86 protein-coding genes and 8 tRNA genes (1 of these 94 only partly in view) are annotated in these 115,343 nt (G+C 50.8%); 66 read left to right on the forward strand and 28 right to left on the reverse strand.

Translation table 11 applies throughout. The annotated features are described in order from the left end of the window. From ACG1BZ_RS07220 to ACG1BZ_RS07230, 3 genes are all read right to left on the reverse strand, one after another. Window positions 1–301, reverse strand: partial view of a TonB-dependent receptor gene (locus tag ACG1BZ_RS07220; RefSeq protein WP_413665020.1) — the 5' portion only. It extends 2,204 nt beyond the left edge of the window; 301 of the gene's 2,505 nt are visible here — the first part of the coding sequence; its start codon is at window positions 299–301; its stop codon lies beyond the left edge, outside the window. Window positions 302–654: 353 nt separating this feature from the next. Then, on the reverse strand, window positions 655–1,641 hold the full coding sequence (locus ACG1BZ_RS07225; protein WP_413665021.1) for a hypothetical protein: 987 nt from the start codon (window positions 1,639–1,641) through the stop codon (window positions 655–657). 114 nt (window positions 1,642–1,755) lie between these two features. Continuing rightward, window positions 1,756–2,976 (reverse strand): ROK family transcriptional regulator, encoded by a 1,221-nt coding sequence (locus ACG1BZ_RS07230; protein WP_413665022.1) that lies wholly within the window; start codon window positions 2,974–2,976, stop codon window positions 1,756–1,758. Between the two features lie 246 nt (window positions 2,977–3,222). Here ACG1BZ_RS07230 and ACG1BZ_RS07235 point away from each other — a divergent pair, with 246 nt between their 5' ends. Next, window positions 3,223–4,824 (forward strand): sodium:solute symporter, encoded by a 1,602-nt coding sequence (locus ACG1BZ_RS07235; protein ID WP_413665023.1) that lies wholly within the window; start codon window positions 3,223–3,225, stop codon window positions 4,822–4,824. Window positions 4,825–4,982: 158 nt separating this feature from the next. Further along, window positions 4,983–6,197 carry a hypothetical protein gene (locus tag ACG1BZ_RS07240; protein WP_413665024.1) on the forward strand — a complete coding sequence of 405 codons (1,215 nt, stop codon included), beginning with the start codon at window positions 4,983–4,985 and terminating at the stop codon, window positions 6,195–6,197. A 609-nt stretch (window positions 6,198–6,806) separates the two neighbouring features. Here ACG1BZ_RS07240 and ACG1BZ_RS07245 read toward each other — a convergent pair. The 4 genes from ACG1BZ_RS07245 to ACG1BZ_RS07260 form a co-directional block, all read right to left on the reverse strand. Further along, on the reverse strand, window positions 6,807–9,908 hold the full coding sequence (locus ACG1BZ_RS07245) for an efflux RND transporter permease subunit (protein WP_413665025.1): 3,102 nt from the start codon (window positions 9,906–9,908) through the stop codon (window positions 6,807–6,809). Next, window positions 9,905–10,987 (reverse strand): efflux RND transporter periplasmic adaptor subunit, encoded by a 1,083-nt coding sequence (locus tag ACG1BZ_RS07250; protein ID WP_413665026.1) that lies wholly within the window; start codon window positions 10,985–10,987, stop codon window positions 9,905–9,907. Before ACG1BZ_RS07250 ends, ACG1BZ_RS07245 begins: the two co-directional genes overlap by 4 nt. A gap of 576 nt (window positions 10,988–11,563) precedes the next feature. Next, window positions 11,564–11,860 (reverse strand): hypothetical protein, encoded by a 297-nt coding sequence (locus tag ACG1BZ_RS07255; RefSeq protein WP_413665027.1) that lies wholly within the window; start codon window positions 11,858–11,860, stop codon window positions 11,564–11,566. Window positions 11,861–11,882: 22 nt separating this feature from the next. Then, window positions 11,883–13,472 carry a VCBS domain-containing protein gene (locus tag ACG1BZ_RS07260; RefSeq protein ID WP_413665028.1) on the reverse strand — a complete coding sequence of 530 codons (1,590 nt, stop codon included), beginning with the start codon at window positions 13,470–13,472 and terminating at the stop codon, window positions 11,883–11,885. Window positions 13,473–13,852: 380 nt separating this feature from the next. On the opposite strand from ACG1BZ_RS07260, the gene ACG1BZ_RS07265 reads away from it, so the two are divergent. From ACG1BZ_RS07265 to ACG1BZ_RS07305, 9 genes are all read left to right on the forward strand, one after another. Next, entirely contained in the window at window positions 13,853–14,488 is a 636-nt protein-coding gene (locus tag ACG1BZ_RS07265) for a CHAP domain-containing protein (protein ID WP_413665029.1), read from the forward strand. A gap of 145 nt (window positions 14,489–14,633) precedes the next feature. Beyond that, complete coding sequence (locus ACG1BZ_RS07270) at window positions 14,634–15,803, forward strand: hypothetical protein (protein ID WP_413665030.1); 1,170 nt, start codon at window positions 14,634–14,636, stop codon at window positions 15,801–15,803. Between the two features lie 33 nt (window positions 15,804–15,836). Further along, window positions 15,837–16,823, forward strand: a complete 987-nt coding sequence (locus ACG1BZ_RS07275) for a sensor histidine kinase (protein WP_413665031.1) — start codon at window positions 15,837–15,839, stop codon at window positions 16,821–16,823. Next, entirely contained in the window at window positions 16,811–17,572 is a 762-nt protein-coding gene (locus ACG1BZ_RS07280; protein ID WP_413665032.1) for a LytR/AlgR family response regulator transcription factor, read from the forward strand. Before ACG1BZ_RS07275 ends, ACG1BZ_RS07280 begins: the two co-directional genes overlap by 13 nt. Before the next feature lie 758 nt (window positions 17,573–18,330). Further along, window positions 18,331–19,218 (forward strand): hypothetical protein, encoded by an 888-nt coding sequence (locus ACG1BZ_RS07285; protein ID WP_413665033.1) that lies wholly within the window; start codon window positions 18,331–18,333, stop codon window positions 19,216–19,218. 346 nt (window positions 19,219–19,564) lie between these two features. Beyond that, window positions 19,565–20,179 carry a hypothetical protein gene (locus ACG1BZ_RS07290; protein WP_413665034.1) on the forward strand — a complete coding sequence of 205 codons (615 nt, stop codon included), beginning with the start codon at window positions 19,565–19,567 and terminating at the stop codon, window positions 20,177–20,179. A gap of 23 nt (window positions 20,180–20,202) precedes the next feature. Then, window positions 20,203–20,886, forward strand: a complete 684-nt coding sequence (locus tag ACG1BZ_RS07295) for an ABC transporter ATP-binding protein (protein WP_413665035.1) — start codon at window positions 20,203–20,205, stop codon at window positions 20,884–20,886. Beyond that, complete coding sequence (locus ACG1BZ_RS07300) at window positions 20,874–22,088, forward strand: ABC transporter permease (protein ID WP_413665036.1); 1,215 nt, start codon at window positions 20,874–20,876, stop codon at window positions 22,086–22,088. The genes ACG1BZ_RS07295 and ACG1BZ_RS07300 overlap by 13 nt, the downstream gene beginning before the upstream one ends. After that, a complete protein-coding gene (locus tag ACG1BZ_RS07305; RefSeq protein WP_413665037.1) occupies window positions 22,081–22,866 on the forward strand; it encodes an outer membrane lipoprotein-sorting protein in 786 nt (261 codons plus the stop codon). The genes ACG1BZ_RS07300 and ACG1BZ_RS07305 overlap by 8 nt, the downstream gene beginning before the upstream one ends. Before the next feature lie 66 nt (window positions 22,867–22,932). Here the strand turns inward: ACG1BZ_RS07305 and ACG1BZ_RS07310 are convergent, their stop codons facing one another. Further along, window positions 22,933–23,937: a tRNA dihydrouridine synthase gene (locus tag ACG1BZ_RS07310; protein WP_413665038.1), complete on the reverse strand. Its 1,005-nt coding sequence runs from the start codon at window positions 23,935–23,937 to the stop codon at window positions 22,933–22,935. Window positions 23,938–24,502: 565 nt separating this feature from the next. Here ACG1BZ_RS07310 and ACG1BZ_RS07315 point away from each other — a divergent pair. The 4 genes from ACG1BZ_RS07315 (at window position 24,503) to ACG1BZ_RS07330 (ending at window position 28,632) form a co-directional block, all read left to right on the forward strand. Beyond that, window positions 24,503–24,739, forward strand: coding sequence for an OadG family protein (locus tag ACG1BZ_RS07315; protein ID WP_282933580.1), 237 nt, complete (start codon window positions 24,503–24,505; stop codon window positions 24,737–24,739). A 53-nt stretch (window positions 24,740–24,792) separates the two neighbouring features. Beyond that, window positions 24,793–26,583 (forward strand): sodium-extruding oxaloacetate decarboxylase subunit alpha, encoded by a 1,791-nt coding sequence (oadA, locus tag ACG1BZ_RS07320; RefSeq protein ID WP_413665039.1) that lies wholly within the window; start codon window positions 24,793–24,795, stop codon window positions 26,581–26,583. A gap of 19 nt (window positions 26,584–26,602) precedes the next feature. Beyond that, window positions 26,603–27,919 carry a sodium ion-translocating decarboxylase subunit beta gene (locus tag ACG1BZ_RS07325; RefSeq protein ID WP_282933579.1) on the forward strand — a complete coding sequence of 439 codons (1,317 nt, stop codon included), beginning with the start codon at window positions 26,603–26,605 and terminating at the stop codon, window positions 27,917–27,919. Between the two features lie 266 nt (window positions 27,920–28,185). Continuing rightward, the gene (locus ACG1BZ_RS07330; protein WP_413665040.1) at window positions 28,186–28,632 is read left to right on the forward strand and encodes a hypothetical protein; all 447 of its coding nucleotides are present in this window, start codon (window positions 28,186–28,188) and stop codon (window positions 28,630–28,632) included. A gap of 91 nt (window positions 28,633–28,723) precedes the next feature. On the opposite strand, the gene ACG1BZ_RS07335 is transcribed toward ACG1BZ_RS07330, so the two are convergent. Both ACG1BZ_RS07335 and ACG1BZ_RS07340 read right to left on the reverse strand, forming a co-directional pair. Continuing rightward, window positions 28,724–29,371 (reverse strand): type 1 glutamine amidotransferase, encoded by a 648-nt coding sequence (locus tag ACG1BZ_RS07335; protein ID WP_413665041.1) that lies wholly within the window; start codon window positions 29,369–29,371, stop codon window positions 28,724–28,726. Then, the gene (locus ACG1BZ_RS07340; protein ID WP_413665042.1) at window positions 29,372–30,022 is read right to left on the reverse strand and encodes a hypothetical protein; all 651 of its coding nucleotides are present in this window, start codon (window positions 30,020–30,022) and stop codon (window positions 29,372–29,374) included. Between the two features lie 91 nt (window positions 30,023–30,113). Here ACG1BZ_RS07340 and ACG1BZ_RS07345 point away from each other — a divergent pair, with 91 nt between their 5' ends. Further along, on the forward strand, window positions 30,114–30,995 hold the full coding sequence (locus tag ACG1BZ_RS07345) for a LysR substrate-binding domain-containing protein (protein ID WP_413665043.1): 882 nt from the start codon (window positions 30,114–30,116) through the stop codon (window positions 30,993–30,995). Here the strand turns inward: ACG1BZ_RS07345 and ACG1BZ_RS07350 are convergent. The 3 genes from ACG1BZ_RS07350 to ACG1BZ_RS07360 all read right to left on the reverse strand — a co-directional run bounded on the left by ACG1BZ_RS07350 (window position 30,922) and on the right by ACG1BZ_RS07360 (window position 33,450). Then, entirely contained in the window at window positions 30,922–31,275 is a 354-nt protein-coding gene (locus ACG1BZ_RS07350) for a hypothetical protein (RefSeq protein ID WP_413665855.1), read from the reverse strand. The genes ACG1BZ_RS07345 and ACG1BZ_RS07350 overlap by 74 nt on opposite strands. A gap of 14 nt (window positions 31,276–31,289) precedes the next feature. Then, window positions 31,290–32,708: an allophanate hydrolase gene (gene atzF / locus ACG1BZ_RS07355; protein ID WP_413665044.1), complete on the reverse strand. Its 1,419-nt coding sequence runs from the start codon at window positions 32,706–32,708 to the stop codon at window positions 31,290–31,292. A 136-nt stretch (window positions 32,709–32,844) separates the two neighbouring features. Further along, complete coding sequence (locus ACG1BZ_RS07360) at window positions 32,845–33,450, reverse strand: hypothetical protein (RefSeq protein WP_413665045.1); 606 nt, start codon at window positions 33,448–33,450, stop codon at window positions 32,845–32,847. 236 nt (window positions 33,451–33,686) lie between these two features. Between ACG1BZ_RS07360 and djlA the strand changes: the two genes are divergently transcribed. The 3 genes from djlA to ACG1BZ_RS07375 all read left to right on the forward strand — a co-directional run bounded on the left by djlA (window position 33,687) and on the right by ACG1BZ_RS07375 (window position 36,101). Further along, on the forward strand, window positions 33,687–34,472 hold the full coding sequence (djlA, locus tag ACG1BZ_RS07365) for a co-chaperone DjlA (protein WP_413665046.1): 786 nt from the start codon (window positions 33,687–33,689) through the stop codon (window positions 34,470–34,472). A 46-nt stretch (window positions 34,473–34,518) separates the two neighbouring features. Beyond that, on the forward strand, window positions 34,519–34,827 hold the full coding sequence (locus ACG1BZ_RS07370; protein WP_282933570.1) for a BolA family protein: 309 nt from the start codon (window positions 34,519–34,521) through the stop codon (window positions 34,825–34,827). A gap of 428 nt (window positions 34,828–35,255) precedes the next feature. Next, window positions 35,256–36,101, forward strand: a complete 846-nt coding sequence (locus ACG1BZ_RS07375; RefSeq protein WP_413665047.1) for an OmpW/AlkL family protein — start codon at window positions 35,256–35,258, stop codon at window positions 36,099–36,101. 114 nt (window positions 36,102–36,215) lie between these two features. Here the strand turns inward: ACG1BZ_RS07375 and ACG1BZ_RS07380 are convergent, their stop codons facing one another. Next, entirely contained in the window at window positions 36,216–36,458 is a 243-nt protein-coding gene (locus ACG1BZ_RS07380) for a hypothetical protein (RefSeq protein WP_413665048.1), read from the reverse strand. 377 nt (window positions 36,459–36,835) lie between these two features. On the opposite strand from ACG1BZ_RS07380, the gene ACG1BZ_RS07385 reads away from it, so the two are divergent. After that, entirely contained in the window at window positions 36,836–38,761 is a 1,926-nt protein-coding gene (locus ACG1BZ_RS07385; RefSeq protein WP_413665049.1) for a cytochrome c peroxidase, read from the forward strand. A 72-nt stretch (window positions 38,762–38,833) separates the two neighbouring features. On the opposite strand, the gene ACG1BZ_RS07390 is transcribed toward ACG1BZ_RS07385, so the two are convergent. Together ACG1BZ_RS07390 and recQ are read right to left on the reverse strand one after the other, a co-directional pair. Next, entirely contained in the window at window positions 38,834–40,345 is a 1,512-nt protein-coding gene (locus ACG1BZ_RS07390) for a CoA-acylating methylmalonate-semialdehyde dehydrogenase (RefSeq protein ID WP_413665050.1), read from the reverse strand. A 98-nt stretch (window positions 40,346–40,443) separates the two neighbouring features. Further along, on the reverse strand, window positions 40,444–42,249 hold the full coding sequence (gene recQ, locus ACG1BZ_RS07395) for a DNA helicase RecQ (RefSeq protein ID WP_413665051.1): 1,806 nt from the start codon (window positions 42,247–42,249) through the stop codon (window positions 40,444–40,446). 153 nt (window positions 42,250–42,402) lie between these two features. Here recQ and ACG1BZ_RS07400 point away from each other — a divergent pair, with 153 nt between their 5' ends. Then, window positions 42,403–42,831 carry a hypothetical protein gene (locus ACG1BZ_RS07400; protein ID WP_157953964.1) on the forward strand — a complete coding sequence of 143 codons (429 nt, stop codon included), beginning with the start codon at window positions 42,403–42,405 and terminating at the stop codon, window positions 42,829–42,831. Here the strand turns inward: ACG1BZ_RS07400 and ACG1BZ_RS07405 are convergent. Beyond that, window positions 42,815–43,627 (reverse strand): glutaminyl-peptide cyclotransferase, encoded by an 813-nt coding sequence (locus ACG1BZ_RS07405; RefSeq protein WP_413665052.1) that lies wholly within the window; start codon window positions 43,625–43,627, stop codon window positions 42,815–42,817. The genes ACG1BZ_RS07400 and ACG1BZ_RS07405 overlap by 17 nt on opposite strands. Window positions 43,628–43,636: 9 nt before the next feature. Here ACG1BZ_RS07405 and ACG1BZ_RS07410 point away from each other — a divergent pair, with 9 nt between their 5' ends. Continuing rightward, entirely contained in the window at window positions 43,637–44,272 is a 636-nt protein-coding gene (locus ACG1BZ_RS07410) for a DUF502 domain-containing protein (protein ID WP_413665053.1), read from the forward strand. Here the strand turns inward: ACG1BZ_RS07410 and mnmC are convergent. From mnmC to ACG1BZ_RS07430, 4 genes are all read right to left on the reverse strand, one after another. Further along, window positions 44,265–46,253: a bifunctional tRNA (5-methylaminomethyl-2-thiouridine)(34)-methyltransferase MnmD/FAD-dependent 5-carboxymethylaminomethyl-2-thiouridine(34) oxidoreductase MnmC gene (gene mnmC / locus ACG1BZ_RS07415; RefSeq protein ID WP_413665054.1), complete on the reverse strand. Its 1,989-nt coding sequence runs from the start codon at window positions 46,251–46,253 to the stop codon at window positions 44,265–44,267. The two genes, ACG1BZ_RS07410 and mnmC, sit on opposite strands and share 8 nt — an antisense overlap. A gap of 13 nt (window positions 46,254–46,266) precedes the next feature. Continuing rightward, complete coding sequence (gene fldB / locus ACG1BZ_RS07420; protein ID WP_413665055.1) at window positions 46,267–46,806, reverse strand: flavodoxin FldB; 540 nt, start codon at window positions 46,804–46,806, stop codon at window positions 46,267–46,269. A gap of 14 nt (window positions 46,807–46,820) precedes the next feature. After that, window positions 46,821–47,294 (reverse strand): tRNA (uridine(34)/cytosine(34)/5-carboxymethylaminomethyluridine(34)-2'-O)-methyltransferase TrmL, encoded by a 474-nt coding sequence (trmL, locus tag ACG1BZ_RS07425; protein ID WP_108732553.1) that lies wholly within the window; start codon window positions 47,292–47,294, stop codon window positions 46,821–46,823. 82 nt (window positions 47,295–47,376) lie between these two features. Then, window positions 47,377–47,907: a glycine cleavage system protein R gene (locus ACG1BZ_RS07430; RefSeq protein ID WP_282933559.1), complete on the reverse strand. Its 531-nt coding sequence runs from the start codon at window positions 47,905–47,907 to the stop codon at window positions 47,377–47,379. Between the two features lie 92 nt (window positions 47,908–47,999). Between ACG1BZ_RS07430 and ACG1BZ_RS07435 the strand changes: the two genes are divergently transcribed. From ACG1BZ_RS07435 to ACG1BZ_RS07450, 4 genes are all read left to right on the forward strand, one after another. Beyond that, the gene (locus tag ACG1BZ_RS07435; protein ID WP_413665056.1) at window positions 48,000–48,344 is read left to right on the forward strand and encodes an MTH1187 family thiamine-binding protein; all 345 of its coding nucleotides are present in this window, start codon (window positions 48,000–48,002) and stop codon (window positions 48,342–48,344) included. 16 nt (window positions 48,345–48,360) lie between these two features. Continuing rightward, entirely contained in the window at window positions 48,361–49,173 is an 813-nt protein-coding gene (locus tag ACG1BZ_RS07440; RefSeq protein WP_413665057.1) for a class I SAM-dependent methyltransferase, read from the forward strand. 62 nt (window positions 49,174–49,235) lie between these two features. Further along, the gene (locus ACG1BZ_RS07445; RefSeq protein ID WP_108732557.1) at window positions 49,236–49,460 is read left to right on the forward strand and encodes a YheU family protein; all 225 of its coding nucleotides are present in this window, start codon (window positions 49,236–49,238) and stop codon (window positions 49,458–49,460) included. Further along, on the forward strand, window positions 49,453–50,091 hold the full coding sequence (locus ACG1BZ_RS07450; protein ID WP_413665058.1) for an alpha/beta family hydrolase: 639 nt from the start codon (window positions 49,453–49,455) through the stop codon (window positions 50,089–50,091). The genes ACG1BZ_RS07445 and ACG1BZ_RS07450 overlap by 8 nt, the downstream gene beginning before the upstream one ends. Here ACG1BZ_RS07450 and ACG1BZ_RS07455 read toward each other — a convergent pair. Then, window positions 50,066–50,353 carry an antibiotic biosynthesis monooxygenase family protein gene (locus tag ACG1BZ_RS07455; RefSeq protein WP_413665059.1) on the reverse strand — a complete coding sequence of 96 codons (288 nt, stop codon included), beginning with the start codon at window positions 50,351–50,353 and terminating at the stop codon, window positions 50,066–50,068. The two genes, ACG1BZ_RS07450 and ACG1BZ_RS07455, sit on opposite strands and share 26 nt — an antisense overlap. A gap of 118 nt (window positions 50,354–50,471) precedes the next feature. Between ACG1BZ_RS07455 and tusA the strand changes: the two genes are divergently transcribed. Further along, window positions 50,472–50,702 carry a sulfurtransferase TusA gene (gene tusA, locus ACG1BZ_RS07460; RefSeq protein ID WP_282933554.1) on the forward strand — a complete coding sequence of 77 codons (231 nt, stop codon included), beginning with the start codon at window positions 50,472–50,474 and terminating at the stop codon, window positions 50,700–50,702. 75 nt (window positions 50,703–50,777) lie between these two features. On the opposite strand, the gene ACG1BZ_RS07465 is transcribed toward tusA, so the two are convergent. Beyond that, window positions 50,778–51,464: a hypothetical protein gene (locus tag ACG1BZ_RS07465; RefSeq protein ID WP_108732560.1), complete on the reverse strand. Its 687-nt coding sequence runs from the start codon at window positions 51,462–51,464 to the stop codon at window positions 50,778–50,780. A gap of 293 nt (window positions 51,465–51,757) precedes the next feature. Here ACG1BZ_RS07465 and ACG1BZ_RS07470 point away from each other — a divergent pair, with 293 nt between their 5' ends. From ACG1BZ_RS07470 to ACG1BZ_RS07490, 5 genes are read left to right on the forward strand one after another with little or no spacing between them, the layout of a single operon-like run. Continuing rightward, a complete protein-coding gene (locus ACG1BZ_RS07470; RefSeq protein WP_413665060.1) occupies window positions 51,758–52,342 on the forward strand; it encodes an elongation factor P hydroxylase in 585 nt (194 codons plus the stop codon). Then, the gene (locus tag ACG1BZ_RS07475; RefSeq protein ID WP_413665061.1) at window positions 52,339–53,232 is read left to right on the forward strand and encodes a 5'-3' exonuclease; all 894 of its coding nucleotides are present in this window, start codon (window positions 52,339–52,341) and stop codon (window positions 53,230–53,232) included. Before ACG1BZ_RS07470 ends, ACG1BZ_RS07475 begins: the two co-directional genes overlap by 4 nt. Beyond that, entirely contained in the window at window positions 53,229–54,350 is a 1,122-nt protein-coding gene (locus ACG1BZ_RS07480) for a 4-phosphoerythronate dehydrogenase (protein ID WP_413665062.1), read from the forward strand. The genes ACG1BZ_RS07475 and ACG1BZ_RS07480 overlap by 4 nt, the downstream gene beginning before the upstream one ends. Then, window positions 54,341–55,492: an ATP-NAD kinase family protein gene (locus ACG1BZ_RS07485; RefSeq protein ID WP_282933550.1), complete on the forward strand. Its 1,152-nt coding sequence runs from the start codon at window positions 54,341–54,343 to the stop codon at window positions 55,490–55,492. The genes ACG1BZ_RS07480 and ACG1BZ_RS07485 overlap by 10 nt, the downstream gene beginning before the upstream one ends. A 3-nt stretch (window positions 55,493–55,495) precedes the next feature. After that, window positions 55,496–56,437, forward strand: a complete 942-nt coding sequence (locus tag ACG1BZ_RS07490; protein ID WP_413665063.1) for a class I SAM-dependent methyltransferase — start codon at window positions 55,496–55,498, stop codon at window positions 56,435–56,437. A 34-nt stretch (window positions 56,438–56,471) separates the two neighbouring features. Here ACG1BZ_RS07490 and ACG1BZ_RS07495 read toward each other — a convergent pair whose 3' ends face one another. Together ACG1BZ_RS07495 and ACG1BZ_RS07500 are read right to left on the reverse strand one after the other, a co-directional pair. Beyond that, window positions 56,472–56,873, reverse strand: a complete 402-nt coding sequence (locus ACG1BZ_RS07495) for a hypothetical protein (RefSeq protein WP_413665064.1) — start codon at window positions 56,871–56,873, stop codon at window positions 56,472–56,474. Further along, window positions 56,873–58,087 carry a pyridoxal phosphate-dependent aminotransferase gene (locus tag ACG1BZ_RS07500; protein ID WP_413665065.1) on the reverse strand — a complete coding sequence of 405 codons (1,215 nt, stop codon included), beginning with the start codon at window positions 58,085–58,087 and terminating at the stop codon, window positions 56,873–56,875. Before ACG1BZ_RS07500 ends, ACG1BZ_RS07495 begins: the two co-directional genes overlap by 1 nt. 186 nt (window positions 58,088–58,273) lie before the next feature. On the opposite strand from ACG1BZ_RS07500, the gene msrB reads away from it, so the two are divergent. From msrB to ACG1BZ_RS07605, 21 genes are all read left to right on the forward strand, one after another. Then, the gene (gene msrB / locus ACG1BZ_RS07505; RefSeq protein ID WP_413665066.1) at window positions 58,274–58,690 is read left to right on the forward strand and encodes a peptide-methionine (R)-S-oxide reductase MsrB; all 417 of its coding nucleotides are present in this window, start codon (window positions 58,274–58,276) and stop codon (window positions 58,688–58,690) included. Further along, on the forward strand, window positions 58,687–59,463 hold the full coding sequence (locus ACG1BZ_RS07510) for a DUF1499 domain-containing protein (RefSeq protein ID WP_282933544.1): 777 nt from the start codon (window positions 58,687–58,689) through the stop codon (window positions 59,461–59,463). Before msrB ends, ACG1BZ_RS07510 begins: the two co-directional genes overlap by 4 nt. A gap of 159 nt (window positions 59,464–59,622) precedes the next feature. After that, window positions 59,623–59,698, forward strand: a tRNA-Glu gene (locus ACG1BZ_RS07515). A gap of 1 nt (window position 59,699) precedes the next feature. Next, window positions 59,700–59,775 (forward strand) — tRNA-Gly (locus ACG1BZ_RS07520). A 118-nt stretch (window positions 59,776–59,893) separates the two neighbouring features. Beyond that, window positions 59,894–59,969: transfer RNA gene (locus tag ACG1BZ_RS07525), tRNA-Glu, on the forward strand. Between the two features lie 33 nt (window positions 59,970–60,002). Beyond that, window positions 60,003–60,078: transfer RNA gene (locus tag ACG1BZ_RS07530), tRNA-Gly, on the forward strand. 118 nt (window positions 60,079–60,196) lie between these two features. Further along, window positions 60,197–60,272: transfer RNA gene (locus ACG1BZ_RS07535), tRNA-Glu, on the forward strand. Between the two features lie 33 nt (window positions 60,273–60,305). After that, a tRNA-Gly gene (locus ACG1BZ_RS07540) sits at window positions 60,306–60,381 on the forward strand. 801 nt (window positions 60,382–61,182) lie between these two features. Beyond that, entirely contained in the window at window positions 61,183–62,373 is a 1,191-nt protein-coding gene (locus tag ACG1BZ_RS07545; protein WP_413665067.1) for a type II secretion system F family protein, read from the forward strand. 1 nt (window position 62,374) lies between these two features. Then, window positions 62,375–63,865 (forward strand): GspE/PulE family protein, encoded by a 1,491-nt coding sequence (locus ACG1BZ_RS07550; protein ID WP_413665068.1) that lies wholly within the window; start codon window positions 62,375–62,377, stop codon window positions 63,863–63,865. Continuing rightward, complete coding sequence (locus ACG1BZ_RS07555) at window positions 63,843–64,685, forward strand: hypothetical protein (RefSeq protein ID WP_413665069.1); 843 nt, start codon at window positions 63,843–63,845, stop codon at window positions 64,683–64,685. Before ACG1BZ_RS07550 ends, ACG1BZ_RS07555 begins: the two co-directional genes overlap by 23 nt. Before the next feature lie 2 nt (window positions 64,686–64,687). Next, window positions 64,688–65,227: a hypothetical protein gene (locus tag ACG1BZ_RS07560; RefSeq protein WP_413665070.1), complete on the forward strand. Its 540-nt coding sequence runs from the start codon at window positions 64,688–64,690 to the stop codon at window positions 65,225–65,227. Then, a complete protein-coding gene (locus tag ACG1BZ_RS07565) occupies window positions 65,208–65,762 on the forward strand; it encodes a hypothetical protein (protein WP_413665071.1) in 555 nt (184 codons plus the stop codon). Before ACG1BZ_RS07560 ends, ACG1BZ_RS07565 begins: the two co-directional genes overlap by 20 nt. Further along, a complete protein-coding gene (locus ACG1BZ_RS07570; RefSeq protein ID WP_413665072.1) occupies window positions 65,762–66,280 on the forward strand; it encodes a hypothetical protein in 519 nt (172 codons plus the stop codon). Before ACG1BZ_RS07565 ends, ACG1BZ_RS07570 begins: the two co-directional genes overlap by 1 nt. Then, window positions 66,277–68,508 (forward strand): secretin N-terminal domain-containing protein, encoded by a 2,232-nt coding sequence (locus ACG1BZ_RS07575; protein ID WP_413665073.1) that lies wholly within the window; start codon window positions 66,277–66,279, stop codon window positions 68,506–68,508. Before ACG1BZ_RS07570 ends, ACG1BZ_RS07575 begins: the two co-directional genes overlap by 4 nt. Window positions 68,509–68,694: 186 nt before the next feature. Further along, window positions 68,695–69,051, forward strand: a complete 357-nt coding sequence (locus ACG1BZ_RS07580; protein WP_413665910.1) for a hypothetical protein — start codon at window positions 68,695–68,697, stop codon at window positions 69,049–69,051. Between the two features lie 55 nt (window positions 69,052–69,106). After that, window positions 69,107–69,487, forward strand: a complete 381-nt coding sequence (locus ACG1BZ_RS07585) for a type II secretion system protein (RefSeq protein WP_413665074.1) — start codon at window positions 69,107–69,109, stop codon at window positions 69,485–69,487. A gap of 16 nt (window positions 69,488–69,503) precedes the next feature. Further along, entirely contained in the window at window positions 69,504–69,920 is a 417-nt protein-coding gene (gspG, locus tag ACG1BZ_RS07590) for a type II secretion system major pseudopilin GspG (protein WP_413665075.1), read from the forward strand. Next, window positions 69,895–70,383 carry a hypothetical protein gene (locus tag ACG1BZ_RS07595; protein WP_413665076.1) on the forward strand — a complete coding sequence of 163 codons (489 nt, stop codon included), beginning with the start codon at window positions 69,895–69,897 and terminating at the stop codon, window positions 70,381–70,383. The genes gspG and ACG1BZ_RS07595 overlap by 26 nt, the downstream gene beginning before the upstream one ends. Before the next feature lie 377 nt (window positions 70,384–70,760). Then, window positions 70,761–81,107, forward strand: coding sequence for an RHS repeat-associated core domain-containing protein (locus tag ACG1BZ_RS07600; RefSeq protein WP_413665077.1), 10,347 nt, complete (start codon window positions 70,761–70,763; stop codon window positions 81,105–81,107). Between the two features lie 24 nt (window positions 81,108–81,131). Continuing rightward, a complete protein-coding gene (locus ACG1BZ_RS07605; RefSeq protein WP_413665078.1) occupies window positions 81,132–81,515 on the forward strand; it encodes an ankyrin repeat domain-containing protein in 384 nt (127 codons plus the stop codon). Window positions 81,516–81,720: 205 nt separating this feature from the next. Here the strand turns inward: ACG1BZ_RS07605 and ACG1BZ_RS07610 are convergent, their stop codons facing one another. Together ACG1BZ_RS07610 and ACG1BZ_RS07615 are read right to left on the reverse strand one after the other, a co-directional pair. After that, complete coding sequence (locus tag ACG1BZ_RS07610; protein ID WP_413665079.1) at window positions 81,721–82,437, reverse strand: hypothetical protein; 717 nt, start codon at window positions 82,435–82,437, stop codon at window positions 81,721–81,723. Between the two features lie 172 nt (window positions 82,438–82,609). Further along, complete coding sequence (locus ACG1BZ_RS07615; protein ID WP_413665080.1) at window positions 82,610–83,611, reverse strand: transposase; 1,002 nt, start codon at window positions 83,609–83,611, stop codon at window positions 82,610–82,612. 228 nt (window positions 83,612–83,839) lie between these two features. Here ACG1BZ_RS07615 and ACG1BZ_RS07620 point away from each other — a divergent pair, with 228 nt between their 5' ends. The 13 genes from ACG1BZ_RS07620 to cyoD all read left to right on the forward strand — a co-directional run bounded on the left by ACG1BZ_RS07620 (window position 83,840) and on the right by cyoD (window position 113,790). Beyond that, window positions 83,840–84,232, forward strand: coding sequence for a hypothetical protein (locus ACG1BZ_RS07620; RefSeq protein ID WP_413665081.1), 393 nt, complete (start codon window positions 83,840–83,842; stop codon window positions 84,230–84,232). A gap of 174 nt (window positions 84,233–84,406) precedes the next feature. Next, window positions 84,407–103,495, forward strand: a complete 19,089-nt coding sequence (locus ACG1BZ_RS07625) for a CARDB domain-containing protein (RefSeq protein WP_413665082.1) — start codon at window positions 84,407–84,409, stop codon at window positions 103,493–103,495. A gap of 800 nt (window positions 103,496–104,295) precedes the next feature. Next, window positions 104,296–104,371, forward strand: a tRNA-Glu gene (locus ACG1BZ_RS07630). A gap of 33 nt (window positions 104,372–104,404) precedes the next feature. Further along, a tRNA-Gly gene (locus ACG1BZ_RS07635) sits at window positions 104,405–104,480 on the forward strand. Window positions 104,481–104,683: 203 nt separating this feature from the next. Next, the gene (locus tag ACG1BZ_RS07640) at window positions 104,684–105,619 is read left to right on the forward strand and encodes an ABC transporter ATP-binding protein (protein WP_413665083.1); all 936 of its coding nucleotides are present in this window, start codon (window positions 104,684–104,686) and stop codon (window positions 105,617–105,619) included. Then, complete coding sequence (locus ACG1BZ_RS07645; RefSeq protein ID WP_413665084.1) at window positions 105,616–106,389, forward strand: ABC transporter permease; 774 nt, start codon at window positions 105,616–105,618, stop codon at window positions 106,387–106,389. The genes ACG1BZ_RS07640 and ACG1BZ_RS07645 overlap by 4 nt, the downstream gene beginning before the upstream one ends. Before the next feature lie 7 nt (window positions 106,390–106,396). Then, a complete protein-coding gene (gene queF, locus ACG1BZ_RS07650) occupies window positions 106,397–107,227 on the forward strand; it encodes an NADPH-dependent 7-cyano-7-deazaguanine reductase QueF (RefSeq protein ID WP_282933541.1) in 831 nt (276 codons plus the stop codon). Window positions 107,228–107,406: 179 nt separating this feature from the next. Continuing rightward, window positions 107,407–108,939 (forward strand): DcaP family trimeric outer membrane transporter, encoded by a 1,533-nt coding sequence (locus ACG1BZ_RS07655; protein ID WP_413665085.1) that lies wholly within the window; start codon window positions 107,407–107,409, stop codon window positions 108,937–108,939. 99 nt (window positions 108,940–109,038) lie between these two features. Then, window positions 109,039–109,557, forward strand: a complete 519-nt coding sequence (locus ACG1BZ_RS07660) for a hypothetical protein (protein ID WP_413665086.1) — start codon at window positions 109,039–109,041, stop codon at window positions 109,555–109,557. A gap of 345 nt (window positions 109,558–109,902) precedes the next feature. After that, window positions 109,903–110,778 (forward strand): cytochrome c oxidase subunit II, encoded by an 876-nt coding sequence (locus ACG1BZ_RS07665; protein ID WP_413665087.1) that lies wholly within the window; start codon window positions 109,903–109,905, stop codon window positions 110,776–110,778. After that, window positions 110,775–112,850, forward strand: coding sequence for a cbb3-type cytochrome c oxidase subunit I (locus tag ACG1BZ_RS07670; protein WP_413665088.1), 2,076 nt, complete (start codon window positions 110,775–110,777; stop codon window positions 112,848–112,850). Before ACG1BZ_RS07665 ends, ACG1BZ_RS07670 begins: the two co-directional genes overlap by 4 nt. Then, window positions 112,851–113,477: a cytochrome c oxidase subunit 3 gene (locus tag ACG1BZ_RS07675; protein WP_413665089.1), complete on the forward strand. Its 627-nt coding sequence runs from the start codon at window positions 112,851–112,853 to the stop codon at window positions 113,475–113,477. It begins immediately after the preceding gene. After that, window positions 113,470–113,790 carry a cytochrome o ubiquinol oxidase subunit IV gene (cyoD, locus tag ACG1BZ_RS07680; RefSeq protein ID WP_413665090.1) on the forward strand — a complete coding sequence of 107 codons (321 nt, stop codon included), beginning with the start codon at window positions 113,470–113,472 and terminating at the stop codon, window positions 113,788–113,790. The genes ACG1BZ_RS07675 and cyoD overlap by 8 nt, the downstream gene beginning before the upstream one ends. Window positions 113,791–113,819: 29 nt before the next feature. Here the strand turns inward: cyoD and ACG1BZ_RS07685 are convergent, their stop codons facing one another. Continuing rightward, on the reverse strand, window positions 113,820–115,217 hold the full coding sequence (locus tag ACG1BZ_RS07685; protein WP_413665091.1) for an adenylate/guanylate cyclase domain-containing protein: 1,398 nt from the start codon (window positions 115,215–115,217) through the stop codon (window positions 113,820–113,822). Between the last annotated feature and the right edge of the window lie 126 nt (window positions 115,218–115,343).

The raw sequence follows: 115,343 nt of genomic DNA on the forward strand, positions 1-115,343 counted from the left end.
CATTGCCGCCGCCACCGGAGGATTCCGCCCGAATACCGGGTAAGCTGCGGAACAGCTCTGCGGTAGAGCGCGGGGCGTACTTCGCCATTTCCTCAGTGTCCAGTGCACTAACGGATACGCTGGATTCCATCTTGGTAACCGGTCGGGCGGTTGCGGTAACCATCACCTCTTCAATTTCCGGCATTTCCTCAGCTGTTGCCGGTACCGCTACGCTGGAGGCCATGGCAACTGCCAGGGCTATGGAGTGTGGTTTAAAGTGTTTCTGTGTCTCTGAACCTGCTTGGAAGCCCTCTGCAATCACGGCGCTCTCCTCAATCATCTCTTATGGTTATTAGATTTTTCACGGCCCGTTCTCTGCGGGCTCGAGACTCTCTTCCTGTTACCGCATGGGTGGGACCTCTCCCCGCGAACACATTTATTAAATCACTGTGATTTAATAAAGGCAACACGAAAATTTGCGGAATTTACGCAGTGGAATCAGCAAATAGATAAGTAAACCAAGGGGAAGTAGTGATTTTCGCGGTATCGGTCTTTGCTTTTGGTGACAGTGCTGCTTGTCTTTCTAAGTAGCACTGGTTGCGGGAGAAGGGGATACGGGGCAGTAGATGCTTCTGGTGAGCATCTACCTAAGGATTTGGTTGCGACTCCTGCCTGCTAGTCTTTGGCCAATTCCAGTTGTCCATCGTCCATAAACTCGATGCGCTTGGGGTCGCAGATACCGCCGATAAAGTTGCCCTCGGCATCGTCCCTATTAAAAGCCAGCAGATACCATTGTTGGTCCGGCCCCTGGATAACCCGGCCGGAATAGAGTGATCCCTGCTGGTCTGCGCCGATAAAGCCATCTCCAACCACTTCGTATGGGCCATTCAGATCATCGGCGATAAAATATTTTGTGCCAGTCAGTGGTGTGCCCTGCATGGATTGTCGATGGGCAGTGCTGTGGAACTTTGTCGATACTGAGCAGAATAAGTAGTAGCGGCCATGGATATATTCAATTTGCGGTACTTCCATTTCGCCATACCAACCGGGAGCCAATACCGGTTGCCCCACTTTCCAGTGAATTAAGTCCGTTGAACTGGCATAGCCAACTGCGCCACGCCCATCAGGGCTGCCCTGGTTACAGCGCGCAGTGAGATACATATGGTAGAGATTCTGCGAGGGGTCTTTAACGATCCATGGGTCACGCCAGGATGCATCGTGCCAATATTCAAGGTTCAGGCCATCGTAGAAATTGGGATCTAATTCCACCAGGGGGTTGTTGGGGTGTTTTTCCCAGTGTAATAAGTCTTTGGAAGTTGCCAGGCAGACCCGCTGAACCAGACCTTTCTCTGAATATTTAGTACCGGTATAAAACATATACCAGGTATCGCCTTCTCTGTGTACACAGCCGGTCCAGGTAGTGTAAGAGTCTGCAGCTTCCTCACTGGCGGTTGCAGTTCGAGGTGAGGGTTTTAATGCATCCTGGAGCGTTGTCCAATGAATGAGGTCCGTAGAAACGGCATGACCGACAGATACATTCCAGTGGCGCAGCTCAGGATCGCCCAGTGATTTATCGGCTTGAAGGTAAAATACATGGTACTGGTCGCCGTCCTGCGCGAACCAAAAATCCCATACCCATTTATTATCGAGATTAAATGCCATGATATTTACCTCATTAGTGCTGATTGGAAATTTTCCGGTGAGTTATTGCTTTGATTATTCTTAAGGAGCCCAGAGTTATTTTTATGCTTTTCTGGGGTTCCAATTAAGGCGCAATCAGGTAGATATTCTTCCTGGTATGCCGCCCTTTAATAGAACTGTTTTATCCGGTGCAAAAATTGAGTAAAAAGGCAGAATCGCACCGCCTGTGGCGATGGCATCGACTCCAATTTTTCCACTGACAATTTTGGGCGCAAATACGCCTGAAGGCGCCACCTGCTTTATCCTGCGAGAAATCATTTCGACCAGTTCGTCTAATAAAAAGCGGGGTAAATGCGCATCGACAATAATAGCCTCCAGGTCCAGTACGCTGTTTGCCGATAGAAATGCATAAACCAGCGCATCTGCACAGTCGTCCAGCCACTCCTGGATCTGAGGGCGGGCCTGGTCCATTACCGTTTCAAGTTCGGAAGTGCTGGTAATTTCGATGCCGCACTCTCGTAAATGTCTGCGCAGCCCAAATAGTGAAGCGCGATTGAGGAGTAGCTCAAATGCCCCTTGATTTTCAGGGGTACTGCTAAGTTTTGAGGGGGGCACTGGCAGGGAAACCAGATTGCCCGCATTGCCATGGACGCCGGTTTCCAGGCTGCCATTTAATACCAGGCCTCCACCGATAAAGGTCCCGATATAAACGTAGAGAAAATTGGATATGTCCTGGCCATTGCCAAACTGCAATTCGGCAACAGCAGCAGCGGAACAGTCGTTCTCGAAGAAGACCGGCAGATGTGTGCGCTGAGCAACTTCTTCAGAAAAATTAATTTCTTTCCACTGGGCCGCTAGTTCCTCGCTCATATTGAGCTCTTCAGTCCAGGCGCCGATAAACCAGGGCATAGCGATACCAACGCCCACTAGTTTCCCTCTGTCTTTAGCGGGTAGGGTATCAGTAAGTGCCTGGAGGCCCGATTCAATTTTTGCCAATAAAAATTCGGGCTCCGGGAATTCAAACTCGTGGCAAATCTTCTTTAGTACTGTGCCACCAAAATCCATTAGTAGCAGCTCGATATTGCGCCGTCCCGCCTTGATACCGACAGAGTAAGCACCAGTAGGGTTAATAACGTACATAATCGAGGGTTGGCCTTTGCCGCCCAGTCGCCGCCCCTCTCGCATTACCAGCCCTGCGCTTTCCAAATCATCGACAATCCGGGTAACCGCCTGAGCGGTGAGGTCAGTTTGGCGCGCTAGGTCGGACTTGGAGGCTGCGCCAGTCTTCCGCAGGGTCGTAAGCACCACTCGCTCGTTATAACGGCGTAAACCACTGGAATTGCTACCTTTACCCATCCGTGCCCCCTGAGATGAAACGTGATCTGATCCGGCCACTGATTGTCCGGTTCTATTGTTAAAAGTGTAACTTTAAAGCCTTTGCTTAGTCTATTGACTTCGTTGGCACTAAGATCAGAGTTTATATAACCTATTGATTAATATAGCTTTTTTTGTTTGTTGAAGCTTGGCTTTACTTAATTAAATCACTGTGATTTAATTTTTGGCCAAGTTCAAGCAAATCATTCTAAAAATACGCTGCTAGCAGTGAACGAGGAAGTTATGCCGGTCGATTTTGGTCTCCACCCAGTCGATGCGACCATTCTGGTCGTCTATTTCGTTTTCACCATCTCCCTTGGGCTCTTCCTAAGTCGCCGCCACGATACTGCAGAGGATTACTTCCTCGCTGGGAGGAAAATGGTATGGCCCTTGATTGGCTTATCCCTGTTCGCTTCCAATATATCGAGTACCACTTTGATCGGCTTAGCCGGAGATGCTTACAGCACTGGCATAGCGGTCTTTAACTATGAGTGGATGGCGGCGGTTATCCTGGTTTTCTTTGCCGTTTTCTATCTGCCCACAATTCTTCGCTCGCGCATTTACACGATGCCGGAAATGCTTGAGCGTCGCTTTAACAGCACCGCGCGCACTTATTTTTCGGGATTGACTATTTTCCTGAATATTGTGGTTGATACTGCAGGTAGCCTCTATGCAGGGGGCCTGGTAATGAAATTGATATTTCCTGAATTACCAATTTGGACCACGATTTCAATTTTGGCGGTGATCGCGGGTATCTACACCATCTGTGGAGGTTTGGCGGCCGTTATTTATACCGATACCATTCAGGCGCTGCTGCTGATATTTGGTTCGATCCTGATCAGTATTTTTGCCCTGGATCGCGCAGGAGGTTGGGAAAATGTTGTATCCCAGGTCTCGGCTGAACAATTGAGTCTGATACGGCCCATTGGTGATTCGAGCGTGCCCTGGTTGGGGCTAATTACGGGAGTCACTTTGCTGGGTTTTTATTTCTGGTGTACTAACCAATTTATGGTGCAAAGGGTACTCAGTGCAAAAGATGTTAATCACGGCCGCTGGGGAGCCTTGTTTGCCGGTCTGCTCAAACTTCCCGTGCTGTTTATCATGGTTCTGCCTGGCACTATGGCGATTGTTATTTTCCCCGAGCTAGAGCGCGCAGATATGGTTTATCCCACTCTGCTATTTGAGCTGTTGCCTGTCGGTATCCTGGGGCTGGTGTTGGCCGGCTTTGTTGCTGCACTAATGTCGCAAATTGATTCCACGCTTAATTCGGCTTCCACGCTGGTGACCATGGACTTTGTGCGGAAGTTTTTTCCGGGCCTGAACCAGCACCAGTTAATGCGTGTAGGTCAGCTGGTCACCTTTATCTTTATGATACTTGCCGTACTTTGGGCACCACAGATTGAGAGTTTTGGTTCCTTATTCCAGTATCTGCAGAAGGTGCTTTCCTATGCAGTTCCCCCTGTACTGGCACTTTTCCTGATCGGATTCTTTTGGCGTGGGGCTAACTCCAAGGGAGCTATAGCTACTTTGCTATTAGGTACCTTGGGCGGTGTTGGCCTCTTTTTTGTCAATGAAGTCTTCGACTGGACAAACTTACATTTCCTCTATATTGCTCCAATTTTGTTTGTCTTCTGCTCAGTGGTATTGGTGATTACCAGCCTGCTCTATCCAGCTGAGATTAGCGAAGAAGCTAAATCTTTCACTTGGTCTAAAAGCGATTTTGACACTGAGACCGTATCCCTAAAAGCACAACCACTATGGCAGAACTATCGAGTTCTATCTGTGTTACTGCTTGTCGCTACTGCGTTAGTGGTGGGCTCGTTCTGGTAGTGCGAAGTCAGATTACTTCTATTTTTCACCCCACAGGATGGAAAACTTAAACAATAAAGGCAATACAGGAGGGCTGGACACGGACGAAGTTGACAAAAGGTTGTACTCAGATAGTTGTATCCATTTAAAAGAATAATCTTATAAAGAAGGTGTTGACTATGAAGTATTTCGTCACAGCGATGTTAGGTTTATTGGCTTCTGTGCAGATTAGTGCAACAGAAAATATTTTGGATCAGTACTTCAATACATCAGATAATGGTGGGACCCTAAGGTACGATACAATATTTCAGTATGGTAAGAGTGGGAATGGTAGCGATTTCGATATGTGCGATAGCTATGTCACCACCCGAATCCCTGGAGACAAGATCACCGCTATAACAAGTTTTAGCGGTGATGAGAGAATCAAAGGGTTAAAACTCGAATACTTATATGCAGGAGATGAGGAGGTTGGTAAAACCACTATCTCCGGGTATCGAAAGTTGCTTGGTGCTACAGAATATATTCAGGGTTGGCGCTTCTATAAAAAGCGCGATGGCAATATTTCCAGGATTCGAGTCTATTTGAAAGACATGGCTGATAACTCAACCCGTGATATTACCTTTGGAGGTAATAATGGCTGGTATAAGTGGGAGGAATATCATCTAAGTATTGGAACCCGGTCAGTAGTTGGATTTGCTGGTACTGCGAGTGATAGTAAAGTTTGGAGTATTTACCCTTGCGTTGCGGATCGTTTGGAATTGGTGGAATCTGGAGTAGAGATTCATTGGGATCAGATTGTGGAAACCCCCAACAACACCAGGACATTCTTTGGTGAGAGACTACTTGAGAACTCTGGCAGTATTGCCCAAAACGACAGTACAGAAGTCTGGTATACCGACGGGAAGAGTGAAACAGATAGCTGGACTAATACTATGGGGATTGCGGTTACTGCTGGAGTTAGCTTGACTGAGGGTTATAAGGTCGGTGTTCCCGGCACTGTTGAAAATAGTGGCTCCATTACATTCAGTTTTTCTGAGACTTTTAGTGTTTCAACGACCGTTGGGGAAACATCGACCAAAAGCAACCAGGAAACTGTTAAAGATGCCATGCCATCTAATGTACCCGCCTATGGATTGATGATGGCGCGGATGATGGTGGAAAATAGCGAGGTTGAAGTTCCCTATACCACAACGATCATGAATCCCCATAATGGTGATGAGTTCGAGTTGTCAGGAGTTATCAAAGGTTCCAGCTATTCCAATGCACGGAAACGCTGGGATGAAGTGGGGCGGGCCTATCCGACTCGTTATGAGATATACCAGAGTTATGCTTGGGTGATCGAGTACTATGGGTTGGAAAATGCAAGTTTGATAGATGATCCGGATATTTTCTAGATTGATATTGATAAGAATTGACTGGCCCAAATTATAAAGGGCCAGTCAATCATATGAGATTTGGCTATTCATCATGAAACCGGATTGAGCCTAAGCGAATCCTGTCATCTTCACATCCGTAGTAACTGAACTTTACAGTTTTCTGGGACATATAAGCGGAAAGCAGAAAAGATACTTTGGTATTGTATATGGTAGAGTCGTCATTGATTAGAAAAAAGGTGTTTTTGCTCACGCAGCTCACCTCTGTCTCTGGATTGACAAATCCTCTAAGTCTGACATCTACACCATTCGAGTGTACTTTTAAGTAGTAAATTTGCGCCTTCTCTGTCCAAGCGGCATCGCTGATAAGTGGCAGTGTAAATGGGATACTCAAAAGTAAATATATTAGAGACTTCATCCTTGATTCCTTACCCATTCATAAATGGTAATTAAACCTTTGCTCTCCATGTTGGTTAACTACATCCTATAAAACTATAGCAAATAAAGTCACTTGAATAAGTGGCGCACTGCGTCGCAAAGTACTTTTCGTGGTAGGTATTAACGCCCATTCTGGCACAAAAATAATGCTTCCAGTTTGGGCGTGAATAAATTGAGGTCAAATGAGGGATATCACGCAGTAGAGCCTTTTGGCAGTTTCAACTCACTCTTTTGGGTAGTGTCAGATGTATGAGGACTAAACAGCTTCTGTGATAGTAAAGCAGACATAAATGCCAAGACAAATAAGGCGCTAAACACCATTCCGCCAGTAATAACCGCAGCTAGACCGCGATAGATAGCTGCGCTACTTCCGGGGTTAAGCACTAAAGGGATATTGCCAAAGATACAGGTAATTGTTGTAAGCATAATGGGGCGGACACGCAAGCTGGCAGCCATATATATCGCCTCCAATTGATTGGCTCCGTTTTGCAATGACTTATTAAATTGGTTGACTAGTAGTATCGCATTATTAACTACCAGTCCCATTAAGATTACAAAGCCGATCATGGTTATTACATCCAGGCTTTGGGGGGTAAATAGATTTAAAATTTGTAAGCTAATCATTCCGCCTGCAAATGATAAGGGTACAGCACAGAGTACTGCTGCTGCTAACTTTGCGGACCTTTGGGCGAAATACATTAATAAGGCCAATACTGCGATAGCTGCTGCAAAAATTTTTAGGAACTCACTGAGGAATAGGTTGAGTTCATTAGCGCTACCTCTAAACTGTGTATGAAGATCATTGTAGGAACTTTCTGATAAAAACTCTTTCACAGATTGATCAACATCCTCGACAAATGACTTCATAGCAACGCCTTCGGGAGGAGTTAAGTTTATTGATGCACTCACTTCCTGGCTGACACGAAGTATACTGGCTGGCGCTTGAGTGATTTTGGCGTCGGTCAATTCACGTAGAGGAATAAAGCCGTGACTGTTAATCAGTATCTCTGTATTTAGGAGCGTCTGAAGATTTTGCGGTTCTGTTGCTTTAAAGTAAAAAGGAAGAGTGTTGGTTCCCGTATAGAAGTGCCCAATATATATTCCATCGGTTAAAGCCATCAGATGATGATTTAATTCCGATATCGTAATACCTAAACGAGCTAATTGTACTAGCTTGGGTTGAAATTCAATACGAACCGCTCTATTTTGAAGTGCGCTTCCCTCTTGAATTTGCGCTTCTGGAAACTCCAAGCGTAAATGACTCATCAGCTCACTCCCCGCCATCTGTAGTCGAGATAGCTCTGCCCCTTTGATATCTAACTGGCTAATACGGTTGTTGGGTAGGGCAAACCTTAGTAAACCACCTTGCCTGAAATGTATTCGAGTCCCAATTAGTCCAAAGAGAGCTTTTTCATTTAGCCAACTCTTTAGTTCTTCAAAATCCCAGTCCCCTTTTGTGTATAGATAGAGATTGCAATTATTTGGGTTGCAAATTATTCCATAGGTTGAAACTTGGTTCTCTATTTCTTCTCTATTGGCTGTGATTCTATTTACGACCCGTTCCCCAATTTCATTTCTTATGGTCTCTGTGGATAAAGGACTTTCAAAGTTGATATAAACAGAGACCATATTTTGTTTAGGGTCTGGGAGGACATCAATGTCAGGGCTAGAAATGAAAGTGGCAATGAGTGCGACGGGTAATCCTAACAAAATTATAGTGGAAGCGAGCTTAGGATTGCTTGCAGAACGGATAGAAAGCTTCACCCACCACTCAAGCACCTTATTGATTTTGATACTACTGGATCCCTCCTCAGAAATTGCTGCTTTTCCAAGTAAGTGTCTGGCCAATGAGGGTAGTATTAGTAGAGCAAACAATAGTGATGCTAATAATGCGCTTGAAATTGTGAATGCCAGGTCTTGAAAAAGCTGCCCTGTTGCTGATTGCATAGCAATAATGGGCAGGAATACGATAACACTGGATATTGTAGATGAAAATAATGAGCCCGAAACTTCTTTGGTTCCCCGCGTGATACTTTCCTGAATATTTATACCCTGCTTGCGCAGTCTTTGAATGTTTTCTACGACAATAATTGCTGCATCGACCATTAACCCGATAGAAAGTGCAATCCCTGCAAGTGAAACAACGTTCATACTTCTATTTCCAAGATACATTCCCAGAACTACCAGAGAGATACAAATGGGAATGCTTAGAAATATTAGGGTTAGAGTTCTGGGGTTACGTAAAAACCAATAAATAACCAGGCAGGCGAGTAGTGAACCCAGCAAGAGGCTTCCGTATACCAGGCTGAGGGAATTCCGAATACCCGTGGAGTCATCCCGGCTTATGGCGAGCTTCACCCCCAATCGATTTAACTCTCCGTCATTTAATTCTTCTATTGTTGATTTGAGCTGGGCGATGGTTTCTAGAACATTGACATTTTCGGTAGGGCGTAGATAGAAGTATAGAGATCTATTGCCTTCAAGGGCAAAGTATAACCAATCTGAAGCTACACGCTCTTTTACCGAAGCAATATCCGAGAGTTGAATGATTTGGCTTTCTCGTGTTGCGATAGGTAACGTTGAGAGTTCCTCTAGTGGAATCTGACCCTTGAAATGAAGGGCATAATCTTTTGACCCAATTTTTAGATTTCCTCCCGAGCGATCCGTTAAGTTGTTTAGATTTTCGGTTATCTCACCAATGGTTAAAGAGTACCGAGTCATCTTTTCCGGGTCGAACTCAATATCGACCCGCTGGGCAGTGGGTGTGCCGGCTTCTTCAATGGACTGTACACCAGGAACTTTACTAAAGGCTGGCTTAACATGATTTATAAACGCGTCGATTAATTGAAGTTCGCTAGCCGGTTTCTCAGAATATAGGAAAAAAGATCCAAGCGTAGCCCCTGCGCCATTTGCAAAATTGAATACATCCGGTGTGCGAACTTGTGTTGGCCAATTGGGTACTTGGTTGATTTTGGACAGTACCTCAATATACATTTGCTCCATATTTGCCTCCGAATGGAAGTCAATTATGGTCCAAGCCCAGCTACTATTAACATTGGTTTGCAATTCTTTGAGGTGGCTTAGGCTGGAAAGTTCCTGTTCTAGTGGAGCAATTAGTATTTGTTCTATTTCTTCTGCGGTCTTTCCTGGCCAGGAGGTTGCGAGTGCAATTTGTGGACGATTAATGGATGGGAGTAGGGCGTTTGGTAAATTTATCCCGGCTATAACCCCGGCTATTATTAGGGTAAAGGTACAACAGATGATAATTGAGCTGTATTTCTCCAGGGACTTCATGTGTTTTCCCTCTTTGTTGGAGTAACGGCTTCATTGAGTTGTAACCCTTCGTGACCTAGTACAATCAAAAGATCGCCAGGAGCAATGCTTGAACGTACGACAAAGTAATTATCGAGAGTATCTATTATTTGCACCCTGGTGCTAACTGCTCTTTGGTCGTTGTCTAGAGTCCAAACCTTATATTGTCGCCCATTCTCAAGAATTACGGCGTCACTTGGAATTCTGGTAATATATTCTTGCTCACTATGATCCGCGAAAGGGGTAAACATAGTTATTTCAAATCGCTGCCCAACTAGTAAGGACTTAAATTTTTGTCTGTTTACTTCAAAGTAGAGATTAAAGTTCTGTGTTTCTGGGTTTACTATGTGGCTGATATTTCTGAGTTCAATATCTTGCTCCTTAATTTTGAAGGTGCTATTGCTTAGCAGACTTTCTTTATTTATGTGTTCTTCAGGGAGACTACATTCAATTTGGTTTTCAGTTAGTGGGAGTAACTGCATAATTCTTTGTCCTGGGTTGAGGTTTTCTCCAGGATTAGCTTCTATGCTTAAAACTTGACTATCTGTTTTTGCGTAGTGCAGTAGTCGTTTAGAACGATATTCAGCTGTATTTAGTTGTTGTTCTAGTCTTTGCTTGGTTAATTGATAGGTGTCCACATTGAGCTTAAGGTTATTTAAATGAGACTGAGAAACCATGTCGGCGGAGCGAAGTTTCTCCAGTCTACCTAGTTCTTCTTCTGCATAGTTAAGCTGGCTTTGTGTTAATTCAATATCGGTGCGAATGATCTTCATTTGCTGGGAGAGATAAAAGTCATCCTGTGCTGCTACTAGTTCACCAGCTTTGATAATGGAGCCAACAGGCTTTATTTCTATAAGTTCAGCATCTGAGTGACTAGATATTTGATGTAGGGCAGGGGATGATACAGAGCAAAATAACTTTGTTCTAATAGCTTGCTCCCAGGGTTGCGCTGCTTCTACTAGTACTTTGCGGCTATCGTTGGCAAGGCAGTTGGAGCTAATAATTAACAGAATAGGTGGGATGCTACCCATAAAGAGCTTTTTAATTTTACTGTTTCTCATCCTGAGGCTCTGGTCGGTTTTGTTTCTGAATTAATTGTTTAAGAGCGGTAATTGGTATTAAAAATTAAAGAGACTGTAGTGCCTTTAGTGTTATATTTGACTAAAAGGTATTTGGATGAGCTATCTGCTGCAATCTCGGTGCGATAAGATGAAATCTACAAGGGGTGAGTTGTTCACGTTCAGAATTTTGTAAAATTTCAACTTTCACAATGGATGTCTTTGGCGACAGAAACTAGGTTCTACTGCATATATCACAGCGCTTATATGTCCAGCTGGAAATAACGGCGGGAGTGGCGTTGTGAATTTCAGAGTGACTTGCCTACTCGGGTTTTCTATCGGCGTAGTTTGAATATGTCTGTTTGTAACTTACCTAAATGGTAAAGATGTGCCGATATTATAAGACTTAAATAATTAACTTTAATAATGTGGTCAGTAAAATGTGTCTAGATCTGAGGTGGCCAAGTGTTATGCTAATTAGTATTGTGTTAATCGGGTGCACAGATAATGTTCTGTACACCCGAATTGATCTATGCGGAATTTGTGAGGTAGGAGTTAAAATTATAGTTAGAAAGGGCGTTACTCCTCTCGTCTTAACTCCAGACGTTGAGATTCACGTATACGAAAACGCCGTTTATTTTCTCGCTCTCCATGAATACGTACTCGCTCACCAGGTTGCATACCTTTATTCTTTGCCTCTTTTGCGTCGATAAAGTAGTACTCACCGGTAGTTTCGTCCTTTACGGAGAAGCGGTGATCCACTTCTCCTGTTTGAAAGTTCTCGGAGATCTCTTCCTCTAACACGCCAGTTACGGTCTCTTCGGCAACCGCTGAAGAGGAAAGGGCGAGAAGTAGGGCTAAGGGTAGATTTTTCATTGTGGTCTTACTCCCCATTAAATTATTCATCATAAGTTACAGAAACAGTTGCAGAGTTGTTGCTGCTGTCAGTGGATAGGAATTCAATAGTGATCCCAGCAGATGAGTCAGAAAAGCTGTCCCCGGTAGTTGACAGTGTGGCTACCTGGTTGGCGGTAACATTGTTATTACTGGTGCCGCTAAGATAGTGAACAGTTACCGCATTTTCGTGGTGTGGACGGGGGTTGAGGGTGTCGTGCTCGACGTGGTATTCGATGTAATAGTAGTTTTCTCCATTCCTGCTACCAATACTTTCGGCCTTTAAGAGCTGAGGAAGATCGCCACTAAGCTCACCAGCAGTAAGTTCTATGGCTTGAAACTCAATACTAGTGGTGCTGCCTGCGACCGCCTCAATAGTTTCAGTGTATCCGGGGAATGAGTCATACCAGCCCATATAGTCACGATGACCGCTTCCAAAGAGTCGTGATTGCCAAGCATTGCCCATTAGGGAGCCGTCACTACCATATTCACTCTCACCGCTATCGTTGGTATCCCCATCATTATTATCGTCATTACCGGCGTGGCTCAGGCCAATATTGTGTCCAATTTCATGCCCCATAATCAGTTGATCACTATCTGCAATTATCATGCTCCAGCGGCCTCCGACAGAAGCGACTCCCGTGCCAACCAGCCCAGCACTGGCCGCAGCTTCCGGGAAAATGTAGACCCGATGACGCCAATCGTTGAGTTCTACAGGCTGGTTGTTGGAGTCTAGGTAATTGCTTTCGATCCAACTGGTTGCCCTATCTCTCCATGTATAGCCGCTATCGTTATATTCACTGCCCGAGCGAGATTCCGCATCTTCGATACTCAATACACCACCATTCTGACTGTCGGCAATGTCGTAGGTAAAGCAGTCTATAGAAGTGCTCTCATCATTGTCTTCACCGTAGCAGTATTGATCTAGTGAGGTGTCACTGCTTAGATGGCGGCTGAACTTTAGTTGTCCCAGGGAGTTTTCATGGTAGGCATTATCAAGAGAATCTGTGTCATTGAAAGCCATATTTGCAATTTGGGTAATGCTTAGATCATCTTCTACGGCGGCATCTGAGAAGTTCATAAAGATAAAGACAATGCTGCTTTCTGTGGCTTCGATTGTTTGAATAGAGAACACCACGGAGAGGGTGCTACCATCGGTGAGCTGGAAAGAGATTGTGTCCTCTACGGAATCACCATCATTCAAATTCTGGGAATTGGTGTTTAATTGATATTCCCAGTTTCCACTTTCATAGAGAGTGAAATCTCCATAGCTTCCGGCCACACTGCTGGCTTGAAAGGTGGGGCTATTGCTATCGGTATCCTCGAGGCTGAGAGTGCCGCTGGCATACTCTTGTACCCCTACGATAAGTGATGCTAGGGGATTGCTGGGGTTAAAGGTGTAGCCCCCCGTTTCTTCATCACTATTGTCATCCCCGTTATCGGAATCATCAGAGCCACTGTTATCACCGCTGTCGGTACTTGTTTCGGTTTCAGTAGTCTCATCGTTGGAATTGCTACTGCTGGATCCTCCTCCACAAGCTGTAAGGAGAACCGATAAACTGAATGCTGTAAGGAATTTTAGGGTATCAGGCATGACAAACTCGACGTATTTCTTAATCTAATTGAGCAAGGCGATTTGTAATTGATGGACAGCTGCTCAGTGGCCCGGTTCCTGCTGATTATTAGTTAAATAACTATATTTGGATTCTGGGTCACCTAAGGCAAAATAGCTATCGCTTTTTTGGCAGGTTGTGACGGTGTTGGATCAATTGCTATTAGCGCCTGTAAGTAGTGTGAACCCCGTTTGAGCAATTGATGACAGGGTTCAAAAAGTTAACTAGGTGTAATGAGTAGGATAAAGGAATGAGACCTATATTTGAACGTAGAGTGCACTTAACCCCATTTGCTTTTTTGCACAGGTGGGAGTCTGAAATTGGGGTGTTTTTAGTTGGGGTTGATTAGAGGGAAATATGGATGTTGTCTTTCGTTGAAACAATCAAAGAAGGTGGAAGGAAGGGTAGGTTAATTGTTGTTGTGGCCGGTATAGGACTTTTGATCGCCGTGATATATCAACTGGCTACTCGCCTAAACCTTAATACAGCTTATTCTGTCGGAGAGATTATAGACTCACTTCATGGGGTAGAGGTTTATTACAATGGAGGAGTTAATAATGTTGAAGAGCGCAACACCTCGGAAGACGGTTATAACCTTGGCCTAAGATACCAGTGTGTTGAGTTTGTTAAGCGCTATTATTACGAGCGATTTGGGCACAAAATGCCGGATACATTTGGTCACGCTAAAGATTTTTTTGACCTGACGGTTCAGCATGGAAACTTGAATACCAAAAGAGGATTGCTGCAGTTTCGTAACCAAGGTAATACCCCTCCGAATATTGGCGATATCGTTGTCTATAGCCCCTCCCTCTTTAACCCTTATGGCCATGTGGCTATCGTCTCTATGATAGATATAGAGAATGCTACCCTGGAGATTATTCAGCAGAACGCGGGTCCATTTTCTCCCTCCCGAGAGCGTTACCCACTTATTTTCATGCCCCAAGGGCAATGGTATGTAGAGAATAACCGTATTCTCGGATGGTTGCGCAAAGAGTGATCAACTTTTCAGTGGGTTATTTAATGGATAACCCCCTCCATTAATCTCGGTCAAAAGCCATTTATCTGATTCCAGTACCGCTGGTCTATTCCGATGGTATGGGCCTGGAAGGTTGGTAGTGTGCTTCCCACGAATGGAGGCAACTATGAAACTATATTCTCTTTGGGCGCTATCTCTACTGATTGGTAGTGCTACTAGCCAGGCGGATGCCCTTGAATCACAGTGGGAGCTGGCAATGACAGCCGCTTATGATCGCGCTTCTGATAGCTCACTTTTTGAGGGGCAATCAAGTGTGTCTCGGCAAGCTTTGCTACAGGGGGCTCTACAGTATGAAGCTTGGGAAGGGCAGGTCTCTACATTCCATCAGGCAGAGCGCGGTGGCAGTGAAGACTCAGAGTTGGTAGTTGAGGAGCTTTTCTGGCAGGGGAGTTTGCAGGACTGGGATTGGTTGCTGGGCAAACGCCGTCTGGACTTTGGTGTTGGTTATGGGCATCGCCCCCTGGATTGGTTTTTACCCATTGAGCGGAATCCGGTGTCACTTCAAGTGAGCGAAGGAGTTGGCGTAGTGTCGGCTAGCCGTTTCACTGAGAGCGGAGAGTTAAGTCTAATGCTGATAGATGCCAGTATCAGTCAGGTCTCTGGGGGAGACCTCCCAAGAGGACTGGCCATGCGCTGGTATCAGCTGGGACTGAGTGCCGAATGGCAGTTGCTGGGTTATATGGATGATCAGCGAGGTGTAAATCTGGGGGGAAGCTGGGTTAATACCTATGGAGAGCAATGGGAGGTCCATGCGGAATGGCGTTATCAGCAGGAGTATTGGCGCTGGTTGCCCCCAGAATTGATGGCCATACCAAAACAAGAAAAAACAAATGATGGTTGGCAGGCTCTTATAGGAATGACTTGGGCAAATAGTATTGGGCACTCCATTATTCTGGAGTACTGGTTTGATAGCCGCTCTTGGGGTAAAAATGAGTGGGGTCAGGTATTTGATTACAGCCAATGGTACCAAAATCATGGGGTGCAATGGGATAGCTTTCGCCGGTCCTCTGCGATGGCCTTTTCTAACGATAATGCCTTGAGGCACAATCTGCTTTTACATTGGATGCTTTCCAATAATGAATATCATCCTAAAGTCGATTTAGTCTATACCCCTGAAGATAGCGGCCTTTTTTTAACTATCGGTGGTGAGAGGAAGTTAACTGAAGATTGGGTACTTGGTGCGTCTGCAAGATTCTTTGGTGGTCGCGACGAATCTGCTTTTGCGCAGCTTCAAAGCCAGGCCGTATTTACTTTCAGTACGACGATAGTTTTTTGAGTGGAGTTAATGGTGAACTTGTTAAGAGAGTACTTGCGCACTTTGATAATTTGCATAGTGGTAGCGGTGATCACTCAGACAATTTGGGAAGGGAGCTATGTGATTCACGGTGTGATTTCTTTGGTGTATGGATTTATAGCGACATCTACGAGACAAGTAGTGGAGTTTTTCAAGCCCGCCTGGCCCTCTAAATTGAAGTATGCGGTAGTGAGTTTAGTAGCAATTATATTGGGAACTTTGCATGCTTGGTGGTGGATATCAGGATATGGAGTCTTTCGAGCACTTGATTTTTTAATCGTTGCTATTCTTCTTTCTATTTTTCTTTATCAAGTCCATCTTAATCGGGAGCAGGCTTACCAATTTGAGAGGGAGCGGCAAGAAGCTGAATTGTTAAAGATGGAGCAACAAAAGACTTTGGCCCAGAGCCAGCTAAAAGTATTGCAAAGCCAGATTGAACCTCACTTTTTATTTAATACTCTGGCCAATCTGAAAATGCTTATTCGTCACGATCCTCAAAAGGCAGAAGTCCTGCTGGATAACTTTAGCGACCTCTTGCGAATTAGCTTGAAAAAATCCCGTTCCGATCAGGTACCCTTAAAGGATGAGCTAAGCAGTTTGAAATGCTATTTGGAGATTCAAAAGATACGCTTGGGGGAACGACTAGAGTATGAAGTTGATTTATCAGGGGATGTGAGTTTAGAGACATTTGTTCCCCCATTACTTGTACAACCCTTAGTGGAAAATGCAATTTTTCATGGTATTGAGCCTGCAGCCAAAGGTGGACTGGTCAGGTTGCGGGTGAAGCAGAAAGAAAACCAGTGGGTTATTGAGGTAGAAGACAATGGTGTGGGGCTCGCTGCTGGAGCTAATAAACTTAACCCCAGCAAACATAATGGGATTGCGCTAAGTAATATTAGGGAGCGACTTTCTACCCTTTACCAAGAGCGTGGTAAGCTATTGATTCAAAGTAATAATCAGGGCGGGGTAACTGCCCGTTTGGAGTTTCCATGCGTGCCATAATTGCAGACGATGAGCCTTTATTGCGTCACCATCTTGACCAAATGCTTGCCGATATTTTTCCTGAGCTTGAGATTGTTGGTAAAGCCTGTGATGGCCGCGAGGCGTTAGCTCTATGCCAACAAGAGGAGCCTGATGTAGTTTTTCTCGATATTCGTATGCCTGGAATGGATGGTTTGGCTGTTGCTGAGGCTCTTAGCAAATTAAAAACAAATCCTATTGTTGTATTTATCACAGCCTATGATGAGTATGCTGTAAGTGCTTTTGAGCATGAGGCAGCCGACTATCTGCTAAAACCTATTGATGACAAGCGGCTGGAAAAAGCTTGTGATCGTATTCGGCAGCGCCTGAGAGACCGAGAAGAGGGTAACCTAAAGTCAGGACCTGATATTGAGGCGTTGCTGAGGCAGCTTTCCTTAAGTAGACCCGAGTACCTTCGCTGGATTAAGGCAAGCAAAGGCGAAGATATTCATCTGATTGCCTGCGATGAGGTTTCGGCATTTGTGGCAGAGGACAAATATACGACGGTTTACTCCGGTCAGGGTGAGCATATTATTAGAACCCCACTAAAGGAGTTGTTAGCTCAGTTGGAGCCAGATTTATTTTGGCAAATCCACCGTTCTACAATTGTCTGTGTGAAGCGCATTCAAAAAGTATGCCGTGGAATAACTGGCGGTGTATCCGTGGTGATGGATGACGGGCGTCAATATACAGTAAGTCGTAGGGCTACTTCGTTGTTTAAAACAATGTAGTGATCAACAATTTATATTTGTCTTAACTTAGGGTGTTAAATTTACCCCTTCATTTAAATTGCTATGTATGTCAGGGATTCATATCTGCTACCTAAGATTTTGTAACTTTACCCCCCCTCTTATTTTTGGTGGTCGGACACTCAGGTTGGTTTGTTATCGAGAGATCTTTAATCTAAATGCTCCAACTGCCGCTGATCAAAGGAAGGGTGATAAGAGACTATAGCGTTAAAGATGATATTGGCTTTATTGAATTACTATTAAAGCCGTGCTTCAAACTTAATGGGACTTTAATTGCTAAGACTTTAGGATGGTTGCTGTTTGGGTTTGAATTTGGACGCTTGTTTATATGTTTACATGCTATTGCTATATGATTTGACTAGTAATCTTGTGCGAACTGAGGGGGTTGTTTTTGTAATTGTCGGTAATTTACTTTAGGGGTTTGATTGGCATAATTGCCCGCGACTTGAGGGGTGGAGTGTTTTTTAATTGTAGATTAACTATTTTGGTGGATTTGAGCTTGTTCATGCCTGGTGCTTGAGGTTCTACCTGAAGGTCTATTTTCTGCTCATTTGGTTTGTTAAATAGGCTAAGATTTTTCTTTATGGTTTTTCTATTTTAGGATATTTTCTTAAATGACTGGGAAGGTATATATGCTGCCTTCTTCCCGAAAGTGCGTAATCTATTTTCCTATTGTAATGGCAGGTATTCTGCTGTGAGTACCTGTGTGTAAATTTTCTCCGATAATTAATGGAATAATTATGTTGGATAGTTTTAAGTTGGATCCTTCTTCTGTAGAAGGAGTTGAGGATCTAATTGAGGTGAAATATCCCTACTTTGCGCTAGAGGCTTTACATTTTGACGCTGACGGCTGGCTTGTTGCTAAAGTGCCTGTGCAATGTCAAAGTACATATGAAAGTAGTTTAATGGATGTTGCGGAGATTGGTCGACACTTGGCAATTTTGGGCTCTTGTTTTGGCGCTTTGGCCAATCCAGTAAGATCCAAGCATTACTACCTGGCGCGCAAAGCTGATTTGAAAACTTATGATAGCTTTGTTTCTGATATGCGCCCTGATTACCTTCTGGCTCGAACCAAAGCCGTATTTGCCAGTAAGAGAGAGTTAGTTGCTGAGGCAGAATTGTTAGACCCTGCTGGTGAAGTGGCGGCACGACTTAACGTGAAATATCATGTAATGCGGGAGCGATCTTTCCATAAGATATATAGTGATAGTATCCATAATATCACTCCTGTTATTAGCGATATTAACCCTTACTCCAAAAGTATTGATATTAATGTACATAATATTGATCTAATGTCTCTGACGGCAAGTATCGGTAGAGTTACTCCAGAAATGTGCATGGGGCATTTTGATAAGGTGAAAGCGTTGCCCGTTGCTATTGCCTCGCAGAGCCTTATTAAGTCATGTTGTATATTTTTGAGGCGGTTGACAGGTGAGGATAGTGCTCGTTTTATAGTTACCTCTGCGGATTTGTGTGCGGATAATTTAGCGTTGTCAGGGCAAGATGTAGATATAAAAGTAGAACTCTTAGATGTTGAAAACGATGTTTTTATTGTTCGTACTATAGCTACAAATAATTTGGGACAGTCTGTCGGTGAAATGATCACCCAAATTGCAATGGTGGATTAGTCTTTGTAAATTTCATTTGATATTTTATACAGATCAAGGGAGCTGCTCTTTTGATCTGTATCCACTCTATTTGCATCGCACAATCTTATTAGTATCAATTTAGTTACCAAGTCTTCAATATTTTGGCGATTCCGCAGTCTTTACTAACTAGTACACTCTCCTAAATTTAGACGCCTTAACGATAACATCTCTTCGTGTGCAGTAATTTTCCACCTATCGACCCTCTAGAGCCATTCAGCATAAGTTTCTGCCTCTTATCCTCCCCAGAGACAGTTCATCGCACTGTCCTGAATGATACTTGGATGCTAGGTAATCTATTAGAAACTCAGAAGCAAGGAGAAGTGTAGTGAAAAGGTTACTTGTAATAATGGCTTTATATCTTGGGGTGAGCGTTTCATCCCTTTCTGCCCAGGATGTACAAATGGAAGATTTGTACCAAAAAGCGGCAGCACAGGGTGGGGCAGCGATAGAGGGGTCCTATGAGGCTTTTAAGACATTACAGAAAGATAACCCTTCTGATCCTATTGTACTTTTTTACCTGGGGGCTAGTGAGACTCTTTTGGCAAAAGAAAGCTGGTTGCCCTGGAGAAAGGTCAGTTATGCAGAGAATGGAATTGCCCGTATGGATAAGGCGCTCACCATAATTGAAGAAATGGATAACCCTGGCCGTTCCTCTCAGGGGATGCCTCAAGACTTGCTGCTCAAAGGAATTGCTGCAACAACTTTTACTAAGGTGCCAAAGTTCTTTAATTCTTTTGACCGTGGGTTTGAACTTTATCATGAGTTGATGGGTGATCCACGCATGGGATATATGCCGCCAGACGCTACTCGCTGGATTTACTGTGGCGCATTGCAGGCTGCAGAGCTTGAGGGTGACAAGGAATTAGTGAATTTATGGGGAGCAAAGGCTGAGAGTCATGGCATATCAAATCCATGTGGTGATGTTAAAAACTCTGACTAATAGTGCGAACAGGTAGTAAATCTATGTTACAGCTCACTCATATTGAAAAGACTTACACTTCTGGTGAGGTTCAACTTCGGGCCCTAAAAGATGTGAATCTGGATATTCGAGCAGGCACTATGGTAGCTCTGTGCGGACCATCGGGGTCTGGTAAAAGTACCTTGTTAAATATTTGCGGGCTACTGGATCATGATTACAGCGGAGAAGTCTGCTTTGCCGGCGAGGTGCTGAGAAAAAGCCATCGGCAGTCAATGAAGATCCGTCGTACCCAGTTGGGTTTTGTATTCCAAAAGTTTAATTTGGTTCCGGTAATGACAGCCTTTGAGAATGTAGCCTTTCCACTTCTTTTGAATGGAATGAAAGAAGGTGAAGTAAGACGGCGTGTAATGGGCATGTTGGATCATGTCGGGCTGTCCCAGTTTTCCAACTACAGGCCAGATCGACTTTCAGGTGGACAACAGCAGAGAGTAGCAATCGCTCGAGCACTGGTGCATCAGCCCAAACTGGTAATTGCTGATGAACCTACGGCCAGCTTGGATAGTGTTACCGCAAAACAAATTATTGAGTTGATGAAAAATTTAGGAATGGAGCAAAAAACAGCTTTTATTGTTGCCAGTCATGATGATCGAATGACTCGTCATTGCGATAGAGTTGTTGAATTGAAAGATGGTGTAATTCTGCAGGAGAGTGCTTTATGCATCGCTTAAAAGTCGCGGCTTTAAATTTATTACGCAATCGTCGCAGAAGCTTCCTTGCTGTTGCCATTATCTCCATTGTGGTAACAGCCTTGATGACCTCCGGAGGTTTTGGTCTCTTTACATATCAGTCCCTTAAAGAGAGCGCGGCGCGTAGTGGGGGACACTTGGTGCTAACACAGCCTGGGTATTTTTCTTCTGATGAGGACTTTCCTCTTCAGCTTGGTTTAGATAATGCCAATAAATTACGTAGGGACTTGTTGGTTGAGGAAAATGTGAAGGCTGTGCAACCTAGAGTTTATCTGCAAGGGTTAATTTCCAATGGTGATAAGTCTTCTATTTTTTTAGGTCAGGGGATATTGCCAAGTGAATTTCGGGTGAAGGGGCCTTTTCTAAATGTCACTGAGGGCAGTATTTTATCAAACCGTGAAGATATCAGTGATCCTGAGATTATGCTGGGTAAAGATCTCGCAAGAAATCTTAATGTAAGGCCTGGGGATTATATTACTTTAATGTCCTCTACAGTTCATGGGGCTCTCAATGCAATGGATTTTAAGGTTAGGGGAGTTTTCGGGACTGGTGTTCCAGATATGGATAAGCGTCAAGTATATATTTCTGTTCAGGCTGCGCAGTTCCTTTTAGATAGTGACAGGGTCTCAACCATGGCAATCTATGGCTATAGCCTTGATAAGACATCGAGCTTGCAGGAAAGACTGCGTGAGTTAGTTCCAGAGTTGGAAATTACAACTTGGGAGGATCGTGCCTTTTTCTATCAGGGAGTGAAGAGTCTTTATGATCGAATTTTTGGGTTGATGGGCATCATTATGGCACTGGTTATCTTTGTCTCGCTTTTCAATACGCTGGCAATGTCGGTAACAGAGAGAACACGGGAAATAGGTACCTTGTCCGCACTGGGTGCATCCAAAGTGGAATTGATAACTGGGTTTATATTGGAGGCTTTAGTACTTGCTGTAGTGGGTTCTTTAGCAGGTGTTATTTTGGCTGGTCTGATAAGCGCTGGGTTGATGATGTTTGACATTACTATGCCGCCACCTCCGGGAAAAACAACGGGGTATCCTTTGACTGTTTATTTCTCTATTAACTTGGCTTGGATGATTTCGGTTGCAATAGCTGCGATATGTGTTTTTTCATCCTTCCTTGCGGCGCGGAAAGGTGTCAATAAACCGATTACTGAGGCATTGGTCCATGTATAAATTAAGATTAGGCAGAGTTAGCTTGGCGATTGGTTTGTTGCTGATGTTCTCTCCCTTTATTTTAGCTGGGACTGAGGAGAAGGAAAGTCTTTTTTCCGCTGTACAGGTAGAAAGCATGTTGGCCAAAGCCGATTCCTATCGTCTTGGAGAGTCATCTTCAAAAGTTGTCACCAACATCCAGGTTTTTAAACAGGGAGAGTTAGAAAGCGAAGATCGCTACCATGTTTATACTCGCCCTGAGAGAAAATCATTGGTGGTATTTAAAGGTGTTGGTGAAGAGGGGCAAAAAATGCTGATGCTGCAGGATAACTACTGGCTATTGATGCCCCGCAGCCGCCGCCCTATCCGCATAACACCGATGCAAAGATTGCTGGGGGAGGCTTCAATTGGTGATATCGCCACTTTGACCTGGAGCCAGGACTATCGGGGGCAATTCGAGGCAAGTGAAATTCTAAAGGATAAATTGACCCACAAACTTCAGCTGGAGGCGAAAACCAAAGGAGCCAGCTATCAAAAGATAAAATTGTGGCTTGATAGTGAGAGTTTCTTCCCAATCCAAGCGGAGCTTTACTTGAAATCTGGAAAGTTGGCTAAGGTTGCGCATTTTGTATCGGGGATAAAGGATGAAGAGCTATTTGTGCAGGAGATGGTTTTGGTTGATAGCATCAAAGCTACCACTGAAACCAGAGTTCACTACGAAAGTAGCACTGCGCATCAGTTAGCGGAAAAATTTTACAATCCGGCTTACTTGAGTCGGCAGTCAAAGATGGATCTGTGAGAGTGGATCTGAGCGGGTAACTGCCTCTGCCAGTATCAATTCCGATACTGGCAGAGGTGCGGAAAATTAGGCTGCCTCAATTGATGCTATTTGAATTTTCCGCTCTTCGGAAAAAGCTCTATCAAGCTCTTCTGCCTCCCTGAGACGTTTTATTTTATCAAAGAACAATTGGGCTTCAGGAAAAGCCAATTTCAAGTAAGCGAGCCATTGCTTAATACGATTGCCCAGATACTTGGAAGGGTAAACTTCTCGGGTGGTTTGATAGTAACCCCAAAGAATTTCAATAATCTCTTGCCAGCCCATTGCTGTATAGCTCTCACCTGAGCAGTAGGCTTTTATCTGCTTGCCCAAATCTGGCCTGGCTAGCAGGCTGCGACCAAACATAAATGCTTGGCATCCGGTTGCTTCACGGCAGCGTTGAAATTCCTCAAGTGTCCAGATATCCCCGTTGGCAATGACTGGGATTTCGAGTTTTTGACGAATTTCACCGATGTATTCCCAGTAGGCTGGGGGTTTATAGCCATCGACTTTGGAGCGAGCGTGTACTGCCAGTTCATTTGCGCCGCCAGCTGCTGCGGCCTGGGCGTTATCCATATAGCTAGAGCGATCATTAAAGCCCAGTCGGATTTTTGCGGTGACAGGGATGTTTTCCGGGACAGCGCGGCGAACCGCTCCTACAATAGCTTCCACTCTGTGAGGGCTTTGCAATAGGCAGGCGCCACCGTCGCTGTTATTCACTGATTTTGCAGGGCAGCCGAAATTGAGATCAATTGCTGTAGCACCGAACTCAACTGCTTTTACTGCATTAATTGCCATTGCATTGGGGTTGCCGCCTAACAGCTGTAACCGTACTGGAATCCCGCTTGGGGTCTTTGCACCTTTGTCGACCTCTGGGCACAAGCGGGTGAATACTCTGCGAGGCAAGCGAGTATTAGTGACACGAACAAACTCTGTAACACAGATATCGACCCCTCCAATGGCGGAGAGCAGGGCACGTACGTGATGGTCGATTACCCCCTCCATTGGTGCCTGGTAAATCGTAGGTTCTGGGGTAGGTGTCTTGTCGGTCATAAGTCAGTTGAGAGGTAAATCATAAATCTAAAGGCGCATATTCTATCAGCAAGTTATTGTAATGGCGCAAAAACGATCATTCTTCAGTATATAAAAGTAGGAGAAATAAACTCAGCCTATTGATGTTTCGCACCAAAATTGGGCGTGGCAATTTAGACCCCTCCGTTGCCCCTGAAACCAATAAGTGTTTGATTTTAAAAGCAACTTGTATTGATAATAGAAAAATATCAGCATTTTGGAACTAACGAATTTTTTCCTGTGTGCCTGCTCTTTTTGGGGGAGGATCAGGTGCAGCGGCGGTTGAAATTACCGGTCTAGGGAATAAGATTCCGATGTGCAGAAATTTGGGACGGCTGGGCTAAGTGAGATTTTCCCGGGCAAGTTTATTGGTTGTACAACATAAATTTGTTTAATTGTGAGCGAAGATTTTACATACGCACAAAATATCAATTGGGGTGTTTCAGCTGTCCTGAATAAATAGATACGTAAATTCATAGTGTTACGGGCACGGATGAAACCGTCCAGGATGGCTGGTTTTATTGCCTGGTGCCAGGGGGAATAAACAGTGCAAGAAACACTTTTGCAACAGGGGCTAGATATCACCCTGTTTGGTATGGGAATTGTTTTTACTTTTCTGCTATTACTGGTGATCGGTACCGGTATTATGTCGAGAGTCATCTCCCGCTATTTCCCCGAAGCGGAGCCCGTATCCCACGCGCCTTCCCCAACCGCTGGGAATGATAAGGCCCATTTACATGCGGTGATTAAAGCTGCGATCGAACAGCATCGCAAAAGACGCTAACCGCCAATCGCTTCCAAACAATTTCCAATAATTTCTGCCGAGAGAGATAACCCATGACTGAGGTTAAAAAGCCATTGGGGATTACCGATGTAGTCCTGCGCGATGCCCACCAGTCACTGTTCGCTACCCGACTGCGACTGGACGATATGCTGCCGATTGCTGAGAAGCTCGATAAAGTTGGCTTCTGGTCTCTGGAGTCCTGGGGGGGTGCCACTTTCGACTCCTGCATTCGCTATCTCGGCGAAGATCCCTGGGAGCGTATTCGTGAATTGAAGAAAGCTATGCCGAATACGCCTCAACAGATGCTGTTCAGGGGACAGAATATTCTCGGCTACCGCCACTATGCGGATGACGTGGTTGAGAAGTTTGTAGAGCGCGCTGCAGTCAATGGGGTAGACGTGTTCCGCGTGTTCGACGCGATGAACGATATGCGCAACCTGAAAACCGCACTGGCTGCGGTGAAGAAACAAGAGAAGCACGCTCAGGGCACCATCTCCTATACCGTGAGCCCAGTACACACCATGGACTTGTGGGTGGATCTGGGGCGCCAGATTGAGGATATGGGAGCGGATTCCATCGCGATCAAGGACATGGCCGGTCTGCTGCGCCCCTATGAGGGCTACGAGCTGGTGAAACGTTTGAAGGCCGCCGTGGACATCCCCATCCATATGCAGTGCCACGCTACTACTGGTTTATCTACGGCTACCGCTCTCAAGTGTATTGAGGCGGGTATCGACAACGTGGACACAGCGATCAGCTCTATGTCCATGACCTATGGTCACAGCCCAACCGAAGCGTTGGTGGCGATTTTGGAAGGCACTGAGCGGGATACCGGGCTGGATATTAACCTGCTGGAAGAAATTGCGGCCTACTTCCGTAACGTCCGCAAGAAGTACGCGAAGTTTGAGGGTTCCTTGAAAGGAGTGGACTCCCGCATCCTGGTGGCCCAGGTGCCGGGTGGCATGCTCACCAATATGGAGAGCCAGCTGCGCGAACAGGGCGCCGGGGATCGCTTGGATGATGTGCTAGAGGAAATCCCGCGGGTGCGTGAAGACCTGGGCTTTATCCCGCTGGTTACCCCCACCTCCCAGATTGTGGGTACCCAGGCGGTGCTCAATGTCCTGACTGGAGAGCGTTACAAGTCGATCTCTAAAGAGACTGCCGGAGTCTTGAAAGGTGAGTACGGTGCGACGCCTGCTGAAGTTAACCAGGAGCTGCAAGTCCGGGTGCTTGATGGCGCTAATCCGGTTACTTGCCGTCCGGCGGACCTATTGGCACCGGAGTTGGACAAATTGACTCTGGAGCTTCAAGAGAAAGCGGGTGAACAGGATGTAGTCTTGACCGATGGTGAGGGGGAGATCGACGATGTGCTTACCTATGCACTCTTCCCACAGATTGGCCTGAAGTTCCTGAAAAACCGTGGTAATCCAGAAGCTTTCGAGCCAGTACCTACCGGTAATGAAGGTGCTGCAGTTAAGAACGACAAAGGTGAAGAAGTTTACACCGTGACTGTAGAGGGACAGAGCTACACCGTCACTGTGGCCGATGGTGGCGACTTAACCAATATTGCTCCGGTGTCCGGTGGTGCTCCAGCATCTGCAGCTAGTGCACCTTCCGTGCCTGCTACCGGAGGTGAGCCGGTTAATGCGCCTCTCGCTGGAAATATCTTCAAAGTAATGGTGAAGCCTGGGGATCAGGTGAGCGAAGGCCAGGCGGTGTTAGTACTGGAAGCGATGAAGATGGAAACTGTGGTGAGTGCCCCTCGTGCCGGTAACGTCGCCAGTGTGGCAGTAAAAGAAGGCGATTCAGTGGCGGTGGGTGATGCCCTGCTGTCCATTGCATAGCCAAAGGTAGGAGTCACACGTGGATAATCTGATTACTCTTTGGCATTCCTCCGGTGTCGCGCAGATGGCATCGGGCCAGTTCATTATGATTTTGGTGGGCCTGGGCCTGCTGTTTTTGGCCATTCGCAAAAACTTTGAGCCCCTGCTTTTGGTACCTATCGGTTTCGGCGGGATCCTGGCCAATATTCCTGGTGCCGATTTGGCACTCTCAGCCGCAGAGACAGCCCTTACCCAGGGAGATGGAGCTGTTTTGGCGCAAATGGCCCAGATCCTGGGCCTTGATAGTACTTCAGCTTTACCCGCGCTAAAGGAAGCTCTGGCCAGTGCGCCGGCAGCCGTGCAGGTACAAGCAGCTGAGTTTGCCCGGGATGCCGGTTTCAATAACGGTATGCTGTATAACTTCTATTCCGTAGCTATTGCTTCCGGCATTGCGCCGTTGGTAATTTTTATGGGCGTAGGGGCTATGACCGACTTTGGTCCGCTACTAGCCAATCCGCGCACCTTGTTCCTCGGTGCAGCGGCCCAGTTTGGGATCTTTGCCACGGTGCTCGGTGCTGTGGGTCTCTCGGTAGCGGGAATCATGGACTTCTCAATCGCCGATGCCGCTGCGATCGGTATTATCGGTGGAGCAGATGGCCCCACAGCTATCTATGTTTCCAGCCTATTGGCCCCGGACCTGTTGGGGGCTATAGCTGTAGCGGCTTATTCGTATATGGCGCTAGTGCCTATGATTCAGCCGCCGATTATGCGAGCCCTGACTACTGAGCAGGAACGCAAAATTGAAATGGTGCAATTGCGCCATGTGAGCAAGCGGGAAAAAATTGCCTTCCCGATGTTGCTGCTGATTTTGGTGGCCCTGTTCCTGCCAGCTGCTGCACCGCTGTTGGGTATGTTCTGCTTTGGTAACTTGATGCGTGAGTGCGGAGTCGTTTCCCGCTTGTCGGACACTGCTCAGAACGCGCTGATCAATATCACCACTATTTTCCTGGGTCTTTCCGTTGGTTCGAAATTGGCGGCAGACAAATTCCTCGATCCTAAAACCCTGGGGATTTTGGCTTTGGGTATTGTGGCGTTTGCGATCGGCACTGCGGCTGGCGTGTTGATGGCTAAGTTGATCAATGTATTCAGCAAGCACAAGATTAACCCATTGATTGGTTCTGCCGGTGTTTCTGCCGTACCTATGGCTGCGCGAGTGTCCAACAAAGTAGGGCTCGAATCCAATCCTCATAACTTCCTATTGATGCACGCAATGGGCCCCAACGTAGCCGGTGTTATCGGTTCTGCGGTGGCTGCGGGCGTGATGATCAGTATGGTGCGGAGCCTTACTGGCGGGTAACCAAAATCCATGGCTTTGGAAGAGAGGGCGAACAGTGTTCGCCCTTTTTTGTTGACCTAAAACAAATGCATTTTGTCCGCTTTTGCTGGTTAAAACAGATCCTTCTGATTTAAATAATGTGAAGAGGCAGTCATAGCTGGAGTAGGTATGTTAATCCGGTCAACAGAGCATCTCCATCGATAGAATTCATTTTGAGTTAAGGTTAGTTGCGCTATATTCCTCCCAAAATTTTTACTGGAATAAAAATTCATTAGGAAGTAACCCCAATGCGTAGTTTGCCATTCTTAATTGCCTTAGCTCTTTTCTCCACCAGTGCATTTGCACATGATAATCATCAAACTGCGGAAGAAGTCCGCCTGTTAAAGAAAGAGGTAGTTAAGCTCCGTAAAGAAGTACACTCTGATCACAAGCACGGTGCTGGAGCTGAAAATGTTCGTGACTTAGAAAAAGAAGTGGTTAAGTTGCGAAAAAATGTCCATCGGCTTCAGGACTTGATTTTGGAGTTGCAGGCGAGTATTGACGCTCAGCCCGAACTGGTACCGTCAGCTCCAGTAGAGGAGCGTCCTAAGTGGGCTTGTTATATGAAGGATCCAGTGGCGGGAGGCATGCATTCAAATGGCTTTAGCCGTATTGAGGCGAAGGGGAAATTACTTGAACTCTGCACCCAACGCAGTGGTTTTTGCTCTGAGTCAAGGATCAAGTGCTCTGAATAGATGAGCTGTTGAATTGGTTTGTGAGTGTTAGGGGAAATTCAGTTTATGAAGCCTGCTGAATTCCCCAATTCCGCCCACCCAATCAATAGTATCAAAAACTCACATTTAACTGTGTGAAGTGCGCATCAAGCAGCTGAAATAATAAATCGCGCCCTTTGCGATGAAGCGCCTCTGGGGAGCCGTGGATTTTAAAGTGTTCGGGAAATAACTTGGCAACATCCGTTTGTGACCACTCTAGATGAAATTGTAATCCCAACACATTTTTGCCGAATATAAACGCCTGATGAGGGCACAAATCAGATTCAGCCAAGCAGCTTGCCCCCTCCGGAATTTCAAAAAAATAACTATGTGCCTGGAACACATTCTCTAAATTAAAATTCAGTGCTGTTGTAGACCTTATAGGTAGCCAGCCTATTTCCTCTTGAGGAAGCTGGCGAATCTCTGCTTCCAATGCATGTGCAAGAATCTGTGCCCCAAGGCAGATGCCCAATATTGGGATCGGAAGTTCAATGCAGTTTTTTACCCATGCAATCTCATTGGCAAGCCAGGGGAGCCTTGCGCGCTCACAAACGTTCATCATCCCACCAAGGATAATAACTCCGCTAAAGCCGCTTTGAGGAAGTGGTGACTTCTGGGGGTTAATGATAGAAAGCGGTATTCGCTTCTCTGTAGCCCAGTCATAAATATACCCCGGGCCCTCATTCTCCTCATGTTGGATAATCAGTATCGGTTTGGTCATTTACTGGAAATCCTGACTTTCAAAATACAGCTCTTCCTTATAGTGGATGCCGGCTTTAGTTAGGCTTTTTGGCCAGCTATCTTTCGAAAGCGGTTTTAAACTGCTGCTATAAATGTCGCTGGAAAAATTATGGTCGGTGCTGACCAGCAGTATTTGGTCGAAGCTGGGGGTGGATGCAATTTCATGCACAAGCAAAGTGTAATTTTTAAGGAGTATTAATTGGTAGTGCCCATTTTCTGTTCGGGTAAGGGGGCTGTCTATTAGTCGAGAGGTTACTCGGAAAGCAACAGCTTGCAGCGCAAGTTTTCCTCCTCGTTCAAAATGCCCTGTAAACATTTGGGCGTTAAAGGCATTGAGTTTTCCCTCGCGTAGTTCGCGTAAAGAAAATTCCTCTGGAAGCAATGTAACTAACTCGTTTCGCTTGAGGAGGTTTTGCACCTCCTCCTGGTCATCAGTCTCCAATTCCAAAATAACTTGATGACTGTGTTTTCCGCCATGTAGTGGCATGTGTGTGGCAATAATTTGCCCGCCGACGGTAAACAGGGCCATGCCATGAATGCCGACCGAATTGTCACTTTGTGCTAATGAAGATTGTGTGAAGCATAAGCTTGAGCTGATTGTCAGCGCCAAAAATAGAAGAATATTTTTCATCGGTTTTGTGTAGCTATGACCTTGGATGCAGGGGATTCTAAGAGTACTCTAGTGAATAATCGATTCAAAAATAGAGACATTTGATTCCACTATGGAAATAGAAGCACTTGAGAAGTTCCTAGTGATTGCTGCGACGGAGAACCTGCAGCGCTCCGCAGACAGGCTGGATACGAGCCCAGGCGGATTGAGTAAAACCCTAAAACGGCTGGAGGGAGAGCTGGGTACTCGCCTGTTTGATCGAGTTGGCAAGCAACTGAAAATCAATGAAGCAGGCCGCAGACTGCAAAGTCGGGCGGTTGAGATGGTGGCGATTGCCAGAAGAATTCGTTCTGAAGTTGGCGAGCTAAAGGTAAATCAGGAGTGCCGAATTGCTGCTCCGACCATGCTGCAACTAGCCTGGGGTACATTTATCTACCGCAAGTTTATTACTGAGGAAGCAGGGGGGCGGTTGTCATTCACATCGGCCTATGAAGCCTTGGCATTGAAGATGTTATCCAGAGGGGAGGTAGACCTGGCCCTGATAACCGGAGCGGTTTTGGGGCAGTTGTCATCCACAATGGATGCTCGGCCACTTGGCTCAGTATCAATGTGTATTGCTGCAGGGCCTGATCACTCTTTGATAGTGGAGCAGGGGGTTGAGGTGAAGGCTTCACTGTCAAATATCTTGCAATATCCATTTGCCGCGCCGAGGATATCCCCCTTCTGTGGTGAAGAGCGGGGGATAGGTAGCGATGGCTGGCCAGAAATTAATTATCCTCGCAAGGTGCAGGTCGTTGTAAATGATTATGGGGTTCTTTGCCAGCTAGTAAAAAATAACAGGCTGCTCGCTTTTCTGCCAGAGCCTCTGATAACTGAAATAGGTGGGGTAATCGTTAGGGTGGAGGATGGCGATATAAAATCTAGTGAAGAGCTCTTTGTGGTAGGAAGGAAAACGAATGCCTCCTGGCTAAGTAAATTTGCCGAGTGGGCTTAATGTTTGGATTGGAGCCAGTTAAGCCAGCTTCCGTAGAGGGTATTGCAGCAACTAAACTGCCGAAATATTCGTTTGGTAACTGCCATATTTCCACCTGGTTGGCTTGCCCATCTCCTGATTCATCGCGAACCAGAGCGGGGCGCTCCTCCTCGGGGAGATCATAGAGTCGGTATTGGTGACTGGTTGTTGTTTTCTGATGTAACTGTTCTCCCCGCTCAGTGAGTCGCCAGTTGAGAGGTTGCTCTTTGAGATGTGCACCACAGACTACAATTTTTGCCAGCTTGTCCGGTGTAGCTAATGGCGAGAGCTGCTGTCTTGGTTAGATGTCTCTCCCGGGCGTTCTCCTGTAGCAGCCAATGGGAGATTACAGGCCTGGTGTAAACTATTAGAAAAACTTAGCAGGGACATATCGCAATGTTTCTGGCTAAACAAAGTGACTCCCCAACTAATTCCGGAGCTAAGAAAGCCAACGGGCACTGCGGTCGCAGAATAGTCCAATAAATTCATAAAATTTGTGTAGGTTCCGAGAATAGAATTTCTTTGAATGGGTTGCTTGGCTATTTGCTGGCGGGTGTAAGCAGTCGGTATAGTGGGAATAATGATAAAATCGACATTCTCCAGTTTTTTATCACAGATTCTCTTTAGTGCTTGTAAGCGGTATTGTCCCAAGAAAGCATCAGCTGCAGTTTTTGTTTCCGCGGAGCTAATAACCTTCCGGATTACCTCAAGCATGGATTTCGGTTTTACACCTTGAGTTGCAATCCAGCGCTCGGCTACCCAGGGACCTTCGTATAGTAGCTTTGCCGCTTCTATAAAAGGATTAAAGTCTACAGTTACAGCCTGTCCGCCCAGCACTTTTAATTTTTTGATAGATTGATTAAAGAGTGCCTGGGTTTCTTTGTTCCCTTGAAAATCAAGTTGCTCAGGTATACCAAAAGAAAAACTGATCTTATTGTTAGGGAAGCTTTCCTGGAAGTACCGCAGCCTATTTGAAGATGGGGTGGTACGGCTATAGATATCGGCTGAATCAAACTTCGCCGTAATATCAAGTAGCCTGGCGGCATCTTGACAATTTAGGGTGAATATTGACACGCAGTCGAGACTTTTACAGGCGGGGACAACCCCTGTAGTGCTCAGCAGTCCCCGAGTGGGTTTGTGGCCTATTAAATTATTGAGTGCCGCAGGTACCCGACCAGAGCCAGCAGTATCTGTTCCCAAAGCGAAACTGACTTGCCCAAGTGCTGTGGCAATAGCTGACCCCGCACTGCTCCCGCCAGAAATATACTCCTGGTTAAAAGAGTTTTTACCTTCTCCGTAAGGGGAGCGAACACCTACTAGGCCGGTGGCGAATTGATCGAGATTGGTTTTGCCGAGCGGCACAGCTCCTGCTTCAATCAATAGCTTTACAACAAATGCGCTTTCGTGAGGGATATAGCTAAAGTCTGGGCAGGCTGCTGTTGTAGGTACTCCAGCAAGATCAATATTATCCTTGATAGCAAAGGGCACTCCGTATAATGGCAGATCGCTGGGCCTTATTCGGTCCAATGCTTCTAGATAGGGCTCTAGCTCTTCTCGCGTTAATAGAGTTATCCAGGCGTTATAATTGGCTTGCTGCAGTGCTTGCTTTAATAGACTGGCAATGAGTTCACGCGGTGTTGTAATACCTTGGGAGTAGGTATTTCTTAGATGGTCTAGCGTTAAATCGTGGGCCATAAAAGGGTTCCGAGAATAACTTCAACTAGATACCGAACTGTTATTTATTTCGATGTTTTTATTACTAAGATTATATTTTTTCAAGAATTTTCATCTCACTGTAAACCGCATAATTTTAGATTTAGCAAATACATAATTAGTTTGATGCCCTCTCTGGTGGGCAGGGTGTCCCTGCTGCAATCCAGCCTTTCATTGCTTCAATGAACTTGTCGTGGGGGATATTTACCGGCTGGCGGCTGTCTCCGGGGTGCCATCCCCACAATACCAGTGGGCTGGTACTGACAAACTCCAGTTGACTGGTTGGTGCTCGCCCGCCGTTGTCTTGGGGAGTAGTTAGCAGCTTGCAGATTTGAGCCGAGGATTTTTGTGACCAGTTCAACTCAATGGGTGCCATAACCCACCCTGGAGCTCCAGGCGCACCGGTAACAGGGTTGTTTTTACTTGAATGGCAGTTATTGCAACGCATGGTACCTGCCCCCATATTATCTGGACCGCGCTCCACTCTAGGAACATGGGGAGCCCCTTCATTAATAAGTGGCATCTCCAACTGGTGGCAATTGAGGCAGCGGGGGTGCAGAAGGACCTCTACGATAGTTTCCCAGTCCTGGTGCCCTGGAGTGCTGCTGGCCTCCTCTTGCTGGGATGCACCTCGATGTTGATCGCAACCGGTTAACGTGAGGAGTGCTATGGCACACAAAGCCAATAGGGGGCGAAAGAGAGCTGTGTCTGGCCGCATTTTCATTCGGCTTGCCTTTAAGTTCGATTTTCACTCTCAAACATAATTGGGCCTGAGGACTAGTGATAGTTTCGAGATTGATTGCCGCGTCAAAAGATAGACCTGGCGGGTTCAGTTCTATTGGGTTGTGACCAGTGATTCATATTTGGGGATTAAGGCGCCTTAGTACGTGGTATGATAGGCGCGTTTTACTTGTTTGATTCTTATATAGCGGGCGCGACTTTTAGCGTCTAGGAGAGTGTATGTCCTGGTTAGGGGCGGGGTTAGGTGCAGGCTTTGGTTTTATGTTTGGCGGCCCAATTGGTGCGGCATTGGGAGCCTGGATCGGCAGTTCATTTGGTTCCAGTTTGCAGCAGCGCCTCGGGAAGGCTGCTTCGGCCCTGAGCAGGGATGGAGCCCAGACAATCTTCATCGTGACTCTATTTTCGATGTTGGCAAAAATGGCTAAGGCAGATGGCCTGGTTTCTAAAGCTGAAGTGGAGTTTATAGAGGGCTTTATTAGAAACAACCTCCGTCTGGGCACTGAGGAGCGCAAGCATGCAATCCGTATTTTTGAAAATGCCAAGACTGATAAGTACAGCATTTACGATTACGCAAAACAGTATCGCCAGCTGGTTCGCGATCAAGCAATGCGGGAAATGGTGTATCGCCTATTATTTGCTGTTGCTTATGCCGATGGTGAATTACATAGCGCAGAAGAAGAAATTTTAAAACGCATCACTGTTGATCTTGGCTTGCATGAATCTTTATTTGCGGCAATGCAAAATGAGTTTTTTCACGGGGGTAGGAGTACGGCTGCAAATCTGGAGCAGCATTACGCAGTGTTGGGTTGTACCCCGGAGACCAGCGATAAAGAGCTTAAATTAGCTTATCGCCGAAAAGCAGCAGAGTATCATCCAGATAAAATTGCTTCTAAGGGGTTGCCTGAAGAGTTTATGCGTCATGCTGATGATCAGATGAAAAGTATTACTGTTGCCTATGAAGCGATTGTTGAGGCGAGAAAGCAACAGGCTAAGGTTGTCAGCTAGGTTCTGGAAAGTAGCCTTGCTGTATCGCAAATAAAGGAGTTGATAGATGAGTCTTGCTGAGACAATTAAAGATAAACTGACTGCGGAATTTTCGCCTCAGCATATTGAAGTGCAATGCGAAAGCCATATGCACAATGTGCCTGTTGGCTCTGAAATGCACTTTCGGGTCGTTTTGGTGAGTGAGGCGTTTAATTCGGCAAGGAAAGTGCAGCGCCATCAAAAAGTCTATGCGGCTTTGTCTGAAGAAATGGCTGGCCCAATACATGCTCTGGCTCTGCACACTTACAGCCCGGAAGAGTGGGAGGGACAGGCCCCTCAGAGTCCTGAATGCCAGGGTGGTGGAAAAAAGTCGTAATTCAGCGCTTTATTTAAAACAACTCAAACAGGTTCCAGTTCTGGGGCCTGTCGCGTTTTTCATGTAAGCAGCCATTCAAAAAATTTAGTTTCTTTTTGCGTCACGAAAGCCCTCATAAGCTTTTGCTGGTTGTAAGAATCAGTGGTGAAATGGCGTCTATTTTTTGTTTAATAATTTAGATCTCTTCATATCTCTCTTGCTCTGGTGGCCGCTAGAATTCCAAGAGGCGCCTATCCATTTTAAAAATCATACTTTGTTCGGGAAAATTAAACGCCAAAAAGCGGTTTAAGTGCCAGAAAACAATAAATACTTTTTTACACGCCAACATTTGTTTGTTTTTTCTACACCTGTTACTTCGTGCGACTAGACTGACCATTGATTGGGCTGATTGCTGTTTGATCTGCTGAATATCAATGGAGTTACCACAAATGAAGATGACGCGTATTCTGATCCCCGTTATGACGCCCCTCGCCTTAGCAATCTCTAGTGTCGCTTCGGCAGGACCGGCTGGCTATGCCCCCCCCCCACCAAAGACCCAGGAGTTTAAGGTTCGAATTGGTGGGGCCTATATCTCGCCTAATTCGGACAATGCCACTTTTGCTGACAGATGGCTCGAAGGGCCAGATGACTTTATTGACGACTGGGGTGCATTCCGCTCTAACATTGATCCCAGTGATGAGTGGGGCTGGTTTATCAATGTAGAGTGGCGGGCTACCGACCATATGAGTGTATCCCTGAGTTACACCGAGGGTGACCGCCACACAGGAGGAGATAACAGACCCTGGTTACGTCGTTTTAACCCGGACTTTGATGAGTTCCACCGCCGTCGCGATTTCGCTAGATGGAAGCCTCAAATCACGGCTGCTTATCTGAATTATTATCCTTTAGATCCCAGCTGCATGGTTCAGCCTTATATGGGAGTAGGTATTAACTATACCGACTTTACCGATGAGCGCCTGAGACATTGGGGTTGGTGGGATTTCGATGATGATGTTGAAGTTTTCCGGCCCTGGGATGGTCGTGTAAACCTGGGTGATAACTGGGGTTACACTTGGCAAATTGGTGTCGACTTTAATTTCGGTCATGATAGTAGCTGGCTGATTAACCTTGCCGCTATTTACTATGATGTAGATACCGATATTGAGGTGGATGCCTTCTGGTTCGATACCAATGATGACAATGAGTTCTATCGCCACAGATTTGGTGGTGATTATCTCTTTGACCCCTGGTCATTCAATATTGGTGTAGGCTACAAGTTTGATTTCCACTGGTAATCAGTCATGCAGCCAAAAAAGGGCGCTTCGGCGTCCTTTTTTTATTTAACGCACATTTGATATTAAGGGGAAGGCGCTTAACCTTTCTTGGGTGCTGCAGTTATCAATCCTTGATTATAAGTGACGCTTATATTGATCACATTTATATTCTTTAAATTTCTCTCTCAGCTTTCTTATCTTGTCTTTCCATTTTTCCATCTGCTCTCCTGATCCGCCATCTTTTCTCTCTTCGCGGAAGTGCTCAATTTTTTGTTGCCACTTTTTACATTTCTTAAAGGATGCATCCTCCTGTGCATGTGCTGGGTTGGCAGAGAGAAGTACAGCAATTAGTGCGACAGTGAGGCCTGTTATTTTCATTGTTTTTCTCGTTTGTTGGTAAGCAGATGATCCCATCTTCCAAATATAAAGTAATTAACTTGAAGTCTGGAGGTGTTATCTGTGTGGTAAGTGTTCTCTTAATGGTGCTTGATTGTTCTTGGTGCGATTACTTGTGTTGCTTACATTTTGGGTTTTGTGGATGAGGGTCTGGTTTTGGTCACTTTCGAAGTGTGTTTCTTCTTTTTATTTTTTGGGGGTTTTTTTTAAAAATAATGCTCGATTGGTTCTCATTCTTTTATGGAGGTTTAATGTTGTTGTTGACTCTGTTTTTTGTGAATTGATAATCCTGCGCAAGAGGCTCCTTGATTGTTGAGTAATTTGGAGCTCGTTTATTTAACCAATAAATAAAACTAAAGATGAATTTATTTTTTAAGAAGTATTTAAAATTATTGTTGTCTGTAAATACGCGTATCCTGGCTGTTTTTGCGGTGCTCCTGCTTTGGGGGTGTGGCGGTGGAGGGAGCAGTGGCAGCTCTGGAGGTGACGATAGCTCTGGTTCCAGTGGGGGGCAGGTGTCTACAGATTTGGAGTCTCCCTCGAACTTAATAGCCGTCACGACTTCGGCTTCCACTATCCGTATTTCCTGGGAGCCAAATGAGAGTGGTGATGTTTCCTATTTAATATATCGCGATGGTGAAGAGATAGCGGAGACGCAGGCTGAGCGGTTCGAAGATAGTGGTTTGTCCAGCGGTACAAAATATAGCTACAGCGCTGCGGTGAAAGTCAGTGACGGTAGCTACAGTGAGCCGTCAAATGAGGATGTTGCAAGGACACTGGATAGCGATCGAGACGATGACTGGTATAACGGCACCTCCGTCGATACAACCTTTGCAGAAGTAAATACAACAATTGCACGTCTCGATGAATGTACGGCGGGTGAGCGAGTTAGCGATGTATGGGATATAGCTACAGAAAACCTGAATGAGTGTCTTAGGGCTGCCGCAGAGGTTATAAGCCTGGGAGATCGAGTAGGCGCATTAAGAGCTTATGTGGCGCGGCTGCGCAGAGAGGAAGATCCCGCACTTATTGAGTTGGGAATGCGCTTATTTCACAGTAAATCCCTGAGTTTAAATAACGATTCTTCGTGCTCATCTTGTCACCACCCCACACTGGGTTGTGGCAGTGATGGTTTGTCGTTACCGATTGGTGTAAATACGGTAAATCCTGACTTATTGGGGCCCGGTAGAAGCGATGGTAATCTGATGCCGCTATTACCGCGTAACTCGCCCCCCACCTGTAATTCTGCTATTTGGTCGGATAGCCTTTTTTGGGATAGGAGAGTCAGTTTCAGAACAGGTATTAACAACATTGAGGATAAAGCTACTTATTTAGCCAATCAGGTCAGAACTGATGATGGAGATGTCTCTGATGACGTAAATAGTTTTTCTGAAGAGATAGCCAGTAATTCCCTGACACTGTTGATGGCCCAGGCCCACTTTCCTGTAGTTACAGCAGAGGAAATGGGTGAGCGGGGAAGCTTTGCCAGTGATAGCGATTATCGCGAGAACATTGCGTCTGGTTTGAGTGATGAGTGGGATTCACTTTTCGAAGACGCTTTTGGGGATAGCGAAAAAACTTTCCTGCGGGTGTCTGAAGCCTTGGCTGCCTACCAGGCTTCCCAGCTATTTATTGATAACCCTTTCTTTGACTTCCTTGATGGCAATGATGATGCCATGACTGAGATGCAGAAACGTGGTGGAATCCTGTTTTACACCAACACTGCTTGTGCACAATGCCATGATGGGCCATTTTTTACTTTGGAAACGTCCAGGGGGTTTCGCTATCCACAAATTGGAGTCGGTACCAATGAAGATGGTAGCGATTTGGAAAGATATAGGGTGCCGTCGCTTCTCAATGTTTCCATTTCCGGTCCATGGGGGCACGCGGGACAGTTTGGCAGTTTAGAGCGAAATATCTCTCATTACTTCAATACTTTGGATTCCATCCAAAGTTATTTTGGTGTTGATGATACTGGCACACCCTTGACCGATACTGTTGCAGATTTGTGTGAGCTGGAGCAGTTCGAGTATTTGGGCAGCGGTTGTGTTGATATTGTCGCACCTAATGGTTATCAGCTTACCATGGACTTGGTTGGTGATAGCCCAGCAAATCGTGGCGAGTCCGATGACGAAATCGAAATTTTAGCTGAGTTTCTTCGGGCTTTGACTGATCCCAGTGCGTTACCGGGGACTCCAGAAATCGATGTATTGATTCCGCCGAGAGATGGAGGTCCGGATGGCCGTCAGCTGGATGCGGTAGATCAGGAGGGGAACTCTTTATAGTAAGAAAAAAGTGCCCGGCAAAATCGGGCACTTTTTTTGAAGGGGAAATCTGGGGGGCTGCCACCCTAATGCTTACTGATTTGAGGGGAAACTGAACTGAATACCTTCCCTCACCCCACTGGCAGGCCAGCGCTGGGTGATGGTTTTGCGTTTGGTGTAGAAACGCACTGAATCGGGTCCATATGCGTGAAGGTCACCAAACAATGAACGCTTCCAACCGCCGAAACTGTGGTGGGCTACCGGTACCGGCAGGGGTACATTAATACCGACCATTCCAACTTTAATATTGTCGCTAAAATAGCGTGCTGCCTCGCCGTCACGGGTGAACAGGCAGGTACCATTGCCATATTCATGGGCATCGATAATATCCATGGCTTCCTGCATGGTTTCGACACGCATCACACAGAGTACCGGGCCAAAAATCTCGCCGCTGTGAATCGACATTTCCGGGGTGACACGATCGAATAGGCAAGCGCCCAGGTAATTACCATTTTCAAAACCGGAAACGGTCTGGTTGCGTCCATCTACAGCCAGTTCCGCACCTTCTTCGATACCAGCGGCAATATAGTTTTCAACTTTTTGTAAGTGTTGCCGGGTGACCAGTGGCCCCATATCGCTATGGCTGTCCATTCCATCGCCGATTTTCAGATCAGCAATTTGCACTTTGAGTTTCTCAACAAGGGCATCGGCGGTTTCATTACCCACCGCTACAGCGACAGAGATAGCCATACAGCGCTCGCCGCAGGAACCATAGGCTGCACCCATCAGGGCAGCGGCAGCGTTGTCCAGGTCGGCATCTGGCATGATTATCGCGTGGTTCTTGGCGCCACCAAACGCTTGCACTCTTTTTCCATGGGCGGTGCCTGTGCTGTAGACATACTCTGCGATCGGTGTCGATCCCACAAAGCTCACCGCTTGGACGCGCTTATCGGTCAAGAGCGTATCGACGGCCTCTTTACCGCCGTTGACCACATTTAATACCCCTGTGGGGATGCCGGCCTCTATACCCAGCTCCGCGATAAACAGGGCAGAGGAGGGGGTGCGTTCGGAGGGTTTTAGTACAAAGGTATTGCCGCAGGCAATTGCCATGGGCCACATCCACAGAGGAACCATAGCGGGGAAGTTAAAGGGGGTTATGCCGGCGCAAACACCCAGCGGTTGGAATTCGCTCCAGGAGTCTATTGCCGGTCCGACATTTTTACTGTGTTCGCCCTTTAGCATTTCCGGAGTAGAGCAAACGTACTCGATATTCTCGATGCCCCGCTGTAATTCCCCCATCGCATCGTCGAGGACTTTGCCGTGTTCCAGGGTAATCAGCTCACAAATCTTTGCGGCGTTCTCCTGCAGCAGGTCTCGCAGGCGGTACATAATTCGTACTCGCTTGGCCGTCGGAAGGTTTCGCCAAGCGGGGAAGGCTGCTTCAGCTGCACTAATGGCCTCTTCAACAGTCGCTTTAGAGGCTAACGAAACCTGGGCGATCACTTCGTTGGTGGAGGGGTTGGTGACCTCTTGGAGTTCGGAGTTACCTGCGGCACCGGTGTCATTAACCATGTTGCCATTAATCAGGTGGCCGATTACTTTCATAGTTCTCTCTCAGTCGGGTTTATCAATTATTGTTCTACTGCTTTGCCCCTTTGTAACACAGCTCTGTGTTTTGGGGAAAAGCTCCCGACTGTTCGGAGTTATTCGTGTTTGGGAAAATCCCTGAGAACCGCTAAAAATGCATCGCCGAAGCGTTCGAGCTTACTGTCTCCAACGCCGGAAACCGCTAATAGCTCGCTGTGTGTTTGTGGGTGGGCTTGTACCATGCCGCGCAGGGTCGCATCGTGGAAGACGACATAAGGCGGCACGCCGCGCTCTTCTGCCAACTGTTTGCGACAGTTGCGCAGGGCTTCCCAAAGCACTTGGTTTTCTGGGCTGAGATCATCCAGACTGCGACTGTCACGGCTCTGCGAGCGCGCTGCTTTCGGGGGAAGCTTGCGCAGGTTGAGAGTCTCTTCCCGGCGCAGCAGCGGGCGACAAATTTCAGTGAGCCTCAGCCCCTGGAATTCTCCCTCGACCTCCAGGTAGCCGCGAACAATCAGCTGCCGCACGACTGCCCGCCATTCGGCCGCGCTCAGGTCTTTGCCGATGCCATGAGTGGAGAGCTGGTCGTGCTCGAATTTGCGGACTTTCTCGTTCTCGGAGCCGCGCAGTACATCGATCACGTGGCTGGCGCCAAAGCGCTGTCCGGTGCGATAGACACAGGAGAGTAGTTTTACCGCTGCCTCACTGGCATCCCAGGTGGCAGGTGGCTCCAGGCAGGTATCACAGTTGCCGCAGGGGTTGTCCAGTGGTTCCGCAAAATAGTCCAGCAGGGCCTGGCGGCGGCAGCTGGTGATTTCACACAGCCCGAGCATGGCATTCAGGCGGCTGCGTTCCTGGCGCTTGTGCTCTTCGCTGCCCTCTGAGGACTCCACCATCTGGCCGATCTTTACCACATCCTCGAGACCGTAGAGGAGTAAAGCAACTGAGGCCCCACCATCGCGGCCCGCACGGCCCGTTTCCTGATAGTAGGCTTCGATGCTTTTGGGTAGGTCCAGGTGAACAACGAAACGCACATCCGGCTTATCAATCCCCATGCCAAATGCAATTGTGGCGACAACAATGACACCCTCTTCACGCAGGAAGCGGCGCTGGTGCTCGGCGCGGGTCTCGGCGGGTAGCCCGGCGTGATAGGGCAGGGCAGTGAAGCCCTGCTGGCTCAACCACTCCGCAGTGTTCTCCACTTTGGCTCGGGACAGACAGTAAATAACCCCGGCGTTGCCCTGATGTCCATTCTGTAAGAATTGCAGCAGTTGGCGGCGCTGGTTGTCCTTGGGCTCAATGCGGTACTGGATATTGGGGCGGTCGAAGCTGCTGACAAAGTGGCGGGCCTCTTCCAAGTCCAAGCGGCGAGCAATTTCTGCACGGGTGCGCTTGTCTGCTGTCGCTGTCAGGGCAATACGGGGTACCCGGGGGAATTGCTCGTGCAGGCAGTTGAGTTGCAGATAGTCGGCGCGAAAGTCATGCCCCCATTGGGAAACACAGTGGGCTTCATCAATGGCAAACAGCGACAGTTCTACCCGTTGCAGTAATGACAGGGTTCGTGGCTGTAGCAACCGCTCAGGGGCTAGATAGAGGAGATCCAGCTCACCGTGTAATAGCTGGCTTTCGATTGCCTGGATTTCGTCATAGGCCACTGATGAATTCAAGTAAGCGGCGCGGATGCCGGCTTCCTGAAGAGCTTCTACCTGGTCCTGCATCAGGGCAATCAGGGGGGAGATTACAACTCCACACCCGGGGCGCGCCAGGGCGGGAATCTGGTAGCACAGGGATTTACCACCGCCGGTGGGCATTAATACCAGGGCATCATTGCCGGCTACCAGTGTGTCGATAACTGCTTTTTGAGGATCGCGGAAATCGGTATAGCCAAAAACGTGTTCGAGAATATGTTGTGGGGAATTCATGGGCGGGGAGTATACCTTGTGGCTCGATCGCGCGTGGTATGTTTATTGATGAGTATGCCGCTGAAATTGAATGAAATTGACGGCTTTACGCCTGTGACATATTTCGCGGGTTATAATCCTACGCCATCACAGCGGCAAGCTAAGGATAGGGCTATGCGCACATTGATTTTGTCAACTGTGTTGTCGTTGACGGTTCCTGCCGGACTTCTGGGGTGCGCCTCCACCTCCCCACATAATCTGGTTCAATCTGTTGTTGCTGACACTCACCTGGGGTGGCAAACAGCACCGGAAAACCAACTGGCATTTTCCCTGGCGACCGCATCGGGTGTTGCCCAGGTCGAGCTACAGCCTTTGCCGGAAGAGTTCACAGTGGTCACTCTTGAGTTACCCGGCATGCAAAAAGTTGAAAATATTCAGTGGGAAAATGAAGAAGGGAAATTCACCACGCTGTATGACGGCGAGGCGAGTTTGGAAGGCGTCAGCCTACAGAGCCGGGGGCACGGCTATCGCTTGCAGTTGCAGTTGTCTGCGATGGACTATCTCCGGGATGGGGGGGTGCTGACCGTTACGGATCAGCGTTAGAAACTCTACTGGTACGCTCAAAGCCCAGTCCAGCAGGGCGAATCAAATAGAGCTGTTTCCAGTACTTTCCAGTTACCCAGAGCCCATTTTTGGCTTTGTCCCAGGCGATCCCATTGGCCACGGTGTCAGGATGATTTCTGCCGGCCGGATTGAGAGCGCTGAGATCGATAATGCCGCGCACCTGGCCACTCTCTGGATCGATGGCAATAATCTGTTTTTCTTGCCATATATTTGCCCAAATCAGGCCCTGGGCAAATTCCAATTCATTGAGTCTGGACCAATTTTTACCTCCGCCTTGAACTTTGAGGTGTCGCACTACCTCAAAAGTATCGGGATCACGGAAAACCAGTTCGCCACTGCCATTACTCATAATCAGCTGCTGGCCATTACTGGTGAGGCCCCAGCCTTCGCCTCGATAGTACATGACCTTCAAATGTTGGAGCTTGTCTGCGTGGTAGACATGGACCTCTCCCGCCTTGTAGGTCAGCAGGTAAAGTTTATCGTTGAGAACTGTGAGCCCTTCGGCGAAAAGATTCCTAGCAAGCCATTTGCGTCTTACTGGATTGGCCCCAGGGTCGGTATACTCGGCGAGCCAGGAGCGGCGGTAGCGACCACTGCTCTCCCACCAGCGTTGACCATCAAAGAAAAGCCCCTGGGTGAAATGGTCCCCTCCACGCTGGCGCTCTTCCAGGATGGAAAAAGGGATTGTTTGGAGTTGTGTCTCTGCAGCTGCACTTTGCGGCCACGGGGCGTAAAGCAATAACAGCATCCAGCTGTTCAAGAGAAGTCGGTTCATCAATAGCCTATGACCAGAATTAAAACTTTTATCACTTTGACGCTGCTGGGTGGACTTGCAGTGGTGCTGCCTATAGCTATCTTTGTCCTGCTGTTTCAGTGGCTGTTCGGTCAAGTTAGTGATCTTGTAGCTCCCGCTGTGGTGTGGCTTGAGGCGCATACAGAATTTAAGAATACCCTTGCCAGGCTCGTGGTGATAGCCCTGATCCTTGGTGGTTGTTTCGCGATTGGTTTGTTGGTGAAAACCAGTGTTGGCAGCTGGTTACACCGCCATGTGGATCACTGGTTGGGACGCCTGGCGCCGGGTTACAGTACCATCAAAGATGTGGTGATCCAGTTTATTGGTGGCGGTGGTGAAGGTGTGCTGGCGGGGCCGGTAGCCAAGGTCCGCATTCACGGCATTGATAATCCGCTCACTGTCACCGCAATTGTCACTTCTCAACATCCCAATGGAGATATGACTGTCTATGTACCTACAGCGCCGGTACCCACCTCCGGGTTTGTGTTTCACGTGCCGGCAGAGTGCGTAGAAATGCTGCCCGGCGTGAGTGTTGAGGCGGCGATGAAGACGATCGTCGCCTGTGGTTCCGGCAGTGCCAACTTGCTGTCTTCAGAGAAGAAGGAGACTGGAGCCTCCTCTACTTGATATCCCGGTTTCTACCCAGATCGCGAATGGCAAAGCGAGCCGGGTGCAGTGCTTTGGCCAGGGTTGCGCTGACCGGAAGGGGCTCGTTGAGCATCCAGGCAGTCAGTACCTCGGCTGTTAGTGGTGCGTAGGTAAAGCCACGGGAACCCAAGCCTCCCATTACATAGAGGCCTTGCTGGTAGTCAGCCCGCTCGGGAACGTACTGCTTGCGATTCTTGCGCAGTGCGACATAGGTATCGCTGATAGAGTCCCAGTTGGGTAAGGGGCCGGCTAAGGGTAGGTAGTCGGGGGTCGCTGCGCGCAAAGCCGCTCGGCCAGTGAGAGACTGTTGTGAGAACTCATCTGCTATTTGCGGCAGTAGCTCTGCCAGGGTTTGTAGATTCTCGCTGTGCTCGCTAACTCGTAGGTCAGTAGCGGTCTCCTTAAGCTTAAAGGTGGCACCAAAGCTCTGACGCCCTTGATAGGCAGGAGTGATATAACCCTCACCGCACAAAGCCATTTGTAACTGCGAAGAATTTTCAGTGGCCGTTGCTCTGGACACCTGCCCGCGAATTGGCTTCAGGGGGAGGGCCGCCGCAGGGGCAAATTGGCGAATATCATTGGCACCGCACAGAACTACCGCATTAAATTGAAAGTCACTGCGGTCTGTTTTTACTGACCAACCGCTCGATTCTCGTTCTAATTCTTTTACCAAGCTGTTGCTGTGCAGGGTGATATTTGGATGCTGCAATAAAGTGGCGCAGACTTTGCGCGGTTCAATCCACCCGGCGTGAGGAAAGTGCAGTCCACCCACGGGTAGGTCGACGCCGGCCAGGGAGCTGGCCGCTCGAGCATCGACAGGTTCAGCCAATAGCTGCCCATCGCTCTCCGCCAGTGTGGCGGCAACCTGACTCTGTAATTGCTGTTCCCGCTCAGTTTGCGCCAATTGAAGCAGACCGCTGAAGTGGCTCACTTTAGAGCAGCGGCTGCGGTAGTAGCGCTGGGCAAACATCAAAGCGTGGAGATTGAAGTCTCCGTTGGGGCCGGGCTTGGGAGATAACTTGGCGTATAGAATTCCCTGGTCATTCCCAGAGCCGCCAGAGCCGGGTTCCTCACCCTGTTCAAATACCTGAACATCGATGCCGCGCTCTGCCAGTGCCCGGGCAATAGTGGCACTGGCTATTCCCGCGCCGACAATAGCGACGGTTTTAGGAGGCTTGCTTTCCTGGTGAGGCAGGTGCCACGGAGTTTCTCTGGTTTCGCTCACTTGCGGGCTCTCCAGAGTGCCACACAGCATCTCTCTTTTGTGCCCGAAGCCGGGAACCTTGCGCAGGGAAAAACCGGCATCACGGAGTCCGTGCTTAACCAGCCCGGCACAGGTAAAGGTGGCGAAAGTGGCGCTGGGACTGCTCAGAGCGGCCATGTTGTTAAACAGCTCTGGTGTCCACATATCCGGGTTCTTGGCTGGGGCAAAACCGTCCAGGAACCAAGCGTCTACCTGGTGATCGCTGTCCCTTTGCAGGAGCAAGCTGTTCAGGGCCTCACTTGCCTCCCCGATAATCAGGGTCAGGCTGACTGGGCCAAAGTGCAGCCGGTGAATGCCGGCGGCCAGCAGGGGAGGGTAGCTATCAATCAAAGGCTGAGCGAACGGGGCCAGTTGTGGCCAGAGATCCAGTGCCCTGCGCAGGTCGTTGGGACGCAGCGGGAACTTCTCGACCGAAATAAAGTGCAAGCGAGCACTTTCCGGGGCCGTTTTCTGCCAAAGCTCTGCGGCGGCGAGAAAGTTCAGGCCGGTGCCGAAGCCTGTCTCGGCGATGGTAAAGGTGCCGCTCTCCGCGAGCTGTTGCCAGCGTTCAGCCAGGGCATTTTGCTGCAGGAAAACGTAGCGGGTTTCCTCCAGGCCGGAGGCGCTGGAAAAATAGATATCGTCGTAGGCGCGAGACAGCGGCTGGCCATCTTCACGCCATTCAATTTCTGCGTACTTCTTGTCCGGTTCGCTCACAATAAGACTTCCGTCAGCCCTCATCCTGCAAACCAAACTCGCGCATTACCTGGTCGCACCAGCGCTGGATACGCTCCTCGCTCAGATCGAATTCGTTCTCCTCATCCAGGGCCAGCCCGACAAACTGGCTGCCATCGGCGGTTAGCCCCTTGGACTCTTCAAACTCGTAACCTTCTGCGGACCAATAGCCCACTGCACGGGCACCGCAGGCGAGGAGCTGCGAATGCAAATAGCCCAAGGCGTCCTGGAACCACTGGGGGTAGCCTTCCTGATCACCCAGACCAAACAGCGCGATCTTTTTCTCGTGCAGGTCCAGCGCGGCCAAGTCGTCCCAGATATTTTCCCAGTCCTCTTGCAGTTCGCCGTAGTCCCAGGTGGGAATGCCGAACAAAAGGAAGTCGTAGTCTTCGGCGAGGCTAATATCCGCCTCTGCGATATTGTGGATATCAATCCATTGAGGACCGATACACTGGCGGATCTTCTCCGCAGCCATTTCGGTATAGCAAGTGCTGGAACCGTAAAAGAGTCCGATTGGGGCTTGGGAACTTTGCATAACAGGTGAACTTCTTACTGCTGGGACACGGCGCCACTAAAATCCAATTGTCGCCAAGCCTCGTAGATAACAATGGCGGCGGCATTGGACAGGTTGATACTACGGCTCTCGGCACGCATGGGGATACGCAAAGTGTTTTCGGCCCCTACTGCTTGCAGGAACTCTGCGGGTAGCCCCCGGGTCTCCGGGCCAAACACAATGGCGTCATCCGCCTGGAACTCGATCGCGGTATGGCTTTTGCTTCCCTTGGTGGAGAGCGCCAGCACCCTGGCGGGTTGTTCGCTATCGATAAAGGTCTGCCAGTCCTTGTGGCGCACCACGCGACTGTACTCGCTGTAGTCGAGGCCGGCGCGACGCAGGCGTTTGTCATCCATATCGAAACCTAAGGGCTCGATAAGGTGCAGCTCTGCCCCGGTATTGGCACAAAGTCGAATAATATTGCCGGTATTTGGCGCTATTTCAGGTTGGTATAGAACAATCTTGAACATGAGGTGGCGTTTGCGCTGGAGAGACTTCTAGCTAGACCGGACAGCAGTGCCCGGCCCTGTACGGCTGCGGATTATTCCACAATTAGATGGGGGTGGCGATCTCCTCGCAATCGATCTCGACTCCGAGTTCATTGGCAATCTGGTCCAGATCGTCACGCAGGCCGTCGAGATCTATGTCTTCGGCCACACTGATAGTGCACTCGGCATTAAACAGGGGCTCACCGCTCCAGGGGGTGCTGCCGTAAGTGGTTTCCAGATGCTCCATATTGATATGGTGGGCGGTAAGGGCGCGCGAGATCTCGCGGACTATGCCGGGACGGTCGTTGCCAACCAGTTTCAGCGTCAGCGTCTGCTGGGGTTTGGCGGATACTGCAATGGCATCTTCAATGACCAGGTTGTAGCCTGCGTTTGCCAAGGCTGACAACGCCTCTTTAAGTGTCTCGCTTTTATCTGCGGGCACCGCCACCCGCAGGATTCCGGCAAACTTCCCAGCGAAGTGGGCCATATGGCTGTCTTCCCAGTTGCCGCCGTTATCTGCGATAACTGCTGAAAGCTTTTCCACGACACCGGGCTTGTCATCAGAGATCATGGAGATAACGAGATGCTGTTGCATATAGGGTTCCTTTGCTTCACGAGAGACGTTGAGCTGACATTGTAATAGGATCTCGTCGAATAACTCTATCGGCCAATCTCAAAAGCGTTATTTTGAAACCAATATCCAAGTACTTTAACGAGGGACTGTTGATGAACGTGATTGCTGACTTATGTGTGATCCCTATCGGCGTTGGTGTTTCCGTCAGTAAATACGTTGCTGAGTGCGAGCGGGTGCTGGAAGAGGCGGGGCTTTCCTATCGCCTGCACGCATACGGTACCAATATCGAGGGGGACTGGGATAAGGTGATGGCGGCAGTTAAAGAGTGCCACGAGCGGGTGCATCAAATGGGCGCCGACCGAATCAGTTCCAGTCTGAAATTGGGAACTCGTATTGACCGCGAGCAATCTATGCAGGATAAGATCGACAGTGTGCAAATGAAGTTGGACCAACGATAACAACACAGGAAAAACTATGACGAGCAATTTTAAGAAATCCCTGGTGGCCCTGGCCGGTGCCCTGGCTTTGGCGGGCACAACCCAGGCTGCAGATTTCTCTGCTGCCATTAAGGGGGATCATCGCAACAAGGATTATGTCGCCCGCGATCAGTACCGCAACCCAGCGGAGACCCTGGAGTTTATGGGGATCGAGCCGGATATGACGGTAGTGGAAATTACCCCGGGCGGCGGTTGGTATACCGAAATTCTCGGGCCCTACCTGAGCAAGAAGGGGACCTTATATGCGGCGCACTTCCCTGAGAATAGTGAGTCCGACTACTTCAAGCGCTCCCTGAAGAACTTCAAAGCGAAGCTGGCTGCTAACGATAAGGCTTACAAGAAAGTAATTGTGACTGAGTTTGCCCCGCAAACCGGTCGCGAGATTGCTCCGGCAGGCAGTGCCGATGCCGTAGTAACTTTCCGCAACGTGCACAACTGGATGTATCGCGATTATGCCGATGAAGCTTTTGCCAGCTTTTTTGCCGCGCTGAAGCCCGGTGGTGTGCTGGGGATCGTTGAGCACCGTGCCAAGCCAGGTACCAGCCTGGAAGATATGGTGAAAAGTGGTTATGTCACCCAGGAGTATGTTATTGACCTGGCTAAAAAAGCGGGCTTTGAGTTCGAAGAGGCCAGCGAAGTAAATGCGAACCCCAAAGACACTGCTGACCACCCCAAAGGCGTATGGACCTTACCACCGGTAATGCGCTTGGGTGAAGAGGACCGTGAAAAGTATCTCGCTATCGGCGAGAGCGATCGTATGACCCTGCGCTTCCGCAAACCCAAGTCCTGATCGTTTTACAATATTCTGGGGGTGGCTATGGCTGCTCCCAGCCTACCTGAATTAGTCGCTGTATGATTATTCCCTTCGAACAACTAGATGCCGATACCCTGCAAAGTCTGCTGGAAGAGTACGCCACTCGCGAGGGCACCGAATACGGTGAGCGTGAAGTGGAACTGGTGGACAAAGTTGCCAGCCTGCGTCGCCAGCTGCAATCCGGCCAAGTGGTGATCTGGTTTGAGCCCGGTGAAGAAACTGTAAACTTGGTCCTGGCCGAGGACCTGCCCCCCGATGTCTGAATGGTTAATCGATAGCCCGAGTGAGCCCCGTGCGCGCTTTCTATTTGCCCATGGCGCCGGGGCACCGATGGACAGTGCGTTTATGCAGTTCCTGGCGCAGGGGTTGTGTGAGCAGGGCGTGGAAGTTGTCCGTTTTGAGTTTCCCTATATGGCGCAGCGGCGCACCGGGGGAAGTAAGCGGCCACCCAATACCATGCCCCAGCTGCAAGAGTCTTTCCGCGAGCAAATCGTCCAGTTAGGCCCCGAGTTGCCCCTGTTTATCGGTGGTAAGTCCATGGGCGGGCGCGTGGCGAGTCTATTGGCGGATGAATACTGGGGGCAGAAGGCGATTGCCGGTGCCGTATGCCTGGGATATCCGTTTCACCCCCAGGGCAAGCCGGAAAAGCTGCGTACCGAGCACTTGGTGGATATTCGCTGCCAGACCTTGGTGATACAGGGAGATCGCGACCCATTAGGCAGCCGGGCTGAGGTAGAAGGCTACGGTTTGGCGAACACCATTGAGGTCGAGTGGCTGGAAGATGGCGATCACGACTTTAAACCCCGTCGCGCCAGCGGTTTTAACCAGCTTCAGCATTGGCAATCCGCAGTAGAGTTGGCTGCCCAGTTTATGCTGCGATCTCCAGGACAGTAATGCGCTCTTCCCGCACCATCAGTGGGTTGAGTAGATTCATCTGTGCGCGGCGCTCCTGGCTGGTATACCAGTGTTGCCAATGGAGTTCAGATTGCCATTTGGAGAGTGTAAAGCGCCGCAAGGGATTGCCCTTCTCGATATAGGTCTGCCCCTCGATAAAGCCTACGGTGCGGTAGGCGCAAGTGAGGATTTTGCGGGCGGCCTCTTCATAGCTGCCCTGCATTTCTGCCGCAATTTCCCGTTCTATCAACACGTAGATCATTGTCAGCCCGAATTGCGTTAGCCCTATGAGGATTTTAGTGCGGGCGCAGGGGAATTACCGCGCGGCCCTCATGCCTCTGGAGATGACGACGGCGGCAAAATTGCGCACAATGATACCTATGAAGTCAGATCACACCTTAGATGCCCGTGGCCTCCTGTGCCCGGAACCCGTCATGATGCTGCATTCAGCGGTGCGCAATGTCGCCGATGGTGAAGTGTTGAAAATGGTTGCTACCGACCCCTCCACTCAGCGGGATGTGCCCAAGTTCTGCCAATTTCTTGGATATGAGCTGGTACAGCACGCAGAGGAAAATGACGAATTTGTCTACTGGATTAAAAAAGCGGAATAGCGGGTCGCGGTTGCTCCAGCCCCCATGCCATTGGCGGGGGCTGGCACACTCCTGAATATTAAGACCCAACAGTCCCTAGGGAGCTGTCACCAGGGCAGCGATAGCGGCCAGGGCTTCGGGGTCCTCGGATTTAATTTTGTTGGCGATATGGTGTTGGAAAAAGTACCGGAATCCCTCGCTCTCCTGCGCGGGGTACAGGCAGTGATCCCCCGGTAAAACCGGAGTGGTTTCAACGATATCGTGGTCTATTAGCATGCCGTGAATCTCCCCGTCGGCGTGCAACCTCCAGCTGACGACCTCAATCAGTGTCAGGTTCTCGCGCTGTTCATCCATAAACACAGCGTGGGTGCCGATGGTGTCGGGGATCTCCTGGAGTACTTCCTCAGCTTTATTGCTCTCGTATTCAAAGTATTCCGCCGCAGTCTCCAGCTCGACGATCTTGTGAATGGGGGGCTGATGAAAGATTTCCTCAATGCCGGGGTCATAGTAGCCCTCAAAGCGTCCGTCGAGAGGGTCCTTGATGTCGGGACAGGCCACTATGGTGTTTAACCAGGGAACGAGGCCTACGACCTCGCCATTTGCTTTGAGACCCCAGCATAAAACTTTCAGGCTATATAGATCTGTGCCGCTGGAGTTGTTGGAGTAGAGCATTTCCAAGCCGTCTAGCTCCGGCGATAGGCGAATAAAGCGCCTGTCCGCAGAAGTTTCGATGGGCTCGCCGGTGAAGAGGTCAACCACATTGTTGATGCTGTGGTCTGTCATGGAACACCTCCTTGCAGGGCCGGTTGTATACCGTCTCCACGTCAGATGAAGGTGCGACAGCGAAATGCCCTACCTCTGAAGGAAGACTGGGGCAGGAGGGTGTTTGATTGCTTTAATTCCCTCCTCGGGGAGACGCTAGAAGGACACGCCCTCTGCGGCATCCCTGTTCCTAAAGGTATATGTTGATTTGCCGAAATACAACCAGCGCCTTTTGCGCCCCGCAAGCGCCTGCGCTTTGATCGGGGCGCAGGCGTTGATATAGTCCCCGCCTTTGAGGTATCCCGGAGAACGCCTTGCCTGTTGCAACCGCAGAAATGGCTTCTGTTCCTACGAAACTGCCAATGGCTGATCGTATCGTCAGAGTCTTCGATCACTGTTTTTCAGACCCAAATGGGCTCAATACCCGACTTCGCGGGGGCTTTTGCGAGCCCTATTACCGGCCCAGGGGGGAAGGTCAACCCTACCACCAGGTAGAGTTCACCCTGGACTATGCCGCCAGCGCTTTGCATGAAGTCGCGCACTGGTGTGTCGCCGGAGAGGCCCGGCGGCAGTTGCCAGATTACGGTTACTGGTATGCGCCGGATGGTCGCAGTGCCGACCAGCAGGCTGAGTTCGAGCAGGTAGAGGTCAAGCCACAGGCCCTTGAATGGATCTTTGCACGGGCTTGCGGACTCAAGTTCCGCGTGAGCGCCGACAATCTGGAGAATGGATTGGGCGCCAGCGACCCGTTTAAAAAGGCCATCTGGCAGCAAGTTCTGGACTATTGTGATACCCGGCCCAACCCTCGGGCCTGTGCATTCGCCGAAGCCCTGATGAAGGAATTCGGTTGTCCCAATCCTTTTGACCGGGGCAGCTACCAATTGGCGGATCTCTCTTGAATAGTTATCTCATAGACGCATCGGTATATATTTTTCGCTACTACTTTGCGCTGCCGCCCAACTGGGAGAGTCGCAGTGGCTACTCCACTGAAGCCGTTTACGGCTTTACTAACTTCCTGTTGGATATGTTGGCGCGACAACCGGGCTATATTGCCTGCGCCTTCGACGAATCATTGGGAAGCTGTTTTCGCAATGAGATTTACCCGGACTATAAGTGCAGTCGCGCACTGCCAGATGAAGCCCTGGCTTTCCAGCTGGCGGCGTGCCGGGAAATGGCTGAGGTACTGGGTATTGCCAGCTTTTCCAGTGAGCGCTACGAGGCCGATGACATACTGGCCACGTTAACCCGGAAGCTGCACCGGCATAACCCAGTGGTCGTGAGCCGGGACAAGGATCTGGGGCAGCTGCTGGCTCGGGGCGCTGTATCCCTGTGGGATTTTGCCAACGACCGGCACCTGGATGGCGAGGGCGTGCGGGAAAAGTTCGGTGTGCGCCCGGAACAGATTCCCGACTATCTGGCCCTGGTGGGAGACACCAGCGATGATATTCCCGGGATACCCGGCGTTGGCCCAAAGACAGCGGCACGCCTGTTAGAGACATTCGACACTATAGAAATGTTGCTGGAGCAGCTCGATACCCTTGCCACAATGCCCATTCGCGGAGCCAAGGGATTGGTGGCCCGGATAGAGGAATACGAAGAGCAGCTGCACCTCGCCAAGCGCCTGACCAGTCTTGAGGAGCGGGTTCCCCTGGATATAAAGCTGGCAGATTTGTGCCCACAGCCGGTGGATGTCTATCTGGCCCGAGCCCTGGCGGAGGAATTTGGTATCGGCGGCCTGAGCAAGAAGATTGAACGCACCTTAGCGGGTGTTGATGGAGAACTTACATGACGGATAGCGCTGCACAGAGTGCGGGGTTAAAAATTGTCGCCGATGAGAATATTCCTGCGTTGGAGGAGTATTTCGGTGATCTGGGAACGCTGGAGCGCTACCACGGCCGCACCTTGAGCCGAGAACAATTAATTGATGCGGATATTTTGTTGGTGCGCTCGGTCACCCAGGTTGATCAAAGTCTGCTAGAGGGGACTCGGGTGCGCTTTGTTGGCAGCTGCACCATAGGCACTGATCACCTGGATACCCAGTGGTTGGAACGCAATGAGATCTTCTGGAGCGCCGCGCCTGGCTGCAATGCCAACTCCGTGGTGGAGTATGTTTTCTGCACCCTGGCCGCACTGGAAATTGACTGGCATGGGCGCAGCTTCGGCATAGTGGGCTGCGGCAATGTTGGCGGGCTTTTGCAGCAGCGCTTGCATGCCCTCGGGGTTTCCTGCGCAGTTTACGATCCTTGGCTACCGGAAAACCCGGATGCGAGTGAGCTGGCAAAGGTGCTGAGCCAGGATATTGTTTGCCTTCACGCACCGCTGGTTAAGGGCGGCACCTACCCCAGTTTCCATATGATTGGAGCAGAGCAGTTGCGCCAGCTTCGCGATGGCAGCGTCTTGATTAGCGCCGGCCGGGGTGGGGTGGTTGACAACCGGGCACTGCTGGCGGAAATCCAGCGGGGCAAGCGTTTTACTTCCGTATTGGACGTATGGGAGAACGAACCGGATATCGATACTGAATTATTGCAGCATGTTGACCTGGGGACACCGCATATTGCCGGTTACAGCCTGGATGGAAAGCTGGCCGGCACCCGTATGATTCGCGAGGCCTTGTGCCGGGAATTGGGTATTGCACCTCTGTCTGCGGAATGTCAGCCGGCTGTTACATCTAAAGCGATCACGGGAGACTCAGCAGCAGAATTACTGTTGCAGATGTACAACCCCCGCGCGGACGATCGCCGCCTGCGCGCGGCTGCAGCAGGTGATGTGCCGATGGAGAAGGCTTTTGATTTGCTGCGTAAAGAGTACCCCGAGCGCCTGGAGTTCAGTCACTACAAAACTTCAGCCCAGACTTTGGGTGACGAAGAGAAGCGGCAACTGGAAGTGTTGGGGTTGGCGTGCAGTTAAGTAAACAAGTAAAAAAGCTTGGTTTAATAATTAACCCCTGGGCTGGCATTGGCGGCCCGGCAGGTCTCAAGGGGAGCGATGGTGCCGAAACCGTGCAACGCGCGCTGGACGCAGGTATCGAACCCCAGGCAAATCAGCGTGCGGCGCTGGCCCTTGAGGAGTTAAAACCCTATAAGGATGAGCTGGAAATCCTGTGCTTTGCCGGCGATATGGGGGCCAGTACAGCTCGTAAACTCGGTTTTTCTGTCTGTGAAGTGGGCGTGGCTGAGTGCTCGCCATCCTCACCGGAAGATACAGAGCGTGCAGCAGCCACAATCCGCAACAATGGTGCAGACCTCATTGTTTTTATTGGCGGTGACGGCACTGCGAGAAATATCGTCAATGCCCTGGGAGATAATTTCCCGGTACTGGGTATTCCCGCCGGAGTGAAAATGCATTCCGCCTGTTTTGCGATTTCCCCTAAAGCGGGTGGTGAGGTTTTGCGCCGTCTGATGGCGGGGCAGCTGGTGGACCTCGCTGAGCGTGAAGTGCGGGATATTGATGAGCAATCATTCCGCAGTGGGCGGGTAACCACGCGTTACTACGGCGAATTGCTGGTGCCCCAGGAAGGTCAGTTTTTACAGGCGGTAAAAAATGCCGGCCGCGAAGTGGAAGAGCTGGCAGTTGCGGATATCGCCGCAGAGATTACCGAAGACCTGGACCCGCAAACCCTGTATGTCGTTGGCCCAGGCTCTACTACATTGGCAATCCTCAGCGAGTTGGGCTGTGAGGGGACACTGTTGGGGGTGGATTTATTACTGGATGGCCAGTTGTTGCAGCTGGATGTCAGTGCGCCGCAAATTGAACAGGCCATCGCCGATCACAGCGGGCCGGTAAAAATCATTCTCACCGCCATTGGTGGCCAGGGTCATTTAATTGGCCGGGGTAACCAACAATTGTCAGCCAATGTACTGCGGCGCGTTGGGCGCGATAATTTAATCGTGGTTGCGACTAAAACAAAAATTACGGAATTGCATGGGCGCCCGCTATTAATCGATAGCGGTAACCCCAAGCTTGATAAACGGTGGAGTGGTTTTATTCGAGTGGTTACCGGCTACCGGGATGCCATTCTTTATCCACTGAGTAACGGGGATATTGAATAAGCGATGAGTGCAGATTGGCAGTTACTGCTGGAGCAGGTAGAAAATAAACTAGGACAAAATGTTGGCGACAGCCGCCGTTTTTTTCACGGCAGGGGTCGCAGCTATGAGGGCTTGGAGCAGGTCTGCGTCGACAGCTTTTTCCCCGCTTTGTTAGTGACTTTTTTTGAAGAATATGAAAGTGAAGTAGAGCTGTGTGAAAAGCTCTGGCAAATGGCCGAGGCGCGAGGTTATCAGGGGGTCGCTGCGCAGCGACGCTATCTCCCTGGGGCACCTTTACAGTGGCACTTCGGAGAGCCGGTAACAGACCCTGTCGCGCAGCGTGGAGCCCTTAAATTCCCCCTCACATTTGATCGACAAAATGTTGGTTTCTTCCTGGATATTGAGCCGGGCAGGGCCTGGCTTGAAGAGCAGGTACGTGCAAGGGCTGGGCAGGCGTCAGCAAAAATGCTCAATCTTTTCGCTTTCACCTGTGCCTTTTCTGCGGTCGCGCGAGCGGCAGGTGATATCGATATTGTAAATGTGGATGTCAATCGCGGTGTTTTAAATCGCGGACGGGAAAATCACGAGGTTAATGGGCTGTCGCTCAAAGGGGTTCAGTTCCTGCAATTCGATGCACTGCGTCAATTCAAGCGCTTCGACCGTCGCGGCCCCTTTGACCTGGGCATTGTCGATCCGCCGACGCGACAAAAAGGTCGCTTCGATGTCAGTCAGAATTATGAAAAGTTGCTGAGGCAGCTGCCCGCTTGTCTCGCCGCTGAGGCGGATCTGCTGATGGTGATCAACTCGCCCCGGCACAGCGAAGCCCAGTTTAGAGAGTTAATCCTCGGATCTGACAGCGGTTATGAAGTTGTAGCGCGCTTGGAGCAGAACCCGGATTTCCCTGATCGGGACCCGGATGCTGCCTTAAAAATGCTGCACGTTAAATATCGTCGCCAATCCCAGTAATGGCGATTGCCAATGCCGCGCCTTAAGGAGCCCCTTACAGCGATGCAAACTCCCGCATCAAGCGCTCCATCAGCGCCTGCAACTGGCCTGATGATCCCTCGCGCACAGCGCTGTTGAGCAACTGGGCGTTGCTCTGTCCGGACTCAGCTTCGGCATTAATCATTAGCAGGAAACCCTTGTGGGTTAATACCGCATCCTCCATCGCCTCCTGGCGCACCAGCTGGGAAAAGTTGATATAGCCGCTCTGCTTTAGCCAGGTCATGGACCCCAGGCAGGCTAAATAGCGTGGGGAGTGCAGCCCGTACTCATCCGGTGAGTCGGGGCCGGAAATATCTTCCACGTAAACGGTTGCCGGTACCGGGAATTGATTAAACATTGCCAGCAGTACCCTGCCGGCATCCCGGTAAAAATCGTGAATATGTAAATCGTCCAGCATCAGCAGGAATATCGCTCCAAAAAGTCGCCCAAGCGTTCCATCGCATGCGATAAGTCGTCGGCACGGGGCAGGAAGACAATGCGCAAGTGGTCCGGTGCATCCCAGTGGAAGGCACTGCCTTGAGCCAGTAGTATTTTTTCCTGGCGCAGGAAATCCAGCACCAGCTGCTCGTCATTTTCGATCTTATGATGATCCAGATGCAGCTTGGGAAACAAGTAGATAGCACCACTAGGTTTGACACAGCTCACACCGGGAATGTCATTGAGCATGCGGTGGGCCATATCTCGCTGTTGGCGCAGGCGCCCGCCGGGCAGGACCAAATCGTTAATACTCTGGTAGCCACCGAGAGCGGTTTGTACTGCGAACATGGCGGGTACATTGCCGCACAGGCGCATAGAGGCGAGTATTTCCATCCCCTGGATAAAGCCCTTGGCCCTGTGTTTGGTGCCGCTGATAACCATCCAGCCAGAGCGGAAGCCGGCCAGGCGGTAGGACTTGGAAAGGCCATTAAAACTCAGGCAGAGCACGTCCGGGGCCAGTTTGGCCATCGGGGTAAATTCCGCATCGTCGTAGAGAATCTTGCTATAAATCTCATCGGCGAAGATCACCAGGTTGTGACTGCGGGCAACCTCGACAATATCCTCCAGTAGTTCCCGGGGATAAACGGCGCCAGTGGGGTTATTGGGATTGATAACCACTATGCCGCGGGTTTTTGAAGTGATTTTTGTTTTGATATCCTCAATATCAGGCAGCCATCCGGACTCCTCATCGCAGCGATAGAGAACCGGCTTGGCACCGGTGAGGTTGGTGGCGGCCATCCACAGGGGGTAGTTGGGCATTGGCAACAGCATTTCGTCGCCATTGTTGAGAAGGGCCTGGGTGCTCATGGAGATCAGTTCGGAGACGCCGTTGCCCAGGTAAATATCGTTAATCTCGACGCCTGGGATACCCAGGGTCTGGCACTCTTGCATAATGGCCTTACGCGCAGCGAAGAGCCCTTTGGACTCGACGTAGCCCTGTGCCTCAGAGAGATTGTGAATGACGTCTTGGATAATCTCGTCGGGGGCGTTAAAACCGAAGGGGGCAGGGTTGCCAATATTCAGCTTGAGGATGCGGTGGCCTTCCTCTTCCATGCGCTGGGCCTGCTCCATCACGGGGCCGCGAATTTCGTAGCAGACGCCGTGCAGTTTTTCTGATTTATTGATGTCCTTCATGGTGACCTGGAAGCTCTATTGCAGAGCAGGAGCGGCCCAGGGCCGCGAGTTCAGTGCGCGAAAACCGGGTAATGTCCACCAGCGGTAGGTACCACTCCTGCGGGAAACCGGGAACCGATACATATAGACATTGCCACAAAGTGACGCCTGACCGGAAACCCCAATTGATTACGGAAACACTAGAGTATGTCAAAACAGATGGATGAGAACTACTGGCGGGATAAGCTTACAGATGAGGAGTTTGAGGTCTGCCGGGAAGGTGGGACAGAGGCGCCGTTTAGCGGCGAATATTGGGATGTTTTTGACGATGGCGTCTATCGTTGTCGTTGCTGTGGCGAGGTTTTATTCGGCTCGCAGTCAAAATTTGAGAGCGGGTGTGGCTGGCCCAGCTTTGATGCAGAGCATTATGAAGGGGCGGTGAAGGAGCTGCCTGACAGCAGCTACGGTATGCAGCGTGTAGAGATTCGCTGCAGTAAGTGCGATGCCCATCTCGGTCATGTGTTCGACGATGGTCCCACCGATACGGGACTTCGCTACTGTGTGAACTCTCTATCGGTGAAGCTGGACCAGGGCAGTGATGAAACGGAGGATGACACTGAGTGACGGAATCACACTGGAGTAATTGGCTATTGCGGGTGCAGTGGATTCTGTTACTGCTGATTGTCCTTGCGGCTGCCGCTTTGCGTTACGGGTTGCTGCACTTCTCTGTGGTTTTCAAAATATTTGTGTTTTCTGGCGGTGCAGCCTTGGCAATTGCGCTACTGAGCCTGTTTGTTTTTGTCTGGGGAGTGAGCAAGAGCAAGCCGTTGGTGCGCAGCAATGCTCTGTGGGCGGCGTTGCTCGGACTGCTGCCGGTGGCAATACCTCTGGTAACCGTAGGCAAGGGCAACTTCGATGTGCCAAGAATTCACGACATCAGTACCGATACCCGCAATCCCCCCCAGTATCAAGAGGTATTGAAGTTGCGCCAGAAAGGCGACAACAGTGCCGAATACGGTGGAGAGAAGGTGGCCGAATTGCAGCGGGAGGCAGATATATATGCCGATATAATGCCGTTGCACGTGGACTTCCCGATAGCTCGTACCACTGAGATCGCTGCTGAAGTGGCCGAAGACCTGGGCTGGAAAGTGGTTTCCTATGAGCCTCAGCGGGGCCACCTGGAGGCTGTAGCGAAAACACCGATCCTCGGTTTTACGGACGATATCGTTGTACGGGTCAGCGCTGACGTGGGTGGTGGCTCCAAAGTCGATGTGCGTTCCAGCTCCCGAGTCGGGGTCAGTGACTTAGGTACCAATGCGAAGCGTATCCGCCAATTTCTGGAAGAGTTGCACCTGCACGCGCTGGTGCTCGAGGGAACTGGCACAGAGCGGTACTAGAATGCACTCCAGAAATGGCTGGGTTTTGTAAGTGTCTGACAACAAAAGAAAAAAAATCAAAAAGAGTGTTGACAGGTTTAGCGGTGATCCATAGAATGCGCCCCACTTCTGACGCAGGGCTACACTCAAAGGTGGAGCGAAACGACAGAAGGTTTCTGGGTCCCCATCGTCTAGAGGCCTAGGACACCGCCCTTTCACGGCGGTAACAGGGGTTCGACTCCCCTTGGGGATGCCACGCGGGAATAGCTCAGTTGGTAGAGCGCAACCTTGCCAAGGTTGAGGTCGCCGGTTCGAACCCGGTTTCCCGCTCCAGATTTCCGCTTTGCGAGATGATCTCTAGTCAACTCGGAAAGCACGCCACCGAGAAATCAGTGGCATCGCCATGGACAGCATGGCAGCACCGGATCGAAAGGTCGAAGTGCAAGTTTCTGTCCCCATCGTCTAGAGGCCTAGGACACCGCCCTTTCACGGCGGTAACAGGGGTTCGACTCCCCTTGGGGATGCCAATACGACCCGGTAGCAATGCTACCGGGTCAATTGCGGGAATAGCTCAGTTGGTAGAGCGCAACCTTGCCAAGGTTGAGGTCGCCGGTTCGAACCCGGTTTCCCGCTCCAATTTTCTGCTTTGCGAGATGATCTCTAGTCAACTCGGAGAGCACGCCACCGAGAAATCAGTGGCATTGCCATGGACAGCATGGCAGCACCGGATCGAAAGGTCGAAGTGCAAGTTTCTGTCCCCATCGTCTAGAGGCCTAGGACACCGCCCTTTCACGGCGGTAACAGGGGTTCGACTCCCCTTGGGGATGCCAATACGACCCGGTAGCAATGCTACCGGGTCAATTGCGGGAATAGCTCAGTTGGTAGAGCGCAACCTTGCCAAGGTTGAGGTCGCCGGTTCGAACCCGGTTTCCCGCTCCAATTCTTGATCTACAGTCGTCGATTGACGATTGTTAGTCATTTTAAAAAGGGGCTTTTGCCCCTTTTTTCATTTCAGTCCAAACCATCAACTTTGAGCCTTTTTGAAGCTAAAGCCAGGGCCGGGCGTTCCGGATTGGTGTTGCGGGGGCAGCGGATAGCGGGAAACTTGAGTTTTCACTAAGGGACACGTTGATGGTGCTTCCTGATCTTATTTTCTGTTTGGGTAAGGTCATCAAAAAAGCCTGCATTCTTTAATCTTTCCGAGGTGGATGGCCTTGGCATGAAGGGGTGCCTTGAAACCACTGTTGTGAACTGTATTCAGGGGCAGTATGTGGTGTGAGTACTGAGTGGGGGCGTATTACTCCCCCATTATCCAACGATAATTGCACCCAGTTACGGGTGGGCTCAATAGCCTTCAGTTGGAGCAGCTAGCCATCAGTAGGGCGATATCCAATCTGAATGAACTCGACTAAACGATGCGGAATGATTGACTCAATAGCTTTCATGGGGGGGGCAGAGGTGGCTGCATCCTTAACTGAACTGCCAGGCGTAGGCAGAGTTTGCCGCGCCCCCACCCCATCGGGGGATTGGAGGAGAGTTAGCAACCGCGGGCACCGCAAATAAATGACGTTGATTTAGAGGCTTAGAGTAGGCCAGCTTTATCGTGTATTGGTACATTGTTTCAGCTTACATATATCTGCGAGTCGCTTTGGATTCTAGTGTTTAGTTAAGCGTTATTTTTATGCTAATGTTGCCGCCGTTTTGTTTTGCGCATAAATCAACGTTGACAAGGATGTCGCAGTGCCCGAATACCACTATCAGGCCCTCGGGGGAGACGGAAAGCCGTTTACCGGCGTCATTGTTGCATCCACCGATCAGCAGGCTCGAGCGAATCTTGAGCAAGCTAGTGTCTTCGTAATCAAGATTAAGCCCACTCGCAAGGTAACCCTTCGGCGTAACCGGGTGACCGAAGCCGACCTGAAAGACTTGGCTGAAGAGTTGATCGCGTTGCTAAGGGCAGGGATCCAGCTTATGCCCGCTCTTGCCATTCTCTGTGAGGAAGAGCAGGGGAAAGAGCTGAACCGTCATTTGCGTGAAGTTGCTGCAAATGTCGAAAAAGGCTCTTCACTTTACGAGGCCTGTGGAAGATATCCTGAGATCTTCTCTTCTGATTTTGTACGGGCAGTAAAATCTGGGGAGCGACAGTCCAACCTTGTCGATGCTCTCGACGCCTACCGGGAGCTGGTTGCCAAGCGCCTCCAGGTCAGGAGGTCTATAGGCCAGGCCTTGGCATACCCAATTTTTCTGTTAAGTACTGTAGCTGTTGCCATTCTGGTGTTGTTCGTTTTTGTGGTGCCGAAGTTCGAACAGATGCTGGCGGGATTTAATTCAGAGTTGCCAGGGCTGACGCGGGCCGTGATTGCGATTTCCGAGAGCTTACCGCTATTTATTGCGGCCTTGGTAGCAGGTTTTGTTGCCTCTGCTGTTGCCCTCAAGAAACTGGACAACTCTGGGCGTGTGAAAAATGCGCTTGCAAAGTTGTCGCTAGCTATTCCTGTCTACGGCGGCATCCGCCGTTATTCCACCTTGATCAGCTTTTACGGAATGTTGGAGTCATCCATTCGTTCTGGTATGCCAGTTGCTGTGGCTCTGCGGGAGGTGGCGGGCTCCTTTCAGGGGGGGCATATCGGCCCCTCCCTTCAAACCATCTGCAACGAAGTGAACAATGGCGCAGGGCTAGGTGAGGCAATGGCTACCACGGGCTTTTTTGTCGGGCGGGATTTGAAGCTCGTGGAAATTGGGGAGAGATCTGGCAACTTGGCCGGTGTTTTCGAAGGCCTTTCTATTCGTTACAAGGAAAAACTGGACAATATCATTGCGCAGTTCGCATCTCTGATAGAGCCCATGATCATGCTGGTGATAGGGCTGCTTGTTGGCACGGTAGTGATCGCCATGTATATGCCGGTATTTATGATGGCGGAGGTGATCTGAAGTGACCGAGCCGCTAAGCCTGGAAGATATCGATATTGCGTTGGTAGAGGGGGCCACAGACACCCGTTGGTGGGTAGAGCGGAAGTGTTTACCGCTTACTAAAAGCGGCAATCTGCGATATTTGGCTGGCTACGCCGACTACGATCCTTTGGTCCACCAGGAAGCGGAGGACCGGCTGCAGAATCGGGTATTTTTCCGTCGCTGCTCTGAAGAGAGCTTTATGTCCGTGCTCGAGCATCTGAAACGCGCCGGCACGCAGCTCAGGACCGCCACCAATGACGCAGCCCTCAAGCTGGTGGTTGAAAATTCCGAGGGGGAAGTACTACAGGATATCGACGCCATCGGCGGGCTTGATGATGCACCGGTGGTCAAGCTGCTCAACACACTGATTGTGACATCTCTGGCGCGAGAGGTCTCAGATATTCATATCGAAACCTACGAGGCGGGCGTCGAGGTCAAGTACCGTATCCACGGTCAGCTTTATCCCGCTACAGATCCCCTTGAGGCAAATATTGGCCCCCGTCTGGTTTCGCGAATCAAGGTGATTTCCGACTTGAATATCTCCGAGCGGCGTGTGCCCCAGGATGGCAGTTTCAAGCTGGTTTACCAGGGCCGCAAGATCGACTTCCGGGTTTCTGTTATTCCCGCTGCCTACGGCGAAAATGCTGTGATCCGTGTTCTGGATAACAAAAAGAACCTCCAGTCCCTCAAGCACCATGGTCTTGAGGATATTGGCCTGGAAGGAGCATCGCTGCACATCATCCGCAAGGCCGTCCACGCCCCTTATGGGATGGTACTGGTCTCTGGGCCTACCGGCAGCGGTAAGAGTACTACTTTGCATGCGGCGATCTGTGAGATCAACACCGGCCACGACAAAATCGTCACCATTGAGGACCCTGTCGAGTACCAGATTCCAGGGGTTATGCAGATTCCTGTTAATGAAGACAAGGGCCTGACTTTTTCCGTGGGCCTGCGTTCGCTTCTGCGGCATGACCCTGACAAGATCCTGGTGGGCGAAATCCGAGATCAAGAGACAGCCAAGATAGCGCTCCAGCTTGCCCTGACCGGGCACTTGGTTATGAGTACCGTGCATGCTAACGACGCTCGGGATGTACTGTTTAGACTCGAAAATATCGGCTTGGACCGAAACGCCCTATTTACAGCGGTCAAGTGCATCGTCTCCCAGCGGCTGATTCGCCTGTTATGCGAACACTGCAAGATCCAGGCGCCTGGTGTGGCTACCGAGTGGGCTGAATACACGGCGGTAGGCTGCGCGCAGTGTGCAGCTACGGGATATTCCGGGCGGACCATTATCTGCGAGGTTATTGAGATCACTGACGAGTTACGTGTGCAATTGAGTGCGAGCCCCAACAGTAGGGAAGTGCTTGCCGCTAGTGTTAGCACGGACAATAGCCTTAGGGCCGTTGCAGTCCGTTTGCTTCGCGCCGGTCTGACCTCAAGGAGCGAAATTGACCGTGTTACCTTACCTTAAACGGAAGCTGCTCGAATCCTACCAGCGGCGGAACGGTAGGGCGTCAATATTCCTTGAGGATGGGCGTGTTGAGTTGTGGCTTTCCCGCTGGGCCGATGGAGCTTGGTCGACAACCCGCGTTGAACAGGAAATGGAGCCGGGTTTACAAAGTGCGGTGTCCAGCACGCCGATTTTTTTAAAGCGTGCGTTGGCGGAACAGGGTATGGCAACTCCCTACCTATCATTGTACCTCCCTGACCACCTTGTAGATTATCGCCAGTGGGCTATCAGTGACGCATTTGCCGGGCGCAAGCGCCGCGAATATGGGATATGGAAAGCTGGTCAGACATTTTCCGGGGGTGACGGTGATTGGACGGCACACTTATTTAACACTGAGTCTTCTGTTCAATATTTTCGCCATCACAACAGCATTTCCGAGCTGATAAGACAATTGGAGGAGCAGGCGTTGGTTGCTGGGGTGTACCCAGCATTGCATGCGTTTGCGCTGGCAACGATATCAACGGCTCCGGTCTGTTTACTGTGCCTGGGGTTTGGGCGTTGGTGGTCCCATATTGCTGTGGTGGAAGGACAGTTGGTATTCCAGCGATCTCATTTTGAACCCGATATGGAGAGTGTGTTCGCCGATGGCGAGCTGCCGGCGCACTTGACGGAGTTTGCTGGTCTGGTCAGACACTTTGGGAGAAATCTTGCAGAAGGTGTGCGGCCGATGATCAAGGTTAGTGACGGGTTTATCGAAGCGGTGCCGGGCCTTCTTGGCCAAGACTGTGTCACGGCCTCTGTAAAAGAAGAGACTGTATACAAGCAATTGCACGGTATTTAGTAATGGAGGCAGCGATTACTAACCTGGCCCGCAGAGACTGGCTACTACGTGCCACCCTCGCCACCCTTGGGTTGGGCGGCCTGGTATTGGTGGGACTGATTTCATTGCTCGGCATGTTGCTGAGCGGTGCCAGCCTGCATCAAGAGACGGCCCGGGCTCGCGCACTCACAGAGCGCTATATCAGCACATCGCAGCGTATTGAAGAAAAGCTGGCGCTCGGCCAGCCAGCGGTGGAGATCAAGCGAAAACTCGCCGCCCTAAATCGAGTGGTGCCTTTAGGTTTGCGTCTTGAGGCAGTGCTGGAAAGTTTGGAGGCTAGCCACGCGGACGGCCTGAAACTGCGGTCCTTGTCGTTTGACCGGAAAAAGGGGCTTGTGCGAGTAAAGGTGACCTCTCGTCAGTCGGAACAATTGTTTACCTGGATCGAGTCTCTGGCGGCTTCAGGAGAGGCAGGTGCTGGCTGGGATGTGACCCTTGAATCCAGCGAGGTAGATGACCAGGGCAGCAAGGTGTATTTAGTGCATGTTAAAGAGAAAAAGTAACAGCCTGCATTTATTACTGGGTTTTGCTCTGATCCGTTGGCTTCTCTTGGGCAATATAACCGTATTTTTTTTGGTGTTATCAGTAGGTTTTTTTTATTACCTGCCGGCAAAGAATCATCACGCAGAAGTGGAAGAGGAATACCGGTATGTCCTGGAGCGTTATTACCGTTTGCAGAGGGATGCGCAGTTTTTCGAGCAAGTGGCGCAGCACGGAGAAAATATAGATAGGATGCACAGAAAAATTGCGTTGCCTTACCAGAGCTCATCGGCGGTCGAACAGATAGGGGCGCTGGTTGGTAGTGCAGGGCTCACCATGCGCCGTGAAAATTACGGGGATATCGAGCACTCCGAGGTTGGTACCTGGCAGGTTTCTGGCCGCTTGGGCTTGGTGGGCGAGTACATCCCGTTCGCCACTTTCGTCCGTCAACTGGACTCGATCGAATATTTGGCCCAGGTCGAAGCAGTAGAGCTCAAAGCAGAGAAAGGCGAAGCGTTATCAATTTCTGTTGAGTTAAGTCTGTACGGCGAATTGTAATGAAGAAAATTTCTGCTGCCGTTGTATGCGCGCTGCTGCTACTGGCCAACCTGATCAAATATTGGCCTGAGAGTGCCGGCCGCACAATTCCGGAGGGTAATTCTGTCGATGGAGTATCACCGGTGGCAGAAGTGATCCGCTTTGGTCGGAGCTACCAGATCGGCGCGGTCGACTTATTTACAGCTGGGTCGGAGGCTGGTAAGGGAGAGGTACTGGCTGAGGAGCAAGTGCAGCCGGAACCTGCAAATCGGGAGGTCGTTTCTGGAGTAATCGGTGGCCGCAGTGCCGGGCAGTCAGCAGCTGATCTGGGGGAATCACAGCGGCGGCCAGCCCAGAGCGCGAGGTTCGAACTCTTGTCGGTGGCTGAGATTGCTGGGGTCAAAAGGGGTTTAGTGAAGTATGGAGGGAAACACTACTTTGTTTCGTCGGGTGATGTGATTGATGGTCAGTTTGTGGTGCAGAGAATTGATGACAAGAGAGTTTACATTAACAGTGTTACCGGAAGTGGTTCGCAGTGATTCGTAAGTTGATTTTGGTTGGCTTGCTTGCTGGTTGTGCTTCCGGGCCGAGTGAGCAAAAGCAATACCTTGAAGGGATCACATCCCCCCGCGAGCGTGTGCAGGTTGGTCGAGAGCAATTGCAGAAGGATCCTGGCAATGTGCGATTGGCAATGGTCGTGCGAGATGCAGAGCTGAGCGCAGTCCAGTACTACTCCGCCTTAGGTGACGAGGCGCTGAGCCAAGGACACCATGAAACCGCGATTGATATTTATCAGGAAGGCTTGGCCGTAGATCCCCACAATAAGCACTTGCGGGAGCGACTGACACGCGCCAAATCTGCCCCAGCGTATGCCAGGGAAATTAATGCTGTTCGACAGAGTTTGGAAGCGCGGAATTACGCTGCCGCAGAGCGCTCTCTAGAGGCAGCCAAGAGACTATTTCCAAACAGCGAAGAGGTGCAGTACTTTGAATCGGTGATTCGCGATGGCGCTGCGCGGCAGGAAAATCGTGATCTGAAGATCGACCTGGATTTTGACAAAATTGATTTCCCCACGGCGGCGCGATTTGTCGCCGACGCTTTTGGTGTGACTGTTATTGTGGACAGCTCGGTCAAGGATACCCCTGTGAGCCTGCAAGTTGAGCAGGTGGGCTTCGAAGAGGCATTCCTGACACTGCTGTCGATGACAAAGAATACTTTCAAGGTGATCGACCAGTCGACGGTGCTGGTGTTCTCCGACTCCTCCGATCGACGCAAGCAATATGACGACCTGCAACTGCGCACTTACCACCTGAATAACATCCCAGCTAAGGATATGGTCTCGATAATTAAGGGGGTGCTCCAGCTAAACAAAGTCACCGTCAACGAGGCGGCAAACAGTTTGCTGGTGCGGGATTTACCCGAAAAACTCGATATCGTGGACCTGTTGATTTCCCAACATGACACTTCCCGTGGCGAGGTGGTGCTAGAGGTCGAGATCCTGGAGATCAATCTGAACAAGGCTGAGCGTTTGGGTATGGACTACGGCAGCTATTCCCTGGGGCTGCCTCTCGAGCCGACTGGGGTGACCGGAAGTATTCTCGATGGACTGTCCACAAACGCACTGTTGAATGTGCCCTCTGTTGCGATGAGGTTTTTCAAGCAGGATGTGGACGCGACTACACTGGCAAACCCAAGGGTGCGGGTAATGGATCGGGAGAAGGCCAAGATCCATATTGGCGACCGGGTACCCCTGCGCTCGGCACAGATCCAGGATGCCACTGGGCAGACGCGGACCACCTACGAATATCAAGAGATCGGAATTCGCCTGCAGGTGGAGCCCAGGCTACATGCCGACGACTATGTAACCATCACTCTCGCTCTGGAGGTGAGTTCACTCGGGGAAAACCTGGGTACAGCTAATGAGCCGGCCTACCGGATTGGTACCCGAAATGCAGAAACCGTAATGCATGTGCGCAGCGGCGAGACCGCGATCCTGGGTGGCTTGATTCGTGAAGAAGAGAGGGGCACTTTTTCCCGTGTTGATGGGTTGAGCAACATACCGGGGGTGAGCGCGCTGTTTGAGTCCAGTGATGACAGTGATGCAAGAACAGATGTATTGCTGACGATAACCCCGAAAGTGGTGCGCAGTGTTCCGTTCCAGCACGCGGGCCGAATATCAATCGGCACGGAGAACCGGATTAGGCTCGGAGGTTCCACCGAGCTGAGCCGGCTAAAGCTTCGAACTCCAGAGCAGCCGCCGATGATGGTGAACGGCGATGAAGAAAGCTTTGAAGTGGTATTTGATAACGAAATATCCCCCAATCCGGAAGGTATTGAAACCGGGAGCGAGGTGACAGCGGGCAATGCGCAGCCCATAGAGTCCAGGGATGTACCGGCCAGGATATCGGTGCGGCCGGAAGATGTTGAGTACAGTCTCGCTGTAGATGAAGACCTCTCTATTCCCATCGTTGCCAGTGTTGAGCAAGGTAAGGCGGATTTGAATTTCAATCTGGTGTTCAATCCGGCGATTCTGGACTACGTCGGATTCGAATCACCGGTTGATGATACCAGGGTGGATTTCAATGGCAGCAATACTCTCACAGTGCGAACGGGAGAGGTGACTGATCCCCAGGCTCTGGAGGTGCTGTTCAAGGGCAAGCGCAGCGGCCGCAGCTTCGTATTGGTCCGGTCCGCGACCGTGGCTGAGCCTGGAGACCTGGAGGCGGAAATCGAAACCGGCGGTACCCGGGTGACTGTCAGCGAGTAAGTGCGCATGGGTAAAAATAGCGACGGTGCAGCAGATCGTGGAATGTTTCAGGCACTGCCGACAATGTCTGCTGCTGCAGGGCTGACGCTAGTGGAAATGCTGGTTTGCCTCACAATTGTTTCGATTCTTGCCGCCGTCGCGATGCCGGTGGTCGATGTAGGTATTCGACGTTCGAAGGAAGTGGCGTTGAAGAAAAATCTAATCCTTATGCGTGAAGCCATAGACCGCTTTAACGATGACTGTCGCGCAGGGCTGTTTTCTCCCGCGCAGCCTGGGGTCAGTCGGGACTGCTTTCCGGAAACGCTGGAGACTCTGACCGAGGGCGTGAATGCCACCGGCGGTGCCGACAAGGTTTTGCGCTATCTGCGCCGGATTCCGTCGGACCCTTTCGCCGAGGAGGGTGGTGATCGGGTCGGGCACTGGGAAATCCGGGGTTATCAAGATGAATATGATAGCGAAATCTGGTCAGGTGATGATGTTTTCGATATCCGTGTGAAACACGATCTACAGGCACTGGACGGCAGTAGTTACCGAGATTGGTGACGGAACGGTGAATGAAAGGAATGAATACAAAAAACAATGGAGGGGGGCGATGAAAATGCGCACTCGTCCCGCACGGGGCTTTACGTTTGTCGAGCTGGCAGTGGTACTGCTCTGTGTGGCGCTGCTTGCCTCGCTCAGTGCGCCACTGGTGACCACCTGGATTACACGGGCAAAAGAGTCCGCTCTGAAGGAGAATCTGTTCGTCTTGAGGGGGGCGCTTGATGCCTACTATGCGGACAAAGGGCAGTATCCGGTGAGCCTGGCGGATCTGGTCAGTGAAAGATATATACGCTTCGTGCCGGTAGAGCCCATTTCCGGTCGTGATGATGGCTGGGTCGAGGAGTATTCGGCAGGGAGTGATATTGATGGTGTGGTGGATGTCCATTCCGGATCGAACGATCAGGCCCTGGATGATTCTTGCTACTGCGACTGGTAATAGAAGGAAAAAAATCGTGAAATTCAAGGTTCAGTTAGGTTTTACCATGATGGAGTTGTTGATCGTGCTCGTCATTGTAGGTCTGCTAGCGGCATTGGTGGGACCAAGTCTCTATAAGCGAGTCAACCCGGCCAAGGCATCGGTGGCCAGGGCGCAAATTCAGAATTTTACTGGAGCGCTGGATGCGTACTTTGTTGATGTCGGTGAGTTTCCGTCCGATGCGGAAAGCTTGGAAGCGCTGCGGGTAAAGCCGGCGGGTGCTGAAGGCTGGCAGGGGCCATACCTTAAGAAGGAAGTACCGCTGGATCCCTGGAGTCGGCCATATGTCTACAAGTCGCCGGGTCGAAACGGTGGCTACGAGATAGTTTCCTACGGGAGAGATGGCGCCCAGGGTGGTGAAGGTGACAATGCAGATATCAACAGTTGGGAGTAGCTCACAGGAGGGTTTCGCTTTGCCTGCGGTGCTTGCGCTAACCGTGGCAGTGGGTGTTGTCTCTGCGATTGCTGCGGAAAATGTGACCGGCTCCATTCGCAGGCTACAAGAACAGGAGCTTCTGTTTGTGGGCCAGCAATACCGCCGGGCAATAAAGAGTTATTACCTCGCCGCTCAGAACCGGCAGTACCCGAGAAAATTGGAAGACCTTTTGCAGGACTCCAGGTTTCACCGTGTCCGGCACATCCGCAAACTTTATCAGGACCCTATTACTGGCGACTCGATGGAAGTTATCCGCGGCCCGGGTGGCAGTATTGTTGGCGTGCGCAGTCGGTCACAGGCGCGGCCTTTCCGCCAGGCGAATTTCCGCTGGGAAGATCGAGCCTTTGCCGGGGTTGGCAGTCATGCAGAGTGGGAGTTTCGCTACGCACCTGAGCCGGCGGTATCCACCGGCAGAAACTGATAAGTAGAGTCTTATGCGTTGAAAGTGCGCGAGAGCTTTGTTGGGATATTTTCTCCTTTTTTTAGTTTTTTATTGCTGTACCTTCGTGCAAATTGCATTTTTTTAGGACTTTGTTCTAATTGGAGGCGCGATTTTCTTGCTTGGCGCATTTTTTTTCTGTAGGTTTACGCGCTGAAAAATCGATCGCTTGATTGTCTGGGGGAGATGGTCAAGGGATGGTTGGTGTCTATTGCGCGAGCCTTTCCTGCCGGCTGGACCTGCTTTGGTCCCAGCCACTATATCTCCAACTTTATGTGCCCATAATCCAAGCTATCGCCAAAAGGATGTTTCCATTCCCATGAGCGGATGGACAATGGATTGTACGGGTACCCTTCGCGATGAAATCTGGTCGGCTCTCGATAATTGTGCGCGCGGTTATTAGCGCAGCTCTATCACTCGGATGTGTCTCTGTCAGCGCGGGGGAAATCGATAGCAACTTGGCGGGCGCTGATTTGCCCTCCCAGGAAGAGGTGGTTGATCGCCTGATCTCCGGCAAGCCGCTGGGTCTTGATGAGGTGCAGTGGACAGCTATCCGAGAGCAATCCCGTGCAGTCAAAATCCCGCAAAGCGCAGCCAGTAGGGAGTTCGGGAGAAGCCTGGAAAGCCTGCTGACGACGTTGCAGTTGCTGGATAGTTTCGACAAGCTTGCACCGGCAGAAAATCGCCAGTATCGAGAGTTGGAATCCCAATTCAATGCATTTGTCGCGCACCACCTAATTGTCGATGCGAAACTTCGCGAGACTATTGCTGACCCAGAACTGTCCCAGCAGGGTCGTGAGCGCGCACAAGCTACTCATGACGCCTATTGGGAGCGAGTGCAGCCGTTTGTCAGCCTGCTCGAAGAGTTGTTTTCGTTTGACCCGGAAGAAGCGGGCTGGATAGACCATGCTGGTCATCTATATAGCCAGTTTCAGCTGGCCGGGATGATCGACGGTCTCAGTGAATTACAGGTTCCTCAATCCTATCCAGTGCTGCGGGATATGCTATTGCCATATGAGCCGCTCGCGCCCGCCTCCATCGCCATCTCCTCTGCGCCCTCGATAGTTTCCAGTTACCAGGACCCGGCGGCTACGCAGATACCCTCTTCAGCAGATCTTTCGGCTTCGTCACAGGCGCCGCTAAGTGCGTCTGTCCTGGCCAAGGCCCGGGATCTCAACTACGACCCGGTGTCGATTTTCAATTTCGTAAAATCGACTGTGTCGCTCGAGTGGTACTACGGCTCAATGAAAGGAGCCGAGGAAACTCTGAGGCAAATGGCCGGTAACGACATAGATCAGGCCAGCTTGCTGGTTGCACTGCTGCGCGCTAGTTCTATCCCTTCCCGCTACGTGCGCGGAGTGGTAGAGATACCGGTCGAAACTGTAGAGAACTCTCTCGCGGTTTCCGGTGCCGAGCGGGCCCTCGAGCTGGTGCGTGCCGCAGGATACCCCGCGCAAGCGGTGATTCGTGGCGGGCAGCTGGAAGCCATCGCGGTGGAGTACACCTGGGTCGTGGCATTAGTGCCCTACGCCAATTACCGTGGTGCTGTGGTCGATACCAGTGGTCGTGCCTGGTTGCCGCTTTTCCCGGCGGCCTCCGAATTTGAGGTCAATGTCGGCGGAAATCCCATGGCTCGGGTAGCACTGGACCCGAGGCAAACCATTGAGCGTTACCTTTCCGAATATATTGAAGAAGTAAGCCCTATCACTGCATTTGTCAGTGAACTGGATGCAGGCCTCGCAGAGCAGGGGACTTCACTGGATGAACTGTCGCCGCAGGCCCGACAGGTAGAAGAGGTTGCCAATTACCTGCCGAATAGTGAGCCCTATACGGTGCAGCGGATTTTCCTGGAAAGCGCGGAGATTCCTGCTGAACTCGTGCACAAGGTGACATTCCGACTTTATACCAATAACCGCAATACCAGCTCCGAAAGCCTGGTGGCGGAGTTGCCGGTATCGGCACTGTCCAACCGGGACGTCACACTTTCTTATATGGCGTCCACCATTGATGAGCAGAACCTGGTAAATCGTTACGGTGGGCTGGGTTCCGTGCCTGCCTACCTGGTCTCGCTGCGCCCACAGATCCAGGTCGATGGCATTATCACGGCCGTCGGCGAACAGCCGATTCCGATGGCGCAGGCGCACCGTATCCAGCTGGAAATTTCCGGCCCAGGTTACAGCGATACTATTGCCAAAACCGTTATTGCCGGTAATTACCATGCTGTTGGTGTAGTTGCCCAGGCCTCTATTGCCGAGAGCGAGGAAACTGAACGCACCGCAGCCAGTGTTCTGAGCCAGATAGCCCGACGCTATCTCGCAGCCTGGCACCAGAGTGAACGAGAGCTGTCCGGTGCCACTGGCGTGCGGCTGGTGCGTCCAGTGCCCGATGTGGTTTTCTCCTCCAATGCCGTCGTCGCCGAGGAGGTGCTGGGCAGGCCGCACCAGCTGTCATGGCAGGGCGTCAACCTGGATGCGAGCTATCGCAAGGTTGCTGTGGTACCGGTCTTCGATGATGCCATGTCTGCGAAGGATTTTATCAGTCTGTCCGCAGTGGATGGCTCCTACCTGGAGCACCGTGTTTACGAGCAAAACTTAGGGGTGGCTGCGGTTTCGGCCGACAAGGCGATCGCCTACGCGCACCAGCAAAACCAAACGGTATTGACCATCACCCCGGAGCAAGAGGCTCAGGTAGACTCCTTAAACATCGCTGAGGTCGTCAAGTCAGATATTCGCGGCTGGCTGGTGATGGGTTACCAGGTTACGGTCCCGGCTGAGGAAGTGCAGGTGGGCGAATGGCAGGGTGCCGCCTGGCAGGTGGAGAATACCTCGACCGGTGCCGCCGGTTACTTCCTCTCCGGCGGTATTGCCGGAGGTGCCAATGCCAGCACTACTTGGCCCAGTCTGTTGCAGGCAATTCTGCAATCCCCCTATCTGAGCGAGGTTAACCTCGACCCCAGTGCTGCCGCTATCATCGATATCTTGCCCGATACCAACTACCAGGAGGGCGCTGCCGGTGAGCTGTTAGAGCGCCCTCTGTCTGTAATGGTTCGTGACCTCTTCGGTCGCCGCATCGTCGGTGCTCCGGTGACTTTCGCTATAGATGACCTAAGCCTCGGCAGTTTCAACGGCGAGCGTGAAATTACCGTACAAACTTCCGCACAGGGGGTAGCCGAAGTAGATTTCACGCTGCCAGAGACGACTTTTGTTAATCCGCTTTTCGCGTACAGGGAGCAGGGACATAAGTACAATACCCAGGCCGGTATTGCGGTTGTTTCCGCGCGCGTCGATGTCAAAGATGTCTCGGGCAATATCTCTAATACATTGCGGGCACCGCAGCTGTTTCAGGCATTAGTCTGGCCAGGCGATCCGGTAGAGTTTGAGATGCTGTTAGACGAGAATGACTGGGTGGTGAAGTCCAACGCACGTATGGTCGATCTCAAAATCCAGGTTCAGGTGCGGGATGCCTTCGATAACCCGGTGTCTAACGAGTCGGTCGTAGCTACGGTTAAGTCTTCTGAAGCTTTTGACAGATATGGCGATCCTGCCCCAGAGTGGCTCCTGGCTCCAGCGCAGGTGGCTTACACTATCGGCAATACATGCGTGATCGATTATGTGGGAATGCCGAAGCTGGGAGAATGCGGGGCCGCTCAGAATTCTTCGGCAGTGACTACTGCGGAGGGTATTGCCGGGTTCGCGGTTTTTACTGGCGAATTAGACACCGAAGCTTGGGGTGGGACTGGACGGCCCACCCTCTTTACCTATGAATTCAGCTGGGCTGACAAGGGTGAGACTTTATATATCCGCTCGGCTCCGTGGGATTACGTCTGGCATAGTAATGGGGCTATGGTGCTGGCCGGGGATACTTACGAGACGCCTATGTATCTCGTCTCAGTAGAAAATACTCACTTAGTTGATGCTGAACGTTGGTATGTCACCAAAGCCATGCTGATCCATCAACAAAAAGATGACGGTCTCAATATTGTCTCAGAGAGCTCGCAGCCCATTTCCGTTACCGACCATTATAGTGAGTACGGTAACGAAGTATTCAGCTATACAGTCACCACTGCAGAAACACCTGGTAGCAATTCCGTGGTGTTTGACACGGACGCGGCCACCCCAGACGAGGAAGTGGTACAGTTCCACGGCTCCGATGTCATTGGTATTACCATAGACGAGATAGAGGCATTCACTGGCGGCCCTATTATGTTGGATTTGGGTGGTCGCGTAATCAATCCGGTCAGGATGGAAATCGCACACCATCCCGCCAGTATTAGCATCGAAGATGCGGCGCTGCTGATCTACAGGGACGGGAGCGTGGTCTACGATTTGCCGCTCACCCGCTCAGTAGGCGAAAACTCCTACACAACCCACAGCGGCGCGCTGCTCAGCAACCTCGAATTCGATGTGGATTCCCACTACGAAGCCCAGGTGGTTTTCAACCGCGGGCTCGGGTGGAATTACAAGCGCGTTTATGGCAATCGGCAACCGATCACTTTCGACCAGCAAATCCTCGAGCATCTCTCCGCATTTGAAGAGTCGGCCCCGGAGCCGCAAGTTGGAGTAATCTCAACCACTGTTACTGCCAGCACACTGGTCGACCTGAGTAATAGTTTTGTCTGCGAGTCGCCACTTAAGTTCAAGCTGGGTCTGTCCCAAGATGCGCAAGCATCCATCACCTTCACTGGCGAAAATGCGCCCATAGGTGCGGATGAAGTCCTGGACCCCAGCGATTTGAGTGCGGGTTACCACGAATTTACCTATACGGACCGGAGTCTCAGGCCCGGTACCTACGATTTTGAAGTGCGTCTGGTATCCAAAGCTACAGGAAGGGAAGAGGTTTATCCGGGCCAGGCAATTATCTCCCGTGAGTATTTGGATCAACTGCCGGTTGGCCATGCCATGGTGGAAGGAGTTGACCTCTTCGATGGCAAGCTGAATCTCTCCGCGACAGACGTGCAGCTACCCTGGAGCGGGCCAGACCTTTCCCTGCGCCGCTCCTATAGCAGCCGAAATACCAGTACTTCGAGCCTCGGAATGGGGTGGAGTCACAACCTTGAGTCCTTTGTGCTGCATCGCGGTTGCGGTGTGGTCACTGTGCACGGTGGAGACGGTGGCGGGATCACTTTCTACCCGGATGGCAACGGGGGCTACGCACCTGGTCGCGGTTATCACGGCACACTGATCAGCTCCGTGGGTGGTTGGGATTTTTATAGTAAGGACGGCACCCAGTACCACTATACCCACCGCCTCGGTACCAAAAAGGCGATGCTGGACTATATACGCGGTACCAACGGTCGCCTGATCAAATTTGGTTATAGTGGTTCCAGTGAGCCGCAGCTGGATATCGTAGAAGATAGTTCTGGCCGCACCCTGCGCTTTGAATACCAGGTGGGTATCGCCGGCTGGGAGGTGCGCCACTTGTTGAAACGGGTCACGGCCCTGTCCGGTTCCGAAGAATTTTCCATCTATTACGAATACGACGGCCGAGGACGCTTGATAGAAAGCCGTTATGAGAAGGGTAGGGCCAGCCGCAGCCAGCGCTATCAGTACCAGGTGGATGAGAGCTTTCAGTTTAATGGTGTGTTGGACGATTTCTACCTGAGAAGTGCCATCTCCCAGGTTATCGATGAAAACGACAAGATCACCCATTATTCCCATGGGGTTCACGAATTTCCCGGGCCACCATTGCTGGGCGACCAGGCCATTGTTGTAGGCTCCGCCCCGGTACCCGCTACCTTGCAGATTACGCGTCCAGAGGGCGGTACCACCAGTTTTGAGTACCCCGGTCGCAATGAGCGCAATGGCGGTCTGTTGGAAACTGAAGTCACCGATGGTCGATACAACAAGACCACCTACACCCTGAACGACTACGGCGCTGCCACTAAGATTAAGGCGCCCAACGGTACCCGCGAAATCGAATGGGATTTACAGCAGGTAGTCATCGCCAACACCACCAATGAGCGCAACGTCACCACCGAATTTGCCTACGACGAAGACGGCAACCAGGTGGTGGAAAAGCTGGTGGGCAGGTTGCCGCTGATGACCCCCTATGTGAGCAAGGGGCAGTTCGGTCAAATCAAGAACCTGATGGCAGCGCGTATCGACCGCAACGATCACCGCACTGATTACCACTACGATGATCGGGGCAACCTGACCGGCGTCGACTACCCGGATGCTACCTCCGAGTACTTTACCTACGATGACCTGGGCAACCGCAAAACCTACCAGGACCGCCGCGGTAAACTATGGCGTTACAACCACGACGAGTGGGGCAATGTTATCTATACCCGTGACCCCCTCGGTGGCGTGGCTGAAGCCGCGTGGAATGCTCGCGGCCAGAAACTGTGGGAAACAGACGAGGAAGGCCGCCGGATTTCCTACACCTACAACGACCTTAACCAGCTGACAGACGTCATTCGCCCGCTCGATGATGACACCAGCTACACCTACGACCTGGTGGGCAACAAGAAGACCGAGACCGATGGTCGCGGGCACACCACTTATTGGGAGTACGACGGCGAAAACCGGGTAGTGGAGATTCGCAACCACTTGCAGGATTCGAAATCGCTGGATTACGACAAGGTAGGCAACCTGATATCGGAATCTGATTTTCGCGGCAATGTCACCACCTATGATTATGACGGTGCCAACCGCCAGACCTCGGTCAATATGCCAGAAAGCCGCGTGCTAAAACGAGAGTACGATGATGCCGGTAATATCACCCGCGAGTACTCCACCGAAGGGCGCACCACCAGCTACGGTTACGACGACTACAATCGCCGCAATAAGATTACCAATGCGCTGGAGCAGGTGACGGATCTGGAGCTGGACGAGGAGGGCAATGTCCTCTCTCTCACCAACGCGCGCACCCACACTACCACTTACGAATATGACGGGCTGAATCGCAAGCGCTTCGAGCGCCAACCGCTGGGCCGCACCCTGGAGTGGCGCTACGATGAGAACGGCAACCTGATCTATGAAATCGACGGTAACGGACAGGCTACCCGCTACACCTACGATGACCTGAACCGGGTACAGCGGAAGATCGACCGCGAGGGTAATATCACCCTCTACGATTACGACAAGGTCGGCAACCGCACCCTGGAGCTGAATGCGCGGCAGTTCTCCATCGTGCGGGAATACGACGATCGCAATCGCCTGGAGCGACTCAAGGACGCCGAGGACTATGTAACCGATTATCGATATGACGAAGTCGGCAACCTCACCCAGGAAATTCTGGCCAATGGCAATACCCTGGTTTCGGAGTTTGACGAGCTGAATCGCCTCACATCAAAATCCGACGATATCGGCCACTTGGTGCGCGAGAACCGTTACGACGCCGATGGCAACCTTGCCTACAGTGAAGACGCCAACGGCAATGTCACCACTTACGACTACAACGCCTTTAACCAGCTGACCTTTGAATACCAGCCGCTGGGGCGGACATTAGAGAAGCGCTACGATACCCACGGCAACCTCACCTATGAGATCGACGCCGAGGACCAGGACATCACCGAGCACCGCTACGATGTGCTCAACCGCCTGGAAAAAACCATCGATCCGCTGCTGAAGGAGCGCTCACTCACCTACGACGAAGTCGGCAATAAAAAGACCGTTACTGACTGGAATCTCAATACCACCACCTGGGAATACGACGCCCTCAACCGCGTTATCTCGGAAGAGGACCCACTCGAACAGTTTATCTACTACGACGAGTACGACCTCAACAATAACCTGCTGGTAACGCGCGACAAGCGCAATATCGAGACCCGCTACCAGTACGACGCCGAAGACCGCCAGACCCAGGTTACCCGCGCTGGACTCCAGATACTGCGCACGGAATACGACGAGGTTGGCAACACCCTGATTGAGGAGGATGCCGAGGGCAACAAAACCGCCTGGGAGTACGACGGCCGCAATCTGGTACTGGTGGAAAGTGGTGAGCTGGCCGCGATTAACCGCTACCACTATGACGCAATGGGCAACCGCGATTACCGGCGCGACCCGGAGGGGCGGGAAACCACCTGGCTGTACGACAAGCGCAACCGTCTCGACAACGTCACCAACGGCGAGCAGGAGACCACCCGCTATAGCTACGACCTGAACGGCAATCGCACCAGTGTGGAGAAGTCCAAGGGCAATAGCACCACCTATGTCTACGATGCCCTGAACCGCTTGGACGAGATCCACGACTATCTCGGCGGTATCACCGATTTCGTTTACGACCGGGACAACAACCTGGTCGAGCAAATCGACGCCGAGCTGAACAGCACCAGCTACGAGTACGACGCCCTCAATCGCCGCAGCGCCATCGAGTATGCCGATACCAACCGCGTCGAGTACACCGAGTACGATGGCAACGGCAATCTCAAGGCCATGACCGACGCCAATGGTGTGAGCGTCAGCTACCAGTACGACGAACTCAATCGCGAGACGGAGCGCAACTACGCCCGCCCACTGATTTCCAGCAGTGCGGATATCCAGCAGGTGGTGAGTGCCTACGATGCCAACAACAACCTGCTCAGCACCACCGAGCGCTACTTCGACGGCCTGCGCGGGGATGTGGTCACCCGCTATACCTACGACGACTTCGACCGCCAGCTCACCAAGACCGACAGCTTCGGCCGCACCCTGGGCTATGCCTACGACAACAACGGCAACCGCACCCGACTGACGGACCCGGACAACAAGCACACCCTCTACGTCTTCGACTCGCTCAACCGTCTCTACCAGGCCCAGGCCGAGGGTGGCACCACCACTTATAGCTACGACCGCTCCAGCCTTGTTGAGCATGTCAGCTACCCCAACAATACCGAGACCCGCTACACCTACGATAACGCCGGGCGCACCGAGACCATCGAGCACACCCAGAACGGCGGCCTGGTCTCCCGCTTTGCCTACGAGTACGACGACAACGGCAACCGCACAGAACAGCGCGAAACCAACGGCAACGGCGAAGAGATCACCACCTACGTCTACGACGACCTCGACCGCCTGGAAAGTGTCACCTACCCGGATGTGCCCGCCGGCAGCGGCCATACCGTCACCTACGGCTACGACAACGCCTACAACCGCGTTTCTGAAATCGCCGTCAACAGTACCAGTAGCCAGACGGAAAAAGACCTGACCCTCAGCTACAACGAGCGCAACCAGCTAACGGATATCACCGACAACCTGGATGCCGCCAACAACGTCAAATACGGTTTCGATGGCAACGGCAACCAGGTCTCCAAGACCAAGGCCGGAGAGACCAGCGACTTTATCTTCGATGCCCGCGACGACCTGCGCCAGGTCATGATCGGCGGCTCCACTGTGGGCCAGTTCCTGTATGACGTCGGCGGCCTTCGCATAGAAAAAGAAGGCGAGCGCGGCACCGAGCGCTACACCTACGACGGCCTGTCCGTGCTGACCCAATCGGACGCCAACAACCTCACCCTGGCCAAATACAACTACGGCCCCAGCAAATTACTCAGCCTGACCCATATCACCGAGGGCACCCAGTTCTATCTGTTCGACGCACTGGGCAGTGTCAGCAACCTCACCAGCGCCAACGGCACCCTGCAGGCGCGCTACCAGTACGACGCTTGGGGCAACAAGCGCAGCGAGAGCGGCAGCTCCTGGAACCGCTTCGGCTTTACCGGGCATGAGGAAGATAAAGAGACCGGGCTGATTTATGCCAAGGCGCGTTTCTATGATCCGGATACAGGAAGGTTCCTGAGTCAGGATGCCTGGGAGGGTGACAGTACCATTGCGCCTAGTTTGCATAAGTATCTTTATGCTTATCAGAATCCGACGGTTTGGGTTGATCCGGATGGCAATCAAACCACCCCGTTGACCCCGGTTATTCCGAATCCAGTAGCTCCTTTAGCTGGTGATGCACTTGCTACATCTGCTGATCGCACTGCAAGGGTCCTTGTGGGTGAGCAGCTGAATATCCAAAGCTCAACATTTTGGCAGGAAGAGTACGCCCGAACCCCGACTTCTTGGTCAAATGCAGTTACAGCCTTGGCGGACCGAGGTATTAATAATGCCAAAGGAAATGTTAGTGCCCACTTTGCGCTAATTGCTGCATTCTTTAAGCCCTGGTGGCTATCAAATTCAAGTGATGACCAGTATTCCGTTGTTGCAGAAAGTGAGTCGCGCCCAGGAGCCTATGATCGACCGCCAGCGGAAGTATTGCCAAAAATTCCCGGAAGAGAAATAGATGAGCAGGCTGGGGAGGCGAAGGTGTATGTCTATGAGTACCTTGATCCGCAGTCTGCACCGCCCGGCTATGAGCCGGAGAATCTTGATAATCCAGTTTTAGGTTATCCGGATCAGTCTGATCAGCTTGATACATCTCCTTACTTGAGAGATCGGGAGAGAGACGAGCAGGGGCGGTTTAAGGCTAGTACGGATATTCCTGAGGGGCGACTTAACAGGGCTTATCCGAGGGCTGATACGAAGCGTGCAATTCAACAGCAGGCTAAAGATCAAGGCTTATATAATCCAGAGACTGGGAATTTTATTGATCCAAATACATTGGAAGAAATCGAAGGTAAGTTTCATTATGGTCACACTGCTGGTAATGAGAGCTGGCGGACTAGAGATGAGGCGACAAGAAAAGGAATGAGCCAGGCTGAGTATAATGAATCTCAGCAAGATTTAGAGTACTGGCAAATTGAAGATCCCGGGGAAAATATGAGTCATAAATGGGAAGAAAAATAGTGAGGGTTTGTCATGGTGGATAGGATGAAGAGAAATGAACTGCACTATGCAATAGTTGATCATAAAACTGATGAAGCCAAAGAGTTGATATTGTCTGGTAAATTTGATCTTGATGCGCAAGATAGTAAGGGATATACGGCACTTCATTTTGCCTCGCAATATAAAAATGTAGAAATTGTTGATCTTCTTTTGAAGCAGGGGGTCGATGTCAGTATGCTCGATTCATGGGGGAATACGGCATTGCTTCGGGCGCTGGGGCCTTCAGAAAAAAATCGGGAAATTATCAAAATGCTATTGGATGCTGGTGTTGATCCTTACTTGGAGAACTCTTCTGGGAATTCAGTGGTAAGCCATGTGAAAAAGATAAAGTCTCATCCGAATAGAGATATATTTTCTAAGTATTTTTAGAAAACAAAAAAACAAACAAAAAAGGACACCCATAAATTGTCCTTTGCCTTGTGAGTGGGTTGATAAGAAGTCCAATCAAGGTTTGAGAAGATAGATTTTTTTGAAGATAGATGTTGGTGGCAGATAAAGCCTCGAATTGAATTGCCGACACAATAGGAAACCTCGCAGCCAGCCTGCAGAGGTGTTTTTTAACAACAGGTAAAAGTCAGGATGGAGTGGCGGGTGATGCGCTTGGGGAAAGGTAATGGGCACAATCGCGAATACCCTGCGCCCAGCGCTTGCCAAGCCGTTCACAGGCCCTGCGAACCGATGTCTCGGTACCAACCAGGCTGCGGAATCGACTTTCAAAATTGCGGGTTAGGTACTGCCACTGGCGCGGGTCTATTTGTAGACGCTGCAGGATCGGAGGCTGGCAGCTTGCGATTGCGCCGCGTTTGTCACTTCGCAATAGTCGTCCGCTCCAATCCAGCAGCTCTAAATAGTCCCGTAGGGCAAACGGTAATCCATCAGGCATAGATGCCCGGGGATTACCAGCGAAGGGAAAGAGCGCAGGAGGCTGCAGGCCCTCCCGAGCGGCGCGGATACGTTGCTGTATCGAGGTGTGATCGGAGGCCTCAGGTGTTTCCGCTATTGCGGCGCGGACCGGGTTTAAGTCTACATAAGCCAGACAGGCAGCCAGTGCACACTCATCCAGAAGTGCTTGGGACTTGAACCGGCCCTCCCAGAAACGCTCGGTACAGTGATCTTCTCGGTTAGCTTCGCGGGCGATGGATTCATTGAGAATGCGCATGAACCAACTGATATCGGTCAGTCGGGCGCGCCAAGTTTCCACCAACTTTGAGAGTAGTTCGAACTCCACAGGGGGTAGGCGCTCACCGCGTTCGAAACGACGTGAGAGCAGAGAACAAAAAAGGACACCCATAAATTGTCCTTTGCTTTGTGAGCGGGCTGATAAGAAGTCCAATCAAGGTTCGAGAAGATAGATTTTTTTGAAGATAGGTGTTGGTGGCAGATAAAGCTTCGAGTTGCATTGCCGACACAATAGGAAACCTCGCAGCTAGCCTGCAGAGGTGTTTTTTAACAACAGGTAAAAGTCAGGATGTAGCGGTGGGTGATGCGTTTGGGGAAAGGTAATGGGCGCAATCACGAATGCCCTGCGCCCAGCGCTTGCCAAGCCGTTCACAGGCCCGGCGAACCGATGTCTCGGTACCAACCAGGCTGCGGAATCGACTTTCAAAATTGCGGGTCAGGTACTGCCACTGGCGCGAGTCTATTTGTAGACGCTGCAGGATCGGAGGCTGGCAGCTTGCGATTGCGCCGCGTTTGTCACTTCGCAATAGTCGTCCGCTCCAATCCAGCAGCTCTAAATAGTCCCGTAGGGCAAACGGTAATCCATCAGGCATAGATGCCCGGGGATTACCGGCGAAGGGAAAGAGCGCAGGAGGCTGCAGGCCCTCCCGAGCGGCGCGGATACGTTGCTGTATCGAGGTGTGATCGGAGGCTTCAGGTGTTTCCGCTATTGCGGCGCGGACCGGGTTCAAGTCTACATAAGCCAGACAGGCAGCCAGTGCACACTCATCCAGAAGTGCTTGGGACTTGAACCGGCCCTCCCAGAAACGTCCGGTACAGCGATCTTCTCGGTTAGCTTCGCGGGCGATGGATTCATTGAGAATGCGCATGAACCAACTGATATCGGTCAGTCGGGCGCGCCAAGTTTCCACCAACTTCGATAGGAGTTCGAACTCCACAGGGTGTAGGCGCTCACCGCGTTCGAAACGACGTGAGAGCAGAGAGCCCTTGAAGAGTTGATGCCAGAGCCGGATTACCTCATCCATTGACCAGGCAGCAGACTTGTCCTGGTTGATATGCAGTACCAGGTGATAGTGATTGCTCATGACAGCGTAGCCACAAACGTCCAGCGCAAAGACGTTGGACATTGTCAGGATGCGATCCTCAATCCACTGACGGCGATGTTCAAAACACTGCCCTGTGTTGGAATCCCGCCCACACAGGAAAGCCCGCCGCACACAGCGCGAGACACAGTGGTAATAGGGTGTGGTATCCGGCGACACCAGTGCCCGGCGAGGAAGAGTCATACCTGTTGCTCCGTACAGGTGGATGCATGAACAGTATTTTATAGGCTTGCGGGCATTGCAATTAATTGGCGCGTATTAGCCTGAGTTTAATGGGTGTCCCTTTTTGGCCCCTCCCTTTTTGGCCCTATAACGTTTTAATCCTGACTTACACCTGTTTTGACCGAATTGCCGGATTGGTCCGGCCGATATTGACAATTTGAAGACCGCTTATTTTTCTGGAATGGACTGATGAAAAAAATACTACCGGGTATTGCACTCTTGTTTTGCGCTTCTGTGCTGGCGGAAGAAGGCCAGTCGCTGCAGGGCATCAAGGTGATTACCACTGCGGTGGCGGACAAGAAGGCGGTGATCAAGCTGCCACAGGAGAAAGTTCGCCTGGTTGCTCCGGGGGACACCCTGGTGGATGACCGCTACACCGTGCGGCAAATCCTCGGTAACCGCTTGGTGCTGCAGGAGCGCGGTAGCGCTGACAAGGCGGGAGACCTCTTGTGGATCTATGTGGCGAAGGATAGCGAAGAGTCACGCATACAGCGGCTGTCCTCAAAGCCATCGGCTACGGCCCTGGTGCCGGGTTTGACCGAGAGTTTGGTGGGCGAAGGCAGCCCTACGGACAAGCCGTAACCGGCCCAAATTTACTCCTCTGAGACTTACTTCTCTCTGCGGCAGATGCCAGCGGAGGGGGAGCACTGCGCATTCGGTAGCGCAGAGGGGAAAAATCGACGCAACAAAATAGAGCGTCGGCGTACAAAAAACAGAATTGCATTGCGGTAAGAGACTTGCCACCTAGGGGAAACTATGTTCGGGTTTGCTAATTGGATTAGCCGTGGTAACCAAGTATTGGGCGCTGCCCTAGCGACCATCAGCCTGTGCTGGAGCGCGCAGGGTGTGGCCGGAGCTTCGGGAGGAGGCGATCCTTTCGATATTCCCCAGGGGGCCTATCTGGCGGAGTTCGTTGAGGACAGCAACGGTATTTCCGTGATGCGCTTCAGTGGCAACCTGGACAAAAAACTTCCTGACGGCACCCTGAATCAGTCCGCGCGCGCGGTGATCGCGCAGGAGTTTTACGAACACCATCCGGATATCTACGACTTCCTCGTTGTTTTCTCCGCATTCGAATATGAAACTGAAGATGCCCTGGCATTCCATATCGGTGTTCGCAACGACGTGCAGGGTATCGGCATGTCGCAGTTTGACCTCAGCCATCTATACGGTAGTGATGGGCGCCTGCGGGGTTATATCGATATGGCAGCCGCCAGTCGCTACGAACTGAATCCTTTAGAGCCTGCGTATGAGGATGTGTTGTCGACTCTTGCTCACGAGACGCTGCACAACTGGGGGATAAAAATCAACGTCCAGAAAGATGGTGCTGAGGTCAGCGATGTCCTGCTGGGCAAGGATGACGCCCACTGGAATTTCTTTCTCGACTCCGGTGCCTCGGTGGAGTACGGCCACCGCTGGCGTGACAATGGCGATGGCAGCTTTACAGCGACAGCCGCACGGCGCTTCTACAGCCCACTCGACCTCTACCTGATGGGCATCAACACGGCGGAGGAAGTGCCGGATTTTTACGTGATCCAGCCGCAGGACGGCACTGAGTATACGCGTTACGACATTTCCCGCCAGGGGGTCAGCGTCACTGGTACCCGGGAATACTTCTCCATCCAGGACGTGATCGCCGCTGAAGGAGAGCGGGTCCCGGCAGTGGCGGACGCGCAGAAAAAATTCAATTTCGCGTTTATCTATCTGGTGGATGCTCAGGAAGAAGCGCGGGATATCGATGTGACGCGTATCGGCGAGGTAGGCAAGGCCTATTCTGAGCGCTTCGCTATCCTGACGGGTGGGCGTGGCATTGCCAATATCTTCCCCGAGGGCAAGGACGCGGACATTGGCGCCGCCGAAGAAGTCGGCGCGGATATTGAAACCGGCCGCCAAGACGGAGGCAATGTGCAGGCCGGTATTGAATGGCTGAATGCGCAGCAGACTGCTGAGGGCTACTGGGCGGATAAGAGTTCAACCCGCCTGCGGGATACCACAGCGGTGATCGAAGTCCTGGAAAACCTCGGCCGGGCCTACGACCGGCAACTAGCGATGGAATGGCTGCAGGCACAGCCGCTGGTTGATACTGACTCCTGGGCGCGCGCATTGCTGGTGGCAGATACAGGCAGTTTCACCTCTGGCCTGCTCAAGCAATTGAAGGCCGTACAGCTGTCGGATGGGGGGTGGCCGCTGAAGGCTGGTCTGAGCAGCGACCCACTGGATACGGCACTTTCTGTGCGCGCGCTTTTGCGTCACGGGGATATGGACGGCGTACTGCAGGCGATTAATTATCTGAAAACGACGCAACTGCCGGCTGGCGGCTGGCCAGCGGTGGTCGGCGGCGCTGCGGATACTGCCACCACTATATCGGTAGCGGAAGCCCTGTTGGCAGCCAACCCAGCGGATACTGCAGCGCAACAGGCCGGAGAGTGGCTGGTAGCGCAACAGAACGCCGATGGCGGCTTCGGTTCGGGCGAGAGTGCCATCCATCTGACCGCAGAAGTGATCCGTATTGCCAGCCTGCTGGAACTGCAGGCTTCGTTCGACCTGTCGCTGGCACAGCAGTACCTAGCGGACCGCCAGACAGAGGCGGGCAGCTGGGGAGGTAGCGTTTACGCGTCTGCGATGGCCGCGCGCAGTTTCCGTCAGCTGGAAATGACGAACCTGTTGGTTGAGCAGGTTCAGGTCCTACCTGCGAGTCCCCGCGACGGCGAACTGGCAGAGCTGCTCGCAGTAGTGCGTAACGATTCGGTACTGGAGGCCGATCCGGTTACTGCACAATTTTACAATGGCGACCCGGAAAACGGTGGCGTTGCCCTGGGCGATCCCATTCCGCTCAGTAGCACCTCCCCCAAATCTTCGTGGGAAGTGCACGGTTACTGGGATACCACCGACGCCAGCGGCGTGAGCGGTGGCTTGCATCAGATCTACCTGGTGGTAGACAACGATGCTGCTGTGGCAGAGCGCAATGAGGCAGACAATGCCGGTGGTGTATCGGTCGTTGTGCAGGCGCCAGTAGACGGCGTGGAATTGGAGCTTGATGCCCGCGCGCTGGCAGTTACTCCGGCAACGACACAGCTGCTGCCGAACTCAGTGGCAGTTTCCGCCGTATTGCGCAATGTGGGCGCTCAGGCGGCGACTAGTGTCACTGTGGAGCTTTGGCGTGGTGAGGTCGGCACCGGAGAACTGCAGGACAGCCAGCAGTTAACCTTGGGCGGCCGCACCTCTGCGGCAGTCAACCTGGTCGGCACCATCAGTGCGCCCGGCACCCAGGCCTATACCCTGGTGGTCGATCCGACCAATGAATTTGCGGAGCAGGAAGAGGGCAATAACCAGGCAGTGGTGTCGGTGACATCCGAGCCGGCATTGGACCTGGCTGTTTTTGCCGAAGATATTTCCGTAGCGCCAGCCAGCCCGTTTATCAATACCGATGCGGAATTCTCGGTGGATATCCGTAACCGCGGCACCCAGGATTCTCCTTCAGTCAATGTACGCTACCTTGTGAACACGGGCAGCGGCGCGCAAGAGATCTATACCAGTACCATTGCCATCGAAGCCGGCCAGACCGCGAGCCAAACTATCCCCTGGCGCGTGGATGCTATCGGCGCTCTGAATCTGGTGGTTGAAATCGATCCGGCCAACGATGTGCCCGAACTGGATGAGGGCAACAACAGCGTAACCTTCTCTTTTAATACTGGTATTCAACAGGGCACCAACCTGGTGACCAGCTATAAAGATATCCAGTTCAGCACCAGCCCGGCTTTTGAAGGGGAGGGTGTCTCGATTAGTAGTTCGGTGAGCAATACCGGCAACGAAGACGCTACCTCGGTCGAAGTAGCCTTCTACGATGGCGACCCAGATAGTGCTGGCGTTTTGCTCGGGACAGAAATACTGCCATCGGTCGCTAGCGGGGAAAGTGTGCCTGTAGAGTTCGTGTGGGCGGAAATACCGACAAGCGCGGATCGAGTCATTTACATACAGGTGGACCCGGATAACAAAATTGATGAGCTGGGCATTGGTGACAATCTGGCGTTTCTGAAACTGCCAGTAAAAAGTTTGCCAGACCTGCTTGTAAGTAGCAGCGATATCGTGCTCGACCCGGTGTTTCCCAAGTTGAACGATACCGTGGATGTAAATATTTCCGTCGTCAACCAGGGCAACCTAGCGGCCGAAACGGTTGAGGTGGAGCTCTACAAAGAGGGTGCCTTAGTGGGCACCACGACCCTATCCCAGATTGCCGGCAACGGCGCGTCCGTTGCCACAATACCAGTGACTTTCGACGCACAGGGTCGACAAGACTTGCGGGTAGTTGTCGACCCGGATAATGCGATTCGCGAGTCCAGCACGGCGAACAACGAGGCGACACGTCAGATTTCGATCCAGGATGGCAATTTCTACGTTTCCGAAAAGTATATCTCTCCGGACGGCAATGGCATTCAGGACTCCACCGAATTCTATTTCAATCTTCAGACCAGCGAGAATGTCTACGTAGAATTGCAGGACAAATACGAGCGTGTTGCCCGTTCTTGGACAGAGCCCTTTTCCGAAGCGGTTAGTGCCGGCAATGTAAGCTGGGATGGACGACGTGACAGTGGTGCGGTTGCGGCCGATGGTGTCTACCGGTTTATGGTGAGAAGTTCACAGGGAGATATCCTCGGCGAGACTTCAGTCGTGCTTGACACCAACCGTTCGTCGCTGACAGAGGCAATTGACACTCCCTATGGATTGGAGCGCGACCTTTCATGTCGTATTGGTACAACTCAGCAACCCAATTTTTCCCGGTTTTCAAATGGCGGAGGAGAGCCTTCTATATCTGCCTTCCGTGACGGCCTTGCGTATAGCAATGACGATCAATTTGTATATTTCTCAACTTACTTAGAGCCTTACTCTGTTGACGGTCAGACGTATGACACCGATGAATATGTTAAGTATCCATCTGGGATCTATAGAGCGCTAAGTGATGGAACACAAGTTCTGGAAATAATCTCTTTTGAAGAAATTGACAGTCGCGATATTGTCAACTTGATGCCTTCACCTGATGGTAAGAAACTGCTTGTCTCGACTCTTACTTATGTCGATGGTGATTACCTTTCCCGTTTGTACCTATCCAATATCGACGGAAGCGACCTCAATTTGATCAATGAGTTTTCCGGAGAGAGGTATGGACCTCATATCGGTGATGCAGTTTTTGCTAATGGAAGTGACGAGATCGTTTATGTAAAGGCAAATGGCTACTCTTATAATCGATCTGGCTATGAGATTCACCGTATTGATCTGAAAGATCCGCTCTTCACCAGTCAGCTAATAGGTGCTATTCCGGCAGATGAGGAATCCAATGCTCTGAGCCTGGAGGCCAATAAAAGCGCTGATAGGATATTGGCAAGAAAAAGAGGTAATTATGAGGAGGCAGACAGTTGGGACGTTGAGGATTTCTATCCCCAGTCTCGGCCGGAAACTTATCTGGTAGACCTGAGTTCAAATTCGATAACCGGCTTGGGGGATGCCTCACTTGCAAGCTGGTCCCCGGATGGAAATAGGCTAGCAGTGGTTCAGCATATAAGCCGTGGAGTTCAGCTTCTCGACAAGAATGGCCTGCTGATCCAGGAGTATTCACTACCTGAGCAGGTGCGCAACGATTACCTCAATACCTTGAGTGCGATGTATCAGCACAAATACTGGGGTATTTTTCGGGCCGTAGAGTGGAGCCCTGAAGGCAATGAGTTTGCAGTTGTTATAGAAGATCATGCCAGATTTCTTCTGGCGATGGATGTGGCTCGTGATATTTACAGTGAGGAAGCTAAGTACACTTATTATACGTTGTCCGGGCCGGATTACACCGATATCGGCGGCCTTTATGTGGTGGATATAAAAACGGGAAATGTGGAGAAAAAAGCTAAGGCCGCTCCATTGCCGTTCCTGCTTTGTACCGGTTGGGAGTGTGAGCCTCAATCCTTTCATGTCAGCGTATGGGATGGTGAAAATTGGCAGCATATTGCCGAAAAACACTTGGGTGCGAATATGCGCACCGCCGTGGTCCCGGTAAATCAGGACAATATAGGTGAAGATCTTCAGGTAAGAATCAAGATTCAGCAAATCGGCCATGAAGAGGCTCAAATTGAAAAGGTAGCTCTAGTGGTGGATGGGGTGAATCGTGCTCCAGATACTGTGATTTCTGAACAGACGGGCCATGATCTGACAGAGCTGGTTGCGGCAGCGGATAACCGTTGGGCAGATGTGTGGAATCAAACTGTAGAGTTCACCTGGAACCTGGCTTCAGACTCCAAATTGGATAGTCTGGTATTTACTGCGAGAGAATCATCGCCGTCCAAACTGCCTTTGGTGCATTTCTCTTATCCGAATAAAAAAGACTATTACGAATTTCTGCTGGGAAGTGGAGCCAATATTTCTGTCGATGGGATGATGGATTCCCAGGACAATCTCGGTGAGCCGGCATTTACGAACTTGACACGGCCACACACGGGGCATCCTAGTGAGGTGGTATACGGTTACATTGGCTCGGATCATCAATCTCTAAAGGTGGCTGTGGACTTTACGGTTGACAACACTGATGGGATTGATGATTGGGCCAGCGTTGAGGTGTTGACCGATAACGGCTGGAAAAGCTTTGTTATCAATGGGCTCGATAGTACCTGGGGTGCGGTTAGTTTTATCCAAACGGAAAACGCTCCTTGGGAGCATCATTACTACGAATTTGATATTCCACTTAAGGAAATCGGAAAAGATTCGGGTGAAGTTATTCAGTACCGAATACATGCATTCGGCTCTGCGGCTGAGGTTGATCAGGATCAATACCTTGATTGGTTAAATTTACAGCGCGCTGAAAATGGCTTTTTCTTTGATGAGGAAATGCCCGTTTTTATGTGGAATCTTGTAGATCTGGATGAGTGGACTTCTAACGTCTTGCACAGCACATTGGAGTGGTTGCCAGGGGCACGTGAAGTATTATTGGGGGGATATCATCCATACTCTGATTCGGGCCTGAACCTTATTAATTTTGATCAGCCACTCGAGAGCCGATACGTATTTTCCGATCATCAATTTCTCGGCGCTAAGCACGCCCCATCAGTTTCTGATACGGGTAGATTGCTGTCCATGTATTCATGGAAAAGTGATGGTTGTATTGGGGATAGCGAGTTAACCCAATGGGATGAGGGACTCGGGTTTAAGCAGTTTAAATCACTTTTAAATGGTGCTGCTGACCTGATTGCAATTCGCACGAGTGAGGAGGGAGGCGTGGTTTTGCGCGGCTCCGCTGTCGACAAGAATTTTGCTAATTACACCTTGGAATATTCGACCGAGGAGAGCCCGGACAACTGGCAGCAACTTGCCCCCGCTTCAGGCATACCAGTGATCGATGGCAAGTTCACGACCTGGGTAGCTCCAGAGATCGGACGCTACAATATTCGCTTGACCGTCAACGATCTGGCCGGCAACTCTCGCCGGGAAATCAAGTCGGTTACTGTTGCTGAGTCGGCGAGTATCCGCAACGTCTTCCGCCAGCCCGCCTATTTCTCGCCGAACGGCGACGGCAAGCAGGATACTGTGGAACTGAATTTCACTGTTGCCGAGCCCGTGAACCTGCTGGTTGAAGTACTCGATGCAAACCGCAACACGGTGCGCAGGTTTGAGCAGTCTTACACCGATATTGGTGCCGAGGAAGTCATTTACTGGGACGGCCGCAACGATGCCGGCCAGGCTGTTGCCGAGGGCGAGTACTTTTTCAGGGTTCAGAAATTTGAGTACCGCTTTGTCCTCGATAATACTCTGCCAGTTATCGATTCACTGGTGGCGGATCTGCTGGTGCCGCAGCCGGTCTGGGTGGAAGGCGAGCCTACCTGTGTTCCCAACTACGGCGAGAGCCAGGATCTTCTTTGTAAAGTTGCGCTCGACAGGAATATCGCCGCCAGTTTGTATGACAACTTCGGTATTGAAAGTCAGCGCCTTGAGTACAGGGCAAATGGTGATACCCACTGGATTGAGCTGCCGGTGGAGATCAGTTACCAGGAGCCTTCGATTCTATTGCCACGCATTGAAGATCAGGAGCGGACGACTGGGGAGCTAAAAGGAGGCGACTACCGTTTTGTAGTGGCTGATTATGCTGGGAATACCAGTACCCTGCCCATTCCGCAATCGCTAAAGAAAAACAAGCTCTATATCACTGGAGCCGAGCTGGAGCCAGTGGAATACCAAGCGGCCGTATCCGGTGACCTGATGCGGTTGAAGCCTCTTGGCTCCGCAATTCTCGATACGGGTCTGGATCGCCGGCTGGAGCCATCCTTGCCGGATATTGCACCTGCCTTGATCAAGCTGGTATCAACCCTGCAAAGCCCCGTTGCTTCTATAGATGTCCTACTGGATGAAACCGATGATCAGGGCATTCTAGTCGGTAATCCAACGATTGTTACACCTGTGGAGGCATTTCTAGTTAGTGCGACAGACTGCAATGCAGAGTCTGGAGATTGTATGGCCTATGCTGCGCCGGATACCGCATACGCCTCGTCCAAAGCGGAGTTCCACATAGTGTGGGATCCAACGGACATTGATTTGGGCGATGGGCGCAACTTCCGGCTGTCTGTTCGCATCAAGGATATGGGTGGCAATGAATTTGTCTCCAACCAGATCGGGATTGCGGGGCAGGTGGCAACTTACGGTATCACCGAAATTGAGGTTATTGGCGATGGCTGGTCGAGTACTGACATAGATGTGAGCGCGGGCGTTAGCCGGCCTGCGCGCCGCTTGCCGGCAGTGGACTTCTATAACCAGGTGGAGCCGAGCCTCGAAGAGATACAGCGTCTACCGGCATACACCGGTTGGCACGATCACCTGTGGATTGCCGCTATCCCGGCCGAGTATGAAAAGTATGCCGTACTGGTTTCGACCCAATCACGGGATGAGATCGGCAAGATTGAATTGTTCGCAAGCGCGGAGAATGCGCCGGAAATCTTTGTTTCCAGTGCGCAAATCACCGGCCATACCGCGCTGCCCTTTACCTTCCCGGATGGGCATGAGGGATATGCCTATGCGCTGGATGCCTCTGTGCTTCAAGAGTGTCAGAGCTATAACCTGACAGCCAGAGTCTATAACCCGGACGATCCTCAAACATCGGTTGACGAATCCGATGAAATTCGCGCCACTCTAACGGAAGTTTTAGATGTCCCCTGCGTAGAAGTGTATGCGACGGTGGAGCCCCAGCTTGCTGAGGATTGCGATATGCCGTTGGCCAATATTCTGCAATTCAAGGTGACTGCGGACAGCATCTCAGAATGGCCGGGCCCGCTTGTGAGCGCCTTGCTCGAAGAAGTCGAATTCGTGTCCCTGTCTATCGCCAGGCGAGATGAAATCACTGGGGAATGGACTGATGTGCTATACAATGTGAACGAGCCGGCTCTCGGTGAGAGCTACGAATTTGCGCTCGACACCAGTGATTTCATTAGCGGGGAAGAGGAGTTCCGAATCGAATATGTCGATACGCGAGGAAAGCACTACCAGACAGAACTGACTGCTTATATCGACAAGACCGCACCTGTTATTGAAATCGATAGTCCGCTGGCGGGAGAGCAGGTCTGCGCGGTCCAGGTACCCCTTTACGATGAAGAGGCCAATATTGTCCCTGTGTCGGGGCGTATTTCGAGTGAAACACCACTGACCTACTACGGTGTTGCCGCTTCCGATCTTGTGCGTGCGGATGGGGCAAGTAAGTTAATCAATGGCAATATCCCGACCGCTATCCATGCCGAGATTGATGGAATCGCTCAGCAAGTGTTTACCTGCGGCGAATCTTTTTCGGGCACCCCGACTACCGCTATTGGGGAGGAACGGTGTAGCGTAGAGCCCCCCTGGCCTTCAGCTTATAACGCCAACGTTCCTATCCGCTTTGGTGACGCGGGCACCTATTCCGCATTCGGCTCGCTCGGCGTATTGCCGACAAAACATACAGGTACGCTGGAATTCCAGTATTCCGCTTATGACTGGAGTGGAATCCGTGCCTGCCGTTCCGTAGAGATTGAGGTAGATGCCGATGTGGTCGGATTCTCTTCAAAGGTTACCGGCGGTGCTAACACTTCGGGCTCGTATTTTTATGCCGATCAGGCACTTCCCGCGGTTCCGGCTTTTGCGCCCCTTCTGGGCAGTGAGTTCTCGGAAATTTATACCGAATTCTCAGTTGGCGAGGCCGTAGAGGCAGACCTGGAGGTGTATTCTCTCGTTTCCGCATCAGAGCAGTCACCGCAAATTTTATTGCTCGGTGATCTGGTCGCTACACCAGTGCAAAACCGTTCTGCGCTCGCAGGGGAAACAGCCCTTGTGTTCGATGGACGAGGCCTGAGTGGTGAGCCGCTTGCAGATGGGCTCTACCTGTTGCGCCTGCGTGTAACTGATGCCTGTGGTAATAGCCGTAAAGCTGAGTATGCGATAGAAATTGATAACACTGCGCCTTTGGTAAGCCTGAGTTATCCGACAGCTGGTGACCTGATAGGGCTGGTCGTCGATGTATTGGGAACTGCAGTCGATAAGAACATGGCGGTATACACGGTCGAGTATCGTGATCCTATGGAAAACGGCTATTTACAAATTGCCTCTTCCTCTAGATCGGTCAACGCCGGGGTTCTTGCAGCAAATTGGAATACCTTTGGACTAATTGGCGATATTGAATTCCGCATCGTAGCTACCGATATTGTTGGCCATGTATCGGAGGTTCTCTACGTCTTCAATATTCCGGAGCGTACAGATCTGATATCTGAGTTCGAAGTTATAGAGCCCTTCTTCTCGCCCAATGAGGATGGAGTCAAGGATTTCTCCGGTGTGCGGGTGCACTTTGAACAACCTGTCGTGGCTACACTGGCTGTTGGCGGCACGACGGTTGTCGATGCAGTAGCCTTCGACAAGGGTATCAGAACCATCAAGTGGGACGGTCGTATAGATTCTGCTGTGCAGCCGGATGGCCAGTATGAGCTGGTATTGTCTGTCGAAAGCCAAGCCACTGCAGGGCTACAGCAGGAGGAACGAGGTTCCGTCGTGCTGGATAATTTGCAGCCCTCAATGGCGCTTGAGGGGCTTAAAGAGAATATTGCTTGGGTCGGTATCGGTGGCAGCCTTATTGGCAGTATCAATGACTCTAATCTGGAGAGTTATGCCATATCCATTGCGGAAGATCCGGCTGTAGCAGGAGAGATCGTGGCATCAGGTGAGTTTCCTGTTGCGTCTTCAGTGCTGATCGATAGCGGCTCGAATGTCTTGTCGGAAGAGGGCGACTACTGGTTGAAAACGGTAGTCACCGATAAAGCCGGCAATCATATTCTGGATACCACCCGTCTGGTGATTGATCAGACGGCACCGGCTACCAGGATTGATAGCATTATTGAAGGTAGCTACCTGAGCGGCGATCAGGAGGTTGTAGGCTCGGTACAGGACCACTATTTGGAGTCCTATACGCTAACGCTGGTGGACGAGCAGAGCTCCGACACAGAACTCTTACAGGGTAGTGCGGATATAGATGGCACGCTACTGGAATGGCGGACCGGGCAGGTGTTGGACGGCAAATACCGTCTCGTGCTTTTGGCCGTGGACTTCGCCGGTAATGAATCCACAACAGAACTTAGTATCGAAATCGATAACACCGCTCCACTAGCAGAGTTCAGTCTGCCGGAAGAGCTTGGGTATTACAGCAGCGAGTCTGGTTTTGTCGGTTCTGTTGCTGATACCAATCTCAAGCAGTTTGAAGTATCCATTGCCCCGGGCCGGGTGGAGAATGTTGAGGATTCCGCATTCCGGATTCAATCGCTGGGAACAGCCAGTATTTCGGGAGCCTCCCTGGGGCACTGGGCCGAACTTCCGGCTGATGGTATCTACACGGTAAAACTCGACAGCCTCGATAAAGCCGGTAACCAAACCCGAACAGTAAGGCCGTACGTCCTTGATACGACCGCACCTCAAGTCCCGCTGCTTGAAGAGGTTTCCATTGCAAAGGATGAAAGCCGCTCCGATATCACTTGGGCGTCGGTTGATGATGAGGACCTGGCCGGTTATCTGGTTTACAGGAATGGCCAGGAAATTACCTCACAGCTTTTAACAGAAACTGTGTATGCAGATACCGGGCTTCTTGAAGGTGAATACCGGTACCACGTAGTCGCTGTCGACAATGCCGGTAATGAGAGTGAACCGTCGAACACCATTGATGTGGTTCTCGACCTGACACCGCCCGATGTGCGGATCATCTCACCCGCAACAGAAAGCGTGGTATCCGGGCTTGTTGATATTATCGGAACTGCGCACAGTGAGTCGGATTTCAAGACTTATCGTCTGTATGTTGAAGATACACAGGGCAATAGCACGCTGCTAATTGAATCCTCGCTGGCTCTGCAGGGGCAGGAGTTGGCTCAGTGGGACACTCTGGCTGCAAACGATCCCAGCGGTTATAGGCTGCGGCTGGAAGCAGAAGATCTGAATGAGAATGTGGGTAGTGTCGAGATACTGGTTTATCCAGATAATCTGCCGCCTCCTGCTCCGGAAAACCTGGTTGCTTCCGTGAGCGGAAACCAAGTAGACCTTACCTGGAACCCGGTAACCGGTATTGATGATCTCGCTGGATACGTTTTGTTCAAGGACGACCAGCTGGTGGGAGTGTCGGAAGTTGTTCTGGATGGCCTGTTGCCTTATGCGCAGGAAGGGACCTCTGCAAGCCAATCCGATTTGGTCGATGGGAATTACAATTATCTTGTATACGCTATCGACTTGGCTGGAAATGTTAGTGACGCGTCCAACCTTGCAACGGCAAGTATTGAATTGGGTGCTCCGCAGGCCGTGATCACTACACCCGAGGCAAATGCGAAAATTGAGTTCGCGGCTGAAGTATCTGCAGAGGTCAATGCTAACGATGTGGCCCAGGTAAGCTTCGAGTATCGCGCCAGCGGTGAGACCACATGGCAACAACTTGCAGTGGATGCGCGCGAGCCGTTCACCCAAAGTTGGGATACTTCCGCACTCCCCTACGGTAACTATGAGCTGCGCGCCGTGGCCACGGATACCAACAACAACACGGATACCAATCCTGCAGTTCAATCGGTGATCAAGGCTGACCTGGTGGCGCCGGCACAAGTAGCTGACCTGGACCTATCAGTAGATGGGGGACAGGTCTCGCTAAGTTGGTCTGAAGTAACTGATGAGGATCTGGCGGGATACCTTGTCTATCGACACAGGGGAAGTAGCCAGACGCAATTGACCCCCACACCGATTGAAGGTCTCCAGTACCTGGATCAAGACGTAGCAGACAGCGAATACCTGTATACGATTGTTGCAGTTGATATGGCTGGGAACCAAGCTGATCCGAGCCCGGAAGTCCAGGCGACGGTCTTTACTCCAGTTGTAAGTTACCCCTGGACGCCGACGGCGGAAGCGGAAATTACAGTCAATGTGGAGACCCTACCTAATCATGATTTGATTGCTGAGAAGTTCGACGGGGCTGATTGGGTTGCGCTTGCTGTTGCGGCGACCGGTGATACTGGGTACGTAGATTTCACGGGCCTTGTTCTTGATGCTGGAGACAATAGGTTGCGGTTCGTGGCTGTCGCGAGCTCCGGTAACAGGAGTAAATTAGTCGAACGTGCAATTTTCCGTGCGCCTTCGCCCTCGGCTGTACAGGATGTGGCCGCTACAGAAAATGTACTCGAATCTCTTGTTGATATCAGTTGGCAGCAGAATCCTGCCGAGGAAGAGATTTTCGGTTACCGGGTTTATAAAGATGGGGAAGCTATTAGTCAGGTTTATGAACCTGCCGTAGACAATGTGACAGCGGAGCCGAACAGCTATTACAGTTCCTATTCCCCCTTGAAGGCAATTAACGATAATTCGTCCTACTGGCGACCAACAAATTTACCGGTCACTCTGGAGTTGGAATTCTCTGGGCGGCACCTGTTAACGCAGTTGGATATTCGCTGGTATTCATCTTCCTCTTACTATCAAGCTTCTCAATATGACATCTATGGATGGGATGGAAATGACTGGGCATTACTCAGACAATTTACAGATACCAGAAGTAGTTCTACAGATAGTGTTGCCTTGCAACACCCCTACCTGACCGACAAGATCCAGATTCGGTTCAAGGAACCCGTAGGATATAGTCGTTACGGAAAAATTCGTCTGGATGACATCAACTTTTATGCGTTGCCAACGGTTGCGGGAGTTGAAGAGGTCGATGACGATGTAAGCAATGGCTATTTTTCTTATCAAGTTTCCGCTGTTAATACTTGGGGTATTTCAGGTCCTCTTTCCGAAGCGGCGGAGGTTGCTGTCGGTGACGTGGTGGCCCCAGAGGCTGTGGTACTTGCTGGCGTGGACAATGAAAGCACTGCCGAGTTGAGTTGGTCTGCGAGCTTGTCCACTGATGTCCAGAGCTACATGATTGAGCGCGACGGTGTGCTGATTGGCACCGTTACTAGCGATATCCTCGCTTTCTCAGACCCTGGACTCAGCAATGGTACCTATCGTTACCGGGTATTTGCCAAAGATACTGCCGGGAACGAGAGCAGTGCTTCCAATGAAGTAGACCTCGTCATTAACGTTGCTCCTATTGGAGCCCCTGTTGCGCTGCAGGCACAGAATGATGAGACCACAGGTTACATCGGCCTGACGTGGTTACCCGCTCCGGAAACAGCCCCTATTGAATACAAGCTATACCGTTCACTGACTGCCGGTAGGGATTATGCTGAGTTGGCATCGGTTTCAGGCCTTTCCTACGTCGATAGGGATGTTGCGAATGAGGTTACCTACTATTACGTGGTTAGAGCGGTCGATTCTTTTGAGAATTTGGGGCTGCAGTCCGCTGAGGTAGAGGTGACCTCTCGCGATACCCAAATTTCTGATACGGCGATCCAAATGCCGAGCACTGCACTTGATCACAATCTTGTGAGCCGAAATATTGGAGTTACAGGACTGGCTGAAGTGGGTGCCGAAGTTTTCCTGATGAAGGATGGCGAGGTTATTTCAACTGTAAACGCCAGTGCCTTGGATGGATCCACGGATTTGCCATTTGCCGATATTGATGAGGTGATCAGAGGGTTTGATGGAGGAGTTTTAGTATGGGGACAAGTATGGGGACAAAGCGGATCATCTTTTTATGATGGACTGCTTGTTTTCTCTGATGGGGAATGGGTCCAGATGGATATGGATGCACTTTACGAAGTAGCCATAGATCCATATGTCAGAAAAGCAGTTCTGGCTGGCGACTCTCTGTATATCGCTGAGTACGATTCACCCGCGATTTACCAGTGGGATATACAAACCGGCCAGATCACTGAGATAACTAATGGTGTTCTCGACGATGCGGTTGATATCGAAGGATTTGTTCCCAGCGAGAATGCTGTTGTTGCCCGTGGTTGGTTTGGCAATTATGGCTTGTTGTCACTTGAAGATTTTTCGTGGGTAAACTTGCCCCTGCTTTCCCCTAGGAGTTTTTCGATCTCTGCTGACGGCGAGAGGATTGCGTACACTGCGAAGGAAGAGGACGGCTCTGATGAAGTATGGCGCCTTTACTCCTATGAACTGCGAACGGAAGAAAACACTTATATTGCCGATATCCCGGACTCTGATTCTGCATCGGTGCTGAGCGGTTCTGGGCAGAGTCAGGATGGGAGAAAGGTTCTCGTTAGTTCTAGAAATCTTACTTCGGGCAGGGATGAGACTTATCTTGTCGATACGGTTGATAAGTCGGTCGTTCAACTATTACCTGAATATCTCTACGCCACACCGCAGTCGGTTTCCTTGGATGGAAGCAAGGCCGTGATTGAGGTTCCCTCCTTGATCACCTCAGGGCAGGAGATTTATGTTCTGTATGATATTGAGACCGCAGAAGTTACTCAGCTTGAGTCTGATTGTTTTTGGACCAGCATTGGTGGGCTTTGCAATAAATCACCCGTCGGCTCTCATTTGATACCGGAATCGGGAATCTTTAACTTCAGTAGTGTTCCGCTGCAGTTTGGCGAGAATTTGTTTACAGCCTTTGCAATGGATCCGGTAGGAAATCTGTCGTTGGACAGTGATCCTCTGGTGATTAATCGCCTCGGTCAGAAATCTGCAGACCTGAGCGTCACCATAGAACCGTCTCCCGTAATTCTCCCAATTGGAGCCGATACATCACTGGCAATTGAGATTGGAAATATTGGAAGCGCCGGCTCTTTGGGTACGAGAGTGGATGTTTTGGCGGTCTATGAGGATGGCAGGGTCGAGGCGGTTGGCAATGTGGCTGTAGCGCCGCTACCTGCAGGCGCATCAATTTCTTCGTCGCTTTATTGGCAACCGGAAGAAGCCGGCCGCTACCAATTGGTAGCCAAGATTGATCCGGATTTCGCAATTGATGAAATATCTGAATCCAATAATACCTCGCTGGCGACCGTCGATGTACTTATGGAAGCCGCTCCCTTATTGGAATTGGAGTTCTACGGATCTGGGTCCACTCCATACCGATTCAGCGCAGATACGCCGGTTAGCGGGCGTGTAACGCTGACCAATGGTGGTGCTGTGCTAGAGGGGGATCTCAGTGTTTCGGTGGTTGATGCCTCAGGTAACACAGTATCCACTTTGTACTTTGAACAGCTGGGTGGATTGGCTTATGGCAGTAGGGTAGAGCAGGAGTTTACCTGGAATACGGGCACTACCTGGGCTGGCGACTACAAGCTGCTGGCTTCCTTAGTGTCTGAAGCTGGGATCGCTGTTAGTCGTGAGATCGCATTTGAGATTCTCCCGGACACGGAAATAGTCGCTGGAATCTCCAGTGGGGCGAGCAGCTACCGACCGGATGAATCCGTACGGCTGAACTCGGTGCTCCAGAATATTGGTACCAATCAGGCGTTTGGTGGCGGTATGTTGCAGATTTCTGTGACTGATCCCTCTGGTGCGCAGGTGTTTGCCCGCGATCGCGAAGTAGGAGAGATCATGCCGGCCGGACAGTCTGTGTCCAGTGTGGACTGGGCTGTAGATGGGGCGTCCGCCGGTACCTACACTGCGACACTTGCCTTGGTGGAGGCATCTCAAGTGGTATCGCAAGCACAAACCCAGTTCGCCGTGCGGGCGGCGGCGCCGGTGCTTGAGGGTGCGCTGGAACTGCACGCGACAACGGTGCCTCAGAGGGATGCGATCGAAGTGGGATACACTGTCAGCAACGCCTCTAATAGTGGTGCCTCTGGTGCCAGTATCCAAGTTGAGTTGACGAGTGTCGCGGATGGAAGTGTCGTCGACATGGCCGCAGCGGTATTCAACGTTGATAAAGGCTCGGTGATCAATAGCCTGGCCAGCCTATCTGGCGATCAGACTATTGGTAATTACCAGGTTGTGTTGAAAGCCACATTTGTCTACGAGGGCATAACCTATAGCTCAGAGCTTGCTCGTGCTGCAGTAAGTGTTGTCGACGGTGAACCGCCAGAAATCTCCCTGGTTTATCCGCAAGATGGGGCTGTGGTGAAAGGTGTGGCGAACTATGTGCGCCTGCACGCTGCTGACAGTGTTTCCAGTGTCGAGCTGGTTGAAGCTAGCCTGAATGACGGCGACTGGAAAGAAGTCGAAAAGAGCGAGACATTGGCCAGTGAATATTTGGCCCCCATGGGTGGCCTGCCAGATGGCGACTACGGTCTGCAGGCCAAGGCCGCAGATGAGTTGGGTAACCTCAGTGACGCACTTAGTTCTACCTTCACCGTCGACAACACCAGCCCGACAATTGTGGTGAACGGTGTGGAGGATGGTGTGGTGTACAGCACGGCAGTCTCCCCTGAGGTGCAAGTCACTGATTTGCATTTAGTGGAAACCAGTGTGATGTTGAACGGTACTAGTTTCTCCTCCGGCTCTACGCTGGAAGAGGATGGCGAGTACCAGTTGGAAATCACTGCGCGGGATATGGCCGACAACTTTGTCAGTCGGATCGTGCTATTCCAAATGGACACCACCCCGGCGCAGATCTTTGTCGAGGGTATTACTGACGGGGCTTCCTACAATACTGCGGTCACACCGATAGTAACGGTCACCGATGAGGGGGGAGCAACATTAGACCTCAGTTTGAACGGCCAGCCGTTTGTGTCAGGCAGTGAGGTTGCAGCAGAAGGCAGTTACCTGCTGGAGGCCACTGCAGTTGATGTTGCAGGGAACCTGAGTCAGGTTTCATGGCAATTCACGCTTGACCTGACTCCGCCGGCAGCGCCGCTTGTAGTTGAACCCTTGAGTGGCGCTACCGTGGACACTAATGTGGCGACACTTCATGGTAACGCGGAAGCGGAAAGCCTCGTGTCACTCAATGATGGTTCGCAGGTTCGGGTGACCCACGCTGATACGCAAGGCGTATTCGAGTTCGCTGGTGTTTCACTCGCTACCGGTGCCAATGCCTTCAGCCTTTGGGCGGAGGATCATGCGGGCAACCGGAGTGAGACTACGGATTACACCTTAACCTATGCGCCGACAGCCGATCTTTCCCTCTCTGCCCAGTTGGTTACGGGCAAACGAGTACTGGTCTGGCTCCCTGAGAGGGATATTCACAAGCATCCTTCTTGTGTAGGAGGGGGGCACGGTGGTCACGATCCGCACTATGCACATTACGGTCACGATATCGAAGCACTAAACACACTGGTAGCAGTTGCTCTTGATGAAGCCGGCTTCGAGTATGTGGTAGTCCGCAGTGCGCCCGAGTTCCTTACAAAATTGAGAAGCCAACAATTTGGCAGCATTCTCGTTGGGGCTCCGCACGTGGAATTGGGCCTTGGCCTGGCCCTAAGCGGAGAGATCTACCTGGAAGTGCGTGGTGCAGTAGCTGCGGGCACCGGACTTACTGTTGTTTCGACGCATCCAGGTTTTGTGAGGCGCTGGAATAAGTTGTTTGGAGGGTACCTCAAAGGCTCGCTGGAAGAAGTGGATGCTGTTGAACTGGATGGTGACTTCGGTTCTCTGTCCGGCAACTGGAGCCCATCCTATACAAAAGGCTTGCAATATGTGCCGCTCAGAGGGATGGGGAGAGGTCGTCTTAGATATGGTTGTGGATCTGGTGGGGGCTGTAAATCGGTACCGGGAGTAATCTTCAACCAGTATGCGGAGGGCAAGGTAGCACTGGTGCCTTTCAACCCTGCGGCCTTGCCTGAAGATGTAGTGAAGGCATTTATCGGGGAAGCGGTTGAATATACGATGCCGGCCGAAGCCTCTCTGGTACCTGGTGGAATCGTGGAATCCAAATGGACGGTTTCTGAGGTTTCGTCGTCTATGCATGTTGCCCTCGAAGTCGATTTGATCGGTGATGGCCTTTGGACCGACCTTGGCGACGACGGGGAGATTTCTGATGAAACCGCGAGGTGGTTGCGTTACCTGGAGGGCTCCAGCGAAACCCAATTCTCCGGTTTTGTTGGTCTGACGAATGAGGCAGGAAAATATCAGCTTAATGGACGTGCTATAGCTGGCAGTGATTTCAGTCTGCCTCCCAGCGATACAGCGGGGATTGAGTTCGAGGTTCAGCAATCGTCCGTTGAGCTCGGTAATGAGCTGATTCATTATCTTGAGTCATTTGAAGCTTATGGAATTAAGCGCTTATACAGAAATATTGCGATTGCTAAGGTCAAAGTGGCGCTAAGTATCGACTTGCAAGAGAAGAGTGATGCCGGAAGGGCTGTACATTGGCTTCTGGGTGCTATTGCGATCGCGGACGTTTTAAATAGCGAAGAATTGGACCGGCGACTCGGTGAATTACTGAAGGTTTATCAGGCCGCTTGGACCCGTCTACCATACGTGGCTGGCCCTGTACCCCCGGGCCATCCCTGGAAATGGCACCGTGATGGTGATTCGGGACATACCTTGGGTTTCTGGGAGTGAATTGGGTTTTAGGATTTAACAAGTTTTAAACCGGTTCATCCGCCCTATTGGAGCCTGAGGCGTGTAGAGGCAAGAAGTAAATAATCGAGGGTTGCAGGTTTGTAGCCCTTGGATTAGGAGTTATTCAAGTGATAAGTGGCAGATCACTCCGGGATAGCGGCGGATATTGCTGCAATTTCGGAGTTCCCAATTGGTTTGAGGGGGTATTGGTCAGCCACTGCTACTTGCATCAAGTGCGCCAGACGTGTGGCGTCCGAGGAGAAGCTACCGACTTTCGTCGGGTCCCTTAGCTCAGTAAGTGTTACTGGAGAGCGTGGGTACCATGGTGGCAGTCGAGGGTTGTGTCTAGCAAGCCTCCCTCCTCTTATCATCGCTTCAGTATGGGGTTCCTTTCTGTTTGGATCTTCATTAACACTTTGCACGAGCTCAAGGTGTCGCATGAGCTTTTAGCTCTGGTGAACGCTTAGGGGGCTGTGTTGCAGGGAACAGTGAATTCCCAGGTCACATTGAATGCCACTTGGGCGCGCCATCGACTTGAGTGAATTTCCATAGAAATCGTTGGAAAAATTGCTTGACGGGGCCGGAGAACGAGGATAAAGTTGCGGCCTCGTTGAGACAGGGAAACAAAAAGAATCCTTGTATATCAATGACTTAGAGAGATATTACTGATCTCGTTTCGAGATCCAGTATTTACTGAATACGTCTCTTTTGCAGATATTGAAAGTGAAGCCAATGAAAATTGGCAATGCCATGGACAGCGTGGCAGCACGAGGCCTAACAGGTAGCCGTGCAAAGTTTCTGTCCCCATCGTCTAGAGGCCTAGGACACCGCCCTTTCACGGCGGTAACAGGGGTTCGACTCCCCTTGGGGATGCCAATACGACCCGGTAGCAATGCTACCGGGTCAATTGCGGGAATAGCTCAGTTGGTAGAGCGCAACCTTGCCAAGGTTGAGGTCGCCGGTTCGAACCCGGTTTCCCGCTCCAAAAATAAAAAGCCGCTCAATCGAGCGGCTTTTTGTTTTTCCGATATAGTAATTCTTATCTTCTGCACGGTTACTTTTGCCCGGGACTCCTGCAAGTTCCGGTTCGTTCCACCAAGTGACGTGTATGAAAAACCCTAGCTCCCCTCAGGTTGAAATTATTCGGGCAAGCGCGTTGAATAACGCTCCCCACTATAGGAGTGCAAGATGAGCGCTGCGCTATCGATCCATAACTTACAGAAAACCTACGACAATGGTTTCCAGGCCCTGAAAGGCATCAGTTTTGACGTGCAGCCGGGAGACTTCTTTGCGCTGCTGGGCCCCAATGGGGCGGGGAAGTCCACCACAATCGGTATCATCTGTTCCCTGGTGCGCAAAAGCGGTGGTTCAGTGTCGATTTTTGGTGAGGATATCGATGTCGATTTTGCTGCGGCCAAGCGCCTGTTAGGTGTTGTGCCACAAGAATTTAACTTCAGCCAGTTTGAGAAAGTGTTCGACATTGTCGTTACCCAGGGCGGTTTTTACGGTATGCCGCGCAAACTGGCTGAAGAACGCACTGAGAAATACCTGAAGCAGTTGGGGCTGTGGGATAAGCGCGCTACCCAGGCGCGCATGCTCTCCGGTGGTATGAAACGCAGATTGATGATTGCCCGCGCGCTGATTCACGAGCCGAAATTACTGATTCTGGATGAACCCACAGCTGGAGTGGATATAGAACTGCGGCGTTCCATGTGGAGTTTCCTGGAAAAAATAAACCAGCAGGGCACCACAATTATTCTCACCACCCACTACCTGGAGGAAGCCGAGAGCCTCTGTCGTAATATAGCGATTATCGACAAGGGCACTATTGTCGAGAACACTTCGATAAAGTCACTGCTGAAAACCCTGAACCGGGAAACCTTTATCCTGGACTGCGCAGAATTTCTCACTGAGTGCCCGGACTTGTCCGGTTATGAAGGGCGTTTGCGGGACAATCACTCACTGGAAGTCACTATTGAAAAGGGACAATCTCTGACCGAGGTATTTGCGTCATTACAGCGGCAGGGCATCACAGTCACCAGTATGCGCAATCGCGCCAATCGCTTGGAGGAATTGTTCCTGTCCATGTTGTCGGAAGAAAAAATGTCGGGGCTAGAAGAGTGAAGGGCAGATTAATTTGGATATCATTCAGCACTATTTACCGTCGGGAAGTCCGGCGCTTTATGCGTATATGGCCACAGACCCTGGTACCGCCGGTAATCACTATGTCACTGTACTTTGTGATCTTTGGCTCCCTGATTGGTCGGCGAATTGGTGATATGGGGGGCTATCCGTATATCGAGTTTGTTGTGCCGGGTTTGATCATGATGTCGGTGATTACCAACTCCTACGCTAACGTAGTTTCGTCTTTTTACAGCGCTAAATTTCAGCGCAGTGTGGAGGAGCTTCTGGTTTCGCCAACGCCGAATTGGGTGATTATGGCGGGCTATGTACTCGGTGGCGTGTCACGGGGATTAATGGTGGGGTTGATAGTGACTCTCGTAGCGATGTTTTTTACCTCACTGACGGTAGAGCACATCTTTGTCACGGTAGCGATTGTATTTTTGACGGCGGTGCTGTTTTCCCTGGCTGGGTTTATCAATGCTATTTTTGCCAATAGTTTTGATGCTATCTCTATTATTCCGACCTTTGTATTAACTCCCCTCACATACCTGGGAGGCGTGTTTTACTCTATCGACCTGCTGTCGCCTTTTTGGCAGGGGTTGTCGAAATTGAACCCCATTCTTTATATGGTGAACTCCTTCCGTTACGGCATTTTGGGTGTTTCCGATATTAATGTTGTCGGGGCATTTTTTGGCGTCCTGGTATTTATTGCGCTTTTGGCATCCTGGGCCATTTATCTGATGAGCCACGGTAAGCGACTGAGACATTGAGAAATTTATGACAAGAGAAGACTGGCAAAACCTCCCCCTGGGGCAGGAGACCACCTACGAGTCCACTTACAACCCCGAGTTGCTCCATCCAATTCAGCGCTCAGTATCCCGAGCCCAGTTGGGGCTCTCTGCCGGCGCAATGCCTTTCTTTGGAGAGGACGAATGGTGGGGTTTTGAGCTTTCCTGGTTAAACCCCAGGGGTAAACCACAGGTGGCGGTGGCTCGTTTTAGTTTTCCTGCAGAAAGCCCCTGCATGGTGGAGTCAAAATCCTTCAAGCTGTATTTAAACTCTTTCAACCAGAGCAAGTTTGAATCTTGGAGATTGGTACAGGATGCCCTGGTGCGGGATCTCTCTGCAGCGGCGGGGGCAAATGTCGGCGTTACCCTGATGGATGTGGAAGATGCAGCGCTGGCAGTTGAGAAGCCAGAGGGCTACTGTCTGGATCATCTCGATATAGAAGTGAATAATTACGAACCGGACCCCGCACTCCTCGCCCTCGAAGGCGGTGAGGAAGATGTGAGTGAGGTTCTTTATAGCCACTTGCTGCGCAGTAATTGTCCGGTAACGGGACAACCGGATTGGGCGACAGTAGTTGTGGACTATAAAGGGCCGGCACTAAAGCGAGAGGCACTGTTGGCTTATATTGTTTCCTTCCGCGAACACCAGGATTTTCACGAGCACTGTGTCGAGCGTATCTTTTGCGACTTGCAACAGTTGGCGGAATTTACCGAGTTAACTGTATGTGCCCGCTATACCCGTCGTGGCGGCTTGGATATTAATCCGCTGAGATCGACTCGCATTGAGAAACGTATGCCTCCGCGTTTTGCCCGTCAATAATTTCCTTTCTTAAGTGCCACCGGAGTCCTCGGTGGCATGGCCCTTCAATTCCAATCTTTGCCAGATGCCGACCTGGGTTGGCGCTGCGGTCTCTTAAGCTACGCTTTCCAGATAGGCCGGGGAAACCGACAGTGCAGTTGTGTTGGCCGCCCCACAGGAGGTGGAGTTGAGGCTGACAGATGGAGATTAATACCCAGTCCCCAGTAATTCCTGCCGTAGTAATCGGTTTTGCCCCACTTCTTTTTTCCCAATCCTCCACTGCAGAAGTTTATGTTAAAGCTGATGATCTGATACGGGTGATTGAGGCCCAGCAACAGCAGCTGGAAGAGCAGCAGGCCCAGATTCAGCAACAACAGGCAGACCTCGAAGCCCTGCGTCGGCAAATTGAGCAAATGCAACGGGCACCACCATCCCGACCGTCTCTGGAAGTAACTCCTGTACAGCCCGTTGAAGCACCGGTGAGCAAGGAGGACATGAATGATTTACAGCGACAGATTGAGGAAATACGCCAAGAAGTTCCACCTGGTTCGCTGCCTCCGCCGCGGGCCCAGTCTGATCAGGCGGTACCTGACCCCAGTGACATCGAAGATGTGATTGCCAATGCGACAACGGAGTGGCCTGGCTCCATTCCTTTGTTGGGAAATACCATGAAGGCGAAGATCAGTGGCTTTGCGGACTTGGATGTCAATTATGATACCGACGCGATCATCAGCCCCGCACAATTTGTACCTGCCGATATTGTGACTTTCGACAAAACGGCTGCAGAGGGAGCGGACGGGCAGACAGAATTTACCGTGCAGACCTCCAGGTTGGTATTTGAGACCCTGCAGCACTGGGAGGGACGTGAATTTAAAACCCTGATTTCGATGGACTTCCTGCAGGACTCCAGTGTTACCACTCCCAACCCCCGTATGCGCAAAGCTTATGGAGAAGTGAGTAATGCGCTTTGGGGGGGCAGTATTCTTGTGGGGCAGCAGTGGTCAACATTTGCGAACTTGGAAGCGGTCCCCAATACCCTGGATTTCCAGGGGCCTAATTCGGCATTTGGCTTGCGCCATTCAATGGTCCGATGGATTAAGAGGTACGGGCCACAGTATTACTTTAAGGTGGCTATTGAAGCGCCAGATTCGCAAATCATTGACGGGGCGACTGAGGTTGCCCGCTGGCCCGATGCGGTATTTGCGCTGGAGTCGGACTTGCCTAAGTCCCAGGTACAAGCGGGTTTGGTATTAAGGGATTTACGCGCGAGTGGCGATCCGGATTCAGCCGTATCAACCACCGGCTGGGGATTAAATTTAAGTGGCACTTTCAATATGCCCGGCGTACTTTCTAAAGACGTTCTTTATTACTCTTTGTCCCTCGGTGCGGGATATAGCGGTCTACTTAATGACGCGCCACCAGATGCGGCTTATGATTTTTTTGATAACTCGGTAGAGGCACTAAATACTACAGCCTGGTATCTGGGGTACCAGCACTGGTGGACTCCTTGCCTGTATACCGTCGCGACCTATGGCAGGGTGAGACAGGAAAATTTGGATTTCCAACCCGGTGATTCCTACAAAACAACCCAATACCGCAGTATCAATATTGTTTGGTTACCCTTTCCCCGTTGGCTGACTGGAATCGAGGTGCTCTACGGCGCTCGCAAAGACAAGAATGGTGACAGGGGGTCTCTGGTGCGGACACAATTTACGACCCGAATGACGTTTTGAAAAACTGCAATGTATTTAAAAGAGGTGTTCAGGTATATGCGAGTCAAAAGAGGGAAGGTATTTCAAGCTCGAATTATTAGGTTGCTATGCAGCCTTTCATTGATTTCTCTTCTACTCGGATGGACTTCAGCCAGTACCGTGGTTACGCGGGTATGGCAGTCCCCATATATTGGTATTCAAAGCTTAGGAAAAACCCTGGTACTCGCATATACCCTGGTACCGAGGCCGATAGTCGGTGGGCAGGTAGAAAGGGAGTGGGTCATGCAACTGCAGGATACGGGTATTGATGCGCATTCCTGGAGTGCTCTGGGGGCAATAACTGGTGTTCCCTCAATGGGGGAGATTGCACCCTTGCTCCGGGAGAGGGGATTTGACACTTTATTGGTTACCCAATTGTTGGCATTAAAACGGATCAACCCGAATATCCGCAACTCCCAGGTTGCTGTTGTGGAGACACGTTTATATTCGGCGCCTAGTGACGAAGTTTATTGGTCGGTTCAGTCGGATACTTTTTTATACAAATATTCAGGGGAGGAGCTGCGCCATCCCAATGAGAGAGATTTACGCGAGTTTGTAGAGGTGATGATTCGCACTATGTCTGGCAATGGCGTTTTATAGTCGCTAATTTATCGTGATTTTTATCGAACCTTTCTCCAGGCCAATAAAACTGTTGTATTCAGCTATTCTGGTGAGACAAACCGTTGATGGGCCTATCAAAGAGTGCGCGTTCAATGGTTCGAAAGGGAATTCAAAGCGTTAGCAGGAATAGATGCCGGCTAACTACTTTTGGCGGTAGGCTTTACCATGGATTGGAATCTAAAAGCCCCTGTGGTTTTTTGGCGTGCGTATCTAAGGTACTGGAGATGTGTTGATGTGCATGCTCCACGATTATTATTTATTCTGCCCGTTTTTCTCTCAATTTTATTAATCCCCTATTCTGCTAGTGCCTCTGAAACCTTTTTGATGCCGTTGGGACCAGTGGCAGAGGAGCAGAAAGTACACTTCTTTTGGGCTATGGCACTCACCATGGTCGCTGTTCTCCCGGTATTTATCCTGGTGCCAGTAATCCTCTTTAAATACCGAAGAAAAAAAGGTCACGGATTCTATGCGCCAAAATGGGAAACCTATGGTCCGCTCGAAGTAATTATGTGGGGTGTGCCATTCCTGGTCATAATTGTGCTGTCAGTGATGCTCTGGCGTGCAACGGCGCGGCTTGATCCCTACAAGGAAATACAGGGCGTTGTCCCCCCGGTAAAAGTGCAGGTGGTAGGGCTCGACTGGAAGTGGTTATTTATCTATCCAGAGCTGGATATTGCAACGGTTGGTGAATTGGTTGTACCAGTACACACTCCAGTCTCAATGATATTGACCAGCGACACGGTAATGCAGTCGTTCTTTATTTCTGCGCTGGCTGGGCAGATTTATGTGATGCCGGGTATGACGACAAAGCTCAATTTTATCGGTACAAAAACCGGCGACACCAGAGGGGAGAATACCCAATATACCGGCAATGGTTTTGTCGACCAGAATTTTGCAGTCAAGGTTGTGACTGATGAGGACTTTGAAGCCTGGGTAAAGCAAGTACGGACGGGTGGGATTGTCCTGAGTCCAGAAAATTATAACCGCCTGGCACAGCGAAACACCAAAAAACAAGCATACAAAGTCTTGGGAAATAGCAAGATGCCAGAAAATACACTGTATTTTAACTTGCCGGGCACAGACCTTTTTCACGAAATAGTAATGCGTTATCACTCCGGTAAACCGCTGAGCATCGAAGAGCAGCCCGGCACCCGAAAATTCGGCCGGGGCGAGGATGATGCCGAGGGAGCGCAGCCATGAACAATTTGGATTACGGTTGGCTGGGTAAGCTCAATTGGGATTCTCTGGTATTTAGCGGGTTTCTTGAGCGGCCCTCTGTCAGTGAGGCCGTTGCCAGTGTGGCGGGCTCGATAGTAATACTGGCAACAGTGGGAATCCTGTTTTTATTGACCTGGTTTAAAGTCTGGGGAACACTCTGGCGGGATTGGTTGACCAGCACTGATCACAAAAGAATCGGCATTATGTATATTGCTTTTGCGATTGTGATGTTGGTTCGAGGGTTGCTGGAGGGAATGGTAATGCGTGCCCAGCAAGCCGCCGCACCGGAAGGCTTCCTCTATGCAGATCACTTTGCCCAATTGTTCAGTACGCACGGCACCATAATGGTGTTTTTTGTGGCAGTTCCGTTTTTGGTGGGCCTTATTAATTTCGCTATGCCGCTGCAAATTGGTGCCCGTGATGTGGCCTTCCCGGTACTTAATCAAATCAGCCTGGCGGTGACAGTTTCCTCTGGTATTTTGTTGATGGTCTCTCTGGTGGTGGGGCAGTTTTCTACTGGGGGTTGGTCGGCTTATCCGCCTTATACGGGGGCGGATTTTAGCCCTGGGGTTGGGCCTGACTACTGGATATGGGCGATCGTATTTTCTGGGGCGGGGACGACATTAACGGGGATTAATTTCACCGTCACCGTGTATAAATGCCGTGGTCCAGGAATGCACCTATTCCGTATGCCACTGTTTTGTTGGACCGTACTCTGTGCCTCCATTCTAATGATTTTCGCAATGCCACCTCTTAGCGTTGCCGCCTTAATGTTGGGCTTGGATCGCTACCTGGATTTCCACTTCTTCACCAATGACCTCGGTGGAAATATGATGAACTATGCCAATTTGTTTTGGCTCTTTGGTCACCCTGAGGTCTATCTGTTGGTGCTGCCAGCCTATGGTATTTTTTCCGAGGTCTTTTCCACCTATTCGGCCAAAACCCTGTACGGCTATAAATCCCTGGTGATTGCCACCATGTGTATTGCGATCCTGTCCTTTACTGTGTGGTTACATCACTTTTTTACCATGGGGCAGAGTCCGACGATCAATATTGCCTTTGGTATAGCGACTATGCTGATCGCGGTGCCGACCGGAGTGAAAGTTTACGACTGGATGGCGACCATGTATCGCGGTCGAATACGTTTTACCACTCCAATGGTTTATGCCATCGGATTTTTAATCCTGTTTGTGATTGGTGGCCTCTCCGGCGTTATCCTGGCTAACCCCACTGTCGATTTCCAAGTGCACAATACACTGTTCTTGGTGGCGCATTTCCACAATGTTCTGATACCCGGCGTGTTGTTTGGAATTTTGGCAGGGTACAACTACTGGTTCCCCAAAGCATTTGGTTTCCGCCTTAATGATAAATGGGGTAAACGCTCAGCCTATCTCTGGTTTGCAGGATTTATGGTGACATTCTTCCCGCTCTATGGCGCCGGCTTATTGGGGATGCCAAGACGATCATTCAGCTATGCCGATCTCACATTCAAGCCGTACATGATCGTTGCTTTTATCGGCGCAATGATTGTTCTGGCGGCGTTAATTTCGCTGGTTATTCAATTTATCGTAAGTATCAGGGACCGAAAGAAAACCCAGGTTCCTGTAGGTGATCCTTGGGATGGTCGCTCCCTGGAGTGGAACTCTCCCGCTCCAGTACCGGCTTATAACTTTGTTGAAATACCCAAGGTTACTGATCGGGATGCATTTACTGAGGCTAAGGAGCACGGTGAAGCCTATAAGCGGCCTAAAGTCTATCGAGACATAGAGCTCCCTAAAAATAATCCTCTCGGATTTATTTTGTGCGTTGTCAGTGGAATTTTGATGTTTGCCCTGGTTTGGTACATCTGGTGGCTTGCACTGATCTCCGCATTAACCATTTTGGTTGCAGTTATCGCGGCCACCTTCCGCAAAGAAACGGAATATATTATTCCTGCCAGTCAGTTAGAGAAGGATACGGAAGCTTGGTTGGCCTTGGTCGAGAAGAGCGAGGCAGTGAGCCGGGACCTGGAAGATTCCCCGCGAAATGTCGGCCTTGCGAAGCTGGAGATCTAAATGAATCCCGTCTCTTCACCGAAAAGCCCGAGCAGCATCAATCCCCACGAAGCCATCCACAGAGATCCCGATATGGTGATCTTTGGCTTCTGGGTCTTCATGATGAGCGACCTGATTTTCTTTGGGGTGGTATTTGCGATTTATATCACCATGGTGGGCGCTACCGCCGGAGGGCCGGGCCCGAAAGAGCTTTTTGATTTCGGCAGCTTGTTCGCCCAAACGATGCTTCTTCTAACCAGCAGCCTCACTGCGGGTATTGCGACAGTTATTGTTAAGCATGAACGCAGTCGCGCTGCCTTTCTATTTTGGGTGGTGATAACCCTGTTATTGGGTATGGGCTTCCTGGCGTTGGAACTTTACGACTTTGCCGGGATGGCCGAGAAGGGAGGGGTGCCACAGCGCAGTGGATACCTGTCAGCCTTTTTTGGCTTAGTGCCCTTGCACGGTCTCCATGTCACTTTCGGCTGTCTGTGGATGATTGTTTTGATCGTTCAGGTTTTCACTATGGGATTGGGGGATGTCGTAAAGCTGCGCTTTCTGCGCCTGGCATTATTCTGGCATTTCCTCGATTTGATTTGGATCGGAATTTTTTCCGTGGTTTATTTCGGTGGCTGGGTCTATGGCTAAAGAACCGACTTTTGCACAACACCTGCGGCTGTATATCACAGGTTATATCCTGTCTATTGTGCTCACTCTGGCGGCTTTTGCCGCAGTGCTGACGATCGGAAGGGAGAATAAAAGTGTTTTGATTCTGGTTGCGTTACTAGGGGTTGCGCAACTGGTAGTGCAATTAAAATATTTCTTGAACGTAACAACCCAACGGGACCGCAGGGATAACCTGGCGTTGATTCTTTTCTCTAGCTTAATTCTTTTGATTATTGTGATGGGTACAGTCTGGATTATGGGGAACCTGGCGGTGCGTATGCATACTACTATGTAGAATTTTACGCTTACGCACCTTTTATAAAATTAGATAATGACTTTGCTCTTCAGGTTGGATGCTGCTTTTTGTAGGGACTGTAAGACCTTTTCCTTATCGTAATTTCGGATTTTATCCAGGTCTAAATGCATTGAGAATCCGGGGGCATGCTCCTCCAGGTAACTCTGCTGGCCGCCCAGGTTCTTACGCAGATCAGTAACCTGGTAAACCTTCACCGGGGTACTAATACCTTTTACGGTGATATGCCCTTTGTCCCGGCACATTACCGTGTGTTTGATCATGGCCCAGGTCTCGTGGCTAATCAGGATTTCTCCCGGCTGGGCGGCGCCTTCCAATCGCGAAGCGAGGTTAACGTGGGTACCCATCACCGTGTAAGACTGGTAGTTAGCGGTACCAAAAATGCCGACAGTACAGTAGCCGGTATTAATACCCATACGAACCTGCAGGGGGCGCGAGATACCTTTGTTATACCATTCCTGCTTCATTTCACGTACGCGTTTACGCATCGCCAGGGCCATAGCTACGCAGCGCAGAGCGTCTGACTTTGGTCCTTTACTCTCATCGTCCCCAAAAACAACCATTACCGCATCGCCGATAAACTTATCGATAGTGCCGCCGTATTGCCCAGCGATGCGTGCCATTTCAGAGAGGTAATTATTGAGCAGCTGGGTAAAGGTCTCTGCCTCTAACTCCTCGGTGAGCTGGCTGAAGTCTTTGATGTCAGAAAAGAAAACGGTGAGGAGCTTTCGCTGGGTCACCAGAGCTTCTTCATCCCCGGTAGTGACAGAGCGCCACAGCTTTTGTGGCAGGTATTTGGAAAGCTTGTAGGAGCGAACCTTGCTAACGCGCTGCTCAACCATCAGGGAGTGATTGGCTTCCTTAAGCTGGCCAATCTGGCGGTGGGTAAAGAATGCATAGGCGCATAAATAGGCCAGAATACAGATCAGGCTTACGGTGCTGATAGTGAGGTCAGCGCTCACCAGTAGGGATGGTTCGTGCATCAGGTACCCGATAACGACCCCAACCAATAAGCCGGTATTGTGCTCAAACCAAGCGCGACCACCGCCGCCCCCAGTGAGGGCATTCAGCTGGACCATGGTAACCAGCAGCAGCGAGGGCAGCATGCTGAAGTCCGCCAGGGAGATGGTGATGCCGATCAGTACTGTATCCAGGAAAGAGAGGCAGCGGCGGGTTTTCAGTGCCTTTTTATCGCCAGTTTTGTAGAGGATAAATTGGGCGAGAGCGGTATAAGCAATGATAAAAAGAGCAGATCCGCTAATAACCAGCTTGTCTGATTGCCATGGCGCATCCCAATTCACCGCGTTTGCCAGGGTACCGGCAGCGGCAAATAAAATCAGGGTGCGAAAATAGGTGGAGTAGCGAGGGTTAACATTCCGCCCCGTGCTCTCCTCAAGCTGGTCCTGCATTTGTGTTGTTCTTTGTCCGTTTGAGCAGAAAGTGAACACCTTGCGCGTTGGCGATAGGGTGGCTCCGATTTCCCCATCCACCGTATAGCAACGCCGTGACTCCAGCAGCGCAGTTTACTCTTCCGA

The sequence above is a fragment of the Microbulbifer sp. CNSA002 genome (assembly GCF_047324085.1).
Taxonomy (GTDB): Bacteria; Pseudomonadota; Gammaproteobacteria; order Pseudomonadales; family Cellvibrionaceae; genus Microbulbifer.

What these genes read in the sequence shown, in the direction of transcription:
- ACG1BZ_RS07225 (WP_413665021.1), bottom strand. Translation starts at nt 1,641, where the DNA reads ATGGCATTTAATCTCGATAATAAATGGGTATGGGATTTTTGGTTCGCG.
- ACG1BZ_RS07230 (WP_413665022.1), bottom strand. Translation starts at nt 2,976, where the DNA reads ATGGGTAAAGGTAGCAATTCCAGTGGTTTACGCCGTTATAACGAGCGA.
- ACG1BZ_RS07240 (WP_413665024.1), top strand. Translation starts at nt 4,983, where the DNA reads ATGAAGTATTTCGTCACAGCGATGTTAGGTTTATTGGCTTCTGTGCAG.
- ACG1BZ_RS07245 (WP_413665025.1), bottom strand. Translation starts at nt 9,908, where the DNA reads ATGAAGTCCCTGGAGAAATACAGCTCAATTATCATCTGTTGTACCTTT.
- ACG1BZ_RS07250 (WP_413665026.1), bottom strand. Translation starts at nt 10,987, where the DNA reads ATGAGAAACAGTAAAATTAAAAAGCTCTTTATGGGTAGCATCCCACCT.
- ACG1BZ_RS07255 (WP_413665027.1), bottom strand. Translation starts at nt 11,860, where the DNA reads ATGAAAAATCTACCCTTAGCCCTACTTCTCGCCCTTTCCTCTTCAGCG.
- ACG1BZ_RS07260 (WP_413665028.1), bottom strand. Translation starts at nt 13,472, where the DNA reads ATGCCTGATACCCTAAAATTCCTTACAGCATTCAGTTTATCGGTTCTC.
- ACG1BZ_RS07265 (WP_413665029.1), top strand. Translation starts at nt 13,853, where the DNA reads ATGTTGTCTTTCGTTGAAACAATCAAAGAAGGTGGAAGGAAGGGTAGG.
- ACG1BZ_RS07270 (WP_413665030.1), top strand. Translation starts at nt 14,634, where the DNA reads ATGAAACTATATTCTCTTTGGGCGCTATCTCTACTGATTGGTAGTGCT.
- ACG1BZ_RS07280 (WP_413665032.1), top strand. Translation starts at nt 16,811, where the DNA reads ATGCGTGCCATAATTGCAGACGATGAGCCTTTATTGCGTCACCATCTT.
- ACG1BZ_RS07285 (WP_413665033.1), top strand. Translation starts at nt 18,331, where the DNA reads ATGTTGGATAGTTTTAAGTTGGATCCTTCTTCTGTAGAAGGAGTTGAG.
- ACG1BZ_RS07295 (WP_413665035.1), top strand. Translation starts at nt 20,203, where the DNA reads ATGTTACAGCTCACTCATATTGAAAAGACTTACACTTCTGGTGAGGTT.
- ACG1BZ_RS07300 (WP_413665036.1), top strand. Translation starts at nt 20,874, where the DNA reads ATGCATCGCTTAAAAGTCGCGGCTTTAAATTTATTACGCAATCGTCGC.
- ACG1BZ_RS07305 (WP_413665037.1), top strand. Translation starts at nt 22,081, where the DNA reads ATGTATAAATTAAGATTAGGCAGAGTTAGCTTGGCGATTGGTTTGTTG.
- ACG1BZ_RS07310 (WP_413665038.1), bottom strand. Translation starts at nt 23,937, where the DNA reads ATGACCGACAAGACACCTACCCCAGAACCTACGATTTACCAGGCACCA.
- oadA (WP_413665039.1), top strand. Translation starts at nt 24,793, where the DNA reads ATGACTGAGGTTAAAAAGCCATTGGGGATTACCGATGTAGTCCTGCGC.
- ACG1BZ_RS07330 (WP_413665040.1), top strand. Translation starts at nt 28,186, where the DNA reads ATGCGTAGTTTGCCATTCTTAATTGCCTTAGCTCTTTTCTCCACCAGT.
- ACG1BZ_RS07335 (WP_413665041.1), bottom strand. Translation starts at nt 29,371, where the DNA reads ATGACCAAACCGATACTGATTATCCAACATGAGGAGAATGAGGGCCCG.
- ACG1BZ_RS07340 (WP_413665042.1), bottom strand. Translation starts at nt 30,022, where the DNA reads ATGAAAAATATTCTTCTATTTTTGGCGCTGACAATCAGCTCAAGCTTA.
- ACG1BZ_RS07345 (WP_413665043.1), top strand. Translation starts at nt 30,114, where the DNA reads ATGGAAATAGAAGCACTTGAGAAGTTCCTAGTGATTGCTGCGACGGAG.
- atzF (WP_413665044.1), bottom strand. Translation starts at nt 32,708, where the DNA reads ATGGCCCACGATTTAACGCTAGACCATCTAAGAAATACCTACTCCCAA.
- ACG1BZ_RS07360 (WP_413665045.1), bottom strand. Translation starts at nt 33,450, where the DNA reads ATGAAAATGCGGCCAGACACAGCTCTCTTTCGCCCCCTATTGGCTTTG.
- djlA (WP_413665046.1), top strand. Translation starts at nt 33,687, where the DNA reads ATGTCCTGGTTAGGGGCGGGGTTAGGTGCAGGCTTTGGTTTTATGTTT.
- ACG1BZ_RS07370 (WP_282933570.1), top strand. Translation starts at nt 34,519, where the DNA reads ATGAGTCTTGCTGAGACAATTAAAGATAAACTGACTGCGGAATTTTCG.
- ACG1BZ_RS07375 (WP_413665047.1), top strand. Translation starts at nt 35,256, where the DNA reads ATGAAGATGACGCGTATTCTGATCCCCGTTATGACGCCCCTCGCCTTA.
- ACG1BZ_RS07380 (WP_413665048.1), bottom strand. Translation starts at nt 36,458, where the DNA reads ATGAAAATAACAGGCCTCACTGTCGCACTAATTGCTGTACTTCTCTCT.
- ACG1BZ_RS07385 (WP_413665049.1), top strand. Translation starts at nt 36,836, where the DNA reads ATGAATTTATTTTTTAAGAAGTATTTAAAATTATTGTTGTCTGTAAAT.
- ACG1BZ_RS07390 (WP_413665050.1), bottom strand. Translation starts at nt 40,345, where the DNA reads ATGAAAGTAATCGGCCACCTGATTAATGGCAACATGGTTAATGACACC.
- recQ (WP_413665051.1), bottom strand. Translation starts at nt 42,249, where the DNA reads ATGAATTCCCCACAACATATTCTCGAACACGTTTTTGGCTATACCGAT.
- ACG1BZ_RS07400 (WP_157953964.1), top strand. Translation starts at nt 42,403, where the DNA reads ATGCGCACATTGATTTTGTCAACTGTGTTGTCGTTGACGGTTCCTGCC.
- ACG1BZ_RS07405 (WP_413665052.1), bottom strand. Translation starts at nt 43,627, where the DNA reads ATGAACCGACTTCTCTTGAACAGCTGGATGCTGTTATTGCTTTACGCC.
- ACG1BZ_RS07410 (WP_413665053.1), top strand. Translation starts at nt 43,637, where the DNA reads ATGACCAGAATTAAAACTTTTATCACTTTGACGCTGCTGGGTGGACTT.
- fldB (WP_413665055.1), bottom strand. Translation starts at nt 46,806, where the DNA reads ATGCAAAGTTCCCAAGCCCCAATCGGACTCTTTTACGGTTCCAGCACT.
- trmL (WP_108732553.1), bottom strand. Translation starts at nt 47,294, where the DNA reads ATGTTCAAGATTGTTCTATACCAACCTGAAATAGCGCCAAATACCGGC.
- ACG1BZ_RS07430 (WP_282933559.1), bottom strand. Translation starts at nt 47,907, where the DNA reads ATGCAACAGCATCTCGTTATCTCCATGATCTCTGATGACAAGCCCGGT.
- ACG1BZ_RS07440 (WP_413665057.1), top strand. Translation starts at nt 48,361, where the DNA reads ATGACGAGCAATTTTAAGAAATCCCTGGTGGCCCTGGCCGGTGCCCTG.
- ACG1BZ_RS07445 (WP_108732557.1), top strand. Translation starts at nt 49,236, where the DNA reads ATGATTATTCCCTTCGAACAACTAGATGCCGATACCCTGCAAAGTCTG.
- ACG1BZ_RS07450 (WP_413665058.1), top strand. Translation starts at nt 49,453, where the DNA reads ATGTCTGAATGGTTAATCGATAGCCCGAGTGAGCCCCGTGCGCGCTTT.
- ACG1BZ_RS07455 (WP_413665059.1), bottom strand. Translation starts at nt 50,353, where the DNA reads ATGATCTACGTGTTGATAGAACGGGAAATTGCGGCAGAAATGCAGGGC.
- tusA (WP_282933554.1), top strand. Translation starts at nt 50,472, where the DNA reads ATGAAGTCAGATCACACCTTAGATGCCCGTGGCCTCCTGTGCCCGGAA.
- ACG1BZ_RS07465 (WP_108732560.1), bottom strand. Translation starts at nt 51,464, where the DNA reads ATGACAGACCACAGCATCAACAATGTGGTTGACCTCTTCACCGGCGAG.
- ACG1BZ_RS07480 (WP_413665062.1), top strand. Translation starts at nt 53,229, where the DNA reads ATGACGGATAGCGCTGCACAGAGTGCGGGGTTAAAAATTGTCGCCGAT.
- ACG1BZ_RS07490 (WP_413665063.1), top strand. Translation starts at nt 55,496, where the DNA reads ATGAGTGCAGATTGGCAGTTACTGCTGGAGCAGGTAGAAAATAAACTA.
- ACG1BZ_RS07495 (WP_413665064.1), bottom strand. Translation starts at nt 56,873, where the DNA reads ATGCTGGACGATTTACATATTCACGATTTTTACCGGGATGCCGGCAGG.
- ACG1BZ_RS07500 (WP_413665065.1), bottom strand. Translation starts at nt 58,087, where the DNA reads ATGAAGGACATCAATAAATCAGAAAAACTGCACGGCGTCTGCTACGAA.
- msrB (WP_413665066.1), top strand. Translation starts at nt 58,274, where the DNA reads ATGTCAAAACAGATGGATGAGAACTACTGGCGGGATAAGCTTACAGAT.
- ACG1BZ_RS07560 (WP_413665070.1), top strand. Translation starts at nt 64,688, where the DNA reads ATGGAGGCAGCGATTACTAACCTGGCCCGCAGAGACTGGCTACTACGT.
- ACG1BZ_RS07565 (WP_413665071.1), top strand. Translation starts at nt 65,208, where the DNA reads ATGTTAAAGAGAAAAAGTAACAGCCTGCATTTATTACTGGGTTTTGCT.
- ACG1BZ_RS07570 (WP_413665072.1), top strand. Translation starts at nt 65,762, where the DNA reads ATGAAGAAAATTTCTGCTGCCGTTGTATGCGCGCTGCTGCTACTGGCC.
- ACG1BZ_RS07585 (WP_413665074.1), top strand. Translation starts at nt 69,107, where the DNA reads ATGCGCACTCGTCCCGCACGGGGCTTTACGTTTGTCGAGCTGGCAGTG.
- ACG1BZ_RS07595 (WP_413665076.1), top strand. Translation starts at nt 69,895, where the DNA reads ATGCAGATATCAACAGTTGGGAGTAGCTCACAGGAGGGTTTCGCTTTG.
- ACG1BZ_RS07600 (WP_413665077.1), top strand. Translation starts at nt 70,761, where the DNA reads ATGAAATCTGGTCGGCTCTCGATAATTGTGCGCGCGGTTATTAGCGCA.
- ACG1BZ_RS07605 (WP_413665078.1), top strand. Translation starts at nt 81,132, where the DNA reads ATGAAGAGAAATGAACTGCACTATGCAATAGTTGATCATAAAACTGAT.
- ACG1BZ_RS07610 (WP_413665079.1), bottom strand. Translation starts at nt 82,437, where the DNA reads ATGGGTGTCCTTTTTTGTTCTCTGCTCTCACGTCGTTTCGAACGCGGT.
- ACG1BZ_RS07615 (WP_413665080.1), bottom strand. Translation starts at nt 83,611, where the DNA reads ATGACTCTTCCTCGCCGGGCACTGGTGTCGCCGGATACCACACCCTAT.
- ACG1BZ_RS07620 (WP_413665081.1), top strand. Translation starts at nt 83,840, where the DNA reads ATGAAAAAAATACTACCGGGTATTGCACTCTTGTTTTGCGCTTCTGTG.
- ACG1BZ_RS07625 (WP_413665082.1), top strand. Translation starts at nt 84,407, where the DNA reads ATGTTCGGGTTTGCTAATTGGATTAGCCGTGGTAACCAAGTATTGGGC.
- ACG1BZ_RS07640 (WP_413665083.1), top strand. Translation starts at nt 104,684, where the DNA reads ATGAGCGCTGCGCTATCGATCCATAACTTACAGAAAACCTACGACAAT.
- queF (WP_282933541.1), top strand. Translation starts at nt 106,397, where the DNA reads ATGACAAGAGAAGACTGGCAAAACCTCCCCCTGGGGCAGGAGACCACC.
- ACG1BZ_RS07655 (WP_413665085.1), top strand. Translation starts at nt 107,407, where the DNA reads ATGGAGATTAATACCCAGTCCCCAGTAATTCCTGCCGTAGTAATCGGT.
- ACG1BZ_RS07665 (WP_413665087.1), top strand. Translation starts at nt 109,903, where the DNA reads ATGCCGTTGGGACCAGTGGCAGAGGAGCAGAAAGTACACTTCTTTTGG.
- ACG1BZ_RS07670 (WP_413665088.1), top strand. Translation starts at nt 110,775, where the DNA reads ATGAACAATTTGGATTACGGTTGGCTGGGTAAGCTCAATTGGGATTCT.
- ACG1BZ_RS07675 (WP_413665089.1), top strand. Translation starts at nt 112,851, where the DNA reads ATGAATCCCGTCTCTTCACCGAAAAGCCCGAGCAGCATCAATCCCCAC.
- cyoD (WP_413665090.1), top strand. Translation starts at nt 113,470, where the DNA reads ATGGCTAAAGAACCGACTTTTGCACAACACCTGCGGCTGTATATCACA.
- ACG1BZ_RS07685 (WP_413665091.1), bottom strand. Translation starts at nt 115,217, where the DNA reads ATGCAGGACCAGCTTGAGGAGAGCACGGGGCGGAATGTTAACCCTCGC.